This window comes from Streptomyces sp. G45, assembly GCF_049542095.1.
In the GTDB taxonomy this organism is placed as follows: domain Bacteria; phylum Actinomycetota; class Actinomycetes; order Streptomycetales; family Streptomycetaceae; genus Streptomyces.
The window spans coordinates 5568346-5683688 of the sequence record NZ_JBMUZU010000001.1 but is presented as its reverse complement, the minus strand read 5'-3'; the positions used below and the strand labels follow the sequence as shown (position 1 = coordinate 5683688).

The following is a 115343-nucleotide window of genomic DNA, read 5'->3' as shown; positions in this document are numbered from 1 at the left end:
CCGCGCAGTGCCCTGTTCGCCTACCACCGCGGGGAGATCGAGCGGGAGCTGGCCCGCTACGGCGCCGCCAGGCGGCACCTTCAGGAGGCGCTGCGGGTGAACCCGCACTTCTCCCCGCTGGGCGCGGCGGCGGCCCACCGCGCCCTGACCGCCCTCGGCGACCCGCCGGAGGGCGGCCCGGAGCAGGTGTACGCCCCGGAGGCCACCCCCGACGACTCTGCGGTACGTGGGCGCCCCGAAGGGGCGCGGGGAACTGCGCGACCAGCCACGACGTAGTGGCAGGCGAACGACGGCACCGCTGCGGGCGCCGCCGCTACAGGTTGCCGCGCTTGGCCTGCTCGCGCTCGATCGCCTCGAACAGGGCCTTGAAGTTGCCCTTGCCGAAGCCCATGGACCCGTGGCGCTCGATCATCTCGAAGAAGACGGTCGGCCGGTCCTGGACGGGCTTGGTGAAGATCTGCAGCAGGTAGCCGTCCTCGTCGCGGTCGACGAGGATCTTCAGCTCGCGCAGGGTCTCGACGGGGACGCGCGTCTCCCCCGCCCACTCGCCGAGGGTGTCGTAGTAGGAGTCCGGCGTGTCCAGGAACTGGACGCCCGCGGCGCGCATGGTGCGCACGGTGGCGACGATGTCGTTGGTGGCGAGGGCGATGTGCTGGACGCCCGCGCCGCCGTAGAACTCCAGGTACTCGTCGATCTGGGACTTCTTCTTGGCGATGGCGGGCTCGTTGATCGGGAACTTGACCTTGAGCGTGCCGTCGGCGACGACCTTCGACATCAGGGCCGAGTACTCGGTCGCGATGTCGTCGCCCACGAACTCCTTCATGTTCGTGAAGCCCATGACCTTGTTGTAGAAGGCGACCCACTCGTTCATCTTGCCGAGCTCGACGTTGCCCACACAGTGGTCGATGGCCTGGAAGGTGCGCTTGGCGGGCGGCTCGACGATCGGGGAGGCGGTGACGAAGCCGGGCAGGTAGGGGCCGTCGTAGCCCTTGCGCTCGACCAGGGTGTGCCGGGTCTTGCCGTAGGTGGCGATGGCCGCGAGCACCACGACGCCGTGCTCGTCCTTCACCTCGTACGGCTCGTCGATGCCGCGGGCGCCGTGCTCGACGGCGTACGCGTACGCGGCGCGGGCGTCCGGCACCTCGATGGCGAGGTCGACGACGCCGTCGCCGTGCGCGGCCACGTGGTCGGCGAGGAAGGTGCCCCACTCGGTGGACGCCTTGATGACGGAGGTGAAGACGAACCGGGCGGAGCCGTTCTCCAGGACGTAACTGGCGGTCTCGCGGCTGCCGTTCTCCGGTCCGGAGTAGGCGACGAGCTTCATGCCGAACGCCGTGGAGTAGTAGTGGGCGGCCTGCTTGGCGTTGCCCACGGCGAAGACGACCGCGTCCATTCCCTTCACCGGGAAGGGGTCGGCCTCGCGCGCGGTTTCCGGGGTGGTGTGTGTGGTCTGAGTCATACCGGGAGGCTCCCGCCGATCCACAAGATGCGCAATAGTTCGCGTATTCACCTAGCAATCTGCACAGTGATCCGCGAGCCGGTGCGGGCGTTCTGTACAGACTGACCATTCGGGAGGCTCCATGGCGATCGATCATCTGGACGGGCGGCTCATCGTGCTGCTCGCGCAGGAGCCGCGCATCGGCGTCCTGGAGGCCTCGCGCCGCCTCGGCGTGGCGCGCGGCACGGTGCAGGCCCGGATGGACCGCCTTCAGTCGAACGGAGTCATCCGCGGCTTCGGCCCCCAGGTCGACCCGGCGGCCCTCGGCTACCCGGTCACGGCGTTCGCGACCCTGGAGATCAAACAGGGCCAGGGCGCCGACGTACGGGCGCACTTGGCGACCGTGGCGGAGGTCCTGGAACTGCACACCATCACCGGTCACGGCGACATGCTGTGCCGCCTGGTGGCCCGCTCCAACGCCGATCTCCAACGTGTGATCGACCGGGTGCTGGGTTTTGATGGCATCGTCCGGGCCTCCACGGCGATCGTCATGGAGAACCCCGTTCCGCTGCGGATCATCCCGCTGGTGGAGCAGGCGTCCGGAAACTGACGTCCCGGGCGGGAGGACCCGGGTAGGCACGACGACGACACGCCCGTACGACGGCACGACGACGGTACGACGGCACGACGCACGCGGGCGCCGGGAGACTCCCGGCGCCGCCTGCGCGGGCCTCGCGAGGTGAGCCGGACGATGAACTTCTGGGAGTACCTCGGCAACCGCCACCAGCAGTTGCTGACGGACGCCTACCAACACGCCAGCGCGGTCTTCCAGTGCATGGTGGTGGCCACCGTCATCGGCGTACTGATCGGCGTGCTGACCTACCGCACCGAGTGGGCGGGGAACCTCGCCACCACCGTGACCTCCACGATCCTCACCATCCCGTCCCTCGCCATGATCGGTCTGCTGATCCCGGTCGTGGGGCTCGGCGTGGCGCCGACGGTGACCGCGCTGACGCTGTACGGGCTGCTGCCGATCGTGCGCAACGCGATCGTCGGCCTGCGCGGGGTCGACCCGACGCTGGTGGACGCGGCGAAGGGCATCGGGATGTCGCGCCTGCACCGGCTGGTGCGGATCGAGCTGCCGCTGGCGTGGCCGCCGATCCTGACCGGCATCCGCGTCTCCACGCAGATGCTGATGGGCATCGCCGCGATCGCCGCGTACGCCTCCGGGCCCGGGCTCGGCAACGAGATCTTCCGCGGCATCGCCTCGCTCGGCAGCAAGAACGCGCTCAACCAGGTGCTCGCGGGCACGCTCGGGATCATCGTCCTGGCGCTGCTCTTCGACGCCGCGTACGTCCTGATCGGCCGTCTGACGATTCCGAGGGGTATCCGTGTCGAGACGTCTGAGACACCCGAGAGACCGCGACCGTCCCCGGCGCCCGACGCGGCGGGCAGCACCGCCGACCAGGCGGGCTCCGCCGGGCTCGCGCCCACCGCGGCGAGCGGCACGGCGGGGGCGACGGGCACGACGGGCGCCACGGGCGCGACCATCGAGCTGGAGAACCTCACCAAGCGCTACCCCGGCAGCGCCGAACCGGCCGTGGACAGCGTCAGCATGGAGATCAAGGCGGGCGAGATCGTCATCTTCGTGGGCCCCTCGGGCTGCGGGAAGTCCACGACCCTGAAGATGATCAACCGCCTGATCGAGCCGACCAGCGGCCGTATCCGCATCAACGGCGAGGACGTCACCGACATCGACCCGGTGAGGCTGCGCCGCAAGGTGGGCTACGCCATCCAGTCGTCCGGCCTGTTCCCGCACATGACGGTGGCTCAGAACATCGCGCTCGTACCGAAGATGGTCGGCTGGGGCAAGGCCCGGATCCGGTCGCGCGTCGAGGAGATGCTGGACCTGGTCGGGCTCGACCCGGGCGAGTTCCACGGCCGCTATCCGCGCCAGCTCTCCGGCGGGCAGCAGCAGCGCGTGGGCGTGGCGCGGGCGCTGGCCGCCGATCCGCCGGTGCTCCTGATGGACGAGCCGTTCGGCGCGGTCGACCCGATCACCCGCGACCACCTCCAGGACGAGCTGATCCGGCTCCAGCACGAGCTGCACAAGACGATCGTCTTCGTCACGCACGACTTCGACGAGGCCATCAAGCTGGGCGACCGCATCGCGGTGCTGCGGGAGCGGTCCCACATCGCGCAGTTCGACACCCCCGAGGCGATCCTCACCAACCCGGCCGACGACTTCGTGTCGGGTTTCGTCGGCGCCGGTGCCGCCCTGAAGCGGCTGAACCTGACCCGCGTACGCGATGTCGAGATGGCCGACGTGCCGACGGTGACGATCGACGATCCGCTCCAGGACATCTTCGACAAGCTGCGCGCGTCCGGCACCAACGAACTGCTGCTCCTCGACAAGCGCCGCCGCCCCTACAAGTGGCTCAGGCGCGGCGACCTGATGCGCGCCAAGGGCTCGCTGGCCCGCGCGGGCACCCTCGTGCACGACACGGTCACCCGGGACGCCACGCTCCGCGACGCCCTGGAGGCGGTGCTCACCGACAACGCGGGCCGGGTCGCCGTCACCGGGCGGCGCGGCGAGTACACGGGCGTCGTCGACATGGAGACCCTGATGAACTCGGTGCACGAGATGCTGGAGGCCGACCGGCTCGACGCGCTTGAGCACCAGCACGAACTGGAGGAGCAGCGCGCCGAGTTGACCCACAAGGAGCAGGAGGGCGCGGCCGAGGCGGGGGAGGCGAAGGCGTGACCGGGACGCCCGGGGGCCAGCCCCGCATCCCCGACCGCGGTCCCGGCGCCCGGCAGGCGGCCCGCCCGCGGGGCGAGCACGAGGTCAAGGGCCTGGCCTTCCGCGACGACGGCGGGGACGAGCCGGAGGCGCCGCCGCCGGTGGCGGTCGCGAGGCCGCCGCGCCGGGTCACCTGGCAGAAGCTGACGTTCCTGCCGGTGGTGCTCGCGCTGGTACTCCTTGCCACCTGGATCTGGTTCGAGCAGGCCGACCTGGACGAGATCTCCCGGAACGCGCTGTCCAACGGCCAGGTCGGCAAGGCGCTGCGGCAGCATGTCGAGCTGACCGCCGTCTCCACGTTCTTCGTGCTGATCATCGCGATCCCGCTGGGCGTCCTGCTGACCCGGCGCGCCTTCCAGAAGGGCGCCCCCGTGGCCATGGCCCTCGCCAACATGGGCCAGGCGACCCCCGCGATCGGCCTGCTGGCGCTGCTGGTGATCTGGCTGGGCATCGGCGAGAAGGCGGCCCTGACGGGCATCATCATCTACGCCGTCCTGCCGGTGCTTTCCAACACGATCGCGGGCCTGCGGGCCAACGACCCCACCCTCCTGGAGGCGGCGCGCGGCATCGGCATGTCGCCGCTCGGCGTGCTGGCGAAGGTCGAGCTGCCGCTGGCCGTCCCGCTGATCCTGGCGGGCGTGCGCACGGCCCTGGTCCTGAACGTGGGCACGGCGACGCTCGCGACGTTCGGCGGCGGGGGCGGGCTCGGCGTCCTGATCACCACGGGCATCACCAACCAGCGCATGCCGGTCCTGGTGCTGGGCTCGATCCTCACGGTGGTGCTCGCGCTGCTCGTGGACTGGCTGGCCTCGCTCGCCGAACTGATGCTCAGCCCGCGCGGCCTGGAGGTGCGGTCATGAGGCTCCGCTCACGGCGTACGAAGGCGCTGCTCGCCCTGGCCGGGGTGCTGGCGGCGGGCGGCTGCGGCCTGACCAGCGGCTCCCCCATGGTGGACGACGTGAAGCCGGGCATCGTCGGCCAGGGCCGCCCCTTGGAGGGCGCGAACCTCACCGTCACGTCGAAGGAGTTCACCGAGCAGCTCATCCTCGGCGCGATCATGGGCATCGCCTTCCAGGCGGCCGGGGCGGACGTGCTCGACCGCACGGGCATCCAGGGCTCGATCGGCGCGCGCGAGGCGGTCAAGGGGGGCGACGCGGACGCCATGTACGAGTACACGGGCACCGCGTGGATCACGTACCAGGGCAACTCCAAGCCCATCACCGACCCGCACCAGCAGTGGGAGGCGGTCCGGGAGGCCGACGCGAAGAACGGGATCAGCTGGCTGCCGCCCGCCTCCCTGAACAACACCTACGCCCTGGCGATGAACGAGTCCAACGCCCGCGAGTACGGCACGAAGACCCTCTCCGACGTGGCCGCGCTCGCCCGCCGGGACCCCAAGGCGGTCACGCTGTGCGTGGAGGGCGAGTTCGCCAACCGCGCGGACGGACTGCCGGGCATGCAGAAGACGTACGGCATGAAGCTGCCCGCCGGGAACATCACGCAGATGGACACCGGGATCATCTACACCCAGGCGAAGAAGGGCAGTTGCACCTACGGCGAGGTCTTCACCACCGACGGCCGCATCAAGGCGATGCGCCTCGCGGTCATGGAGGACGACCGCCGCTTCTTCCCCAACTACAACGCGGCCCCCGAGATCAACAGCAAGACCCTCAAGGAGCACCCGGAGATCGCGGAGGTCCTGGCCCCCGTCACCAAGAAGCTCACCAACGCCGTGGCCCGCGATCTGAACGCCAAGGTGGACGTGGACGGCGAGGACCCGCACGAGGTGGCGAAGGACTGGATGGTGGAGCAGGGCTTCGTGAAGGAGTAGCGGGGCGCCCCCGCGAGGCCCGGGCGGGACGGGCCGGGCACCGGGCGGGGCCGGGCCGGGCACCGGGCGGGAGTGGGACGAGGCGTCCCCCGGCCATCCAAAGACTCCGTTGCAAAGAAAGCGTTGCAACGGAGTCTTTGCACGCGTACGCTGCTGAGCATGCCGGAAGAACCGCGTACCACGGAAGAGCCGCGCCCCACGGAAGGACCGCGCACCCCGGAAGAGCCGAACGCGACGGAAGAGCCGAACGCGGCGGAAGCGGCGGGGCCGCAGGGGCGGGGCGCCGCCCGGAAGATCGTCGACCTCGACGCCCGCTCCCTGCGCGGGCTCGCGCACCCGCTGCGGATGCGGCTGCTCGCCTCACTGCGGCTCGAAGGACCGGCCACGGCCTCCCAACTGGCCGCCCGCCTGGGCGAGTCGAGCGGCGCGACCAGCTACCACCTGCGCCAGCTGGCCACGTACGGATTCGTCGAGGACGACCCGGAGCGCGGCAAGGGCCGGGAGCGCTGGTGGCGTTCGAAGCACGACGGCACGCGCATGGAGACCACGCTGATGCGCGACCCGGACCCCTCGGTGCGCGGCGCGTACAACGAACTCCTGCACTACCACGTGACGCTGCACGCCGAGGAGGCCTCCACCTGGGTCGGCACCCAGGGGGAGTGGTCGCGCGAGTGGCAGGACAGCGCGGACCTCAGCGACTACACCCTGCGCCTGACCCCCGCCCGCACCGAGGAGCTGGGCAAGAGGATCCACCAACTGATCGAGAGCTACCGGGAGTTGGAGGCGGACAAGGGGAACCCGGACGCCGCGCGGGTCCGCGTCCACTCCCATGTGTTCCCGACCCACCCCACCACCTGACAGGGGGACGACACGCCATGCACCCGGACATCCATCTGATCCTGCACCGCACCGAGGCCGCCGAACTGCACGCGGCCGCGCCCGCCCGGAAGCCGCCGCGCTCCCCGATCCGCACCCAACTCGGCTGGACCATGGTCGAGTTGGGCCTGCGCCTGGTCAGCAGCTCGGCACGTTCTCCGCGTCACCCTTCCCCAGGGCCCGCAGCGCCTCGACCGTACCGGACAGCGTGGTGACCGGGACGAGCTGAAGCCCCTTCGGCTTCTCGGCGCGGGCGTCGTCGCACTCGGCCTTCGGCACGAGGAAGACGGTGGCGCCATCGCGGGCGGCGGCCTGCGTCTTCATGGACACGCCGCCGACGGCGCCGACCTCGCCGTCCGCCTTGATCGTGCCGGTCCCGGCGATGCTCAGGCCGCCGGTCAGGTCGCCGCCGCTGCCGTTCCCGTCGAGCTTGTCGATGATGCCGAGCGCGAGGAAGAGCCCGGCGCTCGGCCCGCCGATCTTGCCGAGGTCCGCCTTGACCTTGACCTTGTCGGTGCCGTTGACGCCGTTCTTCCTCAGGTACGCGAGGGCCGCCTTCGTCGCGTCGTCCTGGGACTCCCTCATGTCGCCGAGGTTGTGCTCCTCGACTTCCTTCTCGTTGTCGCCCTCGGGGTAGACGGAGTCCTTCGGCATCACGGCCCGGTCCGTACGGAACCAGCCGTCGACGACGTCGCCGAGCCGCACGGTCATCTGGGGCCCGGTCGCCACGATGGTCGTCATCCGCAGCTCCCCGTCCGTCTTCCGCGTCGGCGCCCCCGTGATCGTGAGCACCGGCCTGCCCTCGTACTCCCCCAGCACGTCAGCGGTGCCGCCCGGCTGGGCGACGGCGAACGGCAACGGCGCCAGCCCGGCGACGGCCAGCAGCGCGACGACGGGCACGGCGGACACGGCCAGGGCCTTGAGAGGGCTCAACTGAGCAAGACGAGACAGCACGCGTCCAATCTACGCGAGCACCGATCCCGGCCCGCCACCCCGATCAAGGCCGAAAGCCGACGTGAGGCGCCAGGGGAGAAGAAGCCCGTCCGGCGCTTGAGGACAAGGCCGAAGGCGAACGAAGGGCGAGCGGGAGAAACAAGCCCGTCCGGCGTTTGAGGACGAGGCCGAAGGCCGATGAGGGGCGGGCGGGCGGGGAAAGACGAAGCCCGTCCGGCGCCTGAGGACGAGCCACGCCGAAGGCGGCGACCACGGCGCGCCCCGCGGCCTCAGCGCAACGCCTCGGCGACCTCCCGCGCCGCGTCCACCACCCGCGGCCCCACCCGCTCCGGCACCGAGTCCGACAGCATGACCACCCCCACGCTCCCCTCTATCCCCGTCACCCCGACGAGGGGCGCCGCGGCCCCGCTGGCCCCCGCCTCCAGCTCGCCGTGCGTGAGGGCGTACCCGGGATCGGTGATCTGCCCCTGCCGGGCGGCGAGGATCGCCTTGCCCGCGGCTCCGCGGTCGAGAGGGTGCCGGAACCCGGTCCGGTACGCCACGTGGTAGTCGGTCCACGTGGGCTCGACGACGGCGACCGCGAGGGCCTCGGTGCCGTCGACCAGGGTCAGGTGCGCGGTGGCCCCGATGTCCTCGGCGAGGGCGCGCAGCGCGGGCAGCGCGGCCTCCCGCACCAGCGGGTGCACCTGGCGGCCGAGCCGCAGCACGCCGAGCCCGACGCGTGCGCGGCCGCCCAGGTCCCGCCGCACCAGGGCGTGCTGTTCGAGCGTGGCCAGGAGCCGGTACACCACCGTGCGGTTCACGCCGAGCTTGTTGGAGAGCTCCGTGACGGTGAGCCCGTGATCGGTGTCGGCGAGCAGCTTGAGGACGCGCAGTCCCCGGTCGAGCGTCTGAGATGTCTCCGCGGTCACGACGCCCACTCCTTTGGTGGTGAGGGTCGACGGCCCCCTCGATGGCGGGCGCACCGGTCGCGCTCCGAGGCGGCACTGCCACGGGGCGTTGTGTAGCTGGGGACAGTAGCGAGGGCGTCCCGCTCAGCGGAAGACTCCGTCCAGAATCCGGTCAAGGGGACGGAAAGTCGGTCCGCTATGCCCCGCTATGCGACGCCGCATGTGTATGCGGAACACACAACGCCTTTACGGAGTACGCACGTTTGCCTAGCGGCAGATAACGAAGGGCACACCCCCTGGCGGCGCGGGGACGCCCCCAGACACCCCCGGCGGAGCACGCCGGAGGCACCCGGGGGGACCGTCGAGACGCCCCCCCGCCCCGCCAGGAACAGATGCCCACCCTGCCAGGGGCCCAACACCCGGCCCCCGGCAGGCAACCCCCATCCGGCCCCCGGCAGGGGCTGAAGCCCACCCGGCGGGCGCCGGAGCCCGCCCCGCAGGGGCAGAACCGCAAGCGTGCGCGCTAGCGCATCCGCGTGGCCCACTCCTGCACCTTGGCGATCCGCTGCCGCAGCTGCCCGGCCGTGGCCTCCGCGCTCGGCGGCCCGCCGCACACCCGGCGCAGCTCGGTGTGGATCACCCCGTGCGGCTTGCCGCTCTGGTGGACGTACGCGCCGACCATCGTGTTGAGCTGCTTGCGCAGCTCCAGCATCTCCTTGTGGGAGACCACGGGCCGCCGCTCGGCGGGCAGTTCGAGGAGGTCGGCCTCCTCGGCGGGCTTCTTCTTGCTGTGCGCGATCTGCCGGGCCTGCCGCTTCTGGAGCAGCAGCTGCACCTGGTCGGGTTCGAGGAGGCCCGGGATGCCGAGGTAGTCCTGCTCCTCCTCGCTGCCGGGGTGGGCCTGCATGCCGAACTCGGCGCCGTCGTACAGGACCCGGTCGAAGACGGCGTCGGACTCCAGCGCCTCGAAGGGCAGCGCGTCCTGCTCGCCGGTGTCCTCGTCCTGCTGCTTGTTGGCCTCGTCCATCTCCTTCTCGGACTCGGCGTACGGGTCGTCCTCGCCGTTCTCCTTCTTCGGCCGGTCGAGGACGTGGTCGCGCTCGACCTCCATCTCGTTGGCGAAGCCGAGCAGGTCGGGGACGGTCGGCAGGAACACGGACGCGGTCTCGCCGCGCCGCCGCGACCGCACGAAGCGCCCGACGGCCTGCGCGAAGAACAGCGGCGTCGAGATCGTCGTCGCGTACACGCCGACGGCGAGGCGCGGCACGTCGACGCCCTCCGACACCATCCGCACCGCGACCATCCACCGGTCGTCGCTGCCGCTGAAGTCGTCGATGCGCTGCGAGGCCCCCGCGTCGTCGGACAGCACGAGGGTGGCCTTGGTGCCGGTGATCTCGCGGATCAGCTTGGCGTAGGCGCGCGCGGAGTCCTGGTCGGAGGCGATGACGAGGCCGCCCGCGTCCGGGATGGCCTTGCGGACCTCGCTCAGGCGGCGGTCGGCGGCCTGGAGCACGTTCGGCATCCAGTCGCCGCGCGGGTCGAGCGCGGTGCGCCAGGCCTGCGAGATCGCGTCCTTGGTCATGGGCTCGCCGAGGCGCGCGGCGATCTCGTCCCCGGCCTTGGTGCGCCAGCGCATGTTCCCGCTGTACGACAGGAAGATCACGGGCCGCACGACGCCGTCGCCGAGGGCGCTGCCGTAGCCGTAGGTGTAGTCGGCGGCGGACCGGCGGATGCCGTCGTTGCCCTCCTCGTACGTCACGAAGGGGATGGGGTTGGTGTCGGAGCGAAACGGCGTGCCGGTGAGCGCGAGGCGCCGCGTGGCGGGCTCGAACGCCTCCAGGCAGGCCTCGCCCCACGACTTGGAGTCGCCCGCGTGGTGGATCTCGTCGAGGATGACGAGGGTCTTGCGCTGCTCCACGCGGTTGCGGTGCAGCATGGGGCGCACGCCGACGCCCGCGTACGTCACGGCGACGCCCTGGTACTCGCGGCTGAGCGGGCCCGCGCTGTACTCCGGGTCCAGCTTGATCCCTATGCGCGCGGCGGCCTCGGCCCACTGCTTCTTCAGGTGCTCGGTCGGGGCGACGACGGTCACCTGCTGCACGACGTGGTGGTGCAGCAGCCAGGACGCGAGCGTCAGCGCGAACGTCGTCTTTCCGGCGCCGGGGGTCGCCACCGCGAGGAAGTCGCGCGGCTGCTCCTGGATGTACTTCTCCATCGCCCCCTGCTGCCAGGCGCGCAGCTTGCTGGCGGTGCCCCAGGGAGCGCGCCCCGGGAAGGCGGGCGACAGGTGGTGGTTGGAGGAGGCGGCGGTAGTAGTCACGGTCTCCGAATTTTGACGCTGGGGGAACGTACGACAACCGGGCCACCCTACCGGTGGGATGACCGGACCCGGGGCTGACGCTCGGGTCGCGGACGGGGTGCGACGCGGCTCACACCGCCGCTCGCCGGGGGGCGGGCGCGTCGGCGGCCGGGTGGGCCTCACCCGACCCCCGAGCGGGTGAGGCCCCGTCCGCGCCCCGGCCCGTGGGCCCGCGCCCCCGGGCCCGTGGGCCGCCGGGCGGTCTAGGTGCCGCTGGTCTCCCCCTCGCCCCGGGCCCGCAGCCGTGTCCCCACCCACGCGCCGACCAGGGCGACGGCGGCCATCGGCAGGAACACCGCCGTGAACGCCGCCGGGTGGGAGCCGGTGGCCTCGCCCGCCCCGTGCCCGCCGACCGCGCCGCCGCCGAGCGCGGCGAAGGCGGCGCCGCCCACGGCGAGCAGCAGCGTGTTGGACAGGCCGTCGGATATCTGGAGCGCGGCGGAGTTCGACCCGGCGTCCTCGGGCGGGGACAGGCGCAGCAGCAGCACGCTCGTCGAGGCGATGACCACGCCCATGCCGAGGCAGCCGACGCCCCAGGCGACCGCGAGGGTCCACACCGGGACGGCCTCGATCAGCACGGCCGGGGCGTACGCGATGGAGGCGGCGACGAGGACCATGCCGACGGCGACCAGGCGGCCGCGGTGGGGCTCCATGCGGGGGCGCGACTGGGCGTACGAGCCGAGGGCCCAGGTGGCGCCGCCCGCCGCGATGGTGAGCCCGGCCGTGGTGGGCGACAGGTCGCGCTCGGCGACCAGCATCAGCGGCACGAAGGACTCGGCGGCGATGAAGGACCCGGCGGCGAGGCCGCGCAGCAGGACCACGGAGGGCAGGCCGCGGGCGGCGCGGTAGGTGCCGCGGGGCAGCAGGCCGAGCACGGACGGCACGAGCACGGCGGCGCCGAGCACCGCCGGGACCAGGGACAGCCAGCGCAGGTCCTGGCCCGCGTACTGAAGGAGTCCCGCGCCCAGCGAGATGCCGAGGGCGAGCCGGATGCGGCGGCGGTCGAACGTGGCGGCGGGGGCGCCCGAGCCGTCCGGGTCGTCCGGGTCGAGGGGGCCCGAGGCCGTGCGGCGGATCGCGGGGAGGGCGAGCACGAGCGGCGCGGCGACCAGGAGGGGGATGCCGAGGAACACCCATCTCCAGCCCATGTGCTCCGTGACCGTGCCGCTCACCAGGGGGCCGACGACGGACGGCACGACCCAGCTCGCCGCGAACGCCGCCATGATCGAGGGGCGCAGCGGCTCCGGGTAGGCGCGGCTCACCACCACGTACAGCGCGACGATCACGAGGCCGCCGCCGAGGCCCTGCACGGCCCGGCCCAGGATGAACTGCCACATCCCGCTGGCGGCGCCCGCGAGCAGCAGCCCCGCCACGAACGCGGCCATCCCGCCGCTCAGCGGCCCGAGCGGCCCCCGCCGGTCGGCCCACTGCCCCGCGAGGACCATCCCGAACAGACTCGTCGTGAAGTACGCCGAGAACGCGAACGCGTACAGCGAGACCCCGTCCAGCTCCCGCGCCGCCACGGGCATCGCCGTCCCGACGGCGGTCGCCTCGAAGGCGATCAGCAGCACGACGGACACCATGCCGATGCTCAGCGCCCGGTACGGTTTCGAGAGCACCCCGCCCTCGGGCCGGTCCAACACGGACGCGGCCGCCTCACTGGCGGCCGGAGCGGTGGCGACATCGGCGTCGCGGGAGTCTCGGGCGGTCATGGGGGCCACCCTGAGTTCCCCACCGACAACCACCCCTGCCCAGCGACGGGTCCCATCCTGGTCCCTTGGTCGTACGCCCCCGGCCCCCTCCCCACAACCCGCGCGCCGCCCGCTCACGCCCGCCGGAAGCAGCCGGACACGACGGTAACCTCCAGGAACGAGGGCGCGTCGCCGTACTGCCGCTCGTCGTGCAGCCGGATGTCCGCGGAGAACTTCCCGCCCTCGCGTCGGCGACGATCTGCGGCGTTTTCGCCCGGCTGTCGTCCGCGCCGTCCTTGACCACGGTCCATCCGCCGCGGGGCAGCTCCTTCCTGAGCCGCTCCATCGCCCTCTCCAGCGCGGGAACCGGAACGCCGTGGATGCTCCAGGGGTGCCGCACCCGGTACACCCCGTCCCCCTGACCTGCGCACGGAGCGACCGCCGCCCCGGCCCCGGTCACCTTCCCCTTCAGCCCGGTCAGCTCCAGGAGACGACTCGACGCGGCCTCCACTTCCCGCTCCACTTCGCCGCTCTTCCGTACCTCCACGCCGCTCTCACCCGTATCCGATTCCGATTCCGCGCATCCCACCGCGAGAAAGCACATGAGGAACCCGCACACCGCAACCGCAACCGACCTGTTCAAGTTCCACCCTGTGATACTTCGGTACTTCCCATTGATCGCAGCGCCCTGATTCCCTCGTGGCGCGCCAACGGCCCTGAGGCCAGAGGCCGTTGACCGGCGCAGCATGAGTACGCGTACTCACGCTGCCTCAAGGGGCGGATTCCTCAGGTGTCTGCGAGCGCCGTCAGACGCCTTCGACGCCCTCGGTGTCCTCGGAGTCGCTGGTTCCTCCGCTGCCTCCGCTGCCTCCGGTGTCACGGCCGTCCTGTGGCCAGTCCGCGAAGCGCTTGTACGTGTCCTTGCCGGATCTGCCCCGGTCCCAGGTGATCGTCAGGGTGTCGCCGCCGGGGAAGATCAGGTCGCCGTAGATCTCCTTCTTGGTTCGTTCGCAGAGGAGGCCTATGCGGTAGCTGCGGCCGGGTTCGATGACGCGGCGGACGCCCGTGCAGCGGCCGTCGTCGAGGAGGGAGACCGAGATTTTCCTCGGCTTCGCGGTGTCGGGGCTGTCGCGCAGGCCGAGGAGGCCGCCGCCCGGCTCCTCCGAGCGCCAGAGGCCGACGAGGGTGGTCCCCGTGGGGCCGCTGTCGGGTTCGTCGGGGGTCGGGGATTCCTCGGGGGAGTCGGACGCCTCGGGGTCCTCGGGGTCCTCGGAGCCTTGGGGGTCCTCCGCTTCGTCCGGGCTCGGGGTGTCCGCCCCGGCGCTCGCCGACTGGCGCGGCGTCGGCCCGGCCTCCGGTTCGGCGCCGTCGTCGTCCCGGCCCACCGCCAGCCACACCCCACCGGCGACGACGGCCAGCGCCAGCGCCGCGGCCCCCGCGATCAGGCCGGTCCGGCGGCGCCGCCCGCCACCGCCTCCGCCGGGCGGCGACGGATGTCCACCGCCGTACGGCACCGGCCCGGCGTACGGATTGTCCGCCACCGGCCCCTGGTGGCCCGGCTGCCCCGGTGGGCTGCCGTACGGCCCCCGCGCCGAACCGTACGGCGGCTGTGGCGGGCCGAACCCGCCGCCCGGCCACTGCTGCGGCGGCTGTGTCATCGCTCGTTCCTCCCCGTCGCGGTCACCTTGGCTCTGTAGCCAAGGTGACCGCGCCCGCCGGTTGCAAGTGCAATTTCAGACAGGGGCCAACAGGGGTCACAGGAGCTTCGCGCTCTCCAGGACCGCGTCCGTCAGGGGCTGTTCGGAGCCCTGGCCGGGCTTGGCCACACCGAGGAGGAACACCGAGCGGTTCGCGTCCGCGGCGGTGAGCGTCAGGCGCAGATGGGCCGTGCCGCCCTCGCCGTCCTTCACCGCGAGGACCGTCGTGTGCGCCGGGCGGCCGCTGACCGTGGTCGCCGTGGACTCCGTCACCTCCGAGGAGCCGTCCGGGTAGAAGAAGACCGCGTTCGACCGGGCCGCGCTCTCCGTCCGCGCCTTCAGGGCCGACTCGGGCACGGGGTCCGCGCGGCCCGACAGCACCATGCCGTACGAGCCTTCGCCGCCCGCGTCGCCCCCGCTCCCGCTCCCCTCGCCCGCGCCCGTGTCCCTGTCCGCCGTCCTGATCGTCATCGTGAAGGCGCCGATCAGCCCCTTGTCCTTCCGCTCCCAGCCCTCCGGGATCCGGTACGACACCCCCGCCTTGAGGTCCGTCGCCCACGGCCGCCCCGCCAGCAGGTCGTCGTCCCCGTCCCGCGTCCACCACCACGCCCCGAAGCCCGCCGCCAGGAGCGCGGCGACCACCAGGGCGACCAGCGCGGCACGCCCCGGCCCGCGCCGCCCAGGGACAGGCGCGTACCCGGGCGGCGCGTACGCGGGCGGCGGGGGCAGCGGCGGCGAAGGCGGTGTCGTCATGCCAGCCAGCATCGCTTGCACCCATCATGCGGATCCTGAGTACCGGTACTCAGCCCCTACTCAGGCCCGCCCCGGCTTTCGGACAGCTTTCCGCTGTGACCCCCGGCACGGACTCTGCGCCAGTTGTGAAGATCTTTCACGTTACCCTCACTCTCGGCGCAAGATTTGCGGGATACGCGCCGCCGTAGCGAACGCGCCGCAGAATCCCCTTCGTTCAAGACTGCACTGTTTAACCGCAGTTGTCCGCATTGAAGGGCAACCCCTCCCTCCGATTACGCCCCCGCGCCCACCCCCAGGTACGCATGTCCCAGCAGTCCGGCCCGACCACCGGAACTGCCTTGACGCCACGCTCACTTGGGGGTCCACGCATGTCCGGAATCACTCGTCGCCGCGCCATCGGCGCCGCGGGCGCCACGCTCGCCGCGGCCGTCGCCGTCGGCGCCGCCCAGGGCCCCGCCCCCGCCGCCCCGCGCGACGGGCACCGCCCCGTGCCCGACGCCTTCGACGAGGTCTACCTCGGCCGCCGCATCCAGGGCGGCCCCACCCCGGGCCACGGCGGACACCACGGCGGCCACGGCGACGGCTACTCCGTCCGCATCGACGGCGACGAGCTGCACATCATGCGCAACGCCGACGGCACCTGGATCAGCGTCATCAACCACTACGAGCCCCAGGCCACCCCGCGCGCCCTCGCCCGCGCCGCCGTCGTCGAACTCCAGGGCGCCTCCCTGGTCCCGCTCGCCCCGTCCGCCCTCTGATCCGGAGCGCCGCCACCATGGCCATACGCAAGAACCAGGCCCACCTCACCGCCGACGAGAAGCGCCGCTTCGTCAACGCCCTGCTCGCCCTCAAGCGCGACGGGCGCTACGACTCCTTCGTCAGCACCCACAACGACTTCATCATGAGCGACCGCGACGACAGCGACCGCGTCGGGCACCGCTCACCGTCCTTCCTCCCCTGGCACCGCCGCTTCCTGATCCAGTTCGAACAGGCCCTCCAGTCCGTCGACCCCTCCGTCACCCTCCCCTACTGGGACTGGACCACCGACCGCTCCCCCGCCGCCTCCCTGTGGGCCCCCGACTTCCTCGGCGGCACCGGCCGCCCCCGCGACGGCCAGGTCACCGACGGCCCCTTCGCCGCCTCCGGCAACGGCTGGCGCATCAACGTCCGCGTCGACGGCCGCGACTTCCTGCGGCGCTCCCTGGGCGCGGGCGGCCGGTCGCTGCCGACCAGGGCCGAGGTCGACTCCGTCCTCGCCCTGCCCGTGTACGACGCCCCGCCGTGGAACAGCGCCTCCGACGGCTTCCGCAACCACCTCGAAGGCTGGCGCGGCGTCAACCTCCACAACCGCGTCCACGTCTGGGTCGGCGGCCACATGGCCACCGGCGCCTCCCCAACGACCCCGTCTTCTGGCTCCACCACGCCTACGTCGACAAGCTCTGGGCCACCTGGCAGTCCCGCCACCCCGGCTCCCCCTACCTGCCCGCCTCCGGCACGCCGAACGTCGTCGACCTCCACGAGACGATGCGCCCCTGGGGCGATGTGACCCCCGCGGACATGCTGGATCACACACGGCACTACACCTACGACACCGCCGCCTGACCCCCGCCCCTGTCGGCGGTGGCCGCGTGGAGCGTGCGCTGAGTCAACCGGCGCTGAGTCATTCGGCGCCGAGCGGCAGCGCGGCGACGACCCGCTCCACCATCTGCTCCCTGGCGGCCAGCGGCGTCGGTGTGTACGCCAGGACGAACCGCGTCCGCTGGTCGCGGGTCGCGAACACGCGCGTGCGGTAGCCATAGGTCTCCCCCGTCTTTCCCCAGAGCGTCACGCCGCCGCCCAGCGGCACCCGCTGGAGCCCCATGCTGTACCGCGCGGGGCTCCCGTCGGCCATGCGCACCGAGTCCGGCGGCAGGGCGAACAGCCGGTCCATGGCCGACGGCGGCAGCAACACACCTGAGAACAGCGCCCGTTGGAAGCGGGCCAGGTCGTCAAGCGTCGATATCAGCTCGCCCTCGCCCCAGGCCGAGGACTGGTCGTACGTCGTGACGTCCCGCGCTGAGCCGTCGGTCATGCGCAGCCAGCCCCGGACGTGCGGGCCCCGCAGCCGCGGATCGGCGCCGGGGAACCTCGTCCGCGCCAGGCCCAGCGGGCGCAGGACACGGGCCGCGACCGCGTCCCCGTACGCCTGGCCCGTCAACTCCTGGACGAGCAGGGCCAGCAGCACGTAGTTGACGCCCCGGTACTCCTGCTGGGTGCCCGGTGGGAACTTCGGCCCCCCGTGCGCCACCGTCCCCACCAGGTCCTGGGGCGTCCAGTGGTCGAAGCGGTGGCGCAGCACGGCCTCCGGGGTCGACAGGTCCGGCAGGCCGCGGTGGTCGGGCAGGCCACTCGTGTGGTTCAGGAGCTGCCGCACCGTGATCCGCTCCGACGCGGGCGGCAGCAGTCCCCCACATACCGGCCGATCGGATCGCCCAGGCGCAGTCGGCCCTCCGCCCAGAGCTGGAGCACCACCACCGCCACGAACTGCTTGGTCACGCTGCCCGCGCGGAAGGCGTCACCGGAGCGGGGCGGCCGCCCGCCGCCCGGCCTCGCCTCACCCACGCTGCCGTGCCACCGCTCCCCGCCGTGCGCCGCCCACAGCTGCGCGGACGTCGCCGGTGGGTGCGCCAGGTCCGCTATCGCCGCGCGCAGCGCCTCCGGCCGCCACACGGACCGTCCGGCGCTCCCCGACCGCCCACCCGGCACCGCCCGGGCCGCGCCCGCGCCGCCGCCCGCCGCCGCGAGCAGCGCGCCCACCGCCGCGCCCCGCGCCACCGCCCGGCGTGACATCCCCTGAACCCTCGCTGTCATGCCTCCATGGTCATCGCCGCCCCACCCCGCCCGCATCGGGGAAGTCCCCCACCCCGCCCCGGACTTCCCCCTAGCCCCACGCCGCCCTCCCGGCCCTGAACGCCGTTCATGAACGCCATATGGCAGTCCCGTTGCGGTGACGGCCCTGCTCTTGAGGAAGGTCACGAACGGCGCCTACCGTCGAAGACACAGCGAACAGCTTGGCCGTGTGCCCGAGTGGTTTAGGGATTCGCCTGCAAAGCGAAGCACACCGGTTCGATTCCGGTCACGGCCTCCACTGAGGCGGGCGGCGCCCTGTCAGGACCTCACGACAGGGCGCTGCCCGCCTTCCACTGGTCCCAGAGGACGTTCCAGTCCCCGTACCCGTTGCCCGGGTCCACCGTGTCCTTGGAGCCGGTGACGCGGATGACGTCGCCCGGGATCACCTCTTCGTAGAAGCGGCGCGCCGTGCCGTCCGTGGCCAGGCCGATGCAGCCGTGCGTGACGTTGGCGTTGCCCGCGAAGGTGTTGGCCTTCGGGTTCTGGTGCAGGTAGGTGCCCGACGTCGTCAGGTGCACCGCGTAGTCGTAGTAGCCCTTGTACGCGTCTCCGTAGCCGACGGTCCGGGAGTCCATGAGCACGCGGCGCTGCTTGTCGGAGACGACCATCGTGCCGTTCCAGGTGTCCATGCCGGGCGCGCCCGCGGTGATGGGGACGCGGCGGGTCGAACCCTCCTTGGCGACGGTCATCGTGTGCGTGCGGACGTCGACCGTGGCCACCAGGGAGCGGCCCACCGTGACGTTCCGCTCGATGGCGGAACCCGCGCGCAGGGTGATCCTGGTGCCGGGCTTCCAGTACTCCCTGGGGCGGTAGTCGACGCGCTGGCCCTCGTACAGGTTGCGGTCCTTGACCCAGCTCCAGGAGCCGGTGGTGCCGTTGTCCGTGCGGAGGGTGAGGCGCCGCTCGACCGCCGCCCGCTCGGACGGCGGGACCGGGCGGGCGAACGTCACGGATATCGGCATGCCCACGCCTACGGTCTGCCCGTCGAGGACGTTGACCCGCGCGCCCTTGCGCAGCGCCTCCGGGAGCGGCTTCGCACGCGGGGTCGGCTTGGCCGCCGGGGCCTCGGCGCGGGGTGCGCCCTCGGTGCCGCCTGCCGCGGCGGGGCGGCCGTCGCCGCCGCCGCTTCCGCAGGCCGCGAGCAGCAGCGCGCAGAGCGCGGCCGCGGCCGCCGCGCCTCCGGGGCGGCCTCGGTGCGTGCGATCCCGGTGCGTGCGGCTTCGGCGCGTGCGGCCTCGGTCCGTATCGCCTCGGCGCGTGCGGTCCCGGCTGGTTCCTCTGGTCAACAGAGCCCCCTGTTTCGTGTGCTTCGATGTACGCGACCTGTACGCATGCCGGGGTCACCGGGTTGCATGCGGCTCGAAAGTTTTCTGAGCGGATGTCCGGGCACCTCGGGAGCGGCATGACGGAGGACGAGTTCGACGCGTTCTACGCGTCGGCGTTTCCGCGTGTCGTCGGGCAGGTGTACGCGTTCACCGGCGACCACGGGCAGGCCCAGGACGTCGTCCAGGAGGCCTTCGTACGGGCCTGGGACCGGCGGCGCGAACTGGTCGCCGCCGAGGCCCCCGAGGCGTGGGTCCGCACCGTCGCGATGCGGCTCGCCGTGAGCCACTGGCGGCGCGCCCGGCGCTGGCTCGAACTGGTGCGGCGCACGCCGCCGCCCGAGCACACCCCTGGGCCCGGACCCGAACACGTCGCCCTGGTCGAGGCGCTGCGACGGCTGCCCGACGCGCAGCGCCTCGCGATCGTCCTGCACCACCTGTGTGACCTCAGCGTGGAGCAGGTAGCCTCCGAGACCGGCGCCCCGGTCGGCACCGTCAAGGCCCGGCTGGCCCGGGGCCGGGCGGCGCTCGCCCAGCACCTGGGCGGCAGCCGTGCCGACGCGCTGGGCGGGAAGGAGGGCGGCCGTCGTGTCCGATGACCCCGCAGACCTCGCGGGTCCCCCGGGCCCCCCGGACCTGTCGTCCCATGGCCTCTCCACCGCGTTGCGGGCCCTCGCCCAGAGCGCGGAGGCGCCCGCGCCCGCCGACGGGGCGGCCGTACGGCGCCGGGGCGTGTCCCGGCGGCACCGTCGGCGGGGGTGCTCGCGGGCGGGGCCGTGGCCGCCGCCGCGGGGATCGCCTTCGGGCTCACCACCGTGCTCGGGGACGGCTCCGGAGAGGCGCCCGCGCCGCCCGCCGCGCCCAGCACGCGGTCGGCCGCGCCCGCCGCCGTCGTCGACCTCTCCGCGCGCACCCTGTCCCTCGGCGGGCGGGAGGTGCCCGTCTCCTCGGGGAAGGCCGGTCACCCCACCAGGACGGGACGCATGACCGTCGTCGCCAAGTACCGCACCAAGCGGCTCGACAGCGCTTCGGTGGGGCTCGGGGAGCAGTACGACGTGACGTTGCCGTGGGTGGTGGAGCTGCGGGCGGACGACGGGAGCGTCAACTACCTCGTCGCCATGACGTACGCCGAGGGGGCGCCGGGGGTGCGGGATGCCACGCGGGGGTGGATCGGGCTTCGGCGGGCGGATGCGGCGTGGGTGTACGGGCGGCTGCGTCCGGGGGCGGTGGTGTCGGTGCAAGGGTGACGGGGGGGTGGCCCTGCCGGAGGCTCCCCAATCCCGCCCCTTCCCGAAACCAGGGGCTGCCGCCCCTGGCACCCCGCCTTCATCACCGCTCCGCGGCTCGTCCTCAAACGCCGGACAGGCTTGATCCGTCGCGCTCCGCGCTCGCCCTCAAACGCCGGACGGGCTGGATTCCACCCGCTCGCCCCGGAGGGTGGGCGGACGGTTCAGGGCGCCCACGCCAGAAAAGGGTGACCCCGAACCGGGGTCACCCTGTGTGCGTCTCACGGAGTGGGACCACTCAGCCCCAGCCCGTGTCGTTGCCATCCCCCATGACATCTCCCCCGTAGTGAGTCGTGTGGTTCGGGACTCCTTCGATGGTGCCTGTAACCCACCCTGATTTAAAGGGATTTATGGGGGCACCGAGAGGCTGCGACGGTCCCGTGACCCGGCGGGAGCCGGTCGGAGACGTTCCGCTCCCGGAAGCCGCGGCAGGCCCCGGAGCGGGCCGGGGTCAGGCCACCGCCGCCTCGTCCAGGCGGGCCAGGATCGCCTCCACCGTCTCGTCCACCGTCAAGTCCGAGCTGTCCAGCCACAGCCCGATGTGCGGGGTCCCGGCACGCAGGCCCTCGTCGAGCATCTCGACGGTCCACTCCCCGTACCCGGTCTTGCCGCGCGCGGCCTCGCGGGCGGCGACGACCTCCGGGCGCGGGGCGAGCACCACGACGTACCGGGGGCGGGTCCGTACGAGGTCCACGTACCGCTTCAGCTCCTCGCCGAGGATCACGTCCTGGACGACCGCGGTGAAGCCCGCGGCGGCGTACGCGTCGGCCGTCGACGCCGACAGGGCGTAGCGGAGCCGCAGTTGGGCCTCCGCGTCGCCGCCCGCCCCGGGCTCGTACTCCTCGCGGCCCGAGACGATCATGCGGCGGAAGACGTCACCGCGCACATGGGCGGCCCGCGGCAGCCGTTCGGCCAGGGCCTGGGCGATCGTGGACTTGCCCGCGGCCATGATGCCGGTGATGACGATGACCCCGTCGGGGGCGGCGATGGTGTTCACGCGCGCGAACGTATCGCAGGGGCGCCCCGGGCTTCCTCCCGATTTCCCGCGCGCGGAGCGGCCCGCGCGCCGAGCGGCCCAGCGCGCGGAGCGCCAGGCCAGCTACGCCAGCTCCGCCCCCACCGCCGCCTGCGGCCGGATCGGCAGCCGGTTCACCGGGCGCCCCGTCGCCGCCCGCACCGCCGACGCGACCGCCGCGGGAGACGTGACCACCGGCACCGCGCTGGCCGCCTTCGCGCCGAACGGGGCGACGACGTCCCGCTCCTCGACGAGCTTGACGATGCGGATGTCCGGCGCGTCCAGGGCGGTGGGCAGGGCGTAGCCCGTCAGGTCGGGGTGGCGGACCAGGCCGCGCGGGGTGCGCAGGTTCTCGGTGAGCGCCGCGCCCACGCCCTGGGTGACGCCCGCCTCGATGCGCACCCGCAGCTGCGCCGGGTTCAGGATCCGGCCCACGTCCTGGGCGACCGCCAGCTCGACCACCCGTACCGAACCGATCTCGATGTCGACGTCGACGACCGCGCGGATCGCGCAGAACGCCATGCCGACGAACGCGTCGCCCTGGCCGTTGGCGTCCAGCGGCTCGGTGGGGTGCGGGCGGCACTGGGCCGTGGCCCACAGCTCCTTGCCCTCCATGGCCTCCTCGACGGTCGTGGAGAGCACGCCGTCGTACGAGGTGATCTTGCCGTCGGCGATCTGGAGGAGTTCGGTGGACATGCCGAACTTGTGGGCCAGCGGCTGGAGGAGCTGCGTGCGGACCATCTTCGCCGCGCGCTCCACCGCGCCGCCCGACACCCACGTGTGGCGGCCGTGGCAGCTCGGCCCGGCCGGGGGCTGGTCGGTGTCCACGGGCGCCACGCGCACGTCGTCGACGCCCAGGGTCTCCTGGACGATCTGCCGGGCGAGCGTCGAGAAGCCCTGGCCGGTCTCCACGGCCGCGCAGATCACCGTGGCCACGCCGTCCTGGACCTTCACCGTGGCCGTGGCGACCTCGTCGGCGCCCTCCGCGCCGAGCAGCTGCACCATGCCGAGGCCGTAGCCGACGCCGCGCCGCACCGCGCCCGGGTCGCCCGCGCCCTCGGGGCCGCCGGGCAGCAGCCACTCCTCCGGGGGGGTGTCCTTGGGCAGGTCGGGCAGCGGGAAGTCCCGCACGGCGGTGAGCAGTTCGGCGACCGGCGCCGGGCATGTCACGGTCTGTCCGGTTGGCAGGACATCGCCGGTCGCCATCGCGTTGCGCAGCCGCACCTCGGCCGGGTCGACGCCCAGCTTCTTGGCGAGCTTGTCCATCTGCGCCTCGTAGGCGGCGCACACCTGGAGGGCACCCTCGCCGCGTACATGACCAGAGGGCGGGTTGTTGGTGCGGACCACCCAGCCCTCGATGAAGGCGTTGGGTACGACGTAGGGGCCGCAGGCGAAGGACACGGCCGCCGCGAGCGCGTCCGCCGACGAGTCCGCGTACGCGCCGCCGTCGAGCAGGATCTGCGCCTCCACCTTCACCAACTGGCCCTCCGCGTCCGCGTGGTGGCGGTAGCGCAGCAGCGTCGGGTGGCGGTGGGCGTGGCCGAGGAAGGACTCCTCGCGCGAGGCCGTGAGCTTGACCGGGCAGCCCGTCCTCAGGGCGAGCAGGCCGAGCGGCAGCTGGAAGCTGGCGTCCTCCCGGTCGGCGCTGGCGCCCGGCACGCCCGTCACGACGACCTTCACCAGGTCGGGGCTGAGGCCGTACGCGGCGGCGGCCATGTCGCGGTCGCCGTGCGGATCGGTCGAGGCCAGGTACAGCTCCACGCCGCCGTCCGGGCGCGGCACCGCGAGCCCCGCCTCCGCGCCGATGGGCGCCGGGTCCTGGCGGCCGATGCGGTACAGGCCCTCCACGACGACCTCGCCGCTCGCCTCCGGGTCGCCGTGGCGCAGCGGGATGTGCCGGATCAGATTGCCGTCCGGGTGCAGCGGCGGCGCCTCGAAGGCCTTCTCCGGGTCGGTGACCGGCTCCAGGGGCTCGTACTCGACGATGATCGCGGCGGCGGCCATCCGGGCCGTGTCGGGGTGGTCGGCGGCGACGGCGGCGATCGGCTCGCCGTGGTGGCGCACCACGTCGGCGGCGAAGACCGGGCGGTCCGGGGTGCGGCGGCCGAGCAGGGCCTGGCCCGGCACGTCCTCGTGCGTGACGACCGCGCGGACGCCCGGCAGTTCGCGCGCGTGGGTGGTGTCGACGGACACGATGCGCGCGTGCGCGTGCGGGGAGCGCAGCACGGCCGCCCACAGCAGGCCCTCGGCCCACAGGTCGGAGGCGTAGGGGAAGGTGCCCTCCGTCTTCGCCCTGATGTCCGCCGACGGCAGCGAGGAGCCGATGCCGTGCGGCAGTTGCTCGGCGCCCGCGCCGGGCGCGCCGGTGCTCGCGGTGGCGGCCTCGCCGTGGCCGCTGCCCACGCCGTTCACGCCGTTCACGCCTGGTCTCCGTCCTGCCCGTACGGGCCCGCCTGGTGCGGGATGCGCGGCTGCTCGGCCGCCGCCCGCTCGCCCTGTTCCCGCGCCTGCTCCTGCTCGGCGGCGCCCTTCGCCTCGCGCTCGGCGACCACGTCTCGCACCGCGTCGAGCACGCCCCGGTAGCCCGAGCAGCGGCACAGGTTGCCGCACAGGGCGCGGCGCGTCTCCAGGTCGCTGGGCGCGGGGTTGCCCTCCAGGAGGTCGTGCAGCGTCATGGCCATGCCGGGGACGCAGAAGCCGCACTGCACGGCCCCGCAGTTCGCCAGCGCCCGCTGGACGTCCGAGGGCTGGCCGTCGACGGCGAGGCCCTCGACCGTGCGCACCTCGCTGCCCGCCGTGGTGGCGGCGGGCACCAGGCAGGACGCCACCAGGCGCCCGTCCACCTGGACGTTGCAGGCCCCGCACTCGCCCTGCGAGCAGCCGTCCTTGGCCCCGGCCAGGCCGAGGCGCTCGCGCAGCACGTACAGCAGCGACTCGCCGATCCAGGCGTCGGTCACGGGGCGGTCGGCGCCGTTGACGCGCAGGACGTAGGAGACGAGGGGGTGCTCGTCGGGCTTGGGCTGCTCCGCCGCCTCGAACGGAGGAGTTACTTCCGGTTCGGCTTCGGCGGGGGGCGCGGCGGCCTCCTGGGGCTGCTCAGGGCCGGGGGCGGGGTCCGGCTCAGGGGCGGCCTCGGGGGTGGCCTCAGGGGTCGCGTCCGGGGACGCCTCGGGGTCGGGCTCGGGGGCCTGCGCGGTGACGGGCTCGGGCTCCGGTTCCTGGGCGGGCTCGGGCTCCGGGTCCGGGTCCGGCTCCCGCTCGGCGACGGGCTCCGGTGCGACGGCGGGCTCGGGGGCGGCCGCGGGCTCGGGTTCCGGCTCCGGGGTCGGCTCGGGCCGCGCCGGTGGTACGGGGGCCTGGGCCTCCTCCGGTACGGGCGCGTGCGCCACCGGCGGGGCGGCGGGCTCCGGTACGACGGCGGACTCCACGGGCGGCGCGGGCTCCACGGGCGACACCGGGGCCTCGTGGACCTCGTTGACCCCGTGGGCCTCGTGGACCTCCTGGGCGTCCGACGGCACCGGCGCGTCCGGCTGCGCGGGCGACGGCGCGGCCGGGCCGAGGGACCCGTCCGGGCGCCGCTCGACCACGAACAGCTTGGCGGTCCGCTCGAAGGGGGTCTCCTCGCGGCCGGACTGCTCGACCGAGGGCTGCACGGCGGGCGGTTGCCCGGCGGCGGGCTCGGCGGCCGGGGGCTGCTCCACCGTCGGGTACGGCTCAGCCGGAACCTCCGGCACCGGCGGGACCTCCGGCAGCGGCTGCCCTTCCGGCACCATCGGAGCATCCGGCGCCTGCGTCGGCCAGGACGTCGCCCACGGCGCGGGCGCGCCCCCCGGCAGCGTGGCCGGAGGCGTACCCCCGTACTGGGCCGTCAGCGACGACGCGGCGAACTCGCCCGATTCATCCGGGAGATCCCCGTCCGCGACGGGGATGGACCACTGCCCGGTGACGTCGTGCGCGGCGGGCGCGTGCCCGTGCGCCTGCGCCTGCCCGTGCGCCTGCACCTGCCCGTGTGCCTGCCCGTGGTCCGGCGCCACCGCGTCGGGGAACGTCCACTGACCGGTGGCCCTCGGGTCGTACGCGTCGGGGGCGGGCCGCTCCGCCGGGAACTCGGCGCCCGGGTGCGCGGCCGGGTCCGGCCAGCCCGCGGGCTGCGCCGACTCGGCGGCCGGTGCCACGCCGGTCACCTCGGGCGGCAGCACCCACACGCCCGTGGCGGCCGGGTCCGTGGCGTCGGCGGCCGTCGGCGTCACCGTTATCTGCGGCGGCACATACCCGTGTCCGGGCGCGGCGAGCGGGGTGCTCACGGCGTCGACCGCGCCCTCGGGGAGCTGGACGAACGCCGTGGCGTCCTGGTCGTACTCGCCCTGTGGCAGCGGCTCCCAGCCGCCGCCGGTCCCGTTGTTGTTCCGACCGTCGGTCACGACAGCGCCCTCCCCAGTGCTCGTCGGGCCAGCGCGGCGACGGTGCGCCGCAGGTGCAGTACGGCGGGCGGCAGCGGCTGCGCGGTGCCGTCCTCGGCGGGTGGGTGGTCGGGGACGCACGCGGCGGCCACGTACTCGCCGAAGGCCGTGAGGGCCTCCGGGACGAGCCCGCGCTGGCCGTCCCAGTCGATGAGTCCGGCCACCCACTGCTCGGCGTCCAGGGGGCGCAGCGGCATCGGCGCGATGGCGCCCACAGCGCAGCGCACGCCCCGGCGCGCGGGGTCGAGGACCAGCGCGACGGACGCGGTGGCGCGGCCGGGACCGGTGCGTCCCGTGGCCTTCAGGAAGACCTGGGGGGCGTGCAGGAGCGGGACGCGTACGTAGCCGATGAGTTCGCCGGGGCGCAGCATCTCCACCCCCGCGAGCAGGTGCGAGACCTCGATCTCACGGCGGGCGCCCCCGGGCCCGCGACGATCAACACGGCTTCCAGGGCGGCGAGTACGGGCAGCGAGTCGCCGGTGGGCGCGGCCGAGGCGATGTTGCCGCCGAGGGTGCCCGCGTTGCGGATCTGCGGGGGTCCGGCGGCGCGCGCGGCGGCGGCGAGCGCCGGGATGAGCGCCGCGAAGTCCGGGCGCCCCATGCGCGCGTGGGTCAGGCCCGCGCCCAGGAGCGCGTGCCCGTCCTGGTACTGCCAGCCGCGGATCTCGCTGATCCGGCCGAGCCCGACGAGCGCGGCGGGGCGCAGGAGGCCCGCGTTGACCGACGACATCAGGTCCGTGCCGCCCGCGACGGGCACGGCGGCGGGCGCGGCGGCCAGCGCCGCGACGGCCTCGTCGAGCGTGGCGGGCAGCGACACAGACTGCGCCCCCTGCGCCGCCCGCGGTGCGTGCGTGGTCAAAACCGGCTGCCCCTTCCCGATGGCCCGGCCGCTTGCGTGCCGTTGTCACCGTTACGCCTGTTCCGCCGTACGGTACGTGCTCACAACCCGGACGTGGCAACTCTGGCACATCTTCACCGGGCCCCGGCGCGGGGGTCCGCTAGGAGACGTTCCTCCGCAGACCGGGGGGATGTGCCGGTTTCGCACTCCCTCGCCGGTGAGCGGGAATTGCCACTCTTCGGTGAGCCTTGTACGGCTTTCTCCTGGCGGCCCACGGTCGCAGGGCGGGCCGCCGGGAGCACGCGTCGGGGGCCCGGCCTCACACGATCGGGGGCGCCCCCTCGATCGGGCGTCCGATCACTCCGGGACGCTTCTGCCAGGGCAGCGGGCCGCCCGGCGGGCGGTAGGCCACGCCGAGGGCGTCAAGGCGCGCGTAGTGGGCGCCCATGCGCCGTTCGAAGTCGGCGAAGTCCCGTTCGGCCGGGGCCGGGAGCTGCCGCCAGGCGACCTCGGCGAGGGCCGCGAGCCGCGGGAAGACCTGGTAGTCCACGCGCCCGGGGGACTCCATCACCTCGGTCCACACGTTGGCCTGGGTGCCCAGGACGTGCCGCGCCTCCTCCTCGGTCAGCTCGGCGGGCACCGGCTCGAAGCGGTAGACGTCCTCCAGGGTGCGGACCCAGCCGATGGGCATGGGCTCGTCGGCGCCGCCGTGCTGGCGGTGGTCCAGGTAGACGTGCTGCTCGGGGCACATGACGACGTCGTGGCGGGCCCGGGCCGCCGCGATGCCGCCCGCGTAGCCGCGCCAGGACGACACGGCGGCGCCCTCGGCGAGGCCGCCCTCCAGGATCTCGTCCCAGCCGATGAGCCGACGCCCGCGCGCGGACAGCCACTTGTCGAAGTGCCGGATGAACCAGCTCTGCAGCTCGTCCTCGTTGCTGAGCCCCAGCTCCTCGATACGGGCCTGCGCGGCGGCCGAGTCCTTCCACTGCTCCTTGGGACACTCGTCGCCGCCCACGTGGATGAAGGTCGACGGGAACAGGTCGAGCAGTTCCTCGAAGACCCCCTCGTAGAAGCGGAGCGTGCCGTCGGTGGGCGCGAGGACGTTGCGGGTGACGCCCCAGGTGTCCCACACCTTCAGGGCGGCCGTGTCGATGACGTCGGCGTTGCCCAGCTCCGGGTAGGCCGCGATGGCCGCCTGCGAGTGGCCCGGTACGTCGATCTCCGGGACGACGGTGATGTGCAGCGAGTCGGCGTACGCGACGATCTCGCGGATGTCGTCCTGCGTGTAGAAGCCGCCGTGCGGGGTGTCGTTCCACAGCTCGGAGCGCTTGTGGCCCCACTTGGTGCGGGACCGCCAGGAGGAGACCTCCGTGAGGCGCGGGTAGCGCTTGATCTCGACGCGCCAACCCTGGTCGTCGGTCAGGTGGAAGTGGAACACGTTGAGCTTGTGGGCGGCGAGCAGGTCCAGGTAGCGCAGGACGCCGTCCTTGGGCATGAAGTGCCGGGCGACGTCCAGCATCATGCCGCGCCAGCCGAAGCGCGGGGCGTCCTCGACGACACCCTTGGGCACCGTCCAGGTGCGGGAGCGGTCCAGGGGGCGCGGCGGAACGCCTCCGGGCCGAGGAGCTGACGGAGCGTCTGCGCCCCGTAGAAGACACCGGCCGCGGCGCCGCCCTCGATACGGATCCCCGGGTGCCCCTCGTCGCCGACCGCCAGGCGGTAGCCCTCCGGGGGAGGGTGTCGTCCAGCGCGAGCACGATGCGGTTGGCATCGGCGGCGTCGCCGCCCTCGGTGCCGGGCGGGTCGAAGGGGAGTCCGGTGGCCGCGCCCACCGCGGCGCGGAGCCAGCGGGCCACGGACTCCGTGCCCGGGAGGGCCGCTAGCGTCGTCTGCTGATCCAGGGTGAAGGACCCCTGTGCGGGCGGTGCCCACTCCGCGCGCCGCGGGGCCGGAATCAGATCCGTGTCTGTCATGCGGATGAGGCTCCCACGCGATTGCGCAGCACGAAAGGGGCGTTGTGGCATATGCAACGCACGGGTGCCGCCACCCTCGCGGGGCGCCCCGCCGTATCCATGAGCGCGCTCCGCGCGCGGGCGCCCCTTCCCGAACTAGGGGCGGCGCCCCCAGCACCCTGCCTCTGTTGGCGCTTCGCGCCTCGTCCTCAAACGCCGGACGGGCTAAAACCCTGCCGCATCGGCAGGGTCCAGCCCGTCCGGCGTGAGAGGACGCGGGCGCGGGGTTACTTCTTGCCGCTGCCGTCCTTGCCGCTCTTGTCCTTGTCGCCGCCGGAGCCCATGGACTCGTAGATCTCCTTGCACATGGGACAGACGGGGTACTTCTTCGGGTCGCGGCCGGGGACCCACACCTTGCCGCAGAGCGCCACGACGGGAGTGCCGTCGAGCGCGCTCGCCATGATCTTGTCCTTCTGGACGTAGTGCGCGTAGCGCTCGTGGTCGCCGTCGCCGTGCGACACCTGTGGCGTCGGCTCTACGAGGGTCCCCGTACCTGCCCCGCGCTCGGGCTCGGGCTCAAGAGTGCTCATAGGTGCCAAGGGTACTCACGCCCGGCGCGTCCTGGCAGCGCCCGCCGCCCCGCCCCGCCGCCAGGTGGACGGCGAGCGCCACCGCGGCCACCGCGGCCGCGGCCCAGGGCAGGTCGGCGGCGTCCAGGCCCGCCGACAGGGCGAGTCCCGCGACGGCGGAGCCCACGGCGCTGCCCAGGTAGAGCGCGGAGTTGTTCAGGGCGAGGGCCACCGTGCCGCGCTCGGCGCCGATCGCCAGCAGCCGGTGCTGCTGCGGCACTTGGAAGGCCCAGCCCGCCGCGCCCCAGACCACGAGCGCGGGGAAGGCCGCGGCGCCGAGGAGCGGGAGGGAGGCCTCCGACACGGTCAGGAGCACCGTCACTCCTGTCACGAGAGCAAACACCCGCCCCGTACGGTCCACCAGCGGCCCCGCCAGGACGCTGCCCAGGACCCCGCCGATCCCCCACGCCCACAGGTACGGCGCCACGTCGCCCTCGCCGACGCCGCCCGCCGCGTCCAGGACCGGCGCGAGGTAGGTGTACAGGCCCAGGCTCGACACGGCCCCCAGGAAGGACACGCCCACCACGGGCAGCACCGCGCGGTCGGTGAGCGCCCCGAGCCGCGCCCGCACCGGCACGGCCGGGGCCGCCGGGATCTCGGGCAGGCCCGCGGCGAGGCCCGCGAGGGCGACCGCGCCGAGCCCCGTGACCAGCCACATCGTCGAGCGCCACGAGGTGTGGTCGGCGAGCAGCACGCCGAGGGGCACGCCGAGGACGGTGCCCGAGCTCATCCCGCCCATCACGAGGGCCAGGCCCCGCCCGCGCCGCTCGGGCCCGGCGAGCGCGGCGGCGGCCGCCGTGGAGAGCGCCGAGTACACCCCGGCGCCCGCGCCCGCCACCGCGCGGGAGACGAGGAGCACCGCGAGGCCGGGCGCGAGCGCGGTCAGGGCGTTGCCCAGCGTGAACACGGCGAGGGCGGTGATGATCAGCACGCGCGGCCGGGCCCCCGCGGACAGCCCCGCGACGAGCGGCGCGCTCACCGCGTACGCGAGCGTGAACACGGTCACCATCTGCCCGGCCAGGGACACCGATGTGTCCAGGTCGTGCGCGACGACGGGCAGCAGCCCCGCCATCACATACGCGTCGAGCCCCAGGGTGAAGGCCCCCAGCATCAGCAGCCAGATCCTCCGCACCGGCGATCAGCTCCCTTCGTCCGCCTGCTCCAGTGGTCAGGGCGGAAACGTAGGCAGTCTCCGGTTTGGTGGGGAAATGCCCGCCGGGGTGCACTTATGCTCGGGCGGCATGAATCCTCTGCGCCCCATCGACGCCGTGGAGCTGCGTCAGCTGCGCGGCTTCCTCGCCGTCGCCGACGAGCTGAGCTTCACGCACGCCGCGAGCGCCCTCGGCGTCGGCCAGCCCGCGCTCACCCGGGCCGTGCGGTCCCTGGAGGAGGCGCTCGGCACCCGGCTGCTCGACCGCACCACGCGCCGGGTGGAGCTGACCGACGCCGGGCGCCGCCTGCGCGACGAACTCGCGCCGCTGCTCGTCCGCCTCGACGCCGCGCTGCTCGCGCCGGGCGCCGAACGGCCGGTGCTGCGGCTCGGCTTCACCTCGCTGCTCCCGGAGGTCTGCGGACCGCTCACCACCGCGTTCAAGGCGGCGACCGGGGCGCTCGTGCGCCTGGTGCGGCGCGACGATCCGCTGGCGGGGCTCACCGCGGGCGCCTGCGACGTGGCGGTCGTCCGGGGGGAGCTGCCGGAGGGGGTGCGCGGCCGGAAGCTGCTCGACGAGCCGCGCGTCGCCGTGCTCGCCCGCGGCTCCCGTGCGCTCGCCGGGCGCCGCGTCGTGGACTGGGCGGAGCTGGCCGCGTACCCGCTGGTGGTGAACACCGTCACCGGCACCACCCGCCCCGAGCTGTGGCCCGCGGACCGCCGCCCCCGCCTCGCCTGCACCGCCGACAACGTCGACGAGTGGCTGGAGGCCGTCGCCGCGGACCACGGCGTCGGCGTCGCCCCCGAGCCGGTCGCCCGCCGCTACGCCCATCCCGGGCTGCGCTACGTACGCCTGAAGAACGCGCCGTCGGTCGCCGTGCACCTGGCGGTCCCGGTCCGCGACCCGCATCCGCTCGCGGACCGCTATCTGGCGACGGCGACGGCGACGGCCGTGGTTACGGCCACGGCCACGGCCACGGCCTGACCGTACGTCGCCCCAGTGAGAGGCTGTTACCTCAGTGAGGCGCCGTCGGCTTGGCGGGAGCCCTTCGGCTCAGCGAGAACCCGCTACCCCAGCGAGAGGCCCTCACCCCAGCGAGGCGCCGTCGGCTTGGCGAGGGCCCTTCGCCTCAGCGAGAACCCGCCACCCCAGTGAGAGGCCCTCACCCCAGCGAGGCACCGTCGGCTCAGCGAGAACCCCTCGCCTCAGCAAGAACCCAGCACCCCAACGGGAACCCGCCACCCCAGCGAGGAGCCCTCACCCCAGCGAGGCACCGTCGGCTCGCCGAAAGCCCTCACCTCAGCAAGAACCCACCACCCCAGCGAGAACCCACCACCCCAGCGAGAACCCACCACTCCAGCAAGAACCCACCACCCCAGTAAGAGGCCCTCACCCCAGTAAGAAGCCCTCACCCCAGTGACAAGCCGCCACCTCAGCGACAAGCCACCACCCCAGTGACAAGCCACCCCCTCACTGAGAGGTCATCAGTTCAGCGACGGGTCATCCGGGTACGTCGCCACCATCGCCAGCTCGCTGCGCTGGCGGCGCAGGACCGCGCGCCACAGCCGCTCGGGGTCCGGCGAGGACACATCGCCCGGCTCCGACTCCACCACGTACCACGCCCCGTCGCCCAGCTCGTCCTCCAGCTGGCCCGGCCCCCAGCCCGCGTACCCGGCGAAGATCCGCAGGCTGCCGAGCGCGGGACCGAGCAGTTCCGGCGGGGTCTCCAGGTCCACCAGGCCGATCGCGCCGTGCACCCGCCGGAAGCCGATGGGGTCCCCCCGGTGCGAGCGCGGTCGGGAGCCGGGCGCGCCCTCCTCGCCGGGGATCACGGCGACGCCGAGCGCCGAGTCGAGGGAGACCGGACCGCCCTGGAAGACCACCCCGGGGGCACCGGCCAGGTCGCCCCAGCCCTCCAGGATGTCCGCGACACCCACCGGCGTCGGGCGGTTCAGGACCACACCCAGGGAGCCCTCCTCGTCGTGGTCGAGGAGCAGCACCACCGCACGGTCGAAATTGGGGTCCGACAGGGCTGGCGTGGCCACGAGCAGCCGCCCTGTGAGCGAGGACACCTCGGTCATGCCAGACATGATCCCGCATCTTGGGCCCGCGCGGGGAGCCAATGGGCCGACGCGGGGGAGCGCAGTTCAGGGCCCGTGGGAGCCGCCCTGGGCGCGCTCCCGGGAAGGTGACCCTGAGCGTCCGGTTCCGCACGGTTCGTGTTGTAGCGGACTCATGACGTGTTTGCGCCCCCTTGAGCCTACGGACGGGGGCCACGCGGCCATTACGCTTGCCCTTTGGTCCCCCCGTCCACCTCATCGGAACGCGAGATTCATGACCGTCACCGACGATGTCCTCCTTGTCCACGGCGGAACTCCGCTGGAGGGCGAGATCCGTGTCCGCGGCGCGAAGAACCTCGTGCCCAAGGCCATGGTCGCCGCGCTGCTCGGCGGCAGTCCGAGCCGTCTGCGCAACGTCCCCGACATCCGCGACGTCCGTGTCGTACGCGGCCTGCTGCAACTGCACGGTGTGACGGTCCGCCCCGGCGACGAGCCGGGCGAGTTGATCATGGACCCCTCGCACGTCGAGAGCGCCAACGTCGCCGACATCGACGCGCACGCGGGCTCCTCCCGCATCCCCATCCTGTTCTGCGGCCCCCTGCTTCACCGCCTCGGCCACGCCTTCATCCCGGGGCTCGGCGGCTGCGACATCGGCGGCCGTCCGATCGACTTCCACTTCGAGGTGCTGCGGCAGTTCGGCGCGACGATCGAGAAGCGCGCCGACGGCCAGTACCTGGAGGCCCCGCAGCGGCTGCGCGGCACCAAGATCCGGCTGCCCTACCCGTCGGTGGGCGCCACCGAGCAGGTGCTGCTCACGGCCGTGCTCGCCGAGGGCGTGACCGAGCTGTCCAACGCCGCGGTCGAGCCGGAGATCGAGGACCTCATCTGCGTGCTGCAGAAGATGGGCGCGATCATCGCGATGGACACGGACCGGACGATACGCGTCACGGGCGTCGACAGCCTCCAGGGCTATACGCACCGCGCCCTGCCGGACCGCCTGGAGGCCGCCTCCTGGGCGTCCGCCGCGCTCGCCACCGAGGGCGACATCTACGTCCGCGGCGCCCAGCAGCGCTCGATGATGACCTTCCTGAACACCTACCGGAAGGTCGGCGGCGCCTTCGACATCGACGACGAGGGCATCCGCTTCTGGCACCCGGGCGGCCAGCTCAAGTCCATCGCCCTGGAGACGGACGTCCACCCCGGCTTCCAGACCGACTGGCAGCAGCCGCTCGTCGTGGCCCTCACGCAGGCCACGGGCCTGTCCATCGTCCACGAGACGGTGTACGAGTCGCGCCTCGGCTTCACCTCCGCGCTGAACCAGATGGGCGCGCACATCCAGCTCTACCGCGAGTGCCTGGGCGGCTCCGACTGCCGCTTCGGCCAGCGCAACTTCCTGCACTCCGCGGTCGTGAGCGGCCCCACGAAGCTCCAGGGCGCCGACCTGGTCATCCCCGACCTGCGGGGCGGCTTCTCGTACCTGATCGCCGCGCTGGCCGCGCAGGGCACCTCCCGGGTCCACGGCATCGACCTGATCAACCGCGGCTACGAGAACTTCATGGACAAGCTGGTGGAACTAGGCGCGAAGGTCGAACTCCCGGCCAAGCCGACCCTGGCCTAACCCCCCGAAGACCGCCGGGCACGGGCAGCGCCCCGAAGGGGCGCGAGGAACTGCGCGCCCAGCCACAACGGCGCGGCAGCCGAAAAACCCACAGCGGAACGCCAAAAAGGGCGGCCACCCGAACCGGGTGGCCGCCCCTCGCTGCTTGGGGGCGCTTACTTGCCCTTGGCCGCTTCCTTGAGCTTGGAGCCCGCGGAGACCTTCACGCTGTAGCCAGCCGGGATGTTGATCGGCTCGCCGGTCTGCGGGTTGCGAGCGGTGCGAGCGGCACGGTGGGTGCGCTCGAAGGTGAGGAAGCCGGGGATGGTGACCTTCTCGTCGCCCTTGGCGACGATCTCGCCGACGGTCTCGGCGAACGCGGCCAGCACGGCGTCGGCGTCCTTGCGGGTCACCTCGGCGCGGTCGGCCAGCGCGGCCACCAGCTCACTGCGGTTCATGTTTGTACTCCCGTGTTCTTCTTGCTGTTGAGGCGTGCCTCGCGGCGGAGCCGTATGTCGGGCACAGCGATGCCGATGCTGCCAGGGTCCTCAGGCGGGCCCTGGAACCGGGTCCGACGCCAGACCCTCGCGCCCAGAGACGCATCCTGCCCCCACCTGCGGCGGGAAAGCCAATCCGGCACCCGAGGGAGTCACACGAAAAGCGCCCAAATCGCTAAGCTGCCCCGAAATGGTGACGCTCCGTCCGCCCCTGGCGCCGGACCCCGCCACCCTAGAGGGCGTCGGGAGGCGCGCCGTTCCACGACGCGCCGTACGGCCACCTCGTGGCCCCTGTCACAGCGCCGGACGGCCAAACGCCCGCCTGGCGTGCGAGGACGGGGCCCGAAGGGCCGGGAAACATGCTAGCCAGCCGCCCCGACGGCCTTCGCCGCGGTGCGGACGGCCCCGGCGACCGCTCCCGCGACCTTGTCGTTGAAGACGCTCGGGATGATGTAGTTCGGGTTCAGCTCGTCCTCGGTGACGACGTCCGCGAGGGCGGTGGCGGCGGCCAGCATCATCTCCGTGTTGACCGTGCGCGACTGGGCGTCGAGGAGGCCGCGGAAGACGCCGGGGAAGACCAGGACGTTGTTGATCTGGTTCGGGAAGTCCGAGCGGCCCGTGGCCACGACGGCGGCCGTCTGGCGGGCCACCGCGGGGTCGACCTCCGGGTCCGGGTTCGCGAGCGCGAACACGATGGCGTCGTCGGCCATGGCCGCAACGTCGTCCCCGCCGAGCACGTTCGGGGCGGATACGCCGATGAACACGTCGGCGCCGACGACGGCCTCCTTGAGGGTGCCGCGGGCGCCCTCGGGGTTGGTGTTGTCGGCGATCCAGCGCAGCGGGGAGTCGGGGGCGGCGGCCACCAGGTCCTCGCGGTCGGCGTGCACGACGCCGTGGATGTCGGCGACGACGGCGTGCTTGACGCCCGCGGCGAGGAGCAGCTTCAGGATGGCCGTACCAGCGGCGCCCGCGCCGGACATGACGACGCGGACGTCGCCGATGCCCTTGCCCACCACGCGCAGCGCGTTGGTCAGCGCGGCGAGCACGACGATCGCGGTGCCGTGCTGGTCGTCGTGGAAGACGGGGATGTCCAGGGCCTCGCGCAGGCGGGCCTCGATCTCGAAGCAGCGGGGCGCGGAGATGTCCTCCAGGTTGATGCCCGCGAAGCCGGGGGCGATGGCCTTGACGATCTCGACGATCGCGTCGGTGTCCTGGGTGTCCAGGCAGATCGGCCAGGCGTCGATGCCCGCGAAGCGCTTGAAGAGGGCGGCCTTGCCCTCCATGACGGGCAGCGCGGCCTTCGGGCCGATGTTGCCGAGGCCGAGCACGGCGGAGCCGTCCGTCACGACCGCAACGGAGTTGCGCTTGATGGTCAGGCGGCGGGCGTCCTCGGGGTTCTCGGCGATCGCCATGCAGACGCGGGCCACGCCCGGCGTGTAGACCATGGAGAGGTCGTCGCGGTTGCGGATGGGGTGCTTGGACTGCATCTCGATCTTGCCGCCGAGGTGCATGAGGAACGTGCGGTCGGAGACCTTGCCGAGGGTGACGCCCTCGATGCCGCGCAGCTTCTCGACGATCTCGTCGGCGTGCGCGGTGGACGTCGCGGCGATCGTGACGTCGATGCGCAGCTTCTCGTGGCCGGACGCCGTGACGTCGAGGCCGGTGACGGAGCCGCCGGAGGACTCCACGGCCGTGGTCAGCTGGGACACCGCGGTTCCGCTCGCGGGCACCTCCAGCCTGACCGTCATCGAGTAGGAGACGCTGGGCGCCGTTGCCATGGCGGACTTCCTCTGCTTTCACCTTGTAGCTGTTGCCGTCCGATGGTCGCACCTACCCCTGAGTACGTGGTAGCCGCCCCGGATTGCGAACGTTTTGTTCACGCGTATTTCGGAAAGTTGTTTCCACCATACGAGAAGTGCGGGGAAACGAAAAGAGGTCCACGTCACGGGGTGACGTGGACCTCTCTCCTGCGTTCTGTGACACCGACCCGCCATGCTCGCCTCGCGGCAAGTGGTCGCTCGTAGCGACGAAGGTTGGGCCCGGGGGCTTGGATCGAGCCGGTGCCACATCAAAGGTAACAAAGGATCCCGGTAAGGCAATTCCCCACCGGACCATCAGTCCCGCAGCAGGTCCGGAACCCCGTCCGCGTCCGGCTCGTCGCGCTCGCCCGACAGGACCGTGAGCTGCTGGGTGGCGCGGGTCAGGGCCACGTACAGCACGCGCAGGCCCGCCGGGGACTCGTCGGCGATCTCCGCGGGCGAGACGACCACCGTCGCGTCGTACTCCAGGCCCTTGGCCTCCAGGCTGCCGAGCGCCACCACGCGCTCGCCCAGCCCCGCCAGCCAGCGGGCCGCCTGCTCGCGGCGGTGCATCGCGACGACCACGCCGACGGTGCCCTCGACCCGGTCGAGCAGCTCGGCCGCCGCCGCCCGCACGGACGCGCCGAGGCCCCCGTCCCGTACGACGGTGAAGCGCGGCGCCACGCCCGTGGAGCGGACCGCGGAGGGGGCCTCGGAGCCCGGCATGGCCAGCGCCAGGACCTTCGCGGCGAGGTCGGCGATCTCGGCCGGGTTGCGGTAGTTCACGGTGAGCGTGAAGCGGCGGCGCGGGCGGGTGCCGAGGGCCTCGTCGCGGGCGGCGGCGGCCTCGTCCGGGTCGGACCAGGAGGACTGCGCCGGGTCGCCCACCACCGTCCACGTCGCGTGGCGGCCCCGGCGGCCCACCATGCGCCACTGCATGGGGGTGAGGTCCTGCGCCTCGTCCACGATGACGTGCGCGTACTCCACGCGCTCGGCGGCCAGGCGCTCGGCGCGCTCGCGCTGGGACTCCTCGCGCACCGGCATCAGCTCGTCCAGGCCGGTGAGCTGGTCCAGCGGGTCGAGGTCCCGCTTCTTCTTGGGGCGCGCGGGCGTGCCGAGGATCGCCTGGAGCTCGTCGAGCAGCGCGACGTCGTGCACGGAGTACGCCGGTCTGCGCAGGGAGCGGGCGACCTTGCGGACCTCGCCGGGGTTGAGGACGCGGCGGGACCAGCGGGCCAGGCGCTTCTCGTCGGCCATCGCGGCGAGCACGCCCCGCGGGGTGAGCAGGGGCCACCACGCGTCCAGGAACGCGATGAAGTCGTCCTCGGTGGTGATGTCCTCGTCGAAGGACGAGCGGAGTTCCGCGGCGAGTTCGGGGTCGGTGTGGCGGGTGGCGGCGCCGGACCGCTCCCACAGGGCGTCCAGGAGGAGCTTGCGGGCCCGGGGGCGCAGGAGGTTGACGGGGGCGGTGCCGCTGAGCGCGGCGGCGCGGACCCGGGCCAGGTCGGCCGCCTCCAGCTCCAGGCGGCGGCCGAAGGCGACCACGCGCAGCCGCGTCGGGGTGCTGGCCGCCGACGAGTGACCGTCCGCCCTCCCTGGGTCGGGGTCCGCCCCGGCGGAACGGCTGCCCGCGGCGGCCGGGGTCTCCAGGGCGCCCCTCGCGGCCTTCCTCAGGACCTTCAGCATGCGCGACGAGCCCTTGACGCGGGCCACCGCCGGAGTGTCGTACTCCGTCGCCTCCACGCCCTCGACCAGGGAGCCGACCGCGCGGATCGCGACCTGGCCCTCCTCGCCGAGGGACGGCAGGACGCCCTCGGTGTAGGCGACGAGCAGCGGCGTCGGGGAGACGATGAGGATGCCGCCCGCGTAGCGGCGGCGGTCCTGGTAGAGCAGGTACGCCGCGCGGTGCAGCGCCACGGCCGTCTTGCCGGTGCCGGGGCCGCCCTCGACGTACGTCACGGACGCGGCGGGGGCGCGGATGACCTGGTCCTGCTCGGCCTGGATGGACGCCACGATGTCCCGCATGGTGTGGCTGCGGGCCTGGCCGAGCACGGCCATCAGGGCGCCGTCGCCGACGACGGGCAGCTCCTCGCCGTTCAGGTACGCCGTCAGCTCCGGGCGCATCAGGTCGTCCTCGACGCCGAGCACCTTGCGGCCCTTGGAGCGGATCACGCGGCGGCGCACGACCCGGCCCGGGTCGACGGGCGTGGAGCGGTAGAACGGCGCGGCGGCGGGCGCGCGCCAGTCGATGACCAGCGGCGAGTAGTCCGCGTCGAGGACGCCGATGCGGCCGATGTGCAGGGTCTCGGCGATGTCGGCGGTGTTGTCGGCGCGCACCGCGCCCTCGGCGGGCTCGACCGCCGTGTACGCACCGTCCGGGCCCTTCTTGCCGTCCTTGCCGAGCAGCAGGTCGATGCGGCCGAAGAGGAAGTCCTCGAACTCGTTGTTGAGCCGGTTCAGGTGCACGCCCGCGCGGAAGACCTGCGCGTCCCGCTCGGCGAGCGCGCCCGGCGTACCGACCTGGGAGCGCTTGGCAGCGTCGTTCATCAGGAACTCGGCCTCGTGGATCTTCTCTTCGAGGCGGCGGTAGACCTGGTCGAGATGTTCCTGTTCGACGCTGATCTCGCGGTCGCGTACGTCGGCCACCTGGGCCCCTTTCCTGACGTGCTGCTGCCCGTATTGAGCAGCCGTCCACCGTACGCGAAAGGGGCCCCGGTTGTGCAGTCGTGTGACGTGGGGCTTCGCGGGGCCCGGGGCGGGCCCCGGGCTCAGACGTCGACCTCCACCAGGCGGTCGCCGTCGAAGGTGGTGACCTCGAAGCGGTCGATGTCGCCCCGGTCGAACGCGGCGCCGCCGTGCACGTACAGCGGGGAGCGGGCCCATTTCTTCGGGCTGTCCTTGATGCCGTAGCCCCAGGCGGGCACCGACCAGGTCGTCACCGTCTCCCTCTTGCCGTCCTTGCCGACGGCGATCAGGGAGCACTTCAGGGGGCCCCTGACGTTCTTCAGCTCCAGGACGGTGTGGGTGCCCCAGGCCTTCTTCTCCGTGCCGACCGTCGCGGTGACGCGGGTCTTCGGGTCGGTGGCCGAGGTCTTCTCGTCCATGTGGTGGAAGAAGGCGTCCTCGGCGGGCGAGGTCGGGTGCGGGTCGGTGCCCGCGACCTCCTTGGTGCCGCCGCCGTCGTCCACCGCGAGGACCGCGAGCGGGCCGCCGATGACCAGCGCGGCCGCCGCCGCGACCAGGTACAGGCCGCGCCGCCGCCTGCGCGCCCGCTGGGCGGCGACCTCGTCGGCGAGGCGCCCGGCCAGCTCGGGGCCCGGCCCGGCGGCGATCCCCGCGCCGGGGCCCGGCGCGCCGCGCGGCCGGGGCACCGCCGGGTCCGCGGGGCTCGCGCCGAGCGCGTCCGGCGCCCCGGGGAGACCGGCGAGCGCCGCCAGCATCGGCTCCATGCCGGAGAACTCCTCCAGCTGCCGGGCGCAGGCCGCGCAGCCCGCCAGGTGCGCCTCGAAGGCGGTGGCCTCCGCGTCGTCGAGGATGCCGAGGGCGTAGGCGCCGACGGTGTCGTGCGCGCCGCCCGGCTCTCGCGGACCCGGCCCGTGCGCCCCGCCGGTGCCGCCAGCGCCGCCCGCTCCGTGCGCGCCGCCCGCTCCGTCCGCGCCGTATGGCGTACTCATACCGTCACCCCCCGCTCCTCCAGTGCCAGCTTCATCGAGCGCAGCGCGTAGAAGACCCGCGAGCGGACCGTGCCGCTGGGGATCCCGAGCGTCTCGGCCGCCTCGTTGACCGTACGCCCTTTGAAGTAGGTCTCGACAAGTACCTCCCGGTGCGCGGGAGTCAGGTCCTCCAGCGCGTCCGACAGCGTCATCAGCCACAGCGCCCTATCGATCTCGTCCTCCGCGGGGATGACCTCCAGCGGCGACGGGTCGACCTCCTGCGGCCGGGCCTGCCGACTGCGGTGGCCGTCGATGACGATGCGGCGCGCGACCGTCACCAGCCAGGGGCGTACCGAACCGGTCGCACGGTTGAGCTGACCGGCGTTCTTCCAGGCACGGATGAGCGTTTCCTGCACCACGTCCTCGGCGCGCTGGCGGTCCCCCGCCACCAGGCGGAGCACATAGGCGAACAGGGGGCCCGCGTGCTCGCGGTACAGCGCGCGCATGAGTTCCTCGTCCGGCCCGGGCGGGGCTCCGCACGATGTCGGTGCGGGCGTTCATCGGCCACGGCGGAATCCTTGCGCACGGCTGCCTCCGCTGTCCGCGGTTCGTCCCGGCCGGTCCCGGCGGCCGGTCACCACCGGTCGCCTCCGGCCTCGTCGGCTGGTCACCCTGGACGTACGGACGGGACGCGGGGCGCGTTCAAAGGAGCGCCGGAAATCCTCACTTCCGGTCGTGCGTACGGGAGTTCACGCGCGGCGCCGCTCACGCGCGGGCGAGGGCGGCGGCGCGGCGCCGGTGCCGGGCCACCCGCTCCCGGTTGCCGCACACCTCGCTGGAGCACCAGCGGCGGCGGTGCCCCCGGGAGGTGTCCAGGTACACGATGGGGCAGTTGTCGCCCTCGCACTGGCGCAGCAGCGAGCGGGCCACGGGGTCGGTGAGCAGGTCGACGGCGTCGCGGGCGACGGCCGCGAGCAGCGCCGTGCGGCCGGGGGCGCCGTGCAGGGCGCGGGTGAGGCTGCCGTCGGCGTGCCGGACGGCGCGGGGGGCGGGCGGGGCGGCGGCGGCGAGCGCGTTGACGCGGGCGAGCGCGCCGTCGGCGGGACGCCCCGCCAGCTCGCCCCGCACCACCTGGGCGATGTGGCCGCGCAGTTCGCGGAACGCCGTGAGCCAGGTGGCGTCCGCGTCGGTCAGCGGCGTGCCGTGCGGCACCAGGCCGGAGCCCGCGAGCCAGGCGCGCAGCCGGTCGGTGCCGTCGAGCCGCTCGGCGGGGTGGGTGGTCGCGACGAGGTCGAGGCAGACGCGGCCGGCGTCGAAGCGCAGTTCGCTGTACGCGGGGTGGTACGGGGACTTGGACGCACCCAACACCATGCGTCGTTCACCGCCTTGGGGTTGCCGGTGAGTGCCGTACCCCTACAGTGCCCGCCCGCGCCCGCCGCCGGAACCCCTGCCACCGGGGCCGTGCCGACCGGCGGTGCCGAGGCGCCCGTACCGGGGCGCAGACGCATGCTTATGCGGGCGCGCCACCCAGCCATGGCCCGGGCGCCGCGGCGCCGGTTGACTCTTCTGTGCGGACTACGGCGGGCCGAAGAGGCCCGGAGGGGACCCGGGGGGCCGGGGCGGAGGAGGGCGAAGTGATGGAACGTCAGCAGCGGGGCACGGGGTTGCTCCTGGGGACGGCGCTGGTCGCCATGGGCCTGATCTCCGGGTCCTTCTACGTCTTCGCGTGCGCCGTGATGCCGGGCCTGGCGCGCGGCTCGGACCGGGCGTACATCGAGGTCATGCAGAACATCAACGTGGTGATCCAGAACCCGGTGTTCGGGCTGAGCTTCATGGGGTCGCTGGTGTTCACGGCGGCCGCCGCGTGGCGGGTGCGCCGCACCCCACTGCGCTGGTGGGTGCTCGCGGCCCTGCTGGTGTACGGCGTCGCGCTGCTGCTGACGTTCACGACGAACGTGCCGCTCAACGACGAGCTGGCCGACGCGGGCGACCCGGCGCGGATCGCCGACCCGGCGCGGGTGCGGGCGGACTTCGAGGACATGTGGGTGGTGTGGAACGGGGTGCGGGCGGTGCTGTGCACGGTGGCGTTCGGGCTGCTCGCGCGGGCGCTGGTGCTGTGGGGCGCGCTGGGCCGCGCCCCCGGGCGCGCGGTGGCCGACCCCGCGGCTCACTCCCCGTACTTCGACCCCACCGCCGGGTCGAGCGCCAGCCGGTAGCCGCGCTTGACCACGGTCTGGATCAGCCGGGGCGCCCCGAGCGCCGCCCGCAGCCGGGCCATGGCCGTCTCGACGGCGTGCTCGTCGCGGCCCGCGCCCGGCAGCGCCCTGAGCAGCTCGGCGCGGGGCACGACCCAGCCGGGCCGCCGCGCAAGCGCCCGCAGCAGCGCCATCCCGGCGGGCGGCACGGCCCGCGGCTCGCCGTCGAGGAGCACGGCGTGGCCGCGGATCTCCACCCGGTGCCCGGCGACCGGCAGCGTCCGGGCCCGCGCGGGCAGCTCCCGGCACAGCAGCTGGACGAGCGGGCCGAGCCGGAACCGCTCGGGCTGCACGGTGTCGACGCCCCGGGCCTGGAGCGGCAGCGCGGTGACCGGCCCCACGCAGGCGGGCAGCACGTCGTGGCCGAGGGCCGCGAGCAGGTCGGCGGCGCTGCCGTTCTCCTCGGCCCGCGCGAGCAGCGACGCGGCGGCGGGCGCGCTGGTGAACGTGAGGGCGTCGACGCCGCGCGCCACGACCGCGTCCAGGAGCCGGTCCAGGGGCGCGGGGTCGGCGGGCGGCAGCCACCGGTAGACGGGGACGAGGACGACGTCGGCGCCCGCGGCCCGCAGCGCCTCCACGAACCCGGGCAGCGGCTCGCCGTGCAGCTGCAGGGCGATGCGCCGCCCGGCCACGCCGTCGGCGAGCAGCTTCTCCAGGACCTCGGCCATGGACTCCGACGACGGCGACCAGTGCTCGGTGAGCCCGGCGGCGCGCACCGCGCCCTTCACCTTCGGCCCGCGGGCGAGCAGTTCGACCCCGCGCAGCCGCATCAGCAGCGCCTCGCCGTGCCCCCACCCGTCGGCGGCCTCGACCCAGCCGCGGAAGCCGATGGCGGTGGTGGCGACGACGACGTCCGGGGCGTGGTCGATCAGCTCCTTCGTCGCGGCGAGCAGCTGGGAGTCGTCGGACAGCGGGACGATGCGCAGCGCGGGGGCGTGCAGCACGGTGGCGCCGCGCCGCGCGAGCAGCGCGCCCAGCTCGTCGGCGCGGCGGGCGGCGGTGACCCCGACGGTGAACCCGGCCAGGGGGCTGTGCTGTGGGCTGTCGTTCATGGCTCGCGTCCCCCTCGCGGTCGTCGCTCCGTGGCCGCTTCGTCGTTTCCGGACCGCGGCGTTCACGGGCCCCGGCCCACCGAGCCTGCCAACGGCCGGTGACGGGCTCGGATCACGGCGATGTCGGCCGTGTTACGTCACACCTCGGCGTACGACGGCTTCCGCCGCGCGTCGGCGGGCGCCACGCCCCTCCCCCGGGCGGCGGCCCCGCGCAGGTACACCCCCCAGGTGACGGCGAGGCACACGGCGTAGCAGCCGAGGAAGCAGACGAACGCCGCCGTCCCCGAGCCCACGCTCTGGAAGGACTGCCGGAAGGCGAGGTTGATCCCGAGCCCGCCGAGCGCGCCCACGGCCCCGATGAGCCCCATCGCCGCGCCGGACAGCCGCCGTGCGTGGGCCGCGGCCGCCTCGCCCGCGAGCCCGGCCCGCAGGGCCCTGGTGTGGAAGATCCCCGGGATCATCTTGTACGTCGACCCGTTGCCGAGCCCGCTGAGCACGAACAGCGCCACGAACGCCCCGGTGAACAGGGGCAGCGACGCCCGCGTCGAGGCGAGCACCACGACCCCCGTGGCGGCGGCCATCGCGGCGAAGGTCCCCAGCGTGATGCGGGCACCCCCGTACCGGTCGGCGAGCCGTCCGCCCACGGGCCGCACCAGCGAGCCGAGCAGCGGCCCGACGAAGGTGAGCTGCGCGGCCTGGAGCGGCGTGCGCCCGAACTGCGTCTGGAGCACCAGCCCGAAGGCGAAGCTGTAGCCGATGAACGACCCGAACGTGCCCACGTACAGCAGCGACATGATCCAGGTGTGCGGGTCCCTGACGGCCTCCTTCGCGGCGCCGGTGTCGTCGCGGACCATCGCCAGGTTGTCCATGAACAGCGCGGCGCACACGGCGGCGGCGACGATCAGCGGGAGGTAGATCCCGAGCAGCAGCCGGGGCCCGCCGCCCGCCCCGATGACGGCGAGGGCGACGAGCTGCACGACGGGTACGCCGATGTTGCCGCCCCCGGCGTTGAGCCCGAGCGCCCAGCCCTTGTGGCGCAGCGGGAAGAAGGAGTTGATGTTGGTCATGGAGGAGGCGAAGTTGCCGCCGCCGACGCCGGTGAGCAGCGCGCACACCAGGAACGTGGCGTACGAGGTGCCCGGCTCCATGACGGCGAGGGTCGCGGCGGCGGGCACCAGCAGCAGCGCCGCGGCGACGACGGTCCAGTTGCGCCCGCCGAAGCGCGCCACGGCGAACGTGTACGGCACCCGCACCAGCGCGCCCACCAGCGTCGCCACCGCCACCAGGAAGAACTTCCCCGCGGGGTCGATGCCGTACTCGGGCCCCATGAACAGGACGAGCACCGACCACAGGCTCCACACGGAGAACCCGATGTGCTCGGAGAGCACCGAGAACGCGAGGTTGCGCCGCGCGACCCGGGCTCCCTCCCGCTCCCAGAACCCGACGTCCTCCGGCTCCCACCGCTGGATCCACCCGCCGCGCCACGCCATCCCGCGCCTCCCCGCTCGTGTCCCCGCTCGACGGTCCGACGGTAGGCAGGCCACGTTTCAGCCCTGTGCCGACGCGTGACCGACGGGGAACGTCGCGCTCACCCGGGGGCGGGCGGGGCGGTGAGGGGCTGTCGCCGCAAGAGCGCTCCGGGAGCCCTAGGAGAGGCCGCCCACCCACTTCAGGGTGTCGGAGCCGCCCTTGTCCCAGTCCATGACGACGGAGTCGCCGGAGCGCCGCAGGTCCGCGCCGACGAACTTCTCGTTCGCGCCGCTGCCGCACTTCAGCGCGAGCCGGAAGCCGCCGCCGCTCTGGTCCTTGCCGAGCCCGGTGCAGATGCCGTCGCCGCCGGGGTCGAGGTAGGACACGATGTGCTTGCCCGCGGCCTGGCCGGTGAGCTGCTTGTCGCCGATGGTGAGCGTCTTGGTCCGCTCGTCCTGCCACTGGCCCTTGAAGCCCGTGGCGGGCGGCTCGCCCTTGTCGTCGCCGCCGATGCCGCCCCCGGTGACGCCGCCGCTGGCGCTCGGCGACGGCAGGTCGAGGTCGCTGGCGTCGTCGGACGGCTCCGCCGTGGCCGACGGCTCCTCCTTGGGGGACGCCTGGGCGGCGGCGCTCTTGTCCGCCCGCGGCTTGTCGTCGCCGTCGTCGCCGTCGTCGCCGCTGGTGGCGAGGAAGATCCCGCCACCGACCACGAGGACCGCCGCGACGGCCGCGGCGACGATAGCGGCCGTCTTCTTGTTGCCGCCGCCCGCCGGGGGCGGGGGCGGCGGCTGGGACCCGAACTGCGGCTGCCCGTAAGGCTGTTGACCGTAGGGCGGCGGACCTTGCGGCGGCTGGCCGTACGGGTTCGGGCCCTGCGGCGGCTGCCCGTAGGCCGGAGGCGGCGGCGCCCCGTACGGGCCCGGCGCGGGACCGCCCGGCGGGCCACCGGCGGGCGGCTGGCCCGGGTGGGGCGGCGGAACCGGGGGCTGCCCCGGGTACGGTGGCTGTGTCATGTCCGGAGCCTAACGGTGGACCGCCGCCCGCCGCACCGGGCGCCGCGTCAGCGGTTGATGGACTGGATCTCCTTGACGACGACCCTCTGGTCGGCGCCGAACTCGCCGTCGGGGAGCCGCTCGCCCGCCGAGCCGGTGCCCGTCCAGCTGATCTCCCAGGTGACGGTCGCCTTCAGGTCGTAGGAGCCGTCGCCGGACGAGCGCAGGTACTTCACCCCGCACGGCGGCGCCTGCTTCCCCTTGCCCCTGGTCCACGGCTCGCCGATGGAGCCGTCCTTGCCGATGGGGCACTCGCCGGACGCCGGGTAGGTCTCGGCGTCCTTGGTGCCCGGCTCGATCCGCAGGGAGACGGGCCGCGCGGTGGTCGTCGCCGAGATGTTGGTGTCCGGCAGGCTCGCGGTGACCGACACCTTCTTGAACTTGGCCCGGTCCAGCCACGCCCAGGTCGGCAGGTTCACCTTGGTCTCGCCCTCGGGCGCCAGCTCGATCTCCGTACCGGGGATGGGCAGTTCGTCGTAGGCGTACTCGGCGAGGATCTTGGGGCTGACGGCCATCGGCACGTCGGGGGTGTCGTTGTCGTCCACCCAGAAGGGCTGCCGGTCGCAGGAGTTGACCTCGGGGTCGTCCAGGCGGTTCTTGTTCTTCACCGCCGCCCAGAACATCCCCTTGCCCTGCTTGTCCCGGTTGTAGTCCTTGTACGGGTGGCCGTCCTTGTAGCGGTGGTCGAGGACGTCGCCCGCGAGCTTGCCGAAGCCGCCGATGATCGGCAGGTTCTCCAGCGTGCGGAACGCCTTGACGGTGGCCTCGATCTCCTTGGGCGAGAACGCCGGTTCGTACCAGCACGCGGGCGGCGTCCAGTTGCTGTTGGCGGGCGTCAGCTCGCCGCTCTTCGTGGTGCGCTTGCCGCCGCTGGTCCTGACCTGGACCTTGGACTCGGCGTAGATCGTGCCGCCGCCGCCCTTGGTGCCGCCCTTGCTGTCGCCCTCGCCGCTCTCGCCCCAGGGCGTGTCCGCCGCCTGGGCCACGCCCGGCACCAGCGCGACACAGAGCGCGAGCGCCGGGGCGGCGAGGCGCCGCCCGGTGAACCGCCTCACATGCATTGCTTGGCCTTCGCGATCGAGGAGACCGAAGTCGTCACCCAGACGCCCTTGGGGTTCTTCTCCAGCCTCGTGTTGTAGAAGAAGTAGTCGCTCGGCGAGGGCGCGTCCGGCTTCTGCGCCTTGCCGGTCTCACGGTCCTTGGAGTACGCGCCGGAGCCGTCCATGCAGTACGTCACGGCGGCCACGTCCTTCTTCAGGAAGGTGACCTTGCGGTCGTAGTAGCGCGTGGTGCCGCCGACGGACCGGCCGTCGTCGTAGAAGGACTTGATGTAGGACGCCGAGGACACCAGGGCGTCGCCCGACGAGTAGAACTTCAGGGCCGGGTGGTCCTTCTTGTCGACGGTGATGGCCTCGGCGACGGAGTTGACCCGGCGCTCGTTGTCCGCGAGGACGGCGTCCTTCTTCGGGTCGCCGGTCCTGCGGCCCTCGAAGACGTTCTTGAGGTCCTTCGGCAGCCTGATCTCGGGGCGGTCGATGCCGTCGTCCGACGCCGACGGCGACGGCTTCGCCGAGGCCGACTCCCCGGACCCCGCGCCGTCGATCCTGTCGTCGCCCTTGGAGCCGTCGTCACCACCGCCGCAGGCGGAGAGTGAGAGGACCGCCGCCGCAGTCAACGTTGCTGCGGCGAGCAGAGCCGGTCGGCGGTTCACAGTCGTACTCCCCCATGGGACGTGGGTTCATTTGAGCGAAGCCACGCTATCCACGGGTCCCCGGGGACGCGAGAGTGAGGTTTCTCCAACGGGCGGACAGATCCGGGCATACCACTGGTGTCCGCGGCCCGTTGTTGCCGAACAGTCGCACAACGCGGACCGCCGCTTCACCTCCGCACACGTTCCCGGCGCCCCCCGTCGGGCCACAGCCGCACCCCGCGCCGCGCCGCCAGGTCCTCGACCCAGCCCACCGCGAGCACCGCGAGGCCGATCAGCGGCCAGATCAGCAGGGCCATCCACAGCAGGTACGTCGCGTCGAGCGCCGCGACCATCCGCTCGTCCATGAACGGCAGGTCGTACGCCTGGTCGATGACGGGGACCGTCGCCATGATCAGGAAGTTGTGCCAGAGGTAGATGGTGACCGCGCGATTGTTGGAGAGCGTGACCAGGCGGTCCCAGCGGGCCAGACGGCCGGGGAGCGCCCGCCACGACGGGGCGTGCACCAGCAGGATCACCACGAAGCCGAGGGACCAGGCGGCCTGCGCCAGCGGGATGTCGTTCAGGTCCCAGCCGTCGGGGCCCAGGTGCCCGGACGCCCACCACAGGCCGAAGCCCATGAGGAGCGCCGACAGGGACACCGCGAGATAGCGCGGGACCCGGGCGAGGACCCCCTCCTGGTGGGCGAACCCCGCGACCCAGCAGGCGCCGTACACCGCGAAGTCCATGACCGCGTCGCCCGTCTCCCCGGGGACGCGCACGACCCCCGTGCCGAGCAGCGCCGTCAGCGCCAGCGGCGCGAGCAGCGTCGCCCACGGGCGGCGGCGGAACGCCCACAGCAGCAGCGGTGACGCCACCACGAACCACAGGTACGCCCGCAGGTACCACAGCGGGCCCACCGCCTGCACCGCCCAGGTGTCCTCCAGCAGGCCCGCCCGGTCCCCGATGTGCCAGGGGAAGGGCGGGGCGCCCACCGGGAGCACGTACGTGAACAGGCCCCAGAACTCCCACGCGCCCCCGAGGTCCGGGTCCTCGCCCGGCCGCCAGCCCGCCGCGACGAGCAGGCCGAGGGCCACCGCGGCGAACACCCACAGCGGCGGCAGCAGACGGCGCACCCGGGAGGCGACCACGCCCCACGCGGGCCGCTTCAGGGAGCGCGCCATCAGGGAGCCCGCGAGCGCGAACATCACGCCCATCGACGGGAACAGGACCGTCAGCCACGCCCAGCCGAAGAGGTGGTAGACGACGACGCGTACGAGCGCGAGGGTGCGCAGCAGGTCCAGGTAGCGGTCGCGGACGGCGCCGCCGGTACCGCCGGGCGCGCCGGGCGCCGGGTCCGCCGCCGTCGTCGCGGGCTGCTCCAGGTGTGTCATCCCACGGCCTCCCGTTCCTCGGCGGCGGCTCCCGCCCAGGGCGCGCCGACCGCTCCGGTGCGCCGCAGCTTCTGCCAGCGCAACCGGCCGCCGGTGAGCGCGGTCATCCAGGAGTGCAGCAGCACCACGTACATCAACTGGCGGTAGAGCAGCTGCTGGAGCGGCAGCGACACCAGGTGCGTCAGCGGCTCGCGGTCCAGGCGGAAGGCGTACGCGGCGCACACCGCCTGCACGGCGAGCACGCCGAGCCACGCGGCGACGGTCTTCTCCGTGGGGCCGAACACCAGGCCGTACAGCAGGAACACGTCGATCAGGGGCGCGAGCAGCGGCGCCAGGACCATGAACAGCGACACCAGCGGCAGCCCGACCCGGCCGAACCGCCCGGAGGGCCCGCGCTCCACGAGGGCGCGGCGGTGCTTCCAGATGGCCTGCATCGTGCCGTACGACCAGCGGTAGCGCTGGGACCACAACTGGCGCACGGTGGCGGGGGCCTCGGTCCAGGCGCGGGCCCGCTCGGCGTACACCACGCGCCAGCCGTCGCGGTGCAGCGCCATGGTGACGTCGGTGTCCTCGGCGAGGGTGTCGTCGCTCATGCCGCCGACCCGCTGGAGCGCGGCCCGCCGGAAGGCGCCCACGGCCCCGGGGATGGTGGGCATGCAGCGCAGCACGTCGTACATGCGGCGGTCCAGGTTGAAGCCCATCACGTACTCGATGTGCTGCCAGGCGCCGATCAGCGAGTCGCGGTTGCCGACCTTGGCGTTGCCCGCGACGGCGCCCACGCGCGGGTCGGCGAAGGGCCGCACCAGCTCGCGCACGGTGGACGGCTCGAAGACCGTGTCGCCGTCCATCATCACGACCAGGTCGTGCCGGGCGTTGGCCAGTCCCCTGTTGAGCGCGGCGGGCTTGCCCGCGTTGTGCTGGCGCACGACGCGGACGTCCGGCAGCGCGAGGTCCTCGACGATGCGGGCCGTGCCGTCCGTGGAGCCGTCGTCGACGACGATCACCTCGATCGGGTGGTCACTGGCCGCCAGCGAACGGACCGTGTTCGCGATGCACTTGGCCTCGTTGTACGCGGGCACGAGCACCGACACGGGCTCGGTCACCGGCGCGTCCCGGCCGGAGGCCCGGTCGCGCCGCACGCGCCGGGCGTGGACCGTGGACAGCAGCAGCATCAGGCCGAAGCGCGCCAGGACCAGGCAGCCGACGACGGCGAGGCCCACCACGAGGACGTCCGTGACGTGCTCGGACGCGCCGACGAGGGCGACCCACGCGGTGCCGCGCCACAGCTCGGGGCCCGTCACGCGCGCGTGCGCGCTGGGCGCGTCCAGGGCCTCGGTGAGGTGGGTGAACCGGTAGCCCCGCTGCTTCAGGGCGGGCAGCAGGCGGTCGAGGGCGGCCACGGTCTGCGCGCGGTCGCCGCCGGAGTCGTGCATCAGGACGATGGCGCCCCTGCCCTTGGGGGGCGTGGCGCGGCGGACGATCTCGGCGACTCCGGGGCGCCGCCAGTCCTCGCTGTCGGTGTCGTTGAGCACCGTCAGATAGCCGCGCCCGCCGATGTGCCGCACCACCGGCCACGACGCGTTGTCGACGGCGCCCGCGAACGACGAGTACGGCGGCCGGAACAGGGAGGTGCGGATGCCCGCCGCGCCCGCGAGGGCCAGCTGGTTCTGCGCCAGCTCCCAGTCGACGCGCCGCGCGGACTGGTACGACAGGTCCGGGTGGTTGAAGGTGTGCAGGCCCACCTCGTGCCCCTCGGCGACCATCCGCCGCACCAGGCCGGGGTGCCGGGACGCCATCGTGCCGGTCACGAAGAACACGGCGTGCGCGTCGTGCGCGGCGAGCGCGTCCAGCACCTTCGGCGTCCACTTCGGGTCGGGCCCGTCGTCGAAGGTCAGCACGATCCGCCGGTCCGGCACCCGCAGCGAGGTCACCTTCCCTCCGCGCGTGTCCACGACCGGCCCGCCCCGCAGCACCTCCCGCGGCACCCGGTCGGTGTCCCCGAGGGCCGCACCCGGTGATCCGCGAGGATCTCGCTGTGTACGTAGCCACGGAGCATCAGCATCGCGAGCAGCGCCAAGAGGAGGAGCGGGGGGAGGAGGTAGCGGAGGGGGAGACGGGGGCGGGGGCGGGGGGCTCGGCGGGAGCCCTGCGGGCGGCGGGGGTGGCGGTGTGCGGGGCGGGGCGCGCCGGGTACGGGGTGGGGCGGGCCGGGCTCGGGGTGGGGCGCGCCAGGCGCGGGGCCGGGCTCGGGGTGGAGCGCGCCAGGCGCGGGGCCGGGCTCGGGGTGGAGCGCGCCAGGCGCGGGGCCGGGGCGGTCGACGGCGGGTTGCAGGTGGTCAACTGGCTTCCCCCGGTGTCCGGTCGCTGGCGTGGGCGGAACGGCCGGGGGCGCGGCGGGCCGGTCGGGCCGGGCGGGGCCCGGCGTGTCGTGGCCGGGGGTTCCGGGGGCGGGAAGCGGGAGGTCATGGTCGGGCGCCCTCCGCGGTCTGCGCCTGACCGGCGGTGGCTCGGACCGCGGGCTCCGGCGCTGGTGCGGGCCCGCCGTCCGTCTCGTCGCCCGCCTCTGACGGCCCGCCTGCCGGGCCTCCCGCCTGGCCCCCCGTCTGGCCCCCTGCCTGGCCCCCTCCTGGGCCGCTCCCGTCGCCGTCGGGCGTCGGGGACGGCGGGTCGGCGGGTGACTCGGCGGGCGGGCCGGGCTCCGGTGTGGGTTCGGGGGCCGGGGGCGCCGGGGCGCGGGTGGGCTCGGGGACGGGCGGGGCGCCGTCCACCGGCGCGGGAGTGCTGGGGCGGCCGCCGCCGGTCGGGGCGGGCGCCGGGGGACGCCCCGGCGCGGGATCGTCGGCGCCGGGGCCGCCCGGGGCGTCCGGGGCGTCCGGGTCCGGGGCGTCCGCCGGGCGTCCACCGCCGCCCTTCGCGCCCTCCGGTCCTCCCCGGCCTCCGGGGCGCCCCGCGCTCTTCCCGCCGGGCCCCCGCCCGGCCGACGACGAGCCGTCGGACGCCGGGGGCGACGCGGGCGCGACCTCCGCACCCTCCTCGGGGACCGGCCCGTTGGAGGTGTCCACCTCGCTCGCGGGCCGGTCACCGCCCGGGTCCGGCACCGGCAGCCACGGCGCGCTGGAGTTGCCCGAGGCCAGCGTCGCCACGATCACCACCGCGTACCCGGCGCAGAGGAGGCCGACGCCCACGCCGAGCCGCCGGTACCGACGGCTGCGACGGCCCGTCTCGTCGACGAACACCGGTCCTTCGGCCACCTCCGTGGTATCCGGAAACGACCGCATCCGGCGCGTGCCGTCCGACGCGCCGGACGGAGACTCGCCCTCCACGGGACGGCCGACGCCGTCGATCTGGACCGTCACCTCGTTCGGATCGTGGACCGGCGCCGCCCCGGCGCCGCCCGCCCCCGCGGCTCCCACCGGGCCCTCCGGCCCTCCTGCTTCCGCCGAACCCCCAGGCCATGGGCCTTCTCGCCACGTCTCCATGCGTACGCACAACCCCCCACTCGACCGGTGAACAGGCGCGTGCGACCCTCCGGGAACCCGTCGGAGCCCCGCGGAGTCCATCGGCCGGGCCGGACCCCCATCCGACCCGCGCGCCTGGCGTCATCTCACCGCAAGCGGCCCGCGAAGGGAGCGCTCACCGACGACAGTCATACTTTTGCGTCACTCGGGTTCACCATGATGAGTGCATCTGTGGCCGGAACCCACGCGCCGTCCGGCCGCGTCAGCCATCCTTCCGCCGCCCCGAGTTCGGCCGCGGCACGGCGCAACGCGTCGATGCCGGGGTGCCGGAGCCCGCGCCGCCACACCAGCGAGACGGGCGACAGCGGTACGGGGTCGACGAGCGGCCGCAGCACGGCGCCGGGCAGCGCGGGGAACCCGACGACGGCGAGCACGGGGTTGCGGCGCTTCGCCATGATCCGCGCGAACTCCTCGTGCCCGACGGCGAGCGGCGCGGGCGGCGCCACCTTGATGCCGCGCCCTTCGAAGAGGCGGCGGGCGAGGTCGGTCCACTCCAGCGTGCGGTCGTTGCCCGCGCCCGCGTACACGCTCTCCCCCGCGAGCCGCCCCAGCGGCACCTCGTCGAGCGCGGCCAGCGGATGCCCGTCCGGCAGCAGCACCGCCATCCGCTCGTACCGCACCGGCTGCTGCTCAAGTCCCGTACGCAGGGCGGCGGGCAGGCCCGCGTACCGGCCGAACGAGGCGTCGAGCCGCCCGGCGGCGATCTCCGCGGCGGCCCCCGTGAGCCCGCTCTCGAAGCGGGCCATCAGCTCGCGGTGCGGGACCAGTTCGCGGGCCCGGTCGAGGACGCGCTGCCAGGCGAGGCCGGGCGTGTTGAGGTCCACGAGCAGCGCCCGCGCCTCCGCCGCGCGCCCGCGCGCACAGGCCGCCACCAGCTCGTCCTGCGCCTCCAGGACCCGCCGGGCGTACGGCAGCAGGTGCTCGCCGTCGACCGTGAGCGCGACCTGCCGCGTCGACCGCACGAACAGCTCGGCCGCCAACTCCCGCTCCAGGCGCCGCACATCGCGGCTGAGCGCCTGCTGGGCGACGTGGAGCCGGGCGGCCGCCCGCGTGAAGTGCAGCTCCTCGGCGACGGCGACGAAGGCCCGCAGCAGCCGCGGCTCGACATCGCGCGGCGCCCCGGACGGCGGGGTTCCCCTCTCAACCATCCGGCGAACTTACAACGTACGCGCGTCAATCGGCCTCCAGAAGGTGTTGGACCGCCGCTACGGAGAGCCCGGAGCCTGGAGCCATGCCGCAAGCCCCCACAGACCCCACAACCCCATCCGCCGCGCCCCGGCCCCCCATAGCCGCCCGCCCCCGCCGCAACCCCTACGTCCGGCTCCTCGCCCTCCCCGGAGCCGCCGCCTTCACCGTCGGCAACCTCGTCGCCCGCCTGCCGATGGGCATGTTCAGCGTCAGCGCGGTGACGATGATCGCCGGGGCGCGGGGCTCGTACGCGCTGGCGGGTGCCGTCACCGCCACCGGGCTCGCCGCCACCGCCGCCGTCGCGCCCTGGATCGCGCGCCTGGTCGACCGGCACGGCCAGGCCCGCGTCGCCGTGCCCGCCACCGTCGTCGCCGTGCTCGGCTCCCTCGCGCTGCTGCTGTGCGTGCGCTACGGAGCGCCGGACTGGACCCTGTTCGCCGCGTACGCCGCCACGGCCACCACGCCCAACACCGGGGGCATGGCGCGGGCCCGCTGGGCGCACCTGCTGAAGGGCGACGCGGCGGCCGTGCACACCGCCAACTCCTTCGAGCAGGCCGCCGACGAGCTGTGCTTCATGCTCGGCCCGGTGCTCGCGGCGTTCCTGTGCGGGACGCTCTTCCCTCAGGCGGGCACTCTCGTGGGCGCCGTGCTCCTGCTGACCGGCACGCTGCTCTTCGCCGCCCAGCGCGCCACGGAGCCGCCCGTCCACGGCCGCGCCACGGGACCGGCGCGGAAGTCCCCGCTGCGGGCGCGGGGGATGCCCGCCCTGCTGGCCGTGTTCCTCGCCACCGGCGCGGTGTTCGGCGCCCTGGAGGTCGTCACCCTCGCGTACGCCGACGAGCGCGGCCACCAGGCGGCCGCGGGCGTGGTCCTGGCGCTCCAGGCGGCGGGCTCGTGCGCGGCGGGCCTGGTGTTCGGGGCGGTGCGGCCGCGCGGCCCGCTGCACCGGCGCCGGGTGTGGTGCGCGGCGGCCATGGCGGCCCTGATGGCGCTGCCGCTGCTCGCCGCGACGGCCACCGGGTCGCTGGTGGCGCTGGCCGCCGCGCTGCTGTGCGCGGGCATGGCGACCGCCCCGACGATGGTGACCGCCATGACGCTGGTGCAGCGCCTCACCCCCGAGGGGCAGCTCAACGAGGGCATGACCCTCGCCGTGACCGGCCTCCTCGGGGGCATCGCCTGCGGCGCGGCGGCGGGCGGCTGGGCCGCCGAGCACCTGGGGGCGGCCACCGGCTACGGGGTGCCCGTGGCGGCCGCCGTGTGCGCCCTGCTGCTCACCGTGGGGTCAGCAGCGCGCGGGCTTGCGCCATGAGCACTCGACGGCGCCGTCCCGCGCGTCGCCCGCCCTCTGGGAGCGCGGCTTCACCAGGACCGCCCTGTTCTCGTCGGACCTGGCGAGGGTGACGACGATCGCGTCCTCCAGCGGCTTCACCGAGGACGCCAGGTGGTTGTTGAGCAGGATGCTGAAGACCAGTTCGCGCCCGCCCGCGTCGGTGACGTACCCGGACAGGCCGGACGCCCCGGTGAGCGTGCCGGTCTTGGCGCGCACGTTGCCCGCCGCCGGGGTGCCGCACATGCGGGTGCGTAGCGTGCCGCCGACGAACTTGTCGGGCGCGCAGGCCACCGGCAGCGACCGGTACCAGTCGGCGAACCACGGCTCGCCCTTCGCCGACCGCAGCAGCTTGACGAACTGGTCGGCGGCGACGTTGTCCTTGCGGGAGAGCCCGGAGCCGTCGACCTGCCGCAGCCTGCCCGGGTCGACCCCGGCCGTCTTCAGATAGCCGCCGATCGCGGTGATCCCGTCGCCCCAACTGCCGGGCCGCCCGGTCGCCTTGTGCCCCATGGCCTTGGTCAGGTGCTCGGCGTGCATGTTGTTGGACAGCTTCATGAACGGAACGAGCAGGTCCTTCAGCGGCATGGAGGCGTGCGAGGCCAGCTCGCGCGCCGTCTTCGGGGTGGCGGTCCCCGCCCGGGTGGGCCCGCTGACCTTCACTCCGTGCGCGGCCAGCGCGTCCCGGAAGACGGCCGCCGCGTACCGGGTGGGCTCCCACACGGTGACCCACTCCTTGGCTCCGGCGCCGCCGACGGGGACCGTGCCGCTGACGGTGATGGTGTTCTCGCCGTGCCGCCGCTCTACGGAGAGGGCGTTCGCCCCGCCCTCGGCGACCGTCCGGGCGCTCAGGTCGATGTCCACGTAGTCGGTCTTCGGGGTGAGGGTGACACGCGGCTCGTCCCCGGGCTTCGCTCCGGGCTTCACCTCGACGATGACGGTCCCTGTGTCGTAGTCCGTGTCCGGGGCGAGGCTCAGCGCGGAGATCTGCGCCGCGTAGTACGACGACTCGTCGTCGGCGCCCCAGGTGTCGCCCTGGCGCCGGTCGTCGAACCGGGTGTCGTCGGCGACGAGCCGCCCCGACACCCGCCGGACGCCCGCCGCGGCGACCTTCGCGGCCAGCGCGTCGTAGTCCTTGGCGAGCGTCGTCGGGTCGCCGGTGCCGCGCAGGTACAGGTTCCCCTTGAGCACGGGCCCGGTCTGCTTCCCGTCGGCGAGCACGTCCGTGGTGAACCGGTGGTCGGGGCCGAGCAGCTCCAGGGCGGCGGCCGAGGTGAGCATCTTCGTGTTCGACGCGGGCATGAGCCGCCCGGTCGGCCGGTGCTGGTAGAGGACGTCACCGCTGCGGGCGTCGGCGACCACGACGCTGGCGACGCCGCCCTCCATGCGGGGGTCGCCCAGGATGGTGTCGATGGCTTCGGGGAGCCCGGACCGCTCCGAGTCCGCCCCGGCCGGACCGCTGACGGAGAGGGTGGCCGCCGCGACTGCCAGGACGGCGGGCCAGATCCAGTGGCGCATACGGATGTTGACGCGACTCACGGGTCTACTCATGAACCTGGAGGATCCCCGATGACGTCGGGAAGCAAAAGAGCACACGACGAAGGCCCGGCAGTCGAGTGACCACCGGGCCTTCGTCCCACATGGGAATCGTGGAGATGGCGGGAATCGAACCCGCGTCCAACGGTGCAGAAGGAGGGCTTCTCCGTGTGCAGTCCACTGCGATTTTCTCAGCCCCGGAGATCACGTGGACAAGTCTCCGACGGGCTCAGTCACTGTTTGATTTCCTCCCAGACCCCGTGACCGGGTCTAGGAGTTTAGTTCCCTAGCTGATGCCAGGATCCGGGTCGGGAACAGCCCCGGGCTGACACTTCGCAGGTCGCTACTTAGGCAGCGAGGGCGAAGGAATCGCGCTTGGTGTTGGCGATTATTGGTTGCGGCACGTGGTTAACGAGATCATTGCCGCTTCCTCGACACGCTTCCCCTGCTTCGACATCCGCTGTCGAAACCGATCATCCCCATGTTGTGTTGTCAAACCCCTCCGAGGAGGGCCTCTCCGAAGAGAGGGGCTGTCCCGTCCGTGCGGGACGTCATCCATCGTACGTGACCAACGCACGACGGTGCCAGCCTATTCCCCCGCCCCGGGTGCCCCCAGGAGGCCTACGCGATGCCCTGGCGCCGCCGCGCCGAGGCGATCGCGCGGTTCGTCTCCCGCAGGTCCTGCTTCTCCCGCAGCGTCTGCCGCTTGTCGTACTCCTTCTTGCCCTTGGCGAGCGCGATCTCGACCTTGACGCGGCTGTCCTTGAAGTACAGGGAGAGCGGCACGATCGTGTGGCCCGTCTCCTGGGACTTCGACTCCAGCTTGTCGATCTCCGAGCGATGGAGCAGCAGCTTCCGCTTGCGCTTGGCGGAGTGGTTGGTCCACGTGCCCTGGACGTACTCGGGGATGTGGATGTTGTGCAGCCAGGCCTCGTGGCCGTCGATCTGCACGAAGCCGTCCACCAGGGAGGCGCGGCCGAGCCTGAGGGACTTCACCTCGGTGCCCATGAGGACCACGCCGCACTCGTACGTGTCCAGGATGTGGTAGTCGTGCCGCGCCTTCTTGTTCTGCGCGATCATCTTGGGACGGGCGGCCTTGTCCTTGGCCTTCTCCGCCTTGCGCTTCACCTTTTCCTTAGCCATAGTGCGGTCATTTTCGCACTACGAGGGGGGTCCGAGGCCAGTCAATACCGTCTCGGCCCGCTTCTGGGCGCCGTCCTCGACCTCCAGGTCCGGGGTGATGCCCCGGCCGTCGACCACCCGCCCCGAAGGGGTGCGGTAGTGCCCGACGGTCAGCTCGGCCACGGAGCCGTCGGGCAGCGTGCTCGGCATCTGCACCGAGCCCTTGCCGAACGTCCGCGATCCCACGACGACGGCGCGGCCACGGTCCTGGAGGGCTCCGGTCAGCAGCTCGGCCGCGCTCATCGTGCCGCCGTCGACGAGCGCGACCACGGGTCTCGCGGGGTCACCGCCCGGCTGCGCGTGCAGCGCCCGCTGCTTGCCCCGCACGTCGTACGTGGCGACGAGGCCGCCGTCGAGCAGCGCGGAGGCCGCGGTGGTCGCCTCGGTGACCAGGCCGCCCGAGTTGCCGCGCAGGTCGAGCAGGATCCCGGCGCCCTTGGGCGCGCGGCGCACGGCGTCCCGTACCGCGGCTCCGGAGCCCTTGGTGAAACCGCTGACCTTGATCATCACGGCGCCCCGGTCGAGGCGCGTGACGGTGACGGAGTGCGTGGACAGGCGCGCCCGGCGCAGCGTGCGGCTCCAGGTGCGCGTGCCGCGCTCCAGGCCGAGGACCACGGGCGTGCCCTCGCGGTCGCCGCGCAGCAGGGCGACGACGTCCGTGACGGGGCGGCCCTTGACCTTGGCGCCGTCGATGGTGGTGAGGCGGTCGCCGGGGCGGATCCCGGCGCGGTCGGCGGGGCCGCCCCGTTGGACGCGGGAGACCTCGACGCGCCCCTGGGCGTCGCGCCTGGCCCACAGCCCGACGCCCGTGTAGACGCCGCCGAGGGCCTGCTCGAAGGCGCGGTACTCGCCCTGGGAGTAGACCGAGGACCAGCGGTCGCCGCTGCGGCTGACGACGTCCTTGGCGGCCTTGGTGCCGGACTTGCCGTCGGCCATGGCCTCGGCCGCGGCGTCGGCCGCCTCGTCGGCGGGGTCGGCGGGCCCTTCGGGGTCGTCGGGTGCGTCGCGGCCGCTGGCGGCGACGACCGAGCGGGCCCGGGGGGCGTGGAGCCGTGGCCCTCGCCGGGCTCCTCGCTCCACGAGCCGGTGGCCGCGCCGGTCGCGAGGACGCTCGCGAAGACCAATGTCAGGGCCGCCCCGCGGCGGATGCGGCGGGGCTCGACGTGCCAATCGGGGCCTGACATGTCGGTGAGTCTAGGACAACGGGGGGCGCCGCACGGCAGGTTGACCGCACGGCGCCCGAGGCGCTCCTCACACCGGCGGAACCGCGGGTCCCGCCCCCGTCACACCTTCAGGTACTTGCGCAGCGCGAAGAACGCGGCGAGCGCGGGCATGAGCAGGCCGATCGCGAGGACCAGCGGCAGCTTGGCCAGGACGACGTCCCAGCCGACGAAGTTGATCAGCCCCAGCTTCTCGGACAGCTCCAGGCCGTGGTCGATGAGGAAGTACCGGCCGAGCAGCAGGAACCCGCAGGCGAGCCCGCCGCCGATCAGGCCCGCGACGGCGGCCTCCAGGATGAACGGCATCTGGATGTAGAAGCTCGACGCGCCGACGAGCCGCATGATCCCGGTTTCACGGCGACGGCTGAACGCCGAGACGCGCACCGTGTTGACGATCAGCATCAGGGCGACCACCAGCATCAGCGCCATCACCGCGAGCGCCGCCCAGTTCATGCCGTTGAGCAGTTCGAAGAGGTTGTCCAGGGTGCCCTTCTGGTCCTCCACCGACTGCACGCCGTCACGGCCGGAGAAGGCGGTCGCCACCACCTGGTACTTCTCCGGGTCCTTCAGCTTGATGCGGAACGATTCCTGCATCTGGTCCGGCGTCAGGGAGCTGGACAGCGGCGAGTCGCCGAACTGCTCCTTGTAGTGCTTGTACGCCTCGTCCGCCGTCTCGTGCTGGACGGTGTCCACCACCGACATCTTCTTGAGGTCGGTGAGGATCTGGTCCTTCTGCTCGTTGGTGACGGCGCCCTTGGCGCACTTGGGGTCCTGCTCGGCGTCCGCCTTGTTGCACAGGAAGATCGAGACGTTGACCTTGTCGTACCAGTAGCCCTTCATCGTGCTCACCTGGTCGCGCATGAGCAGCGAGCCGCCGAACAGGGCGAGCGAGAGGGCGACGGAGACGATGACGGCGAAGGTCATCGTGAGGTTGCGGCGGAGACCGACACCGATCTCCGACAGGACGAACTGGGCGCGCATGGCGGCCTTTCAGTGGATCAGGTGGAACGGCGGCCCGGGCGGCGCGTCCCGGAGCCGGGGGGCGGGTCTCAGTGCTGGTAGCCGTAGACGCCGCGCGACTGGTCGCGGACGAGGCGGCCCTTCTCCAGCTCGATGACGCGCTTGCGCATCTGGTCCACGATCTGCTGGTCGTGGGTGGCCATCACGACCGTGGTGCCGGTCCGGTTGATGCGGTCGAGCAGCTTCATGATGCCGACGGAGGTCTGCGGGTCGAGGTTGCCCGTCGGCTCGTCGGCGATCAGCAGCTTGGGCCGGTTGACGAACGCGCGGGCGATGGCGACGCGCTGCTGCTCACCGCCGGACAGCTCGCCGGGCATCCGGTCCTCCTTGCCGCCGAGGCCCACCAGGTCGAGCACCTGCGGCACGGACTTGCGGATCTCGCCGCGCGACTTGCCGATGACCTCCTGCGCGAAGGCCACGTTCTCGGCGACGGTCTTGTTCGGCAGCAGCCGGAAGTCCTGGAAGACGGTCCCGAGCTGGCGGCGCATGTGCGGCACCTTCCAGTTCGAGAGCCGGGCCAGGTCCTTCCCCAGGACGTGCACCTGGCCGTGGCTGGTGCGCTCCTCGCGCAGGATCAGCCGCAGGAAGGTGGACTTTCCGGAGCCCGAGGACCCCACGAGGAAGACGAACTCGCCCTTCTCGATCTCCAGCGACACATCGCGGAGTGCCGGGCGGTTCTGCTTCGGATAGGCCTTGGAGACGTTGTCGAATCGGATCACGGGTGCACCAGGGTTGGCTGGGGGTAGGTGAGCGTGACCATACGCGAAGCGGGTACGCGAGCGCAGTCGGCGTCCTGAGTTGCGCGGTTTGTCGCGGATATACGAGGGAACGGACCGGTCCCCGTCCGGTGGCGGGCGGCGGGCCGCGCCGAAATCCGCGGAAGCTGGCACACTGGTAGGGGGAACGGTTGAGGTTCCCCGAGCGTTGGGCAGGCTGAGACTGTGCGGGAGGAGAAGCACATGACCTATGACAGGTTGGTGTGCGCGAACTGCGCGGCGCCTGTGAGTGAGGGCCGCTGCCCCGTCTGCCGGGCCAGCCGGGAGCGGATGCAGCAGGAGGGCCCCTTCGGCGCGCTCAGCCCCGCGACGCTGATAGCGCTGCTCGTCGTGCTGATCGCGGCGACGGCACTGAGCGCCGGTCTGGTGCGGGGCTGAGGGCCCCGTCCACTAGCGCGCACCCCAGGGCAGGACCGAGGGCCCGAAGAGACCGCAGAGCCCGAAGAGCCTGAAGAGCCCACGAGACCCGACTCACGAGAGCGGAACCAGGGCGGACGAAGCGCCGCACCAGCACGGCAGAGGGCCCGGAGCATGAGCTCCGGGCCCTCTTCGTGTCCCGCGCGTCGCTCCCCGGCGCCCGCCGCGTCACGCACAGCGCGTGGCGCTGTGGTCACGCGGGGCGCCAGGGTCGCTTGTGCCTACCGGGGGCCGGGCCGACCGTGCGGGTCAGGCCGCGGCGCCGCGGCTGCCCACCAGGCGCGGCAGTAGGCGGAAGCCGACACCTCCGGCGATCATCGTGGCGGCGCCGATGACCAGGAACGTGACCTCGGTGGCGCCCGTCTCGGCCAGCTCGCCGTCGTCCTTGGCCTGGCCCTTGTCGGCGGCGATGGGCTGGACCGGCTTGCTGCCCGTGTCCGTCAGGCTGTCCTTGCCCTGGCCCTGCTGGACCGGCTGCGAACCGCCGCCCGCCGGGTCGTTGTCGTTGCCTCCGGTGCCTCCGCCGGTGCCGTTGTCGCCGCCGTCACCGCCGCCGGGGTGGGTCGGGCGGTCGGTGGGCCGGTCCGTGGGCGGATCGGTCGGAGGGTCGGTGGGCGGGGTCGTCGGCGGGGTCGTCGGCGGAGTGGTGGGAGGAGTTGTGGGCGGCTGGGTCGGCGGCGTCGGCTCGCTGGGCTCGGACGGCTCGTCCGTCGGCTCCGGCGGGTTGGTGGGCTCCTCGTCGTCGCCCTCGTCGTCGCCGCCCGGGAGGTCGGCGTCGACACCGATGCCGTTCTCGTCGGCGGAGGCGCTCGCGCCCGTGCCGCCGAGTTCGACGCCGACGTCCAGGGCCGAGGCGGCGCCCGCGGCGGTCAGCGACGCGCCGGCGGCGATCACCGCCCCGGCCGCGATCCGCGCGACGCGAATCCGCGTCTTCTTGGTCATCAGGCTGCTACCCCCAGTAGCTGATTCGTCAGTGCGGCAGCGCCCGGGGCCCCGCTCACGGGGTGGCCTCGACTCGATCCCCCCGGATCACACGCGCCCCAGAGATGCGCATGCCGACAGCAGCCTTTCCCAGGTCTCGGACCACCGTCAAGGACGTTGCGCGTGCGATGCCCGAAATACGGCCAGTTGACCACCGCACAGACATATGACTGTGACGAAAAAGCCGCAGCAACCCCACAGAAGGTTCAAACACCGGAATCAAAAGCCAAGGCAACCGCCATCCACCGGATGACAGTTGCCTTGTTCCGCCGTCGTTGCGCCGTCATTGCGCCGACGTTGCGCTGTGATCCTGTCACGCGCCTTGTCGACAAAGCGCCGACATTACTTCTCCTGCTGCTTGCGCCAGCGAATTCCGGCCTCCAGGAAACCGTCGATCTCGCCGTTGAACACCGAGTCCGGGTTGCCGACCTCGTGCTCCGTCCGCAGGTCCTTGACCATCTGGTACGGGTGCAGCACGTACGACCGCATCTGGTTGCCCCAGGAGTTGCCGCCGTCGCCCTTGAGGGCGTCCATCTTGGCCTGCTCCTCCTGGCGGCGGCGCTCGAGGAGCTTGGCCTGGAGGACGTTCATCGCGGTCGCCTTGTTCTGGATCTGCGAGCGCTCGTTCTGGCAGGAGACGACGATGCCGGTGGGGATGTGGGTCAGGCGGACCGCCGAGTCGGTCGTGTTGACGCCCTGGCCGCCGGGGCCCGAGGAGCGGTACACGTCGACGCGCAGCTCGCTCTCGTCGATCTCGATGTGGTCGGTCTGCTCGACCACGGGCAGCACCTCGACGCCCGCGAAGGACGTCTGGCGGCGGCCCTGGTTGTCGAACGGCGAGATCCGTACGAGGCGGTGGGTGCCCTGCTCCACGGAGAGCGTGCCGTACGCGTACGGGGCCTGGACGGCGAAGGTGGTGGACTTGATGCCCGCCTCTTCCGCGTACGAGGTCTCGTACAGCTCCGTCTTGTAGCCGTGGCGCTCGGCCCAGCGCAGGTACATCCGCTGGAGCTTCTCGGCGAAGTCGGAGGCGTCGACGCCGCCCGCCTCCGCGCGGATCGTGACGACGGCCTCCCGGGAGTCGTACTCCCCGGAGAGGAGGGTGCGGACCTCCATCTCGTCCAGCGCCTTCTTGACGGCGGCGAGCTCCGACTCGGCCTCCGCGCGGGTGTCCGAGTCGTCCTCCTCCTCGGCCATCTCGAAGAGCACGCCGAGGTCGTCGATGCGCCCGCGCAGGGCCTCGGCCTTCCGCACCTCCGCCTGGAGGTGGCTCAGCTTGCTCGTGATCTTCTGCGCCTCGTCCGGGTCGTCCCACAGGGACGGCGCGGCCGCCTGCTCCTCGAGCACGGCGATGTCTGCCCTCATCTTGTCGAGGTCCAGGACGGCCTCGATCGACTCCATGGTCGAGGAGAGGGACTTGAGCTCTTCGGATACGTCGACGACTGCCACGGTTCCAGCCTAACGGCTGCCAGCAACTGCTCGGGCTACCCCTGGCCTGGGGCCTCCCCCCTCCCACCCGCCCGCCCGTGACCGCCCACCGAGCGGCGGACGCCCCTGGCGGCACTGCACCACCATCGGCGACTGCGGCCACGTGGTCGCTTCCCTTCCCACCCACCCACCCGACACCGCCCACCGAGCGGCGGACGCCCCTCGCGGGACTGCACCACCGTCGGCGACTGCGGCCACGTGGGTGGTGTGTTTCCCACCCACGCACCAGCAGCCGCCGACGGCGCTCAATCCCCGCAAGGGGCGGTCGCCTGCTCCCAGGCGGTCACGGGCGGGCGGGTGGGAAACACACCACCCACGCACCGGCAGGCGCCGACGGTGCTCAACCCCCACAGGGAGCGGTCACCTGCTCCCAGGCAGTCACGGGCGGGCGGGTGGGAAAAGGACCCACCCACGCAGCGGCAGGCGCCGACGGCGCTTAGCCCCCGCGGGGGGCAGTCACGGGCGGGCGGGTGGGAGAGGGGCTAGGGGGCCGGAGGGGCTGAGGGGTGGTTGTCGGCGGGGGGCGAGTCGTCGCTGGACGTGGCGTACCACGCCCCCGCACCCACGGCGACGGCAAGCACCGCCCCCGCCGCCCCCAGGGCAATCCGCCGCCGCCGCGCAGCGGCACGATGACGGGCCGACCCAGGCCGAACGGCCCCCGCGGCGCGCGGCGCCCGGGCGGTGCCCCGCGCGCCCCCGGCCAGCTCCTCCGGCCCGGGCACCCGCATGGACGTGTGGGTGTCCCGGTTGGCGTCGGCGGGCGCCGCCCCGGGCACCAGGGGCACGGCCCCCCGCCGAGGGGCCCGCGGCCGCGGCTCGGGCGCCGCCTCCTCCACCGCCTCCTCGGCCCCCGCCTCCGCGTCCGGCTCGTCGACGTCCAGCGGCGGCATCCCCGCCAGCAGCGGCAGCTGCTCCCGCAGCCGCGCCCCCAGCTCGGAGGCGCGCAGCCGCGACGCGGGCGCCTTGGCGAGGCACTGCACCATGAGCTGCCACAGCTCCTCGGGGATGCCGGGAAGCGGCACCACGGTCTCCGTGACGTGCCTGCGCAGCACCGCGCCGGGGTGGCCGCCGCCGAAGGGCGTGAAGCCCGCGAGCAGCTCGTACAGCACCGTCGCGAGGGCGTAGATGTCGACCGAGGCGCGCGGGGGCAGGCCCTCGATGATCTCGGGGGCCAGGTAGTCCGGCGTACCGATGATCTTCGTGGCGCGGGTGCGGCGCGGCGAGTCGATGAGCTTGGCGACGCCGAAGTCGGTGAGCAGCGCGGGGTGCGCGCCGCCGGGGCCGAGGGGGCCCTGCATGTCGAGGAGGACGTTCTCGGGCTTGACGTCGCGGTGCACGATGCCCGCGGCGTGCGCGGCGGCCAGCGCGTCGGCGACGTCCGCGACGATGGCGACGGCGGCCTCGGGGGCGAGGCGGCGCTCGCGCTCCAGACGGGTGCGCAGGTCGGTGCCGCGGACGAGGTCCATGACGAGCGCGAGGTCGTTGCCGTCGACGACCAGGTCGTGGACGCCCACCACGCGCGGGTGGTCCAGGCTGAGCAGCGCCGTGCGCTCCTGCACGAACCGGCCGACGAGTTCCTGGTCCGAGGCCAGGTCCTCGCGCAGCAGCTTGATGGCGACCGGGCCCTCGGGCCCCTCGCCGAGCCACACCGTTCCGGCGCTGCCACGACCCAGGATCTGATGGGCGGTGTACCGGCTGCCGATCTTGCGTGCCAAGACTGCTCCTACGGATGTGTGTTGGCGTCAAAAGTACGCGGCCATGACGCCGACCTTCACTCCGGGAGCGGAAATCACCCCACAGATGTCGACAAATCCCCAAGGTCGCGGGGAGAGGGGTGCCGCGGCGCCGCCACCCGGGCCCGGGGCCCGGTGGCGGCTCAGCCGTTGATCTTGGAGCTCCACTCCGAGACCTTGTCCCAGCCGTCCCGGAGCTGCTCCCAGTACCCCTTCGTCGTACCGATCCACTCCTGGAGCGGGCTCAGCTCCCAGACCAGCCAGCTCGCGACGAACAGGATGACCAGCACGACCAGGCAGCCCTTGAGGCAGCCGAGGCCGGGGATGCGCGTCGGGTTGGCGCTGCGCTGGCGCCGCTGGCGCGGCTCGCGCTGCGGGGCCTGCGGCTGCGGCGGGGGCGCCGGGGCGGGCGGCTGGGGCGCCGGGTGGTAGGGCTGCGGCTGCGCCTGCTGGGGCTGGTGCTGCGGGGCGTACGGCTGGGGCTGGGGCTGCGGGGCGTACGGCTGGGGCTGCGGCGGGCGCTGGGGCTGCTGCTGGGGGCGGGCGACCTGGCGCTGCGGGCGGCGCCGCAGGGGGTCCTGGCTCGGGTCCAGATACTGGACCTGGGTCTGGTCGTTGCGGTCGCGGGCGGCGCGCATCTGGCTCTGCCAGGGGTGCGGGTCGTCCGGGTTCGGGCCCTGGCCGGGGCCCACGGGGGGCATGACGGCCGTGGGGTCGGCGGCGCCCTGGGGGCCGCCGGTGTGGGGCATGACGCTGGTCGCGGCGTGCGGGTCGTACCCGCCCGGGGCGCCCGAGGTGTTCGGCAGGACCTGGGTGGGGTCGGCGGCGCCGGGGGCGTCGGGCACCGGCGCGGGCGCCGGGTCGGGCGCGAGCAGCGCGGCGACGCCCTCGGCGGCGGCGATCTGCGCGGAGGAGGCGTGCACCCCGATGCCGTCGGCGACCGTGCGCAGGGCGCGGGCCAGGTTCTCGGCGCTCGGGCGGTGGTCCGGCTCCTTGCTCAGGCAGCGCTCGATGACCGTCCACAGCGGGTCGGGGACGGTCGAGGGGCGGCGCGGCTCGGCGCTCAGGTGCTGGTGCAGGACTTCGAGGGCGGAGCCTCCGGAGAACGGCGGGCGGCCCGTGACCAGCTCGTACAGCAGGATGCCCGCGCCGTAGATGTCGACGGCGCTGGTCTGCGGGCGGCCCTCGGCGGACTCCGGCGCCACGTAGGCGGGGGTGCCGACGAACTCCTGGGTGCGGGTGAGCCCCGGGGAGTCGGCGAGGCGGGCGATGCCGAAGTCCGTGAGCATCGGGTGCATGCCGTCGGCGTCCTGCTTGACCAGGACGTTCGCGGGCTTCAGGTCGCGGTGCACGACGCCGTCGGCGTGGCTGGCGGCGAGCGCGTCGGCGATCTGCGCGGTCAGCAGCGCGGCGGCGGCCGGGGTGAACGGGCCGTTCTCGCGCAGGTACTTGTGCAGGTCGGGGCCCTCGACCAGGTCCATGACGAGGGCGAGCAGATCGCCTTCGACGACGAGGTCGCGGGTGCGCACGATGTTCGGGTGGGTCAGCCGGAGCAGGACGGAGCGCTCCCTGAGGAAGCGCATCACCACGTCCGCGTCGTTCGCTAGCTCCTCCTTGAGGACCTTGATCGCGACGGTCTCCCCGGGCTGGCCGGGAACCGCGGCCTCGGCACCCGCGGTCTCCCGCTGGCGGGCTCGCCAGACGGTGCCCGTGGCTCCGCGCCCGAGCGGCTCCTCAAGCAAGTACTTGCTGCCTACCGGCCGCACGTCATGCGCTCCCTGCTCATCTGGCTGATCTGGCTCATCTAGCTGATCTGGCTGATCTGGCTGATCCGAATCGGATGGCTGATCCGAATCGGACTCCTGGCTGGACTCGTTGGTTGATCCGGGTGGTCTGTGGCCCTGGTCGGGCGGCGCCGCGGACGTGGCGTTCCGACCCACTCTAGTGCCGTGGAACGGGGCACCGGTCGACGATCTCGCGCCCTGTCGGGGTCCTCGCGGCCCCTCGGGCGGGCCGCCGCACGGACCCTTGTTCGAAGGGAAGACGCGTGACCAGGCCCGTTGGTTGCCACGACCCCGGAGGCCCGCTCTCCACTTGCCGGGGAACGCGGTCCGCCCGCCGGGGAACGCGGTCCGCTCGCGGGCCGGGCAGCGCGCCCAGGCCCCGGGGGCGGTGGCACCGCCGGGCGCGTGCGGGCGCTTCCGTTCCTGTCCGTTCCTGCGCGTTTTTCGGTACGGACCCGACGCCGACCCGACGCGAAGCCGTCGCAAAGCCGTCGCAAAGCCGACCAATCAAGATCACTTAGGGGTGGGGGGCGGGCGCGCTGTCAGTGGCAGGTGCGAGGATGCTCCTCGTACCGGCCGACGTGCCCGTGTGCGGTGGGGGAATCACAGCGCGAGCCCCGTGCCGGGCGCCCAGCGCAGAAGGGACCGCAGACCGCGATGCAGATCCGGCTGACCGTCCTCGGGCCGCGGAGCGGCCAGGCAGACCAGTCAGGGCCGGGGGCCCGCCCCGCCACGGCCTGCGACGTGCTGGTCACCGCTCCCGCGGGGACGGCGCTCGCCGCGGTGGCCTCCGGACTGGCCGCCACGGTCGCCGCGGGCGACGGCCCCGCCGTGTTGTACGCGCAGTCGGAGCGGATCGACCTCCAGCGCTGCACGCTCGGCGAGCCGCCCCTGGTCGACGGCGCGGTGCTCTCGGTGGGCACGCCCACGGAGCCAGGGCCGGAGCCCGCCGACGCCGCGGCCCAGCTCCACGTGATCGCGGGCCCGGACGCGGGCGGCGTCCACCTGCTGCACGGCGGGCAGGTCCGCGTCGGCCGCTCCGCCCAGGCCGACGTCCCGCTCGACGACCCGGACGTGTCCCGCCTGCACTGCGCGGTCACGCTGGACCCGGACGGCCGCGTGACGGTCACCGACCTCGGCTCGACGAACGGCACGACGGTGGACGGCCGCCCCGTCCGCGACCGCCCGGTGCGCCTGCCCTCCGGTTCCCTGCTGCGCATCGGCGAGTCCGTGCTGCGCCTGACGGTGGGCAGCGGCACGGGCGGCGTGCTGGCCTCGGCCCCGGACGGCGAGGGCCATGTGCGCGTCCGCGTCGCCCCCGTGGCCGTGCCCCCGGAGGCCCCGCCCCCGGGCCCCGCCTCCGAAGCGACGCAGCATGCCTACGGCGCGGCGGAGTGGGGCGCCGCCTCGGGCCCCGGAGAGGCCCCCGTGGTGCCCCACCAGGGCGGCGCCCCCGAGCTTGAGCGGCGCCGCGCGGGCACGCCCCCGCGCGGGACGACCGTGCCGCGCGGCCTCCGCAAGCGCGGCGGCCTCTCGGCCTGGGCCCGGCGGCTCACCGGCGGCCGGGGCGAGCGGCCGGAGCACGGGGCGGCGGCCGACGGGTCGCGAGGACCCGAGGGGTCGTACGAGACGCACGGCGCGCAGGGGGCGCCCGGGGCGCGGGACGCGTACGCGCCCCAGGACACCCAGGAGGCGTACGAGGAGCACACGGCCCACGGACCGTATGAGCCCCACGCAACGCACGCGGCTCACGCGGCGCATGAAGCCCACGAGGTGCACAAGGCGCACGAGGCACACGAAGCAGACAGGACGTACGAGGCCCACGGGGCACACGAGGCCCACGAGACCCACGGGGCGTACGAGGCGTACGAGGCGTACGAGGGTCAGGAGGCGTCCCCCGGGAGGTCCCGTGCGGCCCTCCGGAGGGAGCGGATGCCCGAGGTGTGGCCCGACGCGGCGGCGCTGCTGCTCGCGGCGCTCGGCCCCGGCACGCGGCTCTGGGAGCGCGGCCCCGACCACCCGGAGGCGCTCGCGGTGCGGCTCGGCACGGTCGACCGGGCGGCGCCCGGCGAGGACGGCCTGCTGCCCGCCGTGCCCGTGACGGTGAGCCTGCGCGAGGCGGGGGCGCTCGGCATCGCGGGCCCGCGCGAGCGGCTCGCGGGGGTCGCGCGCTCGGTGCTCGCGCAGCTGGCCGCGCTGCACTCCCCCACCGACCTGGAGATCGTCCTGATCAGCACGGACCGCGCCCGGACGGCGCGGGAGCGGGCCGACGCCTGGGCCTGGCTCGGCTGGCTGCCGCACCTGCGGCCCGCGCACGGCCAGGACTGCCGCCTGCTGCTCGCCCACGACCGCGACCAGGCCGCCGCGCGCACGGACGAGCTGCTGCGCCGCCTGGACGACCCCGACACCGCCGCCCAGCAGCCGGAGGCGGCCGGTCCGCGCACGGTCGTGGTCGTCGACGGGGACCCCGGTTCGGCGGCGCTGCGGGAGGCCACCGTGCGGCTCGCCCGGGACGGGGCCCGTGCCGGGATCCACGTGGTGTGCCTGGCCGAGACGGCGGCGGCCTCCCCGTCGTCGCCGGTGTCGGACACGTACGAGGCGGCCTGCTCGGTGACCCCCGCGTTCCGCGCCTGCGGGGCGGCGGCGCTGCTCAGCGGTGACGTGGCGACGGCCCTGTGGGTGCTGCGCACGGCCGACGGCGAGCCCGCCGGGCACGGCACGCTCGCGGCGGTCGACGCCGTGTCCGCCGCGTGGGCCCAGCGGTTCGCGCGGGCGCTCGCCCCGCTGCGGCCCGACGGGGCGGGCGAGGGCGCCGGGCACGCGCGTGTGGCGGCGCCGCTGCCGCAGTCCGCGCGGCTCCTCGACGAGCTGGGCCTGGCGCGTGCCACGCCCGCGTCCCTGATGGCCCGGTGGGCCGATGCCGCGGACGACCCGCAGGCGCTCGGCGGGCGCGCGTGCGCGGTGCTGGGCGCGGGGGCGCGCGGCCCGGTCTCCGTGGACCTCGCCGCGGACGGGCCGCACCTGCTGGTCGAGGGCCCGCCCGGGAGCGGGCGCACGGAGCTGCTGCGGTCCGTCGCCGCGTCCCTGGCCGCGGCGGAGCGGCCGGACCGGCTGGGGATCGTGCTGATAGACGGCCGGGACGGGAGCGTCGGGGGCGCGGCCGGGCTCGGCGCGGGAGTCGGGCCCGGGACGGGTCCGGGTACGGGGGGCGGGACCGGCGGGGGCGCGGGCTCCGGTTCCGGGGGCGCCGCCGGTGCCGGTGACCGGCGGGCGGGTGACGGGCTGCGCGTGTGCACGGACCTGCCCCATGTCACCACCCACCTCGCCGTCAACGACCCCGTCCGCATGCGGGAGTTCGCCCAGTCCCTGGCGGCGGAGCTGAAGCGCCGGGCGGAGGTGCTGGGGCGCCAGGGCTTCGCCGAGTGGCACGCGGGACGGGAGGTGTCCGGCCGCCTGGTGGCCCAGCGGGACCGCTCCGGGGAAGGGGCGGTGAGATCGGGGGTGGCGTCGGCGTCGGCGTCAACGGCGGCGTCCGCGGCGGCTTCGGGCCCCGCTTCGGGGCTGGGCTCGGGCGGGAGCGGTGACGTCGAGTCGGCGTCGAGTTCCACGCTGCGGTTGCGGCCCGCGGCGGCGCGGCCCGATCCGGGGGCGCCGCTGCCGCGGCTCGTCGTGATCGTCGACGACTTCGACGCGCTGCTCGCCCCGGCCCTGGGCGCGCCGGGGCGGCCCGCGGCGGGCTCGGTCGTGCGGGCGCTCGAAGCGGTGGCCCGGGAGGGCGAGCGGCTCGGGGTGCACCTGGTGGCGGCGACGCGCGGCGCTGAGCGCACGGCGGGGACGGAGGTGGGGCGGCGGGCCGCGCTGCGGGTCGCCCTCGCCGCGGTGGGCGGCGGCGTGGAGGATCCCGCCCCCGGGCGGGGCGTGCTGCACTCCGGTGACGGCCGGGCCACCCCCTTCCAGGCGGGCCGGGTCACCGGCCGCATCCCCCGGACGGCGACGCTCCGCCCCACGGTGGTCCCGCTGGAGTGGGAGCGCATGGGGGACCCGCCCACGCGACGCCCCGTGCGGGAGCTGGGGAACGGCCCGACGGACCTGGCCCTCCTGGCCAGCGCCCTGGACCGCGCCGCCCGCTCCGTAACCGCGAAGCCGGTGGCCCCGCTCCTGTAGCCCCGCCCACCCGTGACCGCCCGCCGAGCGGTGACCGCTCCTCGCACGGCGGCCGCTCGTCCTACGGCAACGGTCCCTCGTCCGGCGACCGCCCCTCGCGCAGGGTGATCGCCGTCGGCGGCCACGGGAACACCGCACCGTCGGGGCGCGGACCGCGCTCAACCCCGCACGCCCTCATGACGGTTCGTCACAACGGGAACACAATCGGCTAGTTGACAGTGTTGGGCGTCTTGCTGGGGGTCGCGGTGGGGCGTACACCAATGCGGAACGGGACTTGTCGGGGAAGAGCGGAAGACAGAGAACGGGGCAGCGATGCGCAGCACTCGTACATGTACTCCTCGTCCACGTACTCCTCGTTCGCGCGGTGCTCGTGCGGGAGCGCGCGCCCGGCGTGCTCGTACGCGGATCGCCGTCTTCGTCAGCGTCGGTGCCCTCGGGCTGGCTCTCAGCTCCTGTGGCGGGGATGACGACGACGGCGGTGGCGACAAGGGCGGCAAGGGCGGCAAGGAGGGCGCGGTCGGCGTCGCGCTGCCGAAGCTCGACGGGGAGAAGGTGTCCGTGGCCGCCGTGTGGGGCGGGGCGGAGCGCAAGGTGTTCCTGCGGGTGCTCGACGAGTTCGAGAAGCGTACGGGGGCGAGCGTGTCGTTCGTGCCCGCGCAGGACCCCATCATCGGGTTCCTGGAGTCGAAGGTCGCGGGCGGTTCGCCGCCCGACGTGGCGATGCTGCCGCAGGTGGGCGCCATCGAGCAGGCCGTGGAGAACAAGTGGGCCAAGCCGGTGGGCGCGGCCGCGCAGAAGGAGCTGGACGAGAACTACGGCCAGGGGTGGAAGGACCTCGGGGCGGTCGGCGGCAAGCAGTACGGGGTGTACTTCAAGGCCGCCAACAAGTCGCTCGTCTGGTACAACGCGAAGGTCTTCGAGAACGCCGGGGCCAAGGAGCCCAAGACCTGGCCCGAGTTCCTGAGGACCGCGCAGACCGTGTACGACTCGGGCGTGACGCCGCTGTCCGTCGGCGGCGCGGAGGCGTGGACCCTCACCGACTGGTTCGAGAACGTCTACCTCTCCCAGGCGGGCCCGGAGAAGTACGACCAGCTCGCCCAGCACAAGATCAAGTGGACGGACCCGTCCGTGAAGAAGGCGCTGACCACCCTGGGGGACCTGTTCGGGAAGAAGGGGTACGTCGCCGGGGGCGCCGACGGGGCGCTCCAGACCGAGTTCCCCGCCTCCGTGAAGCAGACCTTCACCGGCGGCGAGCAGCCCAAGGCGGGCATGGTGTTCGAGGGCGACATGGTGTCCCTGGCGATCGCGGAGACCAAGGCGAAGGTGGGCACGGACGCCAAGGTGTTCCCGTTCCCGGCCGTCGGCGACGAGCCGCCCGCCGTGGTGGGCGGCGACGCGGCGGTGGCCCTGAAGGACGGCGAGGGCGCGCAGGCGCTGCTCACGTTCCTGGCGTCGCCGGACGCCGCGCGCATCTGGGCGGAGGCGGGCGGCTTTGTGTCGCCGAACAAGAACCTGGACCTCGCGGCCTACCCCGACGACGTCCAGCGCGGCATCGCCGAAGCCCTGGTCAAGGCGGGCGACGACATCCGCTACGACATGTCCGACCAGGCCCCGCAGTCGTTCGGCGGCACGCCCGGCAAGGGCGAGTGGAAGGCGCTCCAGGACTTCCTGAAGAACCCGAAGGACGTCGCGGGCACCCAGCGGACGCTGGAGGACGCGGCGGCCAAGGCGTACAAGAAGCGCTGACGTGGGCGCCTCGGACGCCGGGGGCGCCCCGGCGGTGCCCCCGGACAAGCCGGTGCCCGCGCTCGCGGCCGGACCCCGCGGCCCCGGTCCCCGCCGGGGCGTGACCGGCACCCGCAGGACGGTCGCGGCGCTCTTCCTGCTGCCCGCGCTCGTGCTGCTCGGCGCGCTGGTGCTGTACCCCATCGGGTACTCGGTGCTGCGCAGCTTCTTCGACAAGGCCGGTGACTTCACGGGCTTCGGCAACTACCGGACGATGTTCGAGGACGACGGGATCCGCACCGCCGTCAAGAACACCGCGTTCTGGGTGGTGCTGGCGCCGATCGTCACGACCGCGCTCGGCCTGGTCTTCGCCGTCCTCACCGAACGGGTGCGCTGGGGCACGGCGTTCAAGTTGGTCATCTTCATGCCGATGGCGATCTCCATGCTGGCGGCGGGCATCATCTTCCGGCTCGTGTACGAGTCCGACCCCGACCGCGGCGTCGCCAACGCGGTGTGGGTGGGCGTGCACGACACGTTCGTGGAGTCGTCCAGCTTCCCCAACGGGCACCCGGGGGCCCGCTCGCCGCTGAAGGACGCGGGCGGCGGCGCGTTCATCACGCGCGAGCCGGTGCGGGCGGGGCAGCCGGTGGCGCTGCCGCTGACGGGCGTGCCGCCGGACCAGATGCCGGACGGCGCGGAGTCGGCGCGGCCCGCCGCGGCCGAGCCCGGCAAGGTCACCGGCACCGCCTGGCAGGACTTCACGCGCGGCAAGGGCCGGGGGAAGGTCAACGCCCCCGACGCCGTCGAGCTGGGCTACTCCGGCATCAGGATCGAGGCCGTCAAGGACGGTGAGGTCGTCGCCTCCACGAAGGCCGCGGGCGACGGCACGTTCGCCCTGCCGAAGGAGGCCGACGGGGCGCTCCTGCGCTATCCGGCGTCGAACTTCCGCGAGCCGTACAACGGCGTGAAGTGGCTCGGCCCGACCCTCATCACGCCCGCCGTCATCGGCAGTTACGTGTGGATGTGGGCCGGGTTCGCGATGGTGCTGATCGCGGCGGGGCTCGCCGGGGTGCCGCGCGAACTCCTGGAGGCGGCGCGGGTGGACGGCGCCAGCGAGTGGCAGGTGTTCCGGCGGGTGACGGTGCCGCTGCTCGGGCCCGTCCTCGCGGTGGTCCTGGTCACGCTCATGATCAACGTGATGAAGATCTTCGACCTGGTCTTCGTCATCCCGCCGGGCTCGTCGAAGGACGACGCGAACGTGCTCGCGCTCCAGCTGTACACCTCGGCCTTCACGGACCGCGACGCGGGCGTGGCGAGCGCGATCGCGGTGCTGCTGTTTCTGCTGGTGATTCCGGTGATGCTGTTCAACGTGCGGCGGATGCGGCGGGAGGGGCGGCGATGACGGTCTCCACGGAGAGGCGAAGCCGCGGGCGGTCGCCCGGCGCCCCTGGTGCCCCCACGGGGCGGCGCACTCTCGGCAGTCGGCTCACCGCCCTGCTGGGCGGGACCGCCCTGCGGGTCTTCCTGGTCGTCGTCGGCCTCTTCTGGCTGGTGCCGTCGGTCGGGCTGCTGCTCGGCTCGCTCAGGACCTCGCAGGACATGGCCGAGAGCGGCTGGTGGAAGGTCTTCGGCGCGCCGTCCCAGCTCACCTTCGAGAACTACCGCGACCTGCTGGAAGACGAGACGATCACCGACTCGATCCTGTCGAGCGTGACCATCACCGTGCCCGCGACGCTGCTCGTCGTGGTGATCGGCTCCCTCGCCGGTTACGCCTTCGCCTGGATGGACTTCCCGGGCCGCGACTGGTGGTTCCTGGGCGTGGTGGGGCTGCTGGTGGTGCCAGTGCAGGTGGCGCTCGTACCCGTGTCGAAGCTCTTCGGGGAACTCGGGATCTTCGAGACGACGACCGGCGTGGTGCTCTTCCACACGGCGTTCGGGCTGCCGTTCGCGATCTTCCTGCTGCGGAACTTCTTCGCGGAGATCCCGCGCGAACTCCTGGAGGCGGCGCGGCTCGACGGCGCGGGCGAGCTGCGGCTGTTCGTCCGGGTGGTGATGCCGCTGGGCGCGCCCGCGATCGCCTCGCTCGGCATCTTCCAGTTCCTGTGGGTCTGGAACGACATGCTGATCGCGCTGATCTTCGCCGACGCGGGCAACCCGCCGATCACGGTGGCGCTCCAGCAGCAGGTGCGGTTCTTCGGCGACAACGTGCAGATCCTGGCGCCGGGGGCGTTCATCTCGATGGTGATCCCGCTGGCGGTGTTCTTCGCGTTCCAGCGGCAGTTCGTGTCCGGGGTGATGGCCGGGGCGGTGAAGTGACGGTGAAGTGACGCCGTCACAGAGCACGCGGGAGGGGGGAGCACGCGGGAGGGGGGAGCACGCGGGAGGGGGGAGCACGCGGGAGGGGGAAGCACGCGGGAGGGGGAAGCCTGAAGGCGCCGTCGATCGCGCTGCGCGCTCGTCCTCAGACGCCGGACGGGCTTCCCCCGCGTACCCCGGCCGCGTACGTCACCTCACCAGGTGACCTGCGTAAACCGCGCGCCTTTCACGGTCCCCCTTCCGTCGCCGACGGCGTAACCAGGTCACCCCGGCGGACGTTCTCGGGCAGAACGCCCGCGCCGACCCATGGATGTGCCGTGCCCCGGTTCAGTGTCATCGTCCCCGCGTACAAGGTGCAGGCTTACCTGCACGAATGCCTGGCGTCCGTGCTGGAGCAGAGCTTCACCGACTTCGAGCTGATCGCGGTCGACGACTGCTCCCCCGACGCCTGCGGCGCCCTCATCGACGAGGCGGCGGCCCGGGACCCGCGGGTGCGGGCCGTCCACCTGGAGGAGAACGCGGGCCTCGGTCCCGCCCGCAACGCCGGGATGGAGCACGCCACCGGCGACTACCTGCTCTTCCTCGACGGCGACGACACCCTCACGCCCGGCGCGCTCCAGGCGGTCGCCGACCGGCTCAAGCGCACCGAGGAGCCGGACCTCCTCGTCTTCGACTACGCCCGCACGTATTGGTCCGGCGACAGCGCCCGCAACCAGCTCGCGCACCTGCTCACCGAGGAGGGCCCCGCCCCCTTCGAACTCGCCGACCGGCCCGCGCTGCTGCGCCTGCTGATGGTCGCCTGGAACAAGGCGTACCGCCGCGAGTTCGTCGCGCGCGAGGGCGCCGCGTTCCCCGCCGGGTTCTACGAGGACGCGCCCTGGACGTACCCGCTGCTGATGGCGGCGGGCTCCATCGCCACGCTGGACCGGGTGTGCGTGCACTACCGGCAGCGGCGCCACGGCAGCATCCTGCACACGGTCAGCCGGGGGCACTTCGACGTCTTCGACCAGTACGAGCGGGTCTTCGCGTTCTTCGAGCGGCGCCCCGACCTGGCCGCCGCCTGGCGGCCGATGGTCTTCCGGCGGATGGTCGACCACCTGGCCGCCGTGTACGCCCGGCCCGACCGGCTGCCGCGCGCGAGCCGCGCCGAGTTCCTGCGCAGGGCCCGCGCCCACTACCGCCGCTACCGCACTCCCGGCACCCCGCCCGGGCTGCGGGCGCGGGCGCGCCACACCCTGCTGCGGCTCGGCTCGCGCCGCCTGTACGGGGCCGCCACCGCGGCCGTCCGGGGCACGGCACGGGCGCGGCGGCTCGCCACAGGGGCGCTGCGGCGCGCGCGGGGCGCACTGCTGCGGGCGCACTACCGGGTGCAGCTGCGGCTGCCGGTCCGCGACGACCAGGCGGTGTTCTCCGCGTACTGGGGGCAGGGGTACCGGTGCAACCCGGGCGCCCTGGAGGCGGCGTTCCGCGAGCACGCCCCGCACATCCGCACCGCCTGGATCGCCGCGCCCGAGCACCACCACACCGTCCCGCTGGGCACCCGCAGGCTCACCCCCGGCACGGCCGCCTACTGGACGGCGCTCGCCCGCTCCAAGTACCTGGTGAACAACGTCAACTTCGACCGCCGCCTGGTCAAGCGCCCGGAGCAGGTGCTGGTCCAGACCCAGCACGGCACGCCCCTGAAGCACATGGGCCTCGACCTCCTCGACCGTCCCGCGGCGGCGCGCGGCACGGACTTCGCCGCGCTGCTCGCCCGCGCCGACCAGTGGGACTACGTCCTGTCCGCCAACCGGCACTCGACGCTGGTGTGGGAGCGCGCCTTCCCCGCCGCGTACACCACTCTTGAGTACGGGTGTCCGCGCACCGACGCCTTCCAGCGGGCCACGGCGGGCGACGTCGCCCGGATCCGCGAGAGCCTCGGCGTGCCGCCGGGCACGACCGCGATCCTGTACGCGCCGACGCACCGCGACTACCGGCGCGGGCAGCGCTCCCCGCTCGACCTGGAGCGGGTCGCCCGGCGCCTCGGGCCCGGCTTCGTGGTCCTGGCCCGCGCCCACCACGCGTACGGCGGGGCGCTCGCCGCGACGTCCGGACACGTCATCGACGTGTCCGGGCACCGCGGCGTGGAGGAGCTGTGCCTGGCCTCCGACGCGCTGGTCACCGACTACTCGTCCCTCATGTTCGACTACGCCGGTCTCGACCGGCCCATCGTGCTGCACCTGGCGGACTGGGACGCCTACGAGGCCGCCCGGGGCTGCTACTTCGACGTGCGGGAGTTCCCTCCGGGGGCGGTGGCCCGGGGCGAGGACGAGCTGGTGGACATCTTCGCCAGCGGGCACTGGCGGGGGTCCCGGTCGGCGCAGCTGCGCGGTGCGTTCCGCGGGCGGTTCTGTCCCTTCGATGACGGGCGGGTGGCTGAGCGGGTGGTTCGGCGGGTGGTGTACGGGGAGGTGGGGGTGCCGGGGGTGGTGCCGCCGGAGGAGCGGCGACCGGCGCCTGCCGTGGCCGTCTCGGGGGTGTGTCCCCCGCGGTCGCCCTCGGACGCGGCGCTCCCCCACCCGCCCGCCCTCTCAGGGGGCCCAACCCCCTGACCCCCGGGTCCGGCTGGGGCTTCGCTCCTCTCCCCCCATTGGCGCTCCGCGCCTCGCCCTCAAACGCCGGACAGGCTGGGACTCCCCTCCTCGCCGTCGTCAACCGTCGGACGGGCTTTCCCCGCCCACCCGTCCCCCGGAAGGGGGCGGGTGGGCGGGGACATCCGCCGCGGAGCGGCGGATCACGGAGAGCCGACGGCGGCGGGCACCGCACGGTCCAGCCCGCCCGGCGTTTAAGGGCGAGGCGCGGAGCGCCGATGGAGGGCGGTGCGGGGCGCCCCGCCAGGGCGCGGCGTCACGGGGAAAGGGAGCCGCCGGGGGCAAAGTGGGGCAATGCGACAGTTCACCTTCCGTTCAGCCCGATTCAGGGCAGAACGCCTCGTGGCCGGGCGGCGGCACCGGGAGCGGGACCTGCTGGCCCCGGTCCACCTGTCCCTGCCGGACAGCCGGACGTTGAACCTCGCGCTGCCCGCCCCCGAAGGGGCGCTGCGGAGCGCCGAGTTGCGGATCACCCAGGGTGCGCGCCGCTTCCGGGTGCCGCTGGAGCGGGAGGGGCGGGGGCTGCTCACCGCCACGGCCACCCTGCGCGAGGCCCCCGGCCCGCACCCCTCCCTGGGGGAGGGCGTATGGCGGCTGACCGTCGTCACGACGGGCACCGACGGCCGCGTACGCCGTACGGGCCTCGCCCTCCCGGCGGCGCCGGACGCGGCACGCCCGCCGTCGCCCATGGCCCCGTACGCGCCGGACCCGGCGACCGGCACGCTGAAGCGGGTCGTGCGGTGCCGGGGCGGCCGGGCCGCGGTGCAGGTCACCCGGTCGCGGCCGCGCGCGGAGCTGGAGCGGTTCGTACCGCTGGGGGACGGCATCACCGTGCGGGGGCGGCTGGTGGCCGCCCGCCCTCCGGGGGGCGAGGGGCTCGCGGTCCGGCGCCGGGACGGGTTCGGCGTACCCGTGCGGGTGGACTGGGACGGCGACCGGTTCGGGTTCCGGCTGCCGCTGGCGCGGATGGCGGCGGCGGGGGCCGGTCAGTGGGTGTGGGACTTCCGCGTGGGCGACCTGCCGGTGGGCCGGTGGCTGAGCGGGGTGCGTGACCCGGCGGCGGCCTGGCCGACGCCGTTCCGGGTGGTCGCGCTGCCCGGCGGCGGCCTGGTCCGGGCCCACCCGCACTTCACCGGGTCGGGCGCGTTCGCGGTCACCTGCCTGTCCCTCACCCCCACCCCCGAGAAGGAGACCCCATGAAGATCACCTACCTGCTGGGCTGGGGCGACGAGATGGGCGGCACCGAGCTGGCCACGTACACCCAGGCCCTGCACCTCGCCGAGCGCGGGCACGACGTGGAGGTCGTGTCCGTGTTCCGGACGCGGCCGGAGCCGTTCTTCGCGGAGGCGCGGGAACTGCCCCTGCGGTATCTCGTGGACCGGACGGCGACCCCCGAGCGGCCCGTCCGGGCGTCGGCCCTGGACGACACGGCGTGCCGGACGCTCGCCGCGCTGCCCAGCGAACTCATCGCGCCCGCCTGGGAGTCGGCCTTCGACCGGCTCGCGGACGTGGAGCTGACCGCCGCACTCACCACGCTCGGCACGGACGTGCTGGTCACCACGACGCCCGCGCTGCTCGCCGCCGCCGTCCAGGTGGCCCCCGCGCACGTGGTGACCGTGCACCAGGAGCACCGGCCGACCCAGCGCCGCGGCCCCTCAGGGGAGCCGCTGCTGGTGTACGCGCCGCGCCTGGACGCCCTGGTGACGCTGACGGAGCGGACCCGGGAGTGGATCGCGGAGTCCCTGGGCGCCACGGCACCGGAGCTGGCCGTGATCCCCAACGCCGTACCGGACGGCTTCCGGCCGCGCGCCGACGGCCACAGCAAGGTCATCGTGATGGCGGCGCGGCTGACCGGCGAGAAGCGCGTGGACCACGCGATCCGGGCGTTCGCGCGGCTCGCCGACGCGCACCCGGAGTGGACGCTGCGGATCTTCGGCAGCGGGCACCGCGAGCAGAGCCTGCGCCGCCTGGTGGACGCCTTCGGCCTCCAGGACCGGATCGAACTGCTCGGCCCCTGCCAGGACATGGCGGCGGAGTGGGCCAAGGCGGGCCTGAGCCTGATGACCGCCGGGCACAACGAGGCGTTCCCGCTGGTGCTGCTCGAAGCGCTCGCGGCGGGGGTGCCCGTGGTCGCGTACGACGTCCTGACGGGCCCGGCGGAGATCGTGCGCCACCGGGTGGACGGGCTGCTCGTGCCGCCCGGCGAGGTCGAGCTGCTGGCCGCCGCCATGGGCGAGCTGATGGCCGACGACGCCACGCGGCTCGGCTACGCGCGGGCCGCCCGCGAGGGCGTCTACGCGCGGTTCTCCTCGGAGCGGGTCACCGCCGCCTGGGAGGAGCTGTACGCGCGGCTCGTGGCGCGGCGCGACCGGCCCGAGCGGCTCGCCGAGCGCGCCGACCGGGTGGCGCTGGGCGTCGCGTCGGGCGGCGGCGGCTTCCGGCCGACCGCCCCGCACACCCTGAACGCCGCCGCGCCCGACGACGAGCGGGCCCGCGAGGACGAGATCCTGCGGGCGCACGACGGCCTGATCCGCTCGGTGGGGCGGCTCGCCGAGCAGCGCGACGACCTCACCGCGCCCCGCATGACCCGCTGGAACCTCGAACGGACCGCCGCCGCCCTGGCGGAGCGGTCCGTGCCGCACCTCCTGGTGCGGGTCCCCGGCGCCGCCGCCCACGCCCTGGCCGTGCCCGACGACCACCGCGACGCCGCCCTGAAGGCCCTCGCCGAGGCGCTGCACGGGCAGCCCGTGTACGCCGAGCTGGTCGCGCCGCGCGACGCCGCGCCCGGCGTCGTGCTCGCCGAACGCCTCGACAGCGTCGGCGAGGTCGCGGGCGTACGGGTCTTCAAACCGGTCACCACCTCGACGCTTTCGCTGCGCCACGGCGTGCGGCAGGCCTGCGCGGTCGCCTTCTGGTCGCGCGTGCCGGACGCCCCCGGAGAGCGGTGGCGGGCCCCGTTCGGGACCACGCTCGCCGGGACCGAGCTGCCGTCGCTGACGCCGACCGCGCGCCTGACGGTCGGCGAGCGCGAGTACCCGAGCCTCAAGGTGTTCGCCGACGTCCTGATGAAGGACGTCGACTTCCCCATCGACGCCGTCTACACCTGGGTCGACGACTCCGACCCCGACTGGCGCGCCGCCCGCGCCGCCGCCCTCGGCGGGCCCGCGGACGCCTCGTCGGCCGACACCGGCGCCGTCCGCTTCCGCAACCGCGACGAGCTGCGCTACTCCCTGCGCTCCCTCGCCATGTACGCGCCCTGGGTGCGGCACGTCCACCTCGTCACCGCGGGCCAGGTCCCCGACTGGCTGGACCGGGACCACCCCGGCCTGACCGTGGTCGACCACCGCGACCTGTTCGCCGAGCCCGACGCGTGCCTGCCCACGTTCAACTCACACGCCATCGAGACCCAACTGCACCGGATCGAGGGCCTGTCCGAGCACTTCCTGTACTTCAACGACGACATGTTCCTCGGCCGCCCCACCACCCCGGACACCTTCTTCCTCGGCAACGGGCTGCCGCGGATCTTCTGGTCGTCGGTGTCCGTGCCCGACCTGCCGGTGTCCGAGGCCGACGAGGGCTATCTGGCCGCCGCCAAGAACAACCGCGAGCTGCTGCGCCGCGACTTCGGCCGCACGGCCACGCACTGCTTCCTGCACGTGCCGTACGCGCTGCGGCGCGGCATCCTCGCGGAGCTGCACGAGCGGTACGGCGACGAGCTGCGGGCCACCGCCCGCAGCCGGTTCCGCGGCACCGCCGACCACTCCCTGGTGTCGTCGCTGCACCAGCACTACGCGTACCTGACGGGGCGCGCGGTGCCGGGGTCGCTCGCCTACGACTTCGTGGACATCGGCCGCCGCGCGGACCACGCCCGCCTGGGCCGACTGCTCCAGTCCCGCGACAAGACGGCGTTCTGCGTGGGCGAAACCCCCGGCGGCGACCTGACGGACGAGGAGACGGCCCTGACGATGCGCGCGTTCCTGACGGCGTACTTCCCCGTGCCGTCGCCGTACGAGCGGTCCGCCGGGTAGGGGCCCCGGTTCCCCTCAGGCCGCCGAGACCTCGATCCCGTGGGCGAACAGGGCGGCCTGCACCCGGTTGTCCACCCCGCACTTGGCGTACACGGCGCTGATGTACGACTTCACGGTCCCCGCGCTCAGGCCCAGCCGCTTGCCGATCTGCTGATTGGTCAGCCCGGCGCCGAGGAGCGTCAGCACCTCCCGCTCCCGCAGGGACAGCGGCAGGTTCCCTCCGGTCTCCCGGGGCTCGCCCCGGGAGACGGTGGCACCGGCGCGCTGGATCCACGCGGCGGGCAGCACGGCCGCGCCGGACGCGAGGGTGTGCACGGCGTGGGAGAGGGCGCGGACGTCGGCGTCCTCCGGGAGGTAGCCGGAGACGCCGGGCGGCAGGCCGACGGCGGAGGGGTGGGCGACGGCGGCCTCGCCGAGCAGCGCGACCGGCACGCGGGGCAGTTCGCCGCCGCGCACGGCGCCGAGCAGCCGGTCGATGCCTGGCAGCGTCCGCGACGCCAGGACGACGGAGTCCGGCCGGGCCCGCACGCCCGCGAGGACGGCGTCGACGTCCCCGTACGAAGTGACCGTGAATTCCCCGCTGTCCCCCAGCGACTGGGCGAGCCCCCTGCGGATCAACGGGTGGTGGTGCGCAACCGTCACATTCAGCATGGATCCCCCGGCGGTCCATTAGTCAAGAAGTTGTCAATATGTGGTCGGGCATCAACCTACCCCAGTGGCGCCGCGTTGACGTTCCGTGGTGAGCGCGCCCGAACGTGTCCACAAGTGCCGTGCTTATGTCCGTGTTTGACACGTCTACGCGTCAGTAACTGCCGAACGGCCCCGTCAACAGGCAGTACGAGGCTCCACGGATCCCACTCAAGATCGTCACGGGTCCGGCGCGGTCGCCGGGCCCCGGACCGGACGTGCCCGCCCCGCGCCAATCGGGGCGGGCACGGGTCCGATCGTAATGAACCGATCCGTAAGGAACACGCGAGATGAACCGCTCGGCTTCCCGCCGTCCCCTGTCCACCGCCGCCGTCGCCGCCACCGTCTTCGGCGCCTTCATGGTCGCCGCGACGGCCACCCCGTTCTTCCTGAAGAACGTCCTCAACATGAGCAAGGACTCCGCGAACGTCGTCTACCAGTCGATCATGACCGGCATGGACGTCGCCTCGGCGATCGGCCTGGTCTCCGGTGGCCTGGCCGTCGGCTCCGTCGTCATCTGGGGCGTCAAGCAGGCCATCAAGAAGGGCGGCAAGAAGGCCGTCGTCGCCTAAGCGGCACACCGACGTCCGCCGGGGCCCCAGAGGTGAGGGGCCCCGGCGGGCACCCCGACCGGAGTGCGGTGAGAGAGCGGCGAGAGGGAGGTGAGAGGGAGATGGAGACGACCGGCCTGGTGCGGCGGCAGTGGCCCGCCGTGGTGAGCGGCGCCCTGCTGTGGCTGGCCGCGTTCGGCGCGGGCTGGGGGTACGCGCCCGCCGACCCCAGTGGCGTCAGCCGCGCCCCCAAGCACGGCGACTGGGACCTGTTCACGGAGATCGTCGGACGCAACGTCGGCGTCTCCGCGGCGCTCTTCCTCGGCGTCGTCACGCTCGGCGTGCTGACGATCCCGCTGACCCTCGTCACCGGCATCCTCGCCGGTTACTACTGGGGCCAGGGCAGCGCGGTCCTGAGCGGCGGCGAGGTCGTGCGGCACCTGCTGCCGCACATGCCGCTGGAGCTGGCCTGCCTCGCGCTGGCCGCGGCGGCCGGGCTGGTGCCACTGGTGACGTGGGCGCGCGGAGCGCTCGGCCGCGGGCCCGCCCAAGGGGCCGCGCCGGGCTGGCGGTTGGGGTTCCTGCCGGGCGGCCGATTGGGGTCCCTGGGGTTCCGGGACGCCTGTCGGCTGTGGGGTGTGTCGGTGGCGGGACTGATCGTGGCGGCGGGAGTGGAGACATGGGTGAGCACGTGAGTACGGCGGACAGGGTGGGCGTGGCTGGCTCGGCTGGGGCGGCTGGCGTAGCTGGGGCGGCTGGCGTGGCTGGCGCGGCTGGCGCGGCTGGCGCGGCTGGCGCGGCTGGCGCGGCTGGCGCGGCTGGCGCGGCGCGAACGGCTGGGGCGGGGGCAGGGCTTCCGGTCTACCGGGGCGGCGCAGGGGAGCCGGACGGCGGCGCTCCGCCCGGCTTCGCGGGCGACACGGGTGACGTGGGCGACGCGGTCGACGCGGGCGGCGTGGGCGACGCCGGGCCCGGTGGCCTGCTCGGCAGGCGCGGGCGCGCCCTCGGGATCGTGGCCCTGGTCCTCGGCACGGTCGCCTTCAGCGTTCCGCTGTGGGGCGAGATACGCGAGCGGGTCGTCGAGCGCGTCGACGACGCCCCGGAGGGCGCCATCGGCATCGGCACCGCCATCGCGTGGTGCACCAGCGTGCTCTCCAACATCGTGACGCTCGGCGTGCTCGCCGCCGTGGTGGGCGTGCTCGGCGCGCTCGCGGCCCGCCATCTGCCGCTGCCCGCGGCCTGGGGCACCGACCGCTTCGCCGACTTCACCACCCTGCGCCGGGCGTTCACACTCGGCTGGATCGCCTTCGTCCTCGCTAAGCTGGCCTGCTGGTCGGTGGCGCACCTGGTCACGGGCGGGTCGATGGCGCGGGCCGTGCCGTCCGTGACGCACTTCGACGGGTGGCTGCCGCTGCTGCCCTGCGCGCTGCTGCTCGCGGGCCGCGCCGCCGGGGCCGCGTGGGTGCGGGCCGCCGCCGTCGCCGCCTCGGTCACCGCCGTGTACGCCATGACGCTGGCCCTGCTGCCCTCCTGACGCCCCCGCCCCCGCCCTCCAGCCCTCTAGCCCCTCCAGCCCCTCACCCCCGTAAGCCCCATCAGCCTCGGTTAGACCAACAGCTTCTGTTAGCCCCAGCAGCCTCTGCAATGCCTACCAGTCTCCGTAAGCCCCAGCAGTTTCCGTAAGCCTTAGCAGCCCCCGTAGGCCCCAGCAGCCTCCGTAAGCCTTAGCAACCTCCGTAAGCCCCAATAGCCCCTGCGAGCCCCGAAAGCCCCCGTAAGAGCCTGTAACTCCTGCAAGCCTCTATAACCCCAGGGCTCTGCGGGCTCTGTGGGCTCTGTGGGCTCTGCAACTCCCGCGAGAACCTCTAACTCCCGCACTGCCCCACAACCCCCCGCAATCCCCCTAACTCCCGCACCGCCCCACAACCCCCCGCAATCCCCCTAACCCCCGTAAGACCCCACGCCCCGCCCCCTCGGAGAACCATGCTGAACCGTCTCCTCCTGACCACCCTCGGCAACCCCAAGCTGATCCGTGGCGCCCTGCGCTGCTGGACCGTGGTGGTCGACGGCGTCGCGCGGCCCGGGGTGCGGATCGCGGGCGGGGTGCTCGCGGCGGCGGCCGGGGCGGTGGCGGTGGCGTACTTCTTCGTGTTCCGCGCCACCGCCGACGCCACCCGGCGCGCCGTCGAGGGCTCCGCCGACCTGCGCGGCGACCCCGAGGACGTCCTGGACGTGCTCGAACTCCTCAACGTCGGCTGGCTCGTCAGCGGCGTCGTGCTGCTGGCGCTCGGCCTGCTCGTCGCCCTCGCCCGCTGGGGCAGCGTCGTGATGATCGTCGGCGGGGTGCTGTGGTGGACGCCGCTCGGCGTCCTCTTCCTCTACCTGCCGACCGCGTCCGCGCCGAAGCCGCTCGCCGTCGCCTTCGTCGCCCTGATCGTGCCCGCCACCGTGCTCTGCCCCGCCGAGCGGTTCGGCGGGGCCCGCCGGAGCGAGGCGGCATGACGCGCTGGCTCCGTACGGCGTACGCGCTCTGGCTCGCCGACACGCGGCGGCGGCTCAACCTGCTCGCGGGCACCGGCCCTTCGGCCGCCCGGCGGCGGCGGGCGGCACGGCTGGTCGTCGGCGCCGGGGCCGCCGCCGCGCTCGGCGCCCTGGTCGTCCTCGGCCGCACCCTCGGCGCGCTGGCGCCGCCCGGCGCGGACGTCGGCGCCGACCTCGCCGCCTGGACGTGGAGCCCGGTGGCGCTGTGGTTCCTGTGCCAGGTCCTCGGCGCCGAACCCGCCAAGGCCCGCGCCCTGGTCGCCCCGCCCGACGCGGACGTGCTGCGCGCCCTGCCGGTGACCCGCGCCCACCTCGTCACCGCCCGGCTCGTCGTGCCCGCCGCGGGCGTCGCCGCCGTCGTGCTGTGCGCGGGCGCCGCCGTCGCGGTGCCGTGGCTCGCGGCGGGGGCGGAGGGGCGCCGTGCGCTGCCGGTGCTGCTGGTGCACGCCCTCGGCGCGGCCGCCAGCGGCGTGGCGCTGCGCGTGGCCCTGACGGCGGCCCTCATGGTGCGCGTGGTGCGGGTGCCGCACCTGCCGCGCGTGGCGGTCGCCGTCGTGGCCGGGGGGATCGCCGGGGTCGTGGCGGCGCCGTTCGCGCGGGCGTTCGCGGGCGATGACGGCCCCTCACAGGAGCACGCGGCACGCCTCATCGGCGACGCCCTCACCGCCGCGCGCCCGCACGCCTGGTCCGTGCTGCACCGGCCCGACGCCGTCGCCTGGACCGCCGCCGGATACGCCGCCGTCACCCTCGCCCTGGCCGCCTGCGCCGCCCTGCGCGTCCGCGCCACCGTCCGCCGCGACGCCGCCGCCGACCCGCCGCGGCCCGCCGCCACCCGCGCCCCGGCCGCCGCCGCGCGGCCCTGGCCGTCGTCCCCGTACGCCCTGGTGGGGCGCGTGACCTGGCTGCGGCTGCTGCGCGGGCACCCCCAGACGGTGGGTGGCCTCGCGCGGCTCCAGCGGGCCGGGGTGTTCGCGGGCGCGGGCTGCCTGGGTGTCGTCGCGGGCGCCGGGGGGCCGCTGTGGGAGCTGCCGTTCGCCGCTGTGGGCGGCCTGTTCGTGGCGGTCGCGCTCGTGACCACCGGCGAGGTCGTGCAGGTCTGCGGCATCGAGGCCGACCGGGAGTGCTGGGCGGCGCTGCGGCAGTCGCCCCGGCCTGGCGGCGCCTGGGTCGCCGCCAAGGTCGCGGTGTCGGCCGCCGCGGTGGCCGCGGTGACCGGGCCGTTCTGCCTCGGCGCGGCGGTGCTGTGCGGGGTCGGCGGCGTCGCCGGGTGGACGCGGGCGCTGCTCGCCTTCGCCGCCGTGGCCCTCGCGGCGGGCTGCGCCACCGTGCTCACGTTCTTCTGCGTGCCCCGGCCCGAGGGCTTCGCCGACGGCCGCGTCACCCGCGCCCCCGCGGCGGACGTCACGGAGGGCGTGCTCGTCGCCCTCCTGACCGTGCCGGTCACCGCGGGCTCGGCCCTGAGCGGCCCGGCCGGGCCGTGGGCCCACTGCCTGCTGCTCGCCGCGTGCCTGGCGGGGGCGTACGGGGCGCTGCGCGCGCTGGCGCGCCGCGATGTCACCGCGACGGCACTGCCCCACCGGCCCCTCGCCGCCCCCGCGCCCCAGATGTCAGCCCCCTCCCACCACCACACCCCCAGGACCCACCAGTGATCGACATCGAGGACCTCGTCGTCCGCCGCGGCGGCACCGACGTGCTGCGCGGCCTCAGCGCCCGGATCGGCGAGGGCGAAGCGGTGCGCGTCGCCGGGGCCAACGGCAGCGGCAAGAGCACCCTGCTGAGCGTCCTCGCCGGGGTCACCGCGCCGGACGCGGGCCGGGTCACCGTCGCCGGGCGCGCGCCCACCGACCCGGCGGTGCGGGCGCTGCGCGGCCACGTGCAGGAGCCGCCGCCGCTGTACGACCACCTCACCGCCGGTGAGCAGACGGCGTTCACGGCGGCCGTGTGGGGCGTGGACGCGCGCCGCCTGCGGGAGCGGGCCGAGGCGTTCGGCCTCGGCGACCGGCTCGACGTGCTCGTCGCCGACCTGTCCCTCGGCCAGCGCAAGAAGCTCGGCTACGTCTGCGCGACCGCCCACGACCCGCGCCTGGTCCTGCTCGACGAGCCGTTCAACGGCCTGGACGCGGACGCCGAGCGCGCGGTGCGCGACGACCTCGCCCGCTGGCGCTCCGAGGGCCGCACCCTCGTCGTCGTGTCGCACGCGGACAGCTCGGTGGCGGACCTGGTCGACACCACCCTCACCGTGGGGGCCGACGCGTGATCGAGGTACGGGACCTGGTCAAGTCGTACGGCGGCAAACGCGTCCTGGACGGCCTGTCGTTCACCGCCGCGCCGGGCCGCGTCACCGCGTTCCTCGGCCCCAACGGCGCGGGCAAGAGCACCACCCTGCGGATGGTCCTCGGCCTCGGCACCCCCGACGCGGGCACCGCCCTGGTGCACGGCGTCCCCTACGCCGAGCTGCGCGACCCGCTGCGCGCCGTCGGCGCGCTGCTCGACGCGTCCGCCTGCCACCCCGCGCGCAGCCCCCGCGCCCACCTCGCCTGGCTCGCCCGCACCCACCGCCTCCCGGCGGCCCGCGTCGACGAGGTGCTGCGCCTCGTCGGCCTCGAACCGGCCGCCCACCGGCCCGTGAAGGGCTTCTCCCTCGGCATGCGGCAGCGGCTCGGCATCGCCGTGGCGCTGCTCGGCGACCCCGAGGTGCTGCTCCTCGACGAGCCCATGAACGGCCTCGACCCCCAAGGCATCCAGTGGCTGCGGGGCCTGCTGCGCGCCCTCGCCGACGACGGCAGGACCGTCCTGGTCTCCAGCCACCTCATGCACGAGATGGCCGTCACCGCCGACCACGTCCTGGTCATCGGCCGGGGCCGGGTCCTCGCCGACGGCACCGTCGCCTCGCTCCTGGACTCCGCGCCCGCGCCGGTGCGGCTCGTCACGCCCCGCCTCGGCCCGCTCGCCGACGCGCTGCGCGCGCAGGGCGCCGACGTGGCGTACGACGACGGCGCCCCCGGCGCGGCGACCGTGACCGGTCTGACCAGCGCCCGCATCGGGGACGCCGCCGCCCGGCTCGGCGTGAGCGTGCACGAACTCACGCCGCTCAGGCCGACGTTGGAGGAGGCGTACCTGCGGCTCACCACGGACGCGGCGGAGTACCGGGCCGCGCCCGCGCCGTTTGACCCCGAAAGGACCCCGCTCCATGCGTGACCTGACCGCCGCGGAGTGGATCAAGCTCCGTACCGTGCGCTCCACCTGGCTGCTGCTCGCCGTCGGCGCGGTGCTCACCGTCCTGGTGAGCCTGATGTTCTGCGCGCTGATCGGCCCCGAGTTCCGCCGCGCCGACGCCGGGCGGCAGGCCGAACTCGACCCCGTGGGCCTGGCCTTCACCGGTCTGCCCTTCGGCCAGGTGCCGCTGGTCGTCCTCGCGGTGCTCGCCGTCGGCGGCGAGTACGGCACCGGGATGATCCGCACGACCCTCGCGGCGGTGCCCCGCCGGGGGCGGCTGCTGGCGGCCAAGCTCGCGGTGCTCGGCGCGGTGGGGCTGTGCTGGGGGCTGGTGACGGGGGCCGTCGCCGTGTCGGCCGGGAGCGGGGTGCTGGGGGCGCGGGCGCCCTTGTACGCGGAGGCGCTGCGGGCGGTCGCCGGGGCGGGAGTCTACGGCGCGCTGCTCGCGGTGCTCGCGGGGGCGTTCACGTTCGTGGTGCGGCGGTCGCTGACCGCGCTGGGGGTGTTGCTGCCGTTGCTGTTCGTGGTGTCGGGTGCGCTCGCGACGGCGCCGCGGCTGCGGGCGCTGGCCCGTTTCCTGCCCGACCGGGCGGGGTTGCGGTTGATGCGGGGGCATCAGGACGCGGGGGATCTCTCGCCCGCGGCGGGGGGTGGGGTGTTGCTGCTGTGGGCCACCGCCGCGGCCGTGGTCGCGTATCTCGCCTTGCGGCGGCAGGAGGTCTGACCCGCTGCGGGTGCGTCGGGGCTGGTCGCGCCCACGCGGCGGAGCCGCAGACCGGCACAGCCCCGCGCCCCTTCGGGGGCGCGGTCCCTACCCCCTGTCGAGGAAGAACCGCCGCACCACCCGCTCCGCCGCGCCCCCGTCGTCGTACGGACAGAAGCGGGCCCGGAACGCGGCCCGCAGGCGGGTCGTCTCGTCCGTGTCCCAGGCGTCCTCGCGGAACAGGGCGGTCAGTTCGTCCTCCGTCGTGGCGATCGCGCCCGGTGTGTCGCCCTCGCGGCCCGAGAGGAGGTCGAAGTAGGTGCCGCGGGCCAGGCGGTAGGCCTGCCAGTCGGGGGCGTAGGTGATCAGGGGGCGGTCCAGGCAGGCGTAGTCGAACATCAGGGACGAGTAGTCCGTCACCAGCGCGTCCGCGGCCAGGCACAGGTCCTCCACGCGCGGGTGGGCGGTGACGTCGACGACGCGCGGGTGCGCGGCCAGGCCCGCCGCGGTGCCGTAGAAGTAGTGGGCGCGGACCAGGACGACGTACGACGGGCCGAGGGCCGTGGCGAAGCGCTCCAGGTCGAGGCGGGGCAGGAAGCCCTTCTGGTAGTCGCGGTGCGTGGGCGCGTACAGGATGGCCCGCTGGCCGTCCTCGATGCCGAGGTCCGCGCGGACGCGGGCGGTGTCGTCGGCGGTGGCGGTGAAGTAGACGTCGTTGCGGGGGTAGCCCAGCTCCAGGGGGCGGTAGGCGGCGGAGGGGTAGACGCGCTCCCAGACCTCGGTGGAGTGCGGGTTGGCGGACAGGCTGAAGTCCCACTGGTCGACGTGGTCGAGGAGCCGCTGGAAGCTGAGGTTGTGGGTGGAGGCGGGGTAGCGGCGCTGGTCCATGCCCATCTTCTTCAGGGGCGTGCCGTGGTGGGTCTGGAGGTAGACCTGGCCGGGGCGCTTGGTGAAGCCGCCGGGGAAGCTGGAGTTGTTGACGATGTACGTGGCGCGGGCCATCAGGTTCCAGTAGGCGCGTGAACCCGCGACGACGTGGTCGACGCCCGGCGGCACCCTGTGCCGGTGCGCGCGGGCGACGACGAACACGCCCCTGATGTGCGGGGCCAGCTCGCGGGCCTTGGCGTGGATGGCGGCCGGGTTGCAGCTCACGCCGCGGTTCCAGTAGGCGCCGTACACGGCGAGGTGCGGGTCGAGCCGGGCGGTGCGCAGGGCGGTGCGGTACTCGGTGCGCTTGACGCGCAGGCCGAGCTGCTTCTTGCGGCGGGCGAGGGCGGCGCGCACCGAGGCGCGGCGGGCGCTGGCCCGCTCCAGGCTCCGGTAGGCGCCGTACGCGCCGTCGGTCAGGGCGCGCTCCTCGGCGGAGGCGGGCCGGTGGCCTGGCGGGCGGTGGGCGGCGAGCAGCGCGGCGGCGCGGCGGAAGAACTCGGCGCGGTCGCGGGGCGCCACCCGGCCGGGGTCGCCGAGGACGGCCAGCAGGTGCCGGACGGCGTACGGGTAGAGTCGCGCCGCCCCGTCCGGCCCTGACGCGAACAGCTCCGCGTACCGGTCGACGACCGCGAAGTGCCGCTCCCCCGGCGTCCGCGCGAAGCTGCCCACGCGCCGCTCCCGCCAGCGCACGCACACCCGGTCGAGCACCGCGACGCGGTCGCCCGCCTCCAGCACCGCCCGGTGCGCGGGCACCACGTCCTCGTACGGCCCGGCGGAGAACGCGAGGCCGCGGGCGGTCCAGAACTCCCGGCGCACCACGCGGTTCCAGGCGGTGGGCGGCGCGGCCAGCGGGTCGTCGCCGTCGAGGGCGTCGGGGACGGCGCGCACGTCGCCCCACCAGTTGAGCCGGTCGTGCCCGAAGAGCAGCACGTCCACGTCGCCCTCAGCGGTGAGCGCGGCGTCGACGGCGGCGAGCGCGCCCGGAAGCAGCAGGTCGTCGCCGTCGAGGAAGAGCAGGTGGGTGCCGGTGGCCTGGTCGGCGCCCGCGTTGCGGGCGGGCCCGGTGCCACGGGCCTCGGGGAGGCGCACCAGGCGCACGCGCGGGTCGCGGCGCGCGTACTCGGCGCCGATGCGGCCGCAGCCGTCGGGGGACGCGTCGTCGACGACGACGAGTTCGAGGTCGCCGAAGGACTGGTCGAGCACCGAGTCCAGGCACTCCCTGAGATAGCCCTGGACGCGGTGGACGGGCACGACAACCGAGAAGCGCGACATGGACACCGACCGTAGCCAATGCGTACGGACTGTCGAAGAACCCTCACTCATAGGGGTGATCAAGCGCGGCAACACCGACGACACCGGGCATACAGGGCGAATTACCCCTTACTCCGTAAGACGGTCACAGCAGTCCCCGCCCACGACTCCGTACGACATGACATCAGGAAAGGCCGGTCGCCCGTGCAGCCTCGACTCAGCGTCGTCGTGCCCATCTACAACGTCGAGGAGTTCCTTGAGGAGTGCCTGGAGTCCGTCGCCCGGCAGACGTTCGGCGGCGGCGCGTCGGGGGGCGGCGGCGCGGCGGCGGACGGCGGCGCGTCGGCGGGCGGCGCGGGCGGCGGCCTGGAGGTCGTCCTCGTCGACGACGGCTCCACCGACGCCAGCGGCGACATCGCCCGCGCCTTCGCCGCCCGCGACCCCCGCTTCCGCTACGTCCGCCAGGCCAACGCGGGCCTGAGCGCGGCCCGCAACACCGGTGTGCGGGAGGCGAGTCCGGGCGCGGAGTACCTCACCTTCGTGGACAGCGACGACGTCGTGCCGCACGACGCGTACGCGCGCATGATCGCGAGCCTGGACGCCAGCGGCTCCGACTTCGCCAGCGGCAACGTCTGGCGGCTGACCGGGCGCGGCCGTTCGCAGGCCTGGCAGTACCAGTGGCTCACCAAGCCGCGCACCCGCACCCACATCAGCCGCGACCTCGCCCTGCTCGCCGACCGCGTCGCCTGGAACAAGGTCTTCCGCAGGGAGTTCTGGGACCGGCACGGCTTCGCCTTCCCCGAGGGCAAGCTGTACGAGGACACGCCGGTGATGATCCCGGCGCACTTCCTCGCCGCCTCCGTGGACGTGCTGAGCGAGCACGTCTACTACTGGCGGGTCCGCGAGGGCTCCATCACGCGGCGGCGCACCGACGTCCGGGGCGTGCGCGACCGCATCGGGGCGTGCGCCCACGTCAGCGCCTTCCTCGCCGAGCACGCGCCCGAGCTGAGGGCGACGTACGACGCGTCGTGCCTGCGCGACGACTTCGTGTACTTCCTGGAAGGGCTTCCGATGGGCGGGCCCGAGTACCGCGCCGCGTTCCTCGGCGGCACCGCGGACTTCCTCGCCGCCGCGGACCCGGGCGTCCTGGACGGGCTGCCGGTCGACCTGCGCGTGAAGTGGCAGCTGGTGCGGGAGGGCCGCGCCGACGAGCTGATCGCGCTGCTCGCGCACGAACGCCGGGGCCGCGCCGGGACGTTCACGGTGCGCGGCGCGCTGCGCAAGCACGCCGCGTTCCCCGGCGTCGGACCGCTGCCGAGGCACATCACCCGCCTGGGGCGCGGCGAACTGCCCGTCGTGGCCCGCATGACCGAGGCCGCCTGGGACGCGGACGGGATCCTGCGGGTGCGCGGCTACGCCTACGTGCGGAACCTGGAGGCGGCCAGGAGCGGCCAGTCCGTGAAGGCCGGGCTGCTCAAGTCGGCGCACAGCCGGGGCCAGTTCCGGCGCCTGCCGACCCGCACCGTGGACGCGCCGGAGGCCACCGAGCGCTCCCGGCAGCCCGTGCACTGCTACGACCGGTCCGGCTTCGAGCTGACCGTCGACCCCGAGCGGCTGAAGTCCGGCGGCCGGTGGCGGCCGGGGAACTGGCTGTTCGGCGTGGTCCTCGCGGGCCCCGGCGGCGTGCGGCGCGCCGCCGTGCGCGCCCAGGAGGGCCCCGGTGCCCAGACCCTGGTGCGCGACCTCGACGACGGCCTGCGGCTCGCCCTCGGCTACAGCAAGGGGCGCCTCGTGCTGCGGATCCAGGAGTACGCGGCGCGCGTCGACGCCCACCGCCGCGACGGCGACGACGTGGTGCTCAGCGGCGCCCTGCCCGGCCGCGCCCGCCCGACCGCGCTGCGGCTCACCCACCCGCCGACGGGCACCGCCTTCGAGTACCCCGTGCGGTGCGCGGGCGACCGCTTCGAGGTGCGGGTGCGCCTCGCCGACCTGGCGGACGTGCCGCCCGCGCCGCACCACGCGCCCGCCCAGGTCGAGCCGCCGCACGGCGACCGCTGGCAGGCGGGCCTGCTGCTGGCGGGCGGCAAGCCGGTGCCCCTCGCCGCCGCCCTCGACCTGCCGCCCGGCCGGTACGCCGACCCCTCCGGCCGCTCGGAGCGCGAGCTGTGCGCCACCGCCAACGACCAGGGCGGGCTCGTCGTCGAGCTGACCCGGCAGCCCATCGCCGACCGCGTGGCCTGGAGCGCCGACGGCACCCTCACCATCGAGGGCACCGCCTGCCCGGGAAGCTGGCCGACGGCCGAGCTGGTGCTGCGGCACAGCGGGCGCGACGACGAGGTGGCGGTGCCGCTGGCCCGTGGCCTGCGCGAGGGCCCGGACCGGTTCCGGGCGCGGGTGGCGCCCGGGGGCGGGGTGCTGCGCGAGGGGCGGTGGTACGCGTTCCTGCGCGAGACGGGGCACGGCGGGCCCGGCGTGCCGGTGCGGGTCCTGGCGTCGGTGGGCGCGGCGCTGCCCGCCCACCACACCGTCCAGGGGCGGGAGTTCACCGCCGACCGACGCTTCGGGGACCGGCTCCTGATCGAGGCCGGTTCGGTACTCGCGCCCGCCGAGCGCGGCGCCTACCGGCGCCACCGCCTGGTGACCGGGCACTACCCGCGCCAGCGCGCCCGCGCGCTGCGCGACGCCGTCCTGTACGTCGACCCCGTGGACGGGGGCTCGCCGCGCGCCGTCCACGACGAGCTGGTGCGGCGCGGCGCCGACGTCGAGCACCTGTGGGTCACCCGCGACCAGCGGACACAGGTCCCGCCGGGCGCGCGCGGCGTCACCGAGCACAGCGCCGAGTGGTACGAGGCCCTGGCGCGCTGCCGCCGCATCGTGACGGCCGGGCACCTGCCGGACTTCTTCGAGCGCCGGGAGGGCCAGACCGTCGTACAGACCTGGCACGGCGCCCCGCTCAAGCGCGTCGGCACCGACCTGACCGACACGCTGTACGCCGACCACGACCACCTGGACGCGCTGCCGCGCCTGTCCCGGCAGTGGAACGTGCTGGTCTCCCCCGGCCGGTTCGCCACCGGCCACCTGGGGCGCGCCCTCGCCTACGACGGGGAGGTCCTGGAGGCCGGGTCGCCGCGGAACGACGTGCTGTTCGCCGAGGACCGGCACAAGGTCGCCGAGCGGGTCCGGCGGGACCTCGGCCTCGGCCCGGACAAGCGGATCGTGCTGTACGCGCCCACCTACCGCGACCACCTGGCCGCCGCCCCCGGCCGGTTCCGCTACGAGGCGGCCCTGGACCTGCGGGCCGTGGAGCGCTCCCTCGGCGACGACCACGTCCTGCTCGTCCGCAAGCACCCGCTGACCTGCGGGCGCCTGCCCGACGCCCGCGCGCCCTTCGTCCGCGACGTCAGCGCCCACCCGCGCGCCGCCGAACTCCTGCTGATCGCCGACGTCCTCGTCACCGACTACTCGTCGCTGATGTTCGACTTCGCGCACACCGGCCGCCCCATGCTGTTCCACACCTACGACCTGGCGCACTACCGGGACACCGTGCGCGGCTTCTACCTCGACTTCGAGTCCCGTGCGCCCGGCCCGCTGCTCGCCTCCACCGGCGAGGTCGTCGACGCCCTGAGGGACCTGGACGCGGTCACCGCCCGGCACGCGGCGGCGTACGAGGCGTTCCGCGCGGACTACTGCGACCTGGACGACGGCCGCGCCGCCGCGCGCGTCGCCGAGAGGCTCATGCGATGACGGCGCTCCTCACCCGGCGCGAGCTGCGCGGCGCCACCGCGACCGGCGCGGGCCCGCGCCGGCGGCCGAGCCCCTACCTGGTGTTCGGCGGCCTGTTCTGGCTGGTGATGTCCCTGGCGTACTGGCGCGTCCCGATGTGCTGCGACTTCGGGCAGCACGCGGCGGTCGTCGAGCGCCTCACGGCGGACCTGCTCCACCCCGCCCACCCGATGGCCGACCTGCCCGGCGACGGCAGCGCGTACTACTCGCCGTACGCCGTCGCGCAGGCCCTGCTCGCCAAGGCCACCGGCCTCGCGGGCTGGCAGGTCGTCAAGGTCTGCGGCCCGCTGAACCTGATCGTGCTGCTCACCGGCGTCGGCCGCTTCGTCCGCGCCCTCAGCCCCGCCCCTGGGCGCCCGTCCTCGCCCTGGGCGCGATGGTCCTGCTCTGGGGCACCCGCACGGCCTGGTGGAGCGGCTACCTGGGCCTGATGTCGATGACGGGCAACCTCGGCTACCCGTCGACGTGCGCGATCGGCCTGACGTTCTGGGCGTGGGCGTGGGCGGCGGGCCCGCCCAGGTCCCTGTGGGGCCACGCGGGCCTGGGCGCGCTGTGCGGGGCGATCCTGCTGATCCACCCGATCTCCTCGGTGGCGGCGGTGATCGGGGTGGCGACCTTCGCCCTGTGCCGCGGGCCCTGGTGCCGCGGGGCGGCGGTCGGCTGGGCGGCCACCGCGCTCGCCGCCCTCGCGGTGGCCACCACCTGGCCCTACTTCAACCCGCTCACCCTCGTCGGAGACGACTCCGTCGACTGGATCCACCGCCAGCTCTACGTGGGCATGCCCGCGCGCTTCTGGCTGGCCGCCCTGGGCCTGCCCGCCCTGTACCTGCGCTGGCGCCGGGACCACCGGGACCCCCTGGCCGTCATGTTCGCCCTGGACTGCGCGGTGGTCGCCTACGGCTGGCTCAGCGGCCACTACACCTACGGCCGCATCCTGGGCCTGACCCTGGTGCCCCTCCAGTTCGCCCTGGCGATCGAGCTGGCGGCCCCCCGCCCCTGGAGCGCCCGCCGGGCCGCCCTCGCCGGGGCGACGGCGCTCGGCGCGGCCGTCGGCTTCGCGCAGGTCCAGGCGGGCGCCGTGGTGCCGCGCTCCCTGGACCCGATCGGCTTCGCCCAGCCGCCGCGCTGGCCCGGCTACGCCTGGGCGGCGGCCCATATGCGCCCCGGTGACGTGGTCCTCACCGACGGCTACCGGCCCATGCGCTCCGTACCGGCGTTCGGCGCGAACCTCGTGGCGCCCGCCTGGCCGGACGCCTCCCTCGACGAGTCCGTGCGCAACCGGCGCCTGCGGGAGGTGCGGGCCTACCTCGCGCCGGACTCCACCCGCGCCGAGCGCGCCGCCGTGGTGCGCCGCTACCACGTGCGCTGGCTGCTGCTCGCCCCGTCGCAGCCGGTGCCGCCGGAGGCGGTGGTGGTGGCGTGGGGCCCGCGCACCGGGGAGGTCCTGGCACGCGTGGGAACGGGCAGCACGGGCGGGAACGGGCAGTGGACACAAGCAGGAACGGACAAAGGCACTGAAGCCCCCTAATCGGATAATTGCCGTAAACCTCTAAGATTCCCCCGTGAACCGCATGTCGCCCCAGTCGCCCCGCGTCACCGTCGTCGTGATCGGCTACGACGACGCCGCGCACATCGCGGACGCGGTGCGCTCCGCCCTGGCCCAGGGCCCCGCCGTGCACGAGGTGATCGCCGTCGACGACTGCTCGACGGACGCCACGCCCGCCGTGCTGCACTCCCTGGCCGACGCCGACCCGCGCGTACGCGTGCTGCGCCGCGCGGCCAACAGCGGCGGCTGCGGCACGCCCCGCAACGACGGCGCGGACGCCGCGACCGGCGAGTACCTGATGTTCCTGGACAGCGACGACGTGCTCGCGCCGGGCGCCGTCGACGCGCTGCTGCGCGCCGCCCTGCGGCACGGGGCGCAGGTCGCCTCCGGCCTGTGCGTGCGCCGCGAGGTGCCCTCGGGGCGCGAGCTGCCCTGGCAGCCCGAGCTGTACCGCAAGCCCGCGCTCGTCGCCCGGCCCGAGCGCCGCCCCCGCCTGGTGCACGACACGCTGTGCGTCAACAAGCTCTACCGCACGGACTTCCTGCGCGAGCACGGCGTCCGCTTCCCCGAAGGCCGGTTCGTGTACGAGGACTTCGTCTTCGGCGCCCGGGTCCTGGCGGCGGCGCCGCGCATCGCGCTCATCCCCGACACGGTGTACGTATGGCACGTGCGGCGCGCCGCGAGCAGGCTGTCGATCTCCCTGGACCGCTCCGGCATCGACAACTGGAAGGCCCGCGTCGAAGCCCACCGCCAAGCCGTGGAGATCCTGCGCGACGCCGACGGCGGGCCCGACGGCGGGCCCGGCGGCGGCAGCGGCGGCAAGGCCCTGGCCCGCGCCGCCCGCGCCAAGTTCCTCGACCACAGCCTGCGGATGTACGCGCGCGAGCTTCCGGCCCGCGACCCGGAGTACCGCCGCGCCTGGTGGACCCTCACCCGCGCCTACCTCGCCGGGTTCGACGCCGCCGACCTGGCCGCCGCGCCCGCCCCCGGCCGGGTCATCGCCCGCGTCCTGCTCGCCTCGCCCCGGCCCCGCGACCTGGACCGGCTGCGCCAGGTCGCCGCCCGCCCGGCCCGCCTCACCCCGCCCTACGCCCTCGACGGCGACGGCACGCCCGTGTGGTCCGCCGACCTGCCCCAGGTCACCCTGGAGCACCTCCTCGACCGGCCGCTGCGGCTGCTGCCGCTGGCCGTCGACGCCGAGCTGCGCCCGCGCGAGGGCACCCTCCGCCTGCGCCTGCACGAGCTGTACGGGCGGGTCGCGGCGGCCGGTCCCGCCGTCGTCGACGTGGAGCTGGTCCACCGCGAGAGCGGCCGCCCCGGCCAGCGGCGCACGGCGGCCTTCGCCGCCGAGACGCCCGGCGAGACCTGGACGGCCGAGGTGCGCCTGGACCTCGCGGCGCTCGACGGCGACGTGTACGACCTGCGGCTGCGGCTGCTGTTCGACGACGGCACGGCCCGCGCCGCCACGGCCCGCGCGGTCGCCGGGCCCGGCCTGCTGCGGCGCGGCGCGGTGCCCGCCGGGCGGCGCGGTCTGGTGCTCGTCCAGCCGTACGCGACGCAGGCGGGCAGCCTCGCGGTGCGGCTCGCGCCGGGCGCGCGGGGCGTGGCGGAGGTCGCGCGGCGGCGGCTCGCGCGGGCCGCCGCCCGACTGCGCCCGGGCCCCCGCCGCCACTGACACACGCCGTACGACGCCTCTGACACACTGCACAACCGGGATGTCGGGGGCACATCCGCGACACACGACGACAGAGCGACCAGAGCGACCAGAGCTACAGAGCGACAGGGCGACAGGGCGACAGGGCGACAGGACGGGACGAGCTGACCATGACCTGGCTGATCACCGGCGGTGCGGGCTACATCGGGGGGCACGTGGTGCGCGCCATGACCGAGGCGGGCGAGCGGACCGTGGTCTACGACGACCTGTCCACCGGCATCGCCGCCCGCGTGCCCGACGGCGTGCCGCTGGTGACCGGCTCGACGCTCGACGCGGACCGCGTGGCCGCCGTCCTGCGCGAGCACGACGTCGCCGGTGTCATCCACCTGGCGGCGAAGAAGCAGGTCGGCGAGTCGGTCGAGCAGCCCCTGCGGTACTACCGGGAGAACGTGGAGGGCCTGCGCGTCCTCCTGGAGGCGGTGACCGAGGCGCGGGTGCCGTCCTTCGTCTTCTCCTCCTCCGCCTCCGTGTACGGCATGCCCGACGTCGACCTGGTCACGGAGGACACGCCGTGCGCGCCGATGAGCCCGTACGGCGAGACGAAGCTGGCGGGCGAGTGGCTGACCCGCGCCACGGGCCGCGCGACGGGCCTGCGCACGGCCTGCCTGAGGTACTTCAACGTGGCGGGCGCCGCCAGCCCCGAGCTGGCCGACACGGGCGTGTTCAACCTGGTGCCGATGGTCTTCGAGAAGCTCACCGAAGGCGCGGCCCCCCGCGTCTTCGGCGCGGACTACCCGACGCCGGACGGCACCTGCGTCCGCGACTACATCCACATCAGCGATGTCGCCGAGGCCCACGTCGCCGCCGCCCGGCGCCTGGCCGCCGCGCCCGAGGGCACCGACCTGACGCTCAACATCGGCCGGGGCGAGGGCGTGTCGGTGCGCGAGATGGTCGACCTGATCGCGGACGTCACCGGCATCGCCACCCCGGCCGAGGTCACCGACCGCCGCCCGGGCGACCCGGCGCGCGTGGTGGCCGCCGCCGACCGCATCGGCACCGAGCTGGGCTGGACGGCCAAGCGGGACGTGCGCGAGATGGTGGAGTCGGCGTGGGCGGGCTGGCAGCGCCAGCACCCCGAGGCCCGTACGAGGCCGCGCGGCTAGCCCCCTGACCGGGACGCGCACCGACGGGTAAGTACCCCACGAAATAGTGGGTACTTGAGGAAAGCGACGGCTGAAACCAGGCTGGGGACGAGCGCTCGCCCCCCTTCCCGCCCCCCAGTACTGGAGCAGCCATGCCCGCACCCGCCCGCACGCCCGTGACGATCGTCGGACTCGGCGCCATGGGCGCGGCGCTCGCCTCGGCGTACGTCACGGCCGGGCACCCCACGACCGTCTGGAACCGCAGCCCCGACAAGGCCGCCCCGCTGGTCGCCCGGGGCGCCGCGCACGCCCCCGACATCCGGGCCGCCGTCGCCGCGAGCCCGCTGGTCATCGCCTGCCTGACGACGTACGAGGCGACGCGCGCCGCCCTGGAACCGGCCGCCGCCGCCCTCGCGGGCCGCGCCCTGGTCACCCTCAACTCCGGGGCCCCCTCCGGCGCCCGCGCCATGGCCGCCTGGGCCACCGGGCACGGCGCCCGCTTCCTCGACGGCGCGATCAAGAACGTACCGACGGCCGTGGCCGAGCCGGACACGCTGCTGTACTACGGCGGCGACCGGACCGTCTTCGACGAGCACGAGGCGACGCTGCGCGTCCTGGGCGGCGACACCCAGTACCTCGGCGCCGAGCCGGACCTCGCCGCCCTCTACGAACAGGCCGTCGGCGGCACCCTGCTGCCCGTGCTGCTCGGCTTCTTCCAGGGCGCGGCCCTCGTCACGGAGCGCGGCCTGAAGGCGGAGACCCTGGTGCCGTACACGAGGAAGTGGCTGGAGATGGTCAACGCGGTGCTGCCGACGCTCGCCGCCGAGATCGACAGCGGCGACTACTCCCAGCCGCTGTCCTCCGTCGGGATCTTCCACGCGGGCATTCCGTACGACGAGGAGCTGGGCACGGAGCACGGGCTCGACGTGCGCTGGCACGAGCCGATGCACGACCTGCTGCGCCGCGCGATGGCCGAGGGGCGCGGCGAGCAGAGCGTCGCGGCGCTCGTGGAACTGCTGCGCAAGCCGGAGGCGTAGCGGGGTGTAGCAGGCTCCACCCCCGTTCCGGGACCGTGCTCTCTCGTCCCGCGCCGCCCCGGTTCCTAGCGTTTTCCCTGGCGGGCGGCGGTGTGCCGCGACGGTCCAGGAGAGGGCGTACGGGATGTTCAGGCGGCGCGCGGCCACCAAGGAGGCGCCCACCGGGCGGACGGCGGGCGACGACGCGCTCACCCTCCACGGGGTGGGCCGCACGTACCGCAAGGGCGGCTTCGTCGCGCTGCACCCGGTCGACCTGACCGTGCCGCGCGGCCGGTTCCTCGCGGTGATGGGCCCCTCGGGCTCGGGCAAGTCGACACTGCTCCAGTGCGCGGCGGGGCTGGACCGGCCGACCTCGGGGACGGTGTGCGTCGAGGGCGTCCCGCTCGGCTCCCTGAGCGAGGCCCAGCTGACCAGGCTGCGCCGCGAACGCGTCGGCTTCGTCTTCCAGGCCCACAACCTGGTGCCGTCCCTGAGCGTCGCCGAGAACGTGGCGCTGCCGCTGCTGCTCGGCGGCGCCACCGGCGACGCGTACGACGCCGCGAGCCGGGCCCTGGCCGCCGTGGGCCTGGCCGACCGCACCGGGGACCGCCCCACCGAGCTGTCCGGCGGCCAGCAGCAGCGCGTCGCCATCGCCCGCGCCCTGGTCACCGACCCGGCGGTGGTCTTCGCCGACGAGCCGACCGGCGCCCTCGACCCGGAGACCGCGCACGGCGTCCTGTCCCTGCTGCGCCAGGCCGTGGACGTCGACGGGCACACCGTGGTGATGGTCACCCACGACCCGGGCGCGGCGGCGTGGTGCGACCAGGCCCTGTTCCTCGCGCGGGGCCGCTTCGTGGCGGTGCTCGACCGGCCGGACGCGGAGCAGGTGCACCAGGTGATGCGGCGCCTTGGCCGCGAGGCGGCGGTGGCGGCGTGACGACTCCGGTGAACGCTCCGGTGACCGCGAGGGCCTCGATACGCGCGAAGGCCCCGGTGAAGGCCCCCGTGAAGGTGACCGCGCTGCTCGCCGCGCGCGCCTCCCGTACGCACCGCAAGGCCTGGGCGGCCGTCTTCGCCGCGCTGGTGCTGACCTCCGCGCTGCTCGGCGCGTTCGCGCTGGCCCTGACGTCGGCGGCGCTCGGGCACGCGCGCGTGGAGCGGTACGCGGGCGCCCCGGTCGTGGTGGCGGGCGACCAGCACACCCGCTACACCGCCAAGCCGTGGGGTTCGGAGCCGGAGACGGTGACGGCCGGGCTGACCGAGCGGGTGCGGGTGCCGGAGCGGGCGCTCGACGTGGTGCGGGCGGTGCCCGGGGTGCGGCGGGCGGTCGCGGACCGGGTGTTCCCGGTGGGCGACGGGCGCGCGTCCGCCACCGGGCGCCCCTGGGACGCCGCCCAGTTGGCCCCGTACGCGCTGCGCGAGGGGCGCGCGCCCCAGCGCGACGGCGAGGTCGTGGTGGGCGGCGGGCACGCGGTGCGGGACCGGGTCGTGCTGCGGGCCGGTGGCGCCGAGGCGACGTACACCGTCGTGGGCGTCGCCGACGGGCCGCGCGCCGCCGTGTACTTCACCGGGGGCGAGGCGCGCCGCCTGGCCGGGCGCGCCGTGGACGCCGTCGGGGTGCTCGCCGACCGGGGCGTGGGCGCGGGCGAGCTGCGCGACCGGGTGCGGGCTGCCGTCGACCGCGCGGGCCTGAGCGGCGTGGGGCGCCGGGCCGACGGCGACACGGCGGGCCTGCGCGTGCTGACCGGCGAAGGGCGGGGCGCCGCCGAGCAGTTGGCCGCCGCGCCCGCCCGCACCGCGCTGCTTGAGCTGCTGGGCGCGGTGGCGGGCTCGGTGGTCCTGATCGCGGGCCTGGTGGTGTCCTCCACGGTGGTGCAGGCGCTGCGGCAGCGCGCCCACGAGCTGGGCCTGCTGCGGGCGGTGGGCGCGACACCACGGCAGCTGCGGGGCGCGGTGGGCCGCGAGGTGGGGCGGGTCGCGGCGGTGGCGGGCCTCGCGGGCGCGGCCCTGGCCGTTCCGGCGTACGCGGGTCTGCGGGCGCTCCTCGAAGGGCGCGACGCGCTGCCCGACGGCCTCGAACTCCCCTTCCCTTACTGGCTGCTGGCGCTCCCGCTGGCCACGGCGGGCCTCACCGTCCTCATCGCCCGGGTCTCGGCGCTCATCGCCTGCGCCCGTGCGGCGAAGGTCCGCCCGGCGGAGGCGCTGCGCGAGCCGGAGCCCGGAACCGGCCGCCGGATCACGGGGCTCGTCCTGCTGGGCGTCGGCGTCACGTCGGCGGGCACGGCCGCGCTCCAGCACGGGCAGGCGGCGGCAGCGGCGGCGAGCGCGTCGGCGGTGTCGATGGTGATCGCCTGCGCGCTGCTCGGGCCGTGGATCGCGCGCGGCGCGCTGCGCGTCCTGGCGGGACCGATGCGGCGTCTCGGCGGCCCGAGCGGCCACCTCGCGGCGGCCAACTGCCTGGCTTCCGCTGGCCGGTTGGGCGCCGCGATCACCCCGATCGTCCTCGTCACGGCGTTCGCCGGGGTGCAGCTGTCGGCGGGCGCGACGCTGACGCACGAGGCGGCGGCGCAGCTGCGGGACGCCGTCCGCGCGGACCTGGTCGTACGGGCCGACGCGGGGCTGCCCGCCGGGGCGGTGGAGCGCATCCGGCGGACTCCCGGGGTGCGGGCGGCGACCGAGGTCGTCCACAGCACGGTCGTCCTGGCGCGCCGCGAGGCGGGCGAGCCCGTCCTGGAGCGCCTGCCCGTCCTGGGCGTCACCACGCCGGGCCTGACCCGCGCCCTGGACCCCGACGTCAGCGCCGGGGCGCTGTCCCGGCTGCGCCCGGGCCACGTGGCCGTCAGCCGCGACCGCGCCCGGGACCTGGGCGCCCGCGTCGGCTCCACGGTGGCGCTGCGCTTCGGAGATGGGGTGGCGGCGCGCCTGAAGGTGGTCGCGGTGTACGAACGGGGCCTGGGCGTCGGGGACTTCCTGTTCTCGCACGCCGAACTGACCCGGCACATGTCGGGCGGGGGCCCGGCGGGGCGGCGGGTCCTGGTGGCGGCGGACGCCTCGGGGGCGCGGGCCCTGGCCGGGGCGGCTCCCGGCGCCCGGATCGAGCGCGGCGCCGGGCCCGCGCGGGACGCGGTCCGCGTCGAGCCGGAGGACCAGGCGCTGGGCACGGTGGTCGGGGGCGCGGTCGTCGCCGCGATCGGCGCCTTCACGGTGATCGCGGTCCTGTCCACCCTGACCCTGATCGGCGTCGGCCGCCGCCCCGAACTCACCCTGCTGCGCCGGGCGGGCGCGGGCCGCGCCCACCTGCGCCGCATGCTCCGCCTGGAGGCGGCGGCCACCGCCCTCACCGGCCTCACCGTCGGCACGGCGGTCGCCCTCGTCCCCCTCCTCGCCTTCAGCCTGACAGCGGCCGGAACCCTCCCGTACCTGCCGCCCACCCAAGCGCTCCTAGTGGTGACGGTGATCGCGCTCACGACGTGGGCGGGGACGATGGGGGCGGCGCGGCGGGTGCTGCGGGGGCGCTATCCGACGGGTTGAGCGCCTGGCCGGGGGCGCCTTGGGCGCCGCACTCGGCTGGGGCTGCGCCCCTTCCCCCTCCGTTGGCGCTCCGCGCCTCGTCCTCAAGCGCCGGACGGGCTGGGACGTTCCCCGGTTCTGGCCGGGATACGTACACGCGTACCGAGTCGAGGGGAACCGCTGCCGCCTACCGTGTGGAGCGGCGAGGCTGGAGACCGTCGACAACGCGGGAGGACGCCGTGAGCGCACAGGAATGGGTCAGCACCTCGGTGCCGTATCTGAAGCCGCGAGAGCCGGGGCAGCCGGACGCGTGGGGTGCCGAGACGGCCGCACGCGGGCGCCGCGGCAGTCAGCGCGTCGTGCACGCCGGTGAGGTGCCCGCGCCCCCGGAGGTGGCGGAACTCCTCGGTGTCGCCGAGGGCGAGGCCGTCGTCGTACGCCGCCGCGTGATGTACCTGGACGGCGAGCCGTGCGAACTGACGGACACCTACTACCCCGTGGCCATCGCGCGCGGCACCCGGCTCGCGGGGACCGCGAAGATCCCCGGCGGCGCGGTCAGCCTGCTGGCGGAACTCGGCTGCGCCGGGGCCCGCGCCCGGGAGGACGTCACCGCGCGGATGCCGGACGCGGAGGCCCGCGACGTGCTGCGCCTCGGCCCCGACGAACCGGTGCTGCTCCTGCGGCGCGTGACCCTGGACCGCGCCGACCGGCCCGTCCAGGCCGACGTGATGACCATGCCCGCGCACCGGCAGCGGCTCCGCTACGAGATCGAGATCGGCTGACCGTGACGACCGGAACCGAAGGCACCGACCGCCGCTCCCCGCACGAGCGCGGGCGCCCGGGGTGTAGCGTGCTACACCCCCCATCCGGGAGGGTGCTCTCTCGTCCCGTGGCGCGGGGACCGGCAGAGTCGAGGGCGTCAGGAAGTCCGCCCCGCCCCGTCGGAACCCCGAAAGGCCCCGCCATGAAAGCCCTGCTCTGGTTCGTGCTCGCCGTCGGCGTGATCGTCAACGCGTTCACCAGCGTCGCCTTCGACGGCGCGCAGGAGATCGTCGTCAGCGTGATCAGCGGAACCGCCGTGATCGGGTCGATCACCGCGCTGGTGCTGACGCGTGAGCGCCACTCGTAGCCTGTAACCCATGCGAGAGACCCTGGAGCGGGCCGACCGGGCCTCCATGCAGCTGCTGACGGGGGCGGGCCTCGCCCTCGTCTCGTACGTATTCGTCGGCGTGCTGATGTTCACGGCGGTGGCCTCGGTCATCGTCATCGGCCTTGGGGTGCTGCCCGAGACGGTGCTGCTGCTGCGCCGGATGGCCGGGGTCAAGCGCCGCCAGGTCGAGCGCTGGTCGGGGGTGGCGATCCCAGAGGCGTACGCGCCGGTGAGCGGCACGCTGATGGAACGGGTCCGCGCGGCCGTCCAGGACCCCGGGACGTGGCGCGACCTGCGCTGGATGGTGGCGCACGTGGTGTACGGGCTGGCGCTGCTGTACCTCGCGCTGCCGCTGTGGATCATCGGCGTCCTCGTCGACGGCGTGTGGTGCGGGCTACTGGGCCGCGGGGCCGTCGTCCTGCCGCTGATCGAACGGCTCGCCGCGCTCGACACGGCCTGGTCGAGCGCGCTGCTCAAGCCGTCGCCGCAGGCGCTGCGCTCCGCCGAACTCGCCGAGCGCGTCGACGAGCTGACGGCGACCCGCGCCGACGCCGTGGCCGCGCACGGCGCCGAACTGCGCCGCATCGAGCGGGACCTGCACGACGGCGCGCAGGCCCGCCTGGTCGCCCTGTCCATGCGCGTCGGCCTCGCCAAGCGGGCGTACGCCCACGACCCGGAGGCCGCGCGCAAGCTCCTGGACGACGCCCAGGACCAGGCCGAGGAGGCGCTGACCGAGCTGCGGCACGTGGTGCGCGGCATCCATCCGCCGATCCTGACCGACCGGGGCCTGGTGGGGGCCGTGCGGGCGCTCGCCGCGAGCAGCGGGCTCGACGTGACGGTCTGCGACGACGGCGTCGAGGGCGGGCCGAGGGCGCCCGCCGCCGTGGAGGCCGCCGCGTACTTCGTGGTCGCCGAGGCGCTGACCAACGCGGCCAAGCACAGCGGCGCCGAGCGCGCCTCGGTGGACCTCTCCCGGGAGCGGACGGGCCTGCGCGTGGTCGTACGGGACGAGGGCCGCGGCGGCGCCGACGAGGGCGGCGGCAGCGGGCTGCTCGGCATGCGTCGCCGGGTGGCCGCGCTCGACGGGATCATGGACGTGCACAGCCCCGCCGGGGGGCCGACCATGATCGGAGTGGAACTGCCGTGCGTGTGGTGATCGCCGAGGACAACGCGCTGCTGCGGGAGGGCCTCGTGCTGCTCCTGTCGACCGCGGGGCACGAGGTGGCCGCCGTCGCGGCGACCGGCCCCGAGATCCTGCCCGCCCTGCTGGAGCACCGCCCCGACGCGGCGGTCCTGGACGTCCGCATGCCGCCCGGGTTCCGCGACGAGGGCCTGCGCGCGGCGCTCGCCGCGCGGCGCGAGATCCCCGGCCTGCCGGTGCTCGTCCTGTCCCAGTACGTCGAGGAGACGTACGCCGCCGAACTGCTCGGCGACGGCGCGAGCGGCGTCGGCTACCTCCTCAAGGACCGCGTGGGCCGCGTCGACGAGTTCCTCGACGCCCTGGAGCGGGTCGCCGCGGGCGGCACCGCGCTCGACCCCGAGGTCGTCACCGAACTCATGACCCGCCGCCGCGACGACCCCCTCGACACCCTCACCCCCCGCGAACGCGAGGTCCTCCACCTCATGGCCGAGGGCCGCGACAACGCCACCATCGCCAGCACCCTGGTCGTCTCCGACCGCGCCGTCAGCAAGCACATCGGCAACGTCTTCCTGAAGCTGGGCCTGCCCCCGTCCGACTCGGGCCACCGCAGGGTGCTGGCGGTCCTGGCGTACCTGAACAACAAGGGCGAGGCCGGGTGATCCGCGCCGTCGCGTTCGACGTCGCGGGAACCCTGGTCAGGGACGACCGGTACTGGGGGACTGGGCCGACTGGCTCGGGGTGCCGCGGCACACGGTGTCCGCCCTCGTCGGGGCGGTGGTCGCACGCGGGCAGGACGACGTCGAGGTGCTGCGGCTGCTGCGGCCGGACATCGACGTGGCCGCCGCGTACGCCGCCAGGGAAGCGGTGGGGCGGGGCGAGCGCCTGGACGAGACGGATCTGTACGACGACGTCCGCCCCGCGCTGGGCGCGCTGCGCGACCGCGGCCACCGGATCGTCGTGGCCGGGAACCAGACGGCGCGGGCCGGGGGCCTGCTCCGCGCCCTGCGCCTGCCCGCCGACATCGTCGCCACCTCGGGGGAGTGGGGCGTCGCCAAGCCCGACACCGCGTTCTTCACCCGGGTCGTCAAGGCGGCGGGCGTCCCCGCGGACCAGGTCCTGTACGTCGGCGACCTCCCGCGCAACGACGTGTTCCCCGCGGCCCGCGCGGGCCTGCGCACGGCCCACCTCCGCCGGGGCCCCTGGGGCCACCTGTGGGCGGACACCCCCGAGGTGGTCGCGACCGCGGACTACCGGGTGGACGGGCTGCTGGAGCTGGTCGGAATCCTCGCGCCAGGCTGACGCACCACGCGGCCGACAGTACGGCCGTCGGGGCCGCGGGACTCATCACGGCGTCCGGCAGGGAGCGAGCCCGTCCGGCGTTTGAGGACGAGGCGCGGAGCGCCAACGCGGGGAAAGGGGCGCAGCCCCAGCCGAGCCCGGCGCCCAAGGCGCCCCGCCAGCTGAAGGCGCCCCCGCCCGCGAAAGGCGACCCCGCCAGCTAGAGCGTCGCCAGACCCGCCGCCGTCGCCGCCGCCAGCCGGTCCAGGTACCCCCCGTCAGGGGCGCCCCGCACCACCACCGCCCGCCAGTACAGCGGGCCGGACATCAGGTCCAGCGCCAGCTCCTCGTCGAGGCCGGGGCGCAGTTCGCCCCGGGCGACCGCCTGGGCGACGATGCCGCTGGCCACCCCGTGCTGGCCCTCGCGCAGGGCCTTCTGGAGGGCGGCCTCGATCTCGGCGTTGCGGGCGGCCTCGGCGAGGAGGTCCGGGATGACCTGGGAGGCGACGGGGTGGCGCAGGGCGCGCGAGGTCACCTCGTACAGCAGCCGCAGATCGCCCCGGAGGGACCCGGTGTCGGGCGTGGGCAGGCCCTGGACGGCGACGGCGGAGACCAGGTCGAGGACGAGGTGCAGCTTGGAGCGCCAGCGCCGGTAGACGGCGGTCTTGCCGACGCCCGCGCGGCGCGCGATGCCCTCGATGGACATCCGCGCGTACCCGACCGCCGCGAGCTCCTCGAAGACGGCGTTCCGGATGGCCTCGGTCACGTCCTCGCGCAGCACGGCGGCCCCGGCGGGCGCCCGGCGGCCCCGCTCCCCCGGCTTGTCCCCCGGCCCGTCCCCCGGCTTCTTCTCGCTCGTCGTCATGCGCCCAGCATAGGGGCGTGACGACGATACGGTTGCGTTCCGACGTCACTACGCCCTACTGTCAGCGTGACGACGATACGGGACCGTCCCGACGTACGAGGCGTACGTGACGTACGAGGTGCACGTGCCGTACGAGGTGCACGTGCTGTGCGAGGTGTGCGCCGCGTACGAGGCGTGCGCCCGCCCGCGCGGCGTACGCGACCCCCGCCCATCGTCCCCCGCCCCCCGCCCCACGCCCCCGAGCGAAAGCAGCGGACGTGACCCACGTACTGGAGAAACCGCCCACTTCGCAGGCCACCGCGGCGCTCACCCCCGCCGAGCTGGCCGCCCGCCACGGCCTCACCGTCAGCGGCGCCCGCGTCCCCCTGCGCGCCTACGTCCGCGACCTGTGGCGCCGCCGCCACTTCGTCACCGCCTTCGCCACCGCCAAGCTCACCGCCCAGTACAGCCAGGCGAAGCTCGGCCAGCTCTGGCAGGTGATGACGCCGCTGCTCAACGCGGCGGTCTACTACTTCGTCTTCGGCGTGCTCATGAACACCAAGCACAACGTGCCGGACTACGTCCCGTTCCTGGTCACCGGCGTCTTCGTGTTCACCTTCACCCAGCAGTCCGCGCTCGCGGGCACCCGCGCCATCTCGGGCAACCTCGGCCTGGTGCGGGCGCTGCACTTCCCCCGCGCCGCGCTCCCCGTCTCGTACTGCCTCCAGCAGCTCCAGCAGCTGCTGTTCTCCATGGTCGCGCTGCTCGCGATCCTGCTCGCCTTCGGCGTGCCGCCCGCCGCCTCCTGGCTGCTCGCGGTGCCCGCGCTCGCGCTCCAGTTCACGTTCAACGCCGGGCTCGCGCTGGCGCTGGCCCGGCTCGGCGCCAGGACGCCGGACGTCGCCCAGCTGATGCCGTTCGTACTGCGTACGTGGATGTACGCGTCCGGCGTGATGTGGAGCATCGACCGGGTCCTCGCCGACCGGGACCTGCCCGGCGCGGTGACCGCGCTCCTGGAGGCCAACCCGGCCGCCGTCTACATCGACCTGATGCGCTTCGCCCTCATCGACAGCTTCCACGCGGACCAGCTCCCGCCGCACGTGTGGGCCTGGGCGGCGGGCTGGGCGCTGCTCGCCGGAGTCGGCGGGTTCATCTACTTCTGGAAGGCGGAGGAGACCTATGGCCGAGGCTGAGACCCCGCGCACCCCCACCCCTGCCCCCACCCCCACCCCCACGGTCATCGCGGATGAGCTGCACATCGTCTACCGGGTCAACGGCGGCAAGACCGGCAGGGGCAGTGCGACGGCGGCGCTGAGCCGGATCATCAGGCGGGGCGAGTCCCCGGGCGTGCGCAAGGTGCACGCGGTGCGCGGGGTGAGCTTCACGGCGTACCGGGGTGAGGCGATCGGGCTGATCGGGTCGAATGGGTCGGGCAAGTCGACGCTGCTGCGGGCGATCGCGGGGCTGCTGCCCGCCGAGCGCGGCAAGGTCTACACCGACGGCCAGCCCTCCCTGCTGGGGGTGAACGCGGCGCTGATGAACGATCTGACCGGGGAGCGCAACGTGATCCTGGGCGGTCTGGCGATGGGCATGAGCCGCGAGCAGATCAGGGCCCGCTACCAGGAGATCGTGGACTTCTCGGGCATCAACGAGAAGGGCGACTTCATCACGCTGCCGATGCGCACGTATTCCTCGGGCATGGCGGCGCGGCTGCGGTTCTCCATCGCCGCCGCCAAGGACCATGACGTGCTGATGATCGACGAGGCGCTCGCCACGGGTGACCGCAAGTTCCAGAAGCGCTCCGAGGCCCGCATCCGCGAGCTGCGCAAGGAGGCGGGCACGGTGTTCCTGGTCAGCCACAACAACAAGTCGATCCGTGACACCTGCGACCGGGTGCTGTGGCTGGAGCGCGGTGAGCTGCGCATGGACGGGCCGACCGACGAGGTCCTGAAGGAGTACGAGAAGTTCACGGGCAGGTGAGCCGGGCTCCCCCTCAGGCACCGCATCCCTTTTGTCGCGTTAACGTGCATATCCTTACACTATGGGTGCGTTGACACTATGGGTGCGTTTGAGCAGCACCCCCAATCGCCCGCCGCACGCCGCGACGCCAGACGCCCCGGAGGGAGCACCGCATGAGCGACCCGCAGCCGCCCCTGACCGTCGTCGTCCACGGCCGCAACGTCCAGGGCCAGTTGACCGAGACCCTCGGCCCGCTGGCCCGGGAGGCCGCCGAGTCCGGCACGCAGGTGGTGGTCGCCGCCGTCGGCGCCTCCGCGCGGGCCGCCGCCGGACGGCACCCCGGGATCGACGTGGTGCCGCTGCCCGACGGCACCTCCGACGGCGTGGCCCGCGCGGCGGGCGCCGACCGGGCCACGGGCCGCTGGCTGCACTTCGTACCGAGCAAGGACACCGTGCCGACGGGCGCCGCCCACGCCGTCGCCGACCGGGTGGCGGGGCTCCCGGACACCGTGGACGTGCTGCTCACCGACCACACCCGCTCGACGTGGCGGCACGCGCGCGTGCCCGGCCCCGACGGGCGCCACCTGGCGAAGGCGGACGGCCGCGACGTGGCCCTCGGGGACTGCCCCGACCTGCTGAAGGCCGCCCCGGTCCTCGCCAACCGGGTGCTGCGGCGGGAGTTCTGGCGGGCGCACGTGGATCACCTCGCCACGGACGACGAGCTGTACGCGGCGCACGCGGCGCTGCTGTGCGCCGACCGGATCGCCGTACTCGACCAGGCCGCCGTCGACGTGCGGCAGGCACGGCCCGAGAGTCTGCCGCCGCTGACGGCCGACGACCGGTTCGCCGCGCTCGACACCTGGGAGCGGCTGCTGCGGCTCGCCGGGGAGCGGGCGGCGGGCCCGGGCCCGTACGCGGTGCTGTACGGGGCGATGGTGGCGTCGAGCCTGCGGACGGTGGCCCGCGCGGGGCTGCCGGAGCCGGAGGCGCGGGCGTTCTTCCGGCGCGCGTCGAAGGCGGCCGTGGACTTCCGCCCGCCGGGCCACCGGCGGCCCGGCGGCCTGGAGGGCGTGCGCCGCCGCCTCCTTGAGGAGGACGCGTACGCGAAGTACCGGGCCTTCCAGCTGGCCGACCAGCGGCGCCGCGAGCTGAGGTCGGCGGCGGCGAGCGGCCGCAAGGCGGCGGCGCGGAAGGTCCGCGCCGCCCAGTACCACCAGGACCTCCGGCGCCCCCTCGACCCGCACCTCGCGGTGTTCTCCGCGTACTGGGACCGGGGCGTGGCCTGCAACCCGGCGGCGATCGCCGCGAAGCTCGCCGAACTCGCCCCGCACATCCACCCGGTGTGGGTGGTGACCCGCGCCAACGCGCCGCTGCTGCCGCCCGGCACCGACCACGTCGTCCCCGGCTCCCGCCGCTACTGGCGGACCCTGGCCACCGCCACGTACCTGGTGAACAACGCCAACTTCCCCAACGCCGTCGTCAAGCGCGAGGGCTCCGTCCACCTCCAGACCCACCACGGCACGCCCCTCAAGCGCATGGGCCTCGACCAGCTCGCCTACCCGGCCGCCGCGCAGGGCCTGAACTTCCACGACCTGCTCGCGCGCGTCGACCGCTGGGACTACAGCGTCAGCTCCAACAGCCACTCCACCGAGATGTGGCAGCGCGCCTACCAGTCCCGTTACGTCGAACTCGACTACGGCTACCCGCGCAACGACGTCTACTACACGGCGACGGCCGCCGACGTCCGGGCCGTCCGCGAACGCCTCGGCATCGCCCCCGGCCGGCGCGCCCTGCTCTACGCGCCCACCCACCGCGACTACGAGGCGACCTGGACCCCGCGCCTGGACCTGGCCGCCCTCGCGGACCGCCTCGGCGACGACACGGTGCTGCTGGTGCGCGGCCACTACTTCTACGGCGGCGCGGCGGCCGGGGCCCTGGCGGGCCTGCGCCGCTCGGGCCGCGTCCTGGACGTGTCCACGTACGACCCGGTGGAGGAGCTGGCCCTGGCGGCGGACGCGCTGGTCACGGACTACTCCTCCCTCATGTTCGACTACGCCAACCTGGACCGCCCCATCGTGGTCTACGCCGACGACTGGGAGACATACGCCAAGACGCGCGGCGTCTACTTCGACCTGCTCGCGGAGCCGCCGGGCGCGGTGGCGCGCACGCAGGAGGAGCTGACGGCGGTCCTCACCGGCGACGACTGGCGGGGCGAGGCGGCGACGGCGGCGCGGGCGGCGTTCCGGCGCCGGTTCTGCGAGTACGACGACGGGCGGGCGGCGGAGCGGGTGGTGCGCCGGGTGTTCCTGGGGGAGACGGACGTGCCGCCGATCGTGCCGCTGGCCGAGCGCACCCCGGCCCCGACCCCACGGGAGGCGACGCGATGACCCCCGACGTGCCCGACGTGACGGTCACGGTGATCGTCTACAACGACGCCGAACGCCTGCCGCGCGCCGTGGAGTCGGTGCTGCGCCAGACCCACCGCGCCATCGAGGTCATCATCAGCGACGACCACTCGACGGATGAAACACCGCGCGTGGCACGGGAGTTGGCGGCCCGTGACGCCCGCGTCCGCTATCTGCGCCTGCCCGAGAACAGCGGCGGCTGCTCCGCGCCGCGCAACCGGGCCATCGACATCGCCCGCGCCCCGTACCTGATGTTCCTGGACAGCGACGACGAACTGCCGCCCCGCGCCGTCGAGTCGCTGCTCGCCGCGCACGCCGAGCGGGAGGTGGACTTCACGATGGGCGCGGTGCGGCGGGTGCGGGTGGACACGGGGCGCACGTCGACGTGGATGCCGCACTTGGTGGCCGAGCGCCGCACGGTCGAGGGCATCGCGGCCGAACCGGGCCTGTTCTTCGAGCACCTGTCGACGAGCAAGATGTACCGCAAGTCCTTCCTGGACGCCCACGACCTGCGCTTCCCCGAGGGCATCCACTACGAGGACCAGCTCTTCTCGGCGCGGGCGTACTGCCTGGCGAGGGCGTTCACGGTGATCTCGGAGCCGGTGTACCGCTGGTACACAGAGCCGTACGGGGCCGCCGCCTCGGCGTCCATCTCCAACCAGCGGCACAAGCTGAGCAACGTACGCGACCGGGTGCACGTCCAGACCCTGATCGACGCCTTCCTGACGGACAGCGGCCACGAAGCGCTGCGGGAGGCCAAGGACTACAAGTTCCTGAAGCACGACTTCCGGATGTACGCCGGGGATCTGCCGTACCGGGACGAGGACTGGCTGCGGGGGTTCACCGAGATCGTGAACCCGTATCTGGCGGGGCTCGCGCAGGGGGCGTACGAGCGGCTGCCGCGCGCGGAGCGGGTGGTGCTCCAGCTGGTGCGGGACAAACGCCTGGCGGAGGCGCGGGTGGCGGCGCGGGGGCTTGGCCACGGGGTCGCTCCCCGCGCGGTGACGGCGGGTCCCGGAGACCGCCTCTACTGGGGCGACCGCGTCCCGTCCTCCCCCGCCGCCCGGCGTGAACTCGACGTGACGGACCTGGAGTTGGACACCCGCCCGTTCCCGACCGCCCAGTTCCGGCACGAGATCACCCGGGTGGAGCGGGGCGGGGGCGCGGCGCTGCGGCTCGCCGTCCGGACCTACGATCCGGGCCTGCGGCTGCCGGTGGGCCCGCAGGTGGCCCGCCTGGTGGTGACCCCCGGTCGGCGGCGGCTCACGGTGCCGTTCCGCCTGGACCCGGTGCGCCCCGGTGTCTTCGAGGGCGAGGCGGTCCTGGACCTGGCGGCGGCCTCCGTCCCACTGACCGGCTTCGCGGGCACCCGGCACCCCCTGCTCCAGCTCACCTCGGGCCGCCAGCGCAACTCGGGCCTGCTGCTCGCGCCCCTGGACCTCCCCACCCTGAGGGCCCACGTCCCCTACCGGGCGGGCCTGGCCCCCCACGTCATCACGGCGGAACCGGAAGCCCGCGGCGCGGGCCGCCTCCAACTCACCTGGACCCCGGTGGGCCCCACGCCCCACATCCTCCGCCCCCTGACCCCCCTCGTGACGGACCCCCGAGCCACCCGCCTCCGCAAAGCGGCCCACGCGGCAGCACGCGCCCTGC

General features: G+C 74.3%; 86 protein-coding genes, 1 tRNA gene, 1 other RNA gene and 7 pseudogenes (2 of these 95 only partly in view). 48 read left to right on the top strand and 47 right to left on the bottom strand.

Annotation, left to right across the window (positions count from 1 at the left end; all coding sequences use genetic code 11):
• Nucleotides 1-276, top strand: partial view of a tetratricopeptide repeat protein gene (locus tag ACOBQU_RS23905; RefSeq protein ID WP_423629381.1) — the final stretch only. Its footprint begins 1224 nt before the window's first position; the window shows 276 of its 1500 coding nt (coding positions 1225-1500); its start codon lies off the left edge, out of view; its stop codon occupies nucleotides 274-276.
• A 37-nt stretch (nucleotides 277-313) separates the two neighbouring features.
• Here ACOBQU_RS23905 and hppD read toward each other — a convergent pair whose 3' ends face one another.
• Nucleotides 314-1459, bottom strand: coding sequence for a 4-hydroxyphenylpyruvate dioxygenase (hppD, locus tag ACOBQU_RS23900; RefSeq protein WP_423629380.1), 1146 nt, complete (start codon nucleotides 1457-1459; stop codon nucleotides 314-316).
• Between the two features lie 121 nt (nucleotides 1460-1580).
• On the opposite strand from hppD, the gene ACOBQU_RS23895 reads away from it, so the two are divergent.
• The 6 genes and pseudogenes from ACOBQU_RS23895 to ACOBQU_RS23870 all read left to right on the top strand — a co-directional run bounded on the left by ACOBQU_RS23895 (nucleotide 1581) and on the right by ACOBQU_RS23870 (nucleotide 6930).
• Nucleotides 1581-2048 (top strand): Lrp/AsnC family transcriptional regulator, encoded by a 468-nt coding sequence (locus ACOBQU_RS23895; protein ID WP_423629378.1) that lies wholly within the window; start codon nucleotides 1581-1583, stop codon nucleotides 2046-2048.
• A 141-nt stretch (nucleotides 2049-2189) separates the two neighbouring features.
• Nucleotides 2190-2834: pseudogene (locus tag ACOBQU_RS23890) on the top strand (ABC transporter permease); the annotation flags it as partial.
• Nucleotides 2826-4202, top strand: coding sequence for a betaine/proline/choline family ABC transporter ATP-binding protein (locus ACOBQU_RS23885; RefSeq protein ID WP_423634674.1), 1377 nt, complete (start codon nucleotides 2826-2828; stop codon nucleotides 4200-4202). The pseudogene ACOBQU_RS23890 and the gene ACOBQU_RS23885, both read left to right, overlap by 9 nt.
• 26 nt (nucleotides 4203-4228) lie before the next feature.
• Nucleotides 4229-5101, top strand: a complete 873-nt coding sequence (locus tag ACOBQU_RS23880; RefSeq protein ID WP_423634672.1) for an ABC transporter permease — start codon at nucleotides 4229-4231, stop codon at nucleotides 5099-5101.
• Complete coding sequence (locus tag ACOBQU_RS23875; RefSeq protein ID WP_423629376.1) at nucleotides 5098-6072, top strand: glycine betaine ABC transporter substrate-binding protein; 975 nt, start codon at nucleotides 5098-5100, stop codon at nucleotides 6070-6072. Before ACOBQU_RS23880 ends, ACOBQU_RS23875 begins: the two co-directional genes overlap by 4 nt.
• A 159-nt stretch (nucleotides 6073-6231) precedes the next feature.
• Nucleotides 6232-6930, top strand: a complete 699-nt coding sequence (locus ACOBQU_RS23870; protein ID WP_423629374.1) for an ArsR/SmtB family transcription factor — start codon at nucleotides 6232-6234, stop codon at nucleotides 6928-6930.
• 156 nt (nucleotides 6931-7086) lie between these two features.
• On the opposite strand, the gene ACOBQU_RS23865 is transcribed toward ACOBQU_RS23870, so the two are convergent.
• From ACOBQU_RS23865 to ACOBQU_RS23835, 7 genes are all read right to left on the bottom strand, one after another.
• Nucleotides 7087-7881, bottom strand: a complete 795-nt coding sequence (locus ACOBQU_RS23865) for a S16 family serine protease (RefSeq protein WP_423629372.1) — start codon at nucleotides 7879-7881, stop codon at nucleotides 7087-7089.
• 290 nt (nucleotides 7882-8171) lie between these two features.
• A complete protein-coding gene (locus ACOBQU_RS23860; protein ID WP_423629370.1) occupies nucleotides 8172-8813 on the bottom strand; it encodes an IclR family transcriptional regulator in 642 nt (213 codons plus the stop codon).
• A 502-nt stretch (nucleotides 8814-9315) separates the two neighbouring features.
• On the bottom strand, nucleotides 9316-11112 hold the full coding sequence (locus tag ACOBQU_RS23855) for a DEAD/DEAH box helicase (protein ID WP_423629368.1): 1797 nt from the start codon (nucleotides 11110-11112) through the stop codon (nucleotides 9316-9318).
• A 242-nt stretch (nucleotides 11113-11354) separates the two neighbouring features.
• Complete coding sequence (locus tag ACOBQU_RS23850) at nucleotides 11355-12863, bottom strand: MFS transporter (protein WP_423629366.1); 1509 nt, start codon at nucleotides 12861-12863, stop codon at nucleotides 11355-11357.
• 113 nt (nucleotides 12864-12976) lie between these two features.
• Nucleotides 12977-13153, bottom strand: coding sequence for a hypothetical protein (locus ACOBQU_RS23845; RefSeq protein ID WP_423629364.1), 177 nt, complete (start codon nucleotides 13151-13153; stop codon nucleotides 12977-12979).
• 495 nt (nucleotides 13154-13648) lie between these two features.
• On the bottom strand, nucleotides 13649-14500 hold the full coding sequence (locus ACOBQU_RS23840) for a hypothetical protein (RefSeq protein ID WP_423629362.1): 852 nt from the start codon (nucleotides 14498-14500) through the stop codon (nucleotides 13649-13651).
• Between the two features lie 96 nt (nucleotides 14501-14596).
• On the bottom strand, nucleotides 14597-15292 hold the full coding sequence (locus ACOBQU_RS23835) for a hypothetical protein (protein ID WP_423629360.1): 696 nt from the start codon (nucleotides 15290-15292) through the stop codon (nucleotides 14597-14599).
• 368 nt (nucleotides 15293-15660) lie between these two features.
• On the opposite strand from ACOBQU_RS23835, the gene melC1 reads away from it, so the two are divergent.
• Together melC1 and ACOBQU_RS23825 are read left to right on the top strand one after the other, a co-directional pair.
• Nucleotides 15661-16050 (top strand): apotyrosinase chaperone MelC1, encoded by a 390-nt coding sequence (melC1, locus tag ACOBQU_RS23830; protein ID WP_423629358.1) that lies wholly within the window; start codon nucleotides 15661-15663, stop codon nucleotides 16048-16050.
• 17 nt (nucleotides 16051-16067) lie between these two features.
• Nucleotides 16068-16838, top strand: a complete 771-nt coding sequence (locus ACOBQU_RS23825) for a tyrosinase family protein (protein ID WP_423629357.1) — start codon at nucleotides 16068-16070, stop codon at nucleotides 16836-16838.
• Nucleotides 16839-16952: 114 nt separating this feature from the next.
• Here the strand turns inward: ACOBQU_RS23825 and ACOBQU_RS23820 are convergent, their stop codons facing one another.
• Complete coding sequence (locus tag ACOBQU_RS23820; RefSeq protein ID WP_423629355.1) at nucleotides 16953-17705, bottom strand: serine hydrolase domain-containing protein; 753 nt, start codon at nucleotides 17703-17705, stop codon at nucleotides 16953-16955.
• On the bottom strand, nucleotides 17690-18142 hold the full coding sequence (locus ACOBQU_RS23815) for a serine hydrolase (RefSeq protein WP_423629353.1): 453 nt from the start codon (nucleotides 18140-18142) through the stop codon (nucleotides 17690-17692). Before ACOBQU_RS23815 ends, ACOBQU_RS23820 begins: the two co-directional genes overlap by 16 nt.
• A 202-nt stretch (nucleotides 18143-18344) precedes the next feature.
• Between ACOBQU_RS23815 and ACOBQU_RS23810 the strand changes: the two genes are divergently transcribed.
• Nucleotides 18345-18419: transfer RNA gene (locus ACOBQU_RS23810), tRNA-Cys, on the top strand.
• 28 nt (nucleotides 18420-18447) lie between these two features.
• On the opposite strand, the gene ACOBQU_RS23805 is transcribed toward ACOBQU_RS23810, so the two are convergent.
• Nucleotides 18448-19467, bottom strand: coding sequence for an Ig-like domain-containing protein (locus ACOBQU_RS23805; protein ID WP_423629351.1), 1020 nt, complete (start codon nucleotides 19465-19467; stop codon nucleotides 18448-18450).
• 116 nt (nucleotides 19468-19583) lie between these two features.
• Here ACOBQU_RS23805 and ACOBQU_RS23800 point away from each other — a divergent pair, with 116 nt between their 5' ends.
• Both ACOBQU_RS23800 and ACOBQU_RS23795 read left to right on the top strand, forming a co-directional pair.
• A complete protein-coding gene (locus ACOBQU_RS23800) occupies nucleotides 19584-20102 on the top strand; it encodes a SigE family RNA polymerase sigma factor (RefSeq protein ID WP_423629349.1) in 519 nt (172 codons plus the stop codon).
• Nucleotides 20103-20261: 159 nt separating this feature from the next.
• On the top strand, nucleotides 20262-20750 hold the full coding sequence (locus tag ACOBQU_RS23795) for a L,D-transpeptidase (RefSeq protein WP_423629347.1): 489 nt from the start codon (nucleotides 20262-20264) through the stop codon (nucleotides 20748-20750).
• 490 nt (nucleotides 20751-21240) lie between these two features.
• On the opposite strand, the gene ACOBQU_RS23790 is transcribed toward ACOBQU_RS23795, so the two are convergent.
• From ACOBQU_RS23790 to ACOBQU_RS23760, 7 genes and pseudogenes are all read right to left on the bottom strand, one after another.
• Nucleotides 21241-21738, bottom strand: coding sequence for an AAA family ATPase (locus ACOBQU_RS23790; RefSeq protein ID WP_423634670.1), 498 nt, complete (start codon nucleotides 21736-21738; stop codon nucleotides 21241-21243).
• 150 nt (nucleotides 21739-21888) lie between these two features.
• The gene (locus ACOBQU_RS23785; protein ID WP_423634668.1) at nucleotides 21889-24207 is read right to left on the bottom strand and encodes a xanthine dehydrogenase family protein molybdopterin-binding subunit; all 2319 of its coding nucleotides are present in this window, start codon (nucleotides 24205-24207) and stop codon (nucleotides 21889-21891) included.
• A 14-nt stretch (nucleotides 24208-24221) separates the two neighbouring features.
• Nucleotides 24222-26225 (bottom strand): 2Fe-2S iron-sulfur cluster-binding protein, encoded by a 2004-nt coding sequence (locus tag ACOBQU_RS23780; protein WP_423629345.1) that lies wholly within the window; start codon nucleotides 26223-26225, stop codon nucleotides 24222-24224.
• Nucleotides 26222-27123, bottom strand: a pseudogene (locus ACOBQU_RS23775) (FAD binding domain-containing protein). Before ACOBQU_RS23775 ends, ACOBQU_RS23780 begins: the two are co-directional and overlap by 4 nt.
• 298 nt (nucleotides 27124-27421) lie before the next feature.
• Nucleotides 27422-29075 (bottom strand): annotated as a pseudogene (locus tag ACOBQU_RS23770) (beta-N-acetylhexosaminidase).
• 266 nt (nucleotides 29076-29341) lie between these two features.
• Nucleotides 29342-29644 carry a DUF3039 domain-containing protein gene (locus ACOBQU_RS23765; RefSeq protein ID WP_423629343.1) on the bottom strand — a complete coding sequence of 101 codons (303 nt, stop codon included), beginning with the start codon at nucleotides 29642-29644 and terminating at the stop codon, nucleotides 29342-29344.
• A complete protein-coding gene (locus ACOBQU_RS23760; protein WP_423629341.1) occupies nucleotides 29631-30815 on the bottom strand; it encodes an MFS transporter in 1185 nt (394 codons plus the stop codon). The genes ACOBQU_RS23765 and ACOBQU_RS23760 overlap by 14 nt, the downstream gene beginning before the upstream one ends.
• Nucleotides 30816-30924: 109 nt before the next feature.
• Between ACOBQU_RS23760 and ACOBQU_RS23755 the strand changes: the two genes are divergently transcribed.
• The gene (locus ACOBQU_RS23755) at nucleotides 30925-31818 is read left to right on the top strand and encodes a LysR family transcriptional regulator (protein ID WP_423629339.1); all 894 of its coding nucleotides are present in this window, start codon (nucleotides 30925-30927) and stop codon (nucleotides 31816-31818) included.
• Nucleotides 31819-32318: 500 nt separating this feature from the next.
• On the opposite strand, the gene ACOBQU_RS23750 is transcribed toward ACOBQU_RS23755, so the two are convergent.
• A complete protein-coding gene (locus tag ACOBQU_RS23750; RefSeq protein ID WP_423629337.1) occupies nucleotides 32319-32924 on the bottom strand; it encodes a YqgE/AlgH family protein in 606 nt (201 codons plus the stop codon).
• A 244-nt stretch (nucleotides 32925-33168) separates the two neighbouring features.
• On the opposite strand from ACOBQU_RS23750, the gene murA reads away from it, so the two are divergent.
• Nucleotides 33169-34512, top strand: a complete 1344-nt coding sequence (gene murA, locus ACOBQU_RS23745; RefSeq protein ID WP_423629335.1) for a UDP-N-acetylglucosamine 1-carboxyvinyltransferase — start codon at nucleotides 33169-33171, stop codon at nucleotides 34510-34512.
• Nucleotides 34513-34667: 155 nt separating this feature from the next.
• On the opposite strand, the gene ACOBQU_RS23740 is transcribed toward murA, so the two are convergent.
• The 6 genes and pseudogenes from ACOBQU_RS23740 to ACOBQU_RS23715 all read right to left on the bottom strand — a co-directional run bounded on the left by ACOBQU_RS23740 (nucleotide 34668) and on the right by ACOBQU_RS23715 (nucleotide 41811).
• A complete protein-coding gene (locus ACOBQU_RS23740; protein ID WP_016645140.1) occupies nucleotides 34668-34949 on the bottom strand; it encodes an HU family DNA-binding protein in 282 nt (93 codons plus the stop codon).
• A 401-nt stretch (nucleotides 34950-35350) separates the two neighbouring features.
• Nucleotides 35351-36766: an NAD-dependent malic enzyme gene (locus tag ACOBQU_RS23735; RefSeq protein WP_423629333.1), complete on the bottom strand. Its 1416-nt coding sequence runs from the start codon at nucleotides 36764-36766 to the stop codon at nucleotides 35351-35353.
• Nucleotides 36767-37102: 336 nt separating this feature from the next.
• The gene (locus tag ACOBQU_RS23730; RefSeq protein ID WP_423629331.1) at nucleotides 37103-39433 is read right to left on the bottom strand and encodes a HelD family protein; all 2331 of its coding nucleotides are present in this window, start codon (nucleotides 39431-39433) and stop codon (nucleotides 37103-37105) included.
• A 122-nt stretch (nucleotides 39434-39555) separates the two neighbouring features.
• A complete protein-coding gene (locus ACOBQU_RS23725) occupies nucleotides 39556-40461 on the bottom strand; it encodes an anti-sigma factor family protein (RefSeq protein WP_423629329.1) in 906 nt (301 codons plus the stop codon).
• A pseudogene (locus ACOBQU_RS23720) lies at nucleotides 40458-41008 on the bottom strand (sigma-70 family RNA polymerase sigma factor). Before ACOBQU_RS23720 ends, ACOBQU_RS23725 begins: the two are co-directional and overlap by 4 nt.
• Before the next feature lie 197 nt (nucleotides 41009-41205).
• On the bottom strand, nucleotides 41206-41811 hold the full coding sequence (locus ACOBQU_RS23715; RefSeq protein WP_423629327.1) for a CGNR zinc finger domain-containing protein: 606 nt from the start codon (nucleotides 41809-41811) through the stop codon (nucleotides 41206-41208).
• Nucleotides 41812-42077: 266 nt separating this feature from the next.
• Here ACOBQU_RS23715 and ACOBQU_RS23710 point away from each other — a divergent pair, with 266 nt between their 5' ends.
• The gene (locus ACOBQU_RS23710) at nucleotides 42078-42656 is read left to right on the top strand and encodes a DUF1772 domain-containing protein (protein WP_423629325.1); all 579 of its coding nucleotides are present in this window, start codon (nucleotides 42078-42080) and stop codon (nucleotides 42654-42656) included.
• Here the strand turns inward: ACOBQU_RS23710 and ACOBQU_RS23705 are convergent.
• The 9 genes and pseudogenes from ACOBQU_RS23705 to ACOBQU_RS23665 all read right to left on the bottom strand — a co-directional run bounded on the left by ACOBQU_RS23705 (nucleotide 42608) and on the right by ACOBQU_RS23665 (nucleotide 54016).
• The gene (locus tag ACOBQU_RS23705; protein WP_423629323.1) at nucleotides 42608-43747 is read right to left on the bottom strand and encodes a uroporphyrinogen-III synthase; all 1140 of its coding nucleotides are present in this window, start codon (nucleotides 43745-43747) and stop codon (nucleotides 42608-42610) included. The two genes, ACOBQU_RS23710 and ACOBQU_RS23705, sit on opposite strands and share 49 nt — an antisense overlap.
• 137 nt (nucleotides 43748-43884) lie before the next feature.
• Nucleotides 43885-45237 carry a nitrate/nitrite transporter gene (locus ACOBQU_RS23700; protein ID WP_423629321.1) on the bottom strand — a complete coding sequence of 451 codons (1353 nt, stop codon included), beginning with the start codon at nucleotides 45235-45237 and terminating at the stop codon, nucleotides 43885-43887.
• A gap of 156 nt (nucleotides 45238-45393) precedes the next feature.
• Nucleotides 45394-46230 carry a hypothetical protein gene (locus tag ACOBQU_RS23695; protein ID WP_423629319.1) on the bottom strand — a complete coding sequence of 279 codons (837 nt, stop codon included), beginning with the start codon at nucleotides 46228-46230 and terminating at the stop codon, nucleotides 45394-45396.
• A gap of 47 nt (nucleotides 46231-46277) precedes the next feature.
• Nucleotides 46278-47330: a hypothetical protein gene (locus ACOBQU_RS23690; RefSeq protein ID WP_423629317.1), complete on the bottom strand. Its 1053-nt coding sequence runs from the start codon at nucleotides 47328-47330 to the stop codon at nucleotides 46278-46280.
• Nucleotides 47321-47980, bottom strand: a complete 660-nt coding sequence (locus ACOBQU_RS23685) for a hypothetical protein (protein ID WP_423629315.1) — start codon at nucleotides 47978-47980, stop codon at nucleotides 47321-47323. The genes ACOBQU_RS23690 and ACOBQU_RS23685 overlap by 10 nt, the downstream gene beginning before the upstream one ends.
• Before the next feature lie 167 nt (nucleotides 47981-48147).
• A complete protein-coding gene (locus tag ACOBQU_RS23680) occupies nucleotides 48148-49350 on the bottom strand; it encodes an acyltransferase family protein (protein WP_423629313.1) in 1203 nt (400 codons plus the stop codon).
• Nucleotides 49347-51412 (bottom strand): annotated as a pseudogene (locus tag ACOBQU_RS23675) (bifunctional polysaccharide deacetylase/glycosyltransferase family 2 protein). Before ACOBQU_RS23675 ends, ACOBQU_RS23680 begins: the two are co-directional and overlap by 4 nt.
• A 400-nt stretch (nucleotides 51413-51812) precedes the next feature.
• A complete protein-coding gene (locus tag ACOBQU_RS23670; protein ID WP_423629312.1) occupies nucleotides 51813-52763 on the bottom strand; it encodes a hypothetical protein in 951 nt (316 codons plus the stop codon).
• A 233-nt stretch (nucleotides 52764-52996) separates the two neighbouring features.
• Nucleotides 52997-54016 (bottom strand): LysR family transcriptional regulator, encoded by a 1020-nt coding sequence (locus ACOBQU_RS23665; RefSeq protein ID WP_423629310.1) that lies wholly within the window; start codon nucleotides 54014-54016, stop codon nucleotides 52997-52999.
• 83 nt (nucleotides 54017-54099) lie between these two features.
• Between ACOBQU_RS23665 and ACOBQU_RS23660 the strand changes: the two genes are divergently transcribed.
• Nucleotides 54100-55365, top strand: a complete 1266-nt coding sequence (locus ACOBQU_RS23660; RefSeq protein ID WP_423629308.1) for an MFS transporter — start codon at nucleotides 54100-54102, stop codon at nucleotides 55363-55365.
• On the opposite strand, the gene dacB is transcribed toward ACOBQU_RS23660, so the two are convergent.
• The 6 genes from dacB to ftsE form a co-directional block, all read right to left on the bottom strand.
• The gene (gene dacB / locus ACOBQU_RS23655; RefSeq protein ID WP_423629306.1) at nucleotides 55339-56934 is read right to left on the bottom strand and encodes a D-alanyl-D-alanine carboxypeptidase/D-alanyl-D-alanine endopeptidase; all 1596 of its coding nucleotides are present in this window, start codon (nucleotides 56932-56934) and stop codon (nucleotides 55339-55341) included. The genes ACOBQU_RS23660 and dacB overlap by 27 nt on opposite strands.
• A gap of 96 nt (nucleotides 56935-57030) precedes the next feature.
• Nucleotides 57031-57400: a transfer-messenger RNA gene (ssrA, locus tag ACOBQU_RS23650) on the bottom strand.
• Nucleotides 57401-57540: 140 nt separating this feature from the next.
• Nucleotides 57541-58062, bottom strand: coding sequence for an SsrA-binding protein SmpB (smpB, locus tag ACOBQU_RS23645; protein WP_423629304.1), 522 nt, complete (start codon nucleotides 58060-58062; stop codon nucleotides 57541-57543).
• 18 nt (nucleotides 58063-58080) lie between these two features.
• Nucleotides 58081-59181 (bottom strand): S41 family peptidase, encoded by a 1101-nt coding sequence (locus ACOBQU_RS23640; protein WP_423629302.1) that lies wholly within the window; start codon nucleotides 59179-59181, stop codon nucleotides 58081-58083.
• Between the two features lie 203 nt (nucleotides 59182-59384).
• Entirely contained in the window at nucleotides 59385-60302 is a 918-nt protein-coding gene (gene ftsX, locus ACOBQU_RS23635; RefSeq protein WP_423629300.1) for a permease-like cell division protein FtsX, read from the bottom strand.
• Between the two features lie 68 nt (nucleotides 60303-60370).
• Nucleotides 60371-61060 carry a cell division ATP-binding protein FtsE gene (gene ftsE, locus ACOBQU_RS23630; RefSeq protein ID WP_016644946.1) on the bottom strand — a complete coding sequence of 230 codons (690 nt, stop codon included), beginning with the start codon at nucleotides 61058-61060 and terminating at the stop codon, nucleotides 60371-60373.
• A gap of 240 nt (nucleotides 61061-61300) precedes the next feature.
• Here ftsE and ACOBQU_RS23625 point away from each other — a divergent pair, with 240 nt between their 5' ends.
• A complete protein-coding gene (locus tag ACOBQU_RS23625) occupies nucleotides 61301-61495 on the top strand; it encodes a hypothetical protein (protein WP_423629298.1) in 195 nt (64 codons plus the stop codon).
• A 288-nt stretch (nucleotides 61496-61783) separates the two neighbouring features.
• Here ACOBQU_RS23625 and ACOBQU_RS23620 read toward each other — a convergent pair whose 3' ends face one another.
• From ACOBQU_RS23620 to ACOBQU_RS23605, 4 genes are all read right to left on the bottom strand, one after another.
• Nucleotides 61784-62476 (bottom strand): hypothetical protein, encoded by a 693-nt coding sequence (locus tag ACOBQU_RS23620; protein WP_423629296.1) that lies wholly within the window; start codon nucleotides 62474-62476, stop codon nucleotides 61784-61786.
• A 381-nt stretch (nucleotides 62477-62857) separates the two neighbouring features.
• Nucleotides 62858-63964: a peptide chain release factor 2 gene (prfB, locus tag ACOBQU_RS23615; protein ID WP_423629294.1), complete on the bottom strand. Its 1107-nt coding sequence runs from the start codon at nucleotides 63962-63964 to the stop codon at nucleotides 62858-62860.
• A 521-nt stretch (nucleotides 63965-64485) separates the two neighbouring features.
• Complete coding sequence (locus tag ACOBQU_RS23610) at nucleotides 64486-65718, bottom strand: serine/threonine-protein kinase (protein ID WP_423629292.1); 1233 nt, start codon at nucleotides 65716-65718, stop codon at nucleotides 64486-64488.
• A gap of 161 nt (nucleotides 65719-65879) precedes the next feature.
• The gene (locus ACOBQU_RS23605) at nucleotides 65880-67502 is read right to left on the bottom strand and encodes a serine/threonine-protein kinase (protein WP_423629290.1); all 1623 of its coding nucleotides are present in this window, start codon (nucleotides 67500-67502) and stop codon (nucleotides 65880-65882) included.
• Between the two features lie 675 nt (nucleotides 67503-68177).
• Between ACOBQU_RS23605 and ACOBQU_RS23600 the strand changes: the two genes are divergently transcribed.
• The 7 genes from ACOBQU_RS23600 to ACOBQU_RS23570 all read left to right on the top strand — a co-directional run bounded on the left by ACOBQU_RS23600 (nucleotide 68178) and on the right by ACOBQU_RS23570 (nucleotide 82383).
• The gene (locus ACOBQU_RS23600) at nucleotides 68178-71684 is read left to right on the top strand and encodes an FHA domain-containing protein (protein WP_423629289.1); all 3507 of its coding nucleotides are present in this window, start codon (nucleotides 68178-68180) and stop codon (nucleotides 71682-71684) included.
• Between the two features lie 312 nt (nucleotides 71685-71996).
• On the top strand, nucleotides 71997-73430 hold the full coding sequence (locus tag ACOBQU_RS23595) for an ABC transporter substrate-binding protein (protein WP_423629288.1): 1434 nt from the start codon (nucleotides 71997-71999) through the stop codon (nucleotides 73428-73430).
• A 100-nt stretch (nucleotides 73431-73530) separates the two neighbouring features.
• Nucleotides 73531-74811 carry a carbohydrate ABC transporter permease gene (locus tag ACOBQU_RS23590; protein WP_423634666.1) on the top strand — a complete coding sequence of 427 codons (1281 nt, stop codon included), beginning with the start codon at nucleotides 73531-73533 and terminating at the stop codon, nucleotides 74809-74811.
• Complete coding sequence (locus ACOBQU_RS23585; protein ID WP_423629287.1) at nucleotides 74808-75725, top strand: carbohydrate ABC transporter permease; 918 nt, start codon at nucleotides 74808-74810, stop codon at nucleotides 75723-75725. The genes ACOBQU_RS23590 and ACOBQU_RS23585 overlap by 4 nt, the downstream gene beginning before the upstream one ends.
• Nucleotides 75726-76042: 317 nt before the next feature.
• Nucleotides 76043-78316, top strand: a complete 2274-nt coding sequence (locus ACOBQU_RS23580) for a bifunctional glycosyltransferase/CDP-glycerol:glycerophosphate glycerophosphotransferase (RefSeq protein ID WP_423629286.1) — start codon at nucleotides 76043-76045, stop codon at nucleotides 78314-78316.
• Between the two features lie 333 nt (nucleotides 78317-78649).
• Complete coding sequence (locus tag ACOBQU_RS23575) at nucleotides 78650-79555, top strand: hypothetical protein (protein ID WP_423629285.1); 906 nt, start codon at nucleotides 78650-78652, stop codon at nucleotides 79553-79555.
• The gene (locus tag ACOBQU_RS23570; RefSeq protein ID WP_423629284.1) at nucleotides 79552-82383 is read left to right on the top strand and encodes a stealth conserved region 3 domain-containing protein; all 2832 of its coding nucleotides are present in this window, start codon (nucleotides 79552-79554) and stop codon (nucleotides 82381-82383) included. The genes ACOBQU_RS23575 and ACOBQU_RS23570 overlap by 4 nt, the downstream gene beginning before the upstream one ends.
• 15 nt (nucleotides 82384-82398) lie before the next feature.
• Here the strand turns inward: ACOBQU_RS23570 and ACOBQU_RS23565 are convergent, their stop codons facing one another.
• Complete coding sequence (locus tag ACOBQU_RS23565) at nucleotides 82399-83025, bottom strand: LuxR C-terminal-related transcriptional regulator (protein ID WP_423629283.1); 627 nt, start codon at nucleotides 83023-83025, stop codon at nucleotides 82399-82401.
• A 335-nt stretch (nucleotides 83026-83360) separates the two neighbouring features.
• Between ACOBQU_RS23565 and ACOBQU_RS23560 the strand changes: the two genes are divergently transcribed.
• From ACOBQU_RS23560 to ACOBQU_RS23525, 8 genes are all read left to right on the top strand, one after another.
• Nucleotides 83361-83642: a hypothetical protein gene (locus tag ACOBQU_RS23560; RefSeq protein WP_423629282.1), complete on the top strand. Its 282-nt coding sequence runs from the start codon at nucleotides 83361-83363 to the stop codon at nucleotides 83640-83642.
• Between the two features lie 101 nt (nucleotides 83643-83743).
• Complete coding sequence (locus tag ACOBQU_RS23555; RefSeq protein ID WP_423629281.1) at nucleotides 83744-84316, top strand: stage II sporulation protein M; 573 nt, start codon at nucleotides 83744-83746, stop codon at nucleotides 84314-84316.
• 233 nt (nucleotides 84317-84549) lie between these two features.
• The gene (locus ACOBQU_RS23550; RefSeq protein WP_423629280.1) at nucleotides 84550-85155 is read left to right on the top strand and encodes a hypothetical protein; all 606 of its coding nucleotides are present in this window, start codon (nucleotides 84550-84552) and stop codon (nucleotides 85153-85155) included.
• 449 nt (nucleotides 85156-85604) lie between these two features.
• Entirely contained in the window at nucleotides 85605-86123 is a 519-nt protein-coding gene (locus ACOBQU_RS23545) for a hypothetical protein (protein ID WP_423629279.1), read from the top strand.
• Nucleotides 86120-87811 carry a hypothetical protein gene (locus ACOBQU_RS23540; RefSeq protein ID WP_423629278.1) on the top strand — a complete coding sequence of 564 codons (1692 nt, stop codon included), beginning with the start codon at nucleotides 86120-86122 and terminating at the stop codon, nucleotides 87809-87811. The genes ACOBQU_RS23545 and ACOBQU_RS23540 overlap by 4 nt, the downstream gene beginning before the upstream one ends.
• The gene (locus ACOBQU_RS23535; protein WP_423629277.1) at nucleotides 87808-88419 is read left to right on the top strand and encodes an ATP-binding cassette domain-containing protein; all 612 of its coding nucleotides are present in this window, start codon (nucleotides 87808-87810) and stop codon (nucleotides 88417-88419) included. The genes ACOBQU_RS23540 and ACOBQU_RS23535 overlap by 4 nt, the downstream gene beginning before the upstream one ends.
• Nucleotides 88416-89360 (top strand): ABC transporter ATP-binding protein, encoded by a 945-nt coding sequence (locus ACOBQU_RS23530; protein WP_423629276.1) that lies wholly within the window; start codon nucleotides 88416-88418, stop codon nucleotides 89358-89360. The genes ACOBQU_RS23535 and ACOBQU_RS23530 overlap by 4 nt, the downstream gene beginning before the upstream one ends.
• Entirely contained in the window at nucleotides 89353-90102 is a 750-nt protein-coding gene (locus ACOBQU_RS23525) for an ABC transporter permease (RefSeq protein WP_423629275.1), read from the top strand. The genes ACOBQU_RS23530 and ACOBQU_RS23525 overlap by 8 nt, the downstream gene beginning before the upstream one ends.
• An 87-nt stretch (nucleotides 90103-90189) precedes the next feature.
• Here ACOBQU_RS23525 and ACOBQU_RS23520 read toward each other — a convergent pair whose 3' ends face one another.
• Nucleotides 90190-92283: a bifunctional glycosyltransferase/CDP-glycerol:glycerophosphate glycerophosphotransferase gene (locus ACOBQU_RS23520; protein WP_423629274.1), complete on the bottom strand. Its 2094-nt coding sequence runs from the start codon at nucleotides 92281-92283 to the stop codon at nucleotides 90190-90192.
• A gap of 183 nt (nucleotides 92284-92466) precedes the next feature.
• Between ACOBQU_RS23520 and ACOBQU_RS23515 the strand changes: the two genes are divergently transcribed.
• The 12 genes and pseudogenes from ACOBQU_RS23515 to ACOBQU_RS23460 all read left to right on the top strand — a co-directional run bounded on the left by ACOBQU_RS23515 (nucleotide 92467) and on the right by ACOBQU_RS23460 (nucleotide 108503).
• Nucleotides 92467-96006 (top strand): bifunctional glycosyltransferase/CDP-glycerol:glycerophosphate glycerophosphotransferase, encoded by a 3540-nt coding sequence (locus ACOBQU_RS23515; RefSeq protein WP_423629273.1) that lies wholly within the window; start codon nucleotides 92467-92469, stop codon nucleotides 96004-96006.
• A pseudogene (locus ACOBQU_RS23510) lies at nucleotides 96003-97573 on the top strand (hypothetical protein). Before ACOBQU_RS23515 ends, ACOBQU_RS23510 begins: the two are co-directional and overlap by 4 nt.
• Nucleotides 97574-97616: 43 nt before the next feature.
• Nucleotides 97617-99266 carry a glycosyltransferase family 2 protein gene (locus tag ACOBQU_RS23505; RefSeq protein WP_423634664.1) on the top strand — a complete coding sequence of 550 codons (1650 nt, stop codon included), beginning with the start codon at nucleotides 97617-97619 and terminating at the stop codon, nucleotides 99264-99266.
• Nucleotides 99267-99415: 149 nt separating this feature from the next.
• The gene (galE, locus tag ACOBQU_RS23500) at nucleotides 99416-100408 is read left to right on the top strand and encodes a UDP-glucose 4-epimerase GalE (protein ID WP_423629272.1); all 993 of its coding nucleotides are present in this window, start codon (nucleotides 99416-99418) and stop codon (nucleotides 100406-100408) included.
• 131 nt (nucleotides 100409-100539) lie between these two features.
• Entirely contained in the window at nucleotides 100540-101424 is an 885-nt protein-coding gene (locus tag ACOBQU_RS23495; protein WP_423629271.1) for an NAD(P)-dependent oxidoreductase, read from the top strand.
• Between the two features lie 124 nt (nucleotides 101425-101548).
• Nucleotides 101549-102340, top strand: a complete 792-nt coding sequence (locus ACOBQU_RS23490) for an ABC transporter ATP-binding protein (protein WP_423629270.1) — start codon at nucleotides 101549-101551, stop codon at nucleotides 102338-102340.
• Nucleotides 102337-104934 (top strand): FtsX-like permease family protein, encoded by a 2598-nt coding sequence (locus tag ACOBQU_RS23485; protein ID WP_423629269.1) that lies wholly within the window; start codon nucleotides 102337-102339, stop codon nucleotides 104932-104934. The genes ACOBQU_RS23490 and ACOBQU_RS23485 overlap by 4 nt, the downstream gene beginning before the upstream one ends.
• A 218-nt stretch (nucleotides 104935-105152) precedes the next feature.
• On the top strand, nucleotides 105153-105695 hold the full coding sequence (locus ACOBQU_RS23480) for a GntR family transcriptional regulator (RefSeq protein ID WP_423629268.1): 543 nt from the start codon (nucleotides 105153-105155) through the stop codon (nucleotides 105693-105695).
• 182 nt (nucleotides 105696-105877) lie between these two features.
• On the top strand, nucleotides 105878-106042 hold the full coding sequence (locus ACOBQU_RS23475) for a hypothetical protein (RefSeq protein WP_423629267.1): 165 nt from the start codon (nucleotides 105878-105880) through the stop codon (nucleotides 106040-106042).
• Between the two features lie 10 nt (nucleotides 106043-106052).
• A complete protein-coding gene (locus tag ACOBQU_RS23470) occupies nucleotides 106053-107219 on the top strand; it encodes a sensor histidine kinase (RefSeq protein ID WP_423629266.1) in 1167 nt (388 codons plus the stop codon).
• Complete coding sequence (locus ACOBQU_RS23465) at nucleotides 107207-107863, top strand: LuxR C-terminal-related transcriptional regulator (RefSeq protein WP_423629265.1); 657 nt, start codon at nucleotides 107207-107209, stop codon at nucleotides 107861-107863. Before ACOBQU_RS23470 ends, ACOBQU_RS23465 begins: the two co-directional genes overlap by 13 nt.
• Nucleotides 107860-108503 (top strand): annotated as a pseudogene (locus ACOBQU_RS23460) (HAD family hydrolase). The gene ACOBQU_RS23465 and the pseudogene ACOBQU_RS23460 overlap by 4 nt, the downstream one beginning before the upstream one ends.
• 199 nt (nucleotides 108504-108702) lie before the next feature.
• On the opposite strand, the gene ACOBQU_RS23455 reads toward ACOBQU_RS23460, so the two are convergent.
• Nucleotides 108703-109347 (bottom strand): TetR/AcrR family transcriptional regulator, encoded by a 645-nt coding sequence (locus ACOBQU_RS23455; RefSeq protein ID WP_423629264.1) that lies wholly within the window; start codon nucleotides 109345-109347, stop codon nucleotides 108703-108705.
• Nucleotides 109348-109604: 257 nt separating this feature from the next.
• On the opposite strand from ACOBQU_RS23455, the gene ACOBQU_RS23450 reads away from it, so the two are divergent.
• The 4 genes from ACOBQU_RS23450 to ACOBQU_RS23435 form a co-directional block, all read left to right on the top strand.
• On the top strand, nucleotides 109605-110519 hold the full coding sequence (locus tag ACOBQU_RS23450; protein WP_423629263.1) for an ABC transporter permease: 915 nt from the start codon (nucleotides 109605-109607) through the stop codon (nucleotides 110517-110519).
• The gene (locus ACOBQU_RS23445; RefSeq protein WP_423629262.1) at nucleotides 110506-111306 is read left to right on the top strand and encodes an ABC transporter ATP-binding protein; all 801 of its coding nucleotides are present in this window, start codon (nucleotides 110506-110508) and stop codon (nucleotides 111304-111306) included. Before ACOBQU_RS23450 ends, ACOBQU_RS23445 begins: the two co-directional genes overlap by 14 nt.
• Before the next feature lie 152 nt (nucleotides 111307-111458).
• Nucleotides 111459-113672: a CDP-glycerol glycerophosphotransferase family protein gene (locus ACOBQU_RS23440; RefSeq protein ID WP_423629261.1), complete on the top strand. Its 2214-nt coding sequence runs from the start codon at nucleotides 111459-111461 to the stop codon at nucleotides 113670-113672.
• Nucleotides 113669-115343 carry the 5' portion of a glycosyltransferase family 2 protein gene (locus ACOBQU_RS23435; protein ID WP_423629260.1) on the top strand. The gene runs 5 nt beyond the window's last position, so only the first 1675 of its 1680 coding nucleotides appear in the window; it begins with the start codon at nucleotides 113669-113671; its stop codon lies beyond the right edge, outside the window. The genes ACOBQU_RS23440 and ACOBQU_RS23435 overlap by 4 nt, the downstream gene beginning before the upstream one ends.

What these genes read in the sequence shown, in the direction of transcription:
- ACOBQU_RS23545 (WP_423629279.1), top strand. Translation starts at nt 85,605, where the DNA reads ATGCTGAACCGTCTCCTCCTGACCACCCTCGGCAACCCCAAGCTGATC.
- hppD (WP_423629380.1), bottom strand. Translation starts at nt 1,459, where the DNA reads ATGACTCAGACCACACACACCACCCCGGAAACCGCGCGCGAGGCCGAC.
- ACOBQU_RS23740 (WP_016645140.1), bottom strand. Translation starts at nt 34,949, where the DNA reads ATGAACCGCAGTGAGCTGGTGGCCGCGCTGGCCGACCGCGCCGAGGTG.
- ACOBQU_RS23440 (WP_423629261.1), top strand. Translation starts at nt 111,459, where the DNA reads ATGAGCGACCCGCAGCCGCCCCTGACCGTCGTCGTCCACGGCCGCAAC.
- ACOBQU_RS23710 (WP_423629325.1), top strand. Translation starts at nt 42,078, where the DNA reads ATGGAACGTCAGCAGCGGGGCACGGGGTTGCTCCTGGGGACGGCGCTG.
- ACOBQU_RS23845 (WP_423629364.1), bottom strand. Translation starts at nt 13,153, where the DNA reads ATGGACCGTGGTCAAGGACGGCGCGGACGACAGCCGGGCGAAAACGCC.
- melC1 (WP_423629358.1), top strand. Translation starts at nt 15,661, where the DNA reads ATGTCCGGAATCACTCGTCGCCGCGCCATCGGCGCCGCGGGCGCCACG.
- ACOBQU_RS23790 (WP_423634670.1), bottom strand. Translation starts at nt 21,738, where the DNA reads ATGGCCGCGGGCAAGTCCACGATCGCCCAGGCCCTGGCCGAACGGCTG.
- ACOBQU_RS23750 (WP_423629337.1), bottom strand. Translation starts at nt 32,924, where the DNA reads ATGTCTGGCATGACCGAGGTGTCCTCGCTCACAGGGCGGCTGCTCGTG.
- ACOBQU_RS23735 (WP_423629333.1), bottom strand. Translation starts at nt 36,766, where the DNA reads ATGGCAACGGCGCCCAGCGTCTCCTACTCGATGACGGTCAGGCTGGAG.
- ACOBQU_RS23595 (WP_423629288.1), top strand. Translation starts at nt 71,997, where the DNA reads ATGCGCAGCACTCGTACATGTACTCCTCGTCCACGTACTCCTCGTTCG.
- ACOBQU_RS23540 (WP_423629278.1), top strand. Translation starts at nt 86,120, where the DNA reads ATGACGCGCTGGCTCCGTACGGCGTACGCGCTCTGGCTCGCCGACACG.
- ACOBQU_RS23835 (WP_423629360.1), bottom strand. Translation starts at nt 15,292, where the DNA reads ATGACGACACCGCCTTCGCCGCCGCTGCCCCCGCCGCCCGCGTACGCG.
- ACOBQU_RS23815 (WP_423629353.1), bottom strand. Translation starts at nt 18,142, where the DNA reads ATGACAGCGAGGGTTCAGGGGATGTCACGCCGGGCGGTGGCGCGGGGC.
- ACOBQU_RS23555 (WP_423629281.1), top strand. Translation starts at nt 83,744, where the DNA reads ATGGAGACGACCGGCCTGGTGCGGCGGCAGTGGCCCGCCGTGGTGAGC.
- ACOBQU_RS23560 (WP_423629282.1), top strand. Translation starts at nt 83,361, where the DNA reads ATGAACCGCTCGGCTTCCCGCCGTCCCCTGTCCACCGCCGCCGTCGCC.
- ftsX (WP_423629300.1), bottom strand. Translation starts at nt 60,302, where the DNA reads ATGCGCGCCCAGTTCGTCCTGTCGGAGATCGGTGTCGGTCTCCGCCGC.
- ACOBQU_RS23495 (WP_423629271.1), top strand. Translation starts at nt 100,540, where the DNA reads ATGCCCGCACCCGCCCGCACGCCCGTGACGATCGTCGGACTCGGCGCC.
- ACOBQU_RS23490 (WP_423629270.1), top strand. Translation starts at nt 101,549, where the DNA reads ATGTTCAGGCGGCGCGCGGCCACCAAGGAGGCGCCCACCGGGCGGACG.
- ACOBQU_RS23875 (WP_423629376.1), top strand. Translation starts at nt 5,098, where the DNA reads ATGAGGCTCCGCTCACGGCGTACGAAGGCGCTGCTCGCCCTGGCCGGG.
- dacB (WP_423629306.1), bottom strand. Translation starts at nt 56,934, where the DNA reads ATGAGTAGACCCGTGAGTCGCGTCAACATCCGTATGCGCCACTGGATC.
- ACOBQU_RS23695 (WP_423629319.1), bottom strand. Translation starts at nt 46,230, where the DNA reads ATGACACAGCCACCGTACCCGGGGCAGCCCCCGGTTCCGCCGCCCCAC.
- ACOBQU_RS23895 (WP_423629378.1), top strand. Translation starts at nt 1,581, where the DNA reads ATGGCGATCGATCATCTGGACGGGCGGCTCATCGTGCTGCTCGCGCAG.
- ACOBQU_RS23620 (WP_423629296.1), bottom strand. Translation starts at nt 62,476, where the DNA reads ATGACCAAGAAGACGCGGATTCGCGTCGCGCGGATCGCGGCCGGGGCG.
- ACOBQU_RS23715 (WP_423629327.1), bottom strand. Translation starts at nt 41,811, where the DNA reads ATGGTGTTGGGTGCGTCCAAGTCCCCGTACCACCCCGCGTACAGCGAA.
- ACOBQU_RS23470 (WP_423629266.1), top strand. Translation starts at nt 106,053, where the DNA reads ATGCGAGAGACCCTGGAGCGGGCCGACCGGGCCTCCATGCAGCTGCTG.
- ACOBQU_RS23475 (WP_423629267.1), top strand. Translation starts at nt 105,878, where the DNA reads ATGAAAGCCCTGCTCTGGTTCGTGCTCGCCGTCGGCGTGATCGTCAAC.
- ACOBQU_RS23505 (WP_423634664.1), top strand. Translation starts at nt 97,617, where the DNA reads ATGTCGCCCCAGTCGCCCCGCGTCACCGTCGTCGTGATCGGCTACGAC.
- ACOBQU_RS23725 (WP_423629329.1), bottom strand. Translation starts at nt 40,461, where the DNA reads ATGAGTACGCCATACGGCGCGGACGGAGCGGGCGGCGCGCACGGAGCG.
- ACOBQU_RS23520 (WP_423629274.1), bottom strand. Translation starts at nt 92,283, where the DNA reads ATGTCGCGCTTCTCGGTTGTCGTGCCCGTCCACCGCGTCCAGGGCTAT.
- ACOBQU_RS23575 (WP_423629285.1), top strand. Translation starts at nt 78,650, where the DNA reads ATGCGACAGTTCACCTTCCGTTCAGCCCGATTCAGGGCAGAACGCCTC.
- ACOBQU_RS23800 (WP_423629349.1), top strand. Translation starts at nt 19,584, where the DNA reads ATGACGGAGGACGAGTTCGACGCGTTCTACGCGTCGGCGTTTCCGCGT.
- ACOBQU_RS23680 (WP_423629313.1), bottom strand. Translation starts at nt 49,350, where the DNA reads ATGACACACCTGGAGCAGCCCGCGACGACGGCGGCGGACCCGGCGCCC.
- ACOBQU_RS23525 (WP_423629275.1), top strand. Translation starts at nt 89,353, where the DNA reads ATGCGTGACCTGACCGCCGCGGAGTGGATCAAGCTCCGTACCGTGCGC.
- ACOBQU_RS23825 (WP_423629357.1), top strand. Translation starts at nt 16,068, where the DNA reads ATGGCCATACGCAAGAACCAGGCCCACCTCACCGCCGACGAGAAGCGC.
- ACOBQU_RS23755 (WP_423629339.1), top strand. Translation starts at nt 30,925, where the DNA reads ATGAATCCTCTGCGCCCCATCGACGCCGTGGAGCTGCGTCAGCTGCGC.
- ACOBQU_RS23585 (WP_423629287.1), top strand. Translation starts at nt 74,808, where the DNA reads ATGACGGTCTCCACGGAGAGGCGAAGCCGCGGGCGGTCGCCCGGCGCC.
- smpB (WP_423629304.1), bottom strand. Translation starts at nt 58,062, where the DNA reads ATGGCTAAGGAAAAGGTGAAGCGCAAGGCGGAGAAGGCCAAGGACAAG.
- ACOBQU_RS23705 (WP_423629323.1), bottom strand. Translation starts at nt 43,747, where the DNA reads ATGAACGACAGCCCACAGCACAGCCCCCTGGCCGGGTTCACCGTCGGG.
- ACOBQU_RS23455 (WP_423629264.1), bottom strand. Translation starts at nt 109,347, where the DNA reads ATGACGACGAGCGAGAAGAAGCCGGGGGACGGGCCGGGGGACAAGCCG.
- ACOBQU_RS23700 (WP_423629321.1), bottom strand. Translation starts at nt 45,237, where the DNA reads ATGGCGTGGCGCGGCGGGTGGATCCAGCGGTGGGAGCCGGAGGACGTC.
- ACOBQU_RS23665 (WP_423629310.1), bottom strand. Translation starts at nt 54,016, where the DNA reads ATGGTTGAGAGGGGAACCCCGCCGTCCGGGGCGCCGCGCGATGTCGAG.
- ACOBQU_RS23625 (WP_423629298.1), top strand. Translation starts at nt 61,301, where the DNA reads ATGACCTATGACAGGTTGGTGTGCGCGAACTGCGCGGCGCCTGTGAGT.
- galE (WP_423629272.1), top strand. Translation starts at nt 99,416, where the DNA reads ATGACCTGGCTGATCACCGGCGGTGCGGGCTACATCGGGGGGCACGTG.
- ACOBQU_RS23445 (WP_423629262.1), top strand. Translation starts at nt 110,506, where the DNA reads ATGGCCGAGGCTGAGACCCCGCGCACCCCCACCCCTGCCCCCACCCCC.
- ACOBQU_RS23840 (WP_423629362.1), bottom strand. Translation starts at nt 14,500, where the DNA reads ATGACACAGCCGCCGCAGCAGTGGCCGGGCGGCGGGTTCGGCCCGCCA.
- ACOBQU_RS23600 (WP_423629289.1), top strand. Translation starts at nt 68,178, where the DNA reads ATGCAGATCCGGCTGACCGTCCTCGGGCCGCGGAGCGGCCAGGCAGAC.
- ACOBQU_RS23765 (WP_423629343.1), bottom strand. Translation starts at nt 29,644, where the DNA reads ATGAGCACTCTTGAGCCCGAGCCCGAGCGCGGGGCAGGTACGGGGACC.
- ACOBQU_RS23690 (WP_423629317.1), bottom strand. Translation starts at nt 47,330, where the DNA reads ATGCATGTGAGGCGGTTCACCGGGCGGCGCCTCGCCGCCCCGGCGCTC.
- ACOBQU_RS23660 (WP_423629308.1), top strand. Translation starts at nt 54,100, where the DNA reads ATGCCGCAAGCCCCCACAGACCCCACAACCCCATCCGCCGCGCCCCGG.
- ACOBQU_RS23870 (WP_423629374.1), top strand. Translation starts at nt 6,232, where the DNA reads ATGCCGGAAGAACCGCGTACCACGGAAGAGCCGCGCCCCACGGAAGGA.
- ACOBQU_RS23850 (WP_423629366.1), bottom strand. Translation starts at nt 12,863, where the DNA reads ATGACCGCCCGAGACTCCCGCGACGCCGATGTCGCCACCGCTCCGGCC.
- murA (WP_423629335.1), top strand. Translation starts at nt 33,169, where the DNA reads ATGACCGTCACCGACGATGTCCTCCTTGTCCACGGCGGAACTCCGCTG.
- ACOBQU_RS23570 (WP_423629284.1), top strand. Translation starts at nt 79,552, where the DNA reads ATGAAGATCACCTACCTGCTGGGCTGGGGCGACGAGATGGGCGGCACC.